This is a genomic window from Flavobacterium sp. ASV13 (assembly GCF_000745775.1).
In the GTDB taxonomy this organism is placed as follows: domain Bacteria; phylum Bacteroidota; class Bacteroidia; order Flavobacteriales; family Flavobacteriaceae; genus Flavobacterium.
In genome coordinates this window covers 288,357-403,699 of sequence record NZ_JQJY01000002.1, presented here as the reverse complement: position 1 = coordinate 403,699, position 115,343 = coordinate 288,357, and the positions used below count along the sequence as shown (strand labels likewise).

The following is a 115,343-nucleotide window of genomic DNA, read 5'->3' as shown; positions in this document are numbered from 1 at the left end:
CTTTATTAGTTCCGGATCGCGCAAGCACTTTATTTCCATGTTTTGATCAGCCGGATTTAAAAGCAACTTATAAACTGAGTCTTTCTGTTCCAAAAGATTGGACGGTTTTGGCTGGCGCCGATGTAAAAGAGAAAGTCGAAAAAGGCGATTTTACTTCGTACACTTTTGGAGAATCGGATAAAATGAGTACCTATTTATTTTCATTTGTGGCAGGAAAATTCAAAAGCGTTACGGAAAAGCCAGGTTTAGAAATGACAATGCTGTATCGAGAAAATAATGAAGAGAAAATAAAAATAAGCACTGATACAATTTTCAATTTGCATCAGCAATCTTTAGACTTTTTAGAAAAATATACCAATTATAAATTCCCTTTTCAGAAGTTGGATTTCGCTTCAATTCCCGTTTTTCAATATGGCGGAATGGAGCATGTTGGAGCAATTCAGTACAGAGAATCGACTTTATTCTTGGATAACAGCGCAACCGACAGTGAAAAATTAAACCGTGCAAAATTAATCGCGCATGAAACTTCACATATGTGGTTTGGCGATTTGGTAACGATGAAATGGTTTGATGATGTCTGGATGAAAGAGGTTTTTGCCAACTTTATGGCCGATAAAATCATGAACCCGATTTTTCCGAAAATCAATCATAATCTGCAGTTTTTTAGTACGCATTATGCCAGCGCTTACGCGGAAGATCGATCTTTGGGAACACATCCGATAAGACAACATTTAGCGAATTTGAAGGATGCTGGATCACTTTATGGCGCGATGATTTACAACAAAGCGCCGATTATGATGCGTCAATTAGAAGCTTCAATGGGAAAAGAACCTTTCCAAAAAGGAATTCAAAAATACATTCAGAAATACGCCAACGACAATGCGGATTGGAATAATCTTGTAGAAATTCTGGATGCTGAAACGCCTTTGGATATGAAGAAATGGAGCGAGGTTTGGGTAAACAAATCGGGAAGAGCTATTTTCTCAGATAAAATTGAATATGATGCTAAAAACAGAATCAAGAAGTTTGAAATTACGCAGCAAGCAGAAGACAAATCAGATAATATTTGGCCTCAGATTTTTCAGATTGGTTTAGTTTATTCTAATAATGTAAAAGTTCTAACAGCAAATATTAAAGATAAAAACTTGATTCTAAAAGAAGCTATCGGACTCGAAAAACCGCTTACTATTATTTACAATTATAATGGTTTTGGATACGGTGTTTTTCCGCTTGACGGGAATAATTTAAATTATATTTCTTCTTTAAAAGATGAGGTTGCTAGAGCTTCTGCTTATAGTAATCTTTATGAAAATACGCTTATCGGAAATGTTTCTCCAGAAAAAGCTTTTGATTGTTTTGTAAAAGGAATTCAGAGTGAAGAAAACGAATTGGTTTTACGAATAGTTTCTAATAATTTGAATACGATTTATTGGAGATTCTTCACAGAAAAACAGCAAAACAAAGTTCAGAAACAGCTTGAAGATATTCTGTACAGTCGTTTGCAGGCTAATTTATCAGCTAATATCAAAAAGACATTATTTGGATTGTTTAGTTCGATTGCGTATTCAGATTCGGCGAAAGCCAAATTATATCAGATTTGGAATAAAGAAGTTGTGATTCAGAATTTGAAATTGAACGAAGACGATTTTACCAATATGGCAATGAATCTGGCGATTTTCAAACATGAAAAAGCCGATGAAATTTTAGAGAAAACAAGAACAACAATCACAAATCCGGATAAAAAGAAGCGATTTGAATTTTTGCTTCCATCATTATCAAAAGACGAATCCGTTCGAAATGCCTTTATAGAATCGTTAAAAGATGATGCCAATCGTGAAAAAGAAGCATGGGTTTCTGTGGGATTAGCGAATGTTAATCATCCGCTTCGTCAGGAAAGTGCGCAAAAATATATTAGATTTTCACTAGATTTGGTAGAAGAAATCCAACGCACGGGAGATATTTTCTTTCCGAAAGACTGGTTGGATAATACAGTTGGAAGATATTCGTCGAAATATGCTTTTGATGAAGTGCAGCGATTCTTGAAAGAAAACCCTAATTTTAGTCCGATCTTGAAACGTAAATTATTTATGGCGACAGATTTGCTTTATAAAGCGCAAAATATTAAAAAAGAAACCGAATGAAAATTGAATCGGAAATAGAGAAAGTCTCCAGTTTTCAGCATCTTGAAATGCTGGCAAATCAGGTTGTGGAAGGTTTTATATCCGGAATGCACAAGAGTCCGTTTCATGGATTTTCGGCCGAATTTGCCGAGCATAAAGTCTATAACGCAGGCGAAAGCACCAAACATATCGATTGGAAATTATTCGCCAAAACGGATCGTTTGTACACAAAACGTTTTGAGGAAGAAACCAATTTACGTTGTCATTTGATTGTCGATAATTCGTCATCGATGCATTATCCTGAACTCAAATCAAATCAGCCTTTTTATGAAAAGAAGATTGGTTTTGCGGTTTTGGCTTCGGCGGTTTTAATGAATATCTTAAAGAAACAGCGCGATGCCGTTGGTTTGAGCGTTTTCTCCGATAAATACGAATATTACGCGCCAGAAAAAGGAAGCGATCGTCACCATAGAATGCTTTTGAACAAACTGGAAGAATTATTAGTTCAGCCAAAAGTCAAAAAAACGACCGACACGATTACTTATCTGCACCAAATAGCAGAGAAAATGCACCGTCGTTCGATGATTATTTTGTTTACCGATATGTTTCAAACGGAAGATGAAGAGAAATTATTCAACGCTTTACAACATTTAAAGCACAATAAACATAAAGTGGTTTTGTTTCATGTGGTTGATAGTCAAACCGAAATGAAGTTTGATTTTGATAATGCACCAAGAAAATTTATCGATTTAGAATCGGGAGAAGAGGTTTCAATTTTTGCAGATAATGTAAAAGCAGAATATGAAAAAAGGGTAGAAGCTTATTTTAAAAACCTGGCTTTAACCTGTGCGAAGAACCAAATTAAGTACGTTTCGGTAAATGTGGGCGATAATTTTGAAAAAATATTGACTACTTATTTGGTTGAAAAACAAAACTTTGGATAATATTTTAAAGAAATATTTAATTTTTTTTACAAAAACACTTGCAGAAACGAAATTCTGTTATATCTTTGCAACCGCAATAACGCAGAGGTTTGGTAGTTCAGTTGGTTAGAATACATGCCTGTCACGCATGGGGTCGCGGGTTCGAGTCCCGTCCAGACCGCAATATTGGGAAAAGCCTTTCTATTAAGAAAGGCTTTTTTGCCCAAAAACGGTATCTAAGATTAGTTGTGTTGTTTTGCTACGACTTTGTAACTCGTAGCTGGTTTAGTAGTTAGACCAATGAAAAGCTTTCCACTTTTGTGGATGGCTTTTTTGATTTAAGACACTTTTGTATTTAACCGCAAAGGACACTAAGATTTACGCAAAGTCCGCAAAGTTTTTTTAAGCTTTGCGGACTTTGTGTTTTTAACCTTGCTCCCGATAGCTATCGGGATTGCGGTTAAAAAGAAAGAAAATACTTCTTTTTTAAATTTAGTATCAATTTTTAAAATATTGGAATTTAACCAATTAAAAATTTCTCAATTTTTATTCGCAAAAACGCTTGCAGAAACGAAATTCTATTGTATTTTTGCACTCGCAATAACGCAGGGTTTGGTAGTTCAGTTGGTTAGAATACATGCCTGTCACGCATGGGGTCGCGGGTTCGAGTCCCGTCCAGACCGCCTAAGTTGTTAAAAATGCCTATCATTATGATAGGCATTTTTTTTTTACATTAAATTTTGATTTATGTTTTACGTTTATATAATTTATTCTAAAACTTTTGATGTTTATTACAAAGGTTTTAGCGAAGATGTTTCTCAGAGATTATTATATCATAATGAAAATAGAAGTAGGTATACTTCAAATAAAGGACCATGGGAGTTGGTTTACTTGAAAGCATTTGAAACTAAAAAAGAAGCTTTGGTTGAAGAATTGAGATTGAAAAAGTTAAATAGAAAATCACTCGAAGCTTTAATTAAGGAGTATAAATAAAAAAGGTAAAGTAGGTTAGAAGACATGTCTGTCATCTCGTCTAGGGACGAGACGGGTTCGAGTCCTCTCGTTTTCAAAAACGAGACCAAGTTGTTTAAAATGCCTCTCATTACGAGAGGCATTTTTTTTATATAAACTTTGCGAGGTTTAACCGCAAAGAGCGCAATCCCGATAGCTATCGGGATACGCAAAGTTCGCAAAGGTTTATTCATATAGCTTTGCGAACTTTGCGTTTATGAGCGTGATGTTAGAAAAAAGACCTTGCGTGCTTTGCGGTTAAATTTCTCCTATCTTTATATTATGGAACAATCAACATTCAAAGTAGACAAATATTACATCAAAAAAGTAGATGCCGATAAAAAAAGCATTTACTGTCATCATGATATAATGGGCGAATTGTTTGTTCCATGGCATAAACACGATAAAGCTCAAATGCTATACGCAGAAGGCGATGTGGTTTTTGTGACAACTGAAACAAAATCGTACTTTTTGCCTGCAAGACATTTTATCTGGATTCCGGCTGGACTGGAACACAGCATTGAGCCAAAGTCAGAACATGTGATGATGCGAAATTTATATTTTCCGGTTGAAAAAGATGAAGATCAATTCTACAAAAGAGAAGGGATTTATCCGGTTAATAATTTGCTGCTCCAAATGATGATGTTTACCAATCAATGGAACGGAGATTTGAAAAAAGGCTCTCCGAGTTTTACAATTGCAAAAGCCATAAAAGCGATTCTTCCTCAAATTTGCACTAATAATTTACCTTTAGAATTACCACAGCCAAAAGACAAGCGACTCGGAAAAATTCTGCGTTATGTGGAGAATAATCTTGGCGAAACAATTCTGTTTGCCGATGTTGCACATGAATTTGGTTTCAGCGAACGCTCTTTGTATCGCTTGTTTCAAAAAGATCTCAAAATGTCATTTATTCAATATTATACTATTCGAAGAATCCTCAAAGCAATCGAACTTCTGTTAGAGAGAAAGCTTTCGGTAAAAGAGGTAGCTCAAGAAGTTGGTTATAATAGTGTTCCGACTTTCAGTAATACTTTTTTCAAGATTTTAGGACAAAGACCTTCCGATTACTTAAATGGGGAAGAGATTTTAGAACGAAAATAATTTTTGTATTTCATAATTTATTTAATTTTTCAACAAACTGTTTTTCAGTGTTTTGATATAACGTTTTCGGAAAATTCAATTTTAACATTTGTCCGAAATGAATATGTTATTGACTTTTTAGAATCATCCGCCAAGAAAAAAATGAAGGAACTTTGCACCATAAAATATTTATGTATTCATGTTCCTTACAAATTTAAAAGAAGATTGTTTCCCCAGAAGCTTTTGGTTGCTGATAATTGTTTTGACATTCAGTAGTTTACAAGCGCAAGAGATTCGTACGGTTTCTTTACAAGAAGCGATGAAACTGGCGAAGGAAAACAACAAGAAAGTACTTAAATCTCAACTAGAGATTACGCTCGCTGAGCAAAACATCAAAGAAAGAAAAGAACTTAGATTGCCAGATGTAGAATTAAAAGGCATGTATTCGAGAATTACCAACATTACCGAATTTAAAGGAAATGGTTTCTTGAATGGAAAAGAAGTTACGAAAGCAATTCCTGAAATCTACGAGGTGAATTCGACTTTTAAAATGCCAATTTACGCTGGAAACAAGATCAACAACGCGATTAAAATTGCCAATCAGGAAAACGAAATTGCAAAAATTAAATCGGAAAAAACAGAAAATGATATTGAATTGGAAGTAGTGGCAAACTATCTGGCGATTTATAAAATGATGGAACTTCAAAAAATATTTGAAGAAAACATCAAAGAAGAAAAAAACCGATTAAAAGAAGTGCAATCGTTACAGAAACACGGAACAGTAACCAAAAACGAAGTTATTCGTGCCGAATTACAGCTTTCTGATCGAGAGTTGAATGCGCTTACAAATTCCAAAAACATAAAAATAGCGCTTCACGATTTGAAGACTTTGATTCAGATTCCGGAAAATGAAGAAATCGCGATTGATACAACGTCAAGTTTAGACGAAATGAATGGTTTGGATCCGTATGATTTTTATATGAATAAAGCCTTGCAAAACGAAGAAATGAGAATTGCTAGCCAGGAATTAAACATCAGCAAAACGGAACTGAAATTGGTAAAAGGAAACTATCTGCCAAGTGTTCACTTCTTCGGGAACTATGGTTTTTATTATCCAAACTATAAATTCTTTCCGCCAAATCCGTATTTGTACACTTTAGGCCAGGTTGGAATTGAAGCTTCTTTTGATCTTTCTTCTTTGTATAAAAACAAAACCAAGACAGATCAGGCAAATACTAAAATTAAATGGCAGGAAATGCAGTCTGAAATCATAAAAGATGAAATTCAGGATCAGCTGTATAAAGAACATACACAATATCAGGAAATCCTTGAAAAGTTTGTGGTCGTTGACAAAGCTTTGGATTTAGCCGAAGAAAACTACCGAATAGTAAAGTTGAAATACTTAAACCAATTGGTTTTAATTACAGAAATGGTAGATGCTGATAATGCTTTGCTTCAGGCGAAATACAACAAAATCTCTACTCATTTGGATGCGGTTTTGAAACATTATGAGTTGCTCCATACGGCTGGGATAATGCCTCAGAGTTAGAAGTCAGAAGAAAGAGGCAAGAAGCAAGAGACAAGATTTAAAGAATTAAGATAAAAGAGAATAGGAAAGATGGTTAAGATAAAAAATGAAACTAGAAGAAATAGAACGTTTCATATACTAATAACAATTATTGCATGTACGCTGGTAATAAGCGGTATTATTTTGGGAATTTGGTTTTATGTGTTTAACCGAAATCACGAAGAAACCAATGATGCTCAGGTTGAACAATACGTTACGCCAATTATGTCGAGAATTACGGGTTATGTTCAGGAAGTTCGTTTTGACGAAAACCAGTTTGTGCATAAAGGCGATACTTTGGTCGTGATCGATAATAGAGAATATAAATCCAAATTGAATGTGGCTTTGGCCGATGTTCAGAACGCAAAACAAAATAGTGTTGTGGCAGAGAAAAATGCAATTAATACAGCAAGCGCAACGGCAATTAACGAATCGCAATTGGACGCTGCAAAGTCGAATCTTTGGAAAACAAAATTAGAATACGACAGGTATAAAGCTTTGGTTAAAGAAGAAGCTGCAACTTTTCAACAATTAGAAAAAGTCCGCGCCGATTATGAATCGGCACAAGCGCATTTTTCGGAAATGAAAAACAGAATTCATTCGGCTACTTTGAGTACTTCTGTTGCCGAAGCGAATGTTCCGACAACACAGACCAATATTGCTTCGAAACAAGCTGTTGCTGATAATGCTGCATTGTTTCTTTCGTATACGGTAATTACGGCGCCTTATGATGGCTGGGTTGGAAAACGAACTTTACAGCCAGGACAAATGGTGAAAGAAGGTCAGTCTCTGCTTTCTATCGTGAGTAGAGAAAAATGGATCACAGCTAATTTCAAAGAAACGCAATTACAATATTTAACGGTTGGTCAAGAAGTTGAAATCAAAGCCGATGCGGTAAACGACAAAGTTTTTGTGGGAACAATTGCTTCTTTATCGCCTGCAAGTGGCGCGAGATTTTCGTTGCTTCCTCCAGATAATGCGACAGGAAACTTCGTGAAAATTGAACAAAGAATTCCGGTTCGAATTCAGTTAAAAGAACAAGACAAACAAATCGATTTTTTAAGAGCAGGAATGAATATTACAATAGTTGCTGCACACAAATAAAATGGAAGATAAAAGTATATTTAAATCCTGGGTTCCAAAGTGGGCGATCATTATTATTTTGTTCGTTTGTCTTTTGCATTCCATGATTTTATTGGGAGTTTATACGTCGAACGTAACGTATGCGGCAAGTTTTCTGGATATTGAACCTGAAGATTTGCAGTTTGCGATGTGCGTAACGTACGGAACTTTACTGGCTACAATTTTGATAGAAAGTCGATTTTCGAGTTTTTTCCCTGCAAAAAATTACCTGATGGCGGTTTATTCCTTAATCGGAATTACGATTGTTTCGTCGGCGTATATTACCAGTTTTCCTGTTTTTTTATTGATGAGAGTTGCCGAAGGAATTCTGATGGCACTTCCGGTAATCACAATCAGACAATTGCTTATTGAGCAATTCAATACTAAAAATGCCATTATTATTGGATTTTCATTTTACTACGGCGCGCTGTTGTTGTCTACGCCGTTTATTATGAATATTGCCGTTTGGTTTCTCGATCATTACGACTGGAAATACATGTTGTATGTTTCGGGCGGACTTCAGGTTTTAAACGTCTTTTTAATCTTAGTTACTTTCAGAGGGCACCGAATCACAAAGAAAATTCCGTTGTATCAAATTGATTGGATGAGTTATTTTTTGGTTTTAATTTCAATTCTTTGCGGTGCCTACTTTTTTGTTTATGCGGAGAAAAAATATTGGTTACAGTCTTCAGAAATGGTTTTAATACTGATGATTTCGCTCATTACAGGCGGATTGTTCATCTTTAAAGAACGTTTGGTAAAAAGACCGAGTTTCAATTTTGAAGTTCTGAAATATGCCAATCTTAGAATTGGGTTTTTATTGTTTTTTCTTTTTTATATCAGCAGGGCAACGCTGAGTCTTTGTCATTCGGCGATGTTTTCGATTTGGAATTGGGATCCGTCGCGTGTTGCGGGCGTGCAGTACATAAACGGATTAGGAAATGTAATCGGACTTGTTTTGGCTGCTTTTTTTCTGATGAAATCCGTTTCGACTAAAATTATTTTCATGATTGGTTTTACGCTTATTGCTATTTTCCACTTCTGGTTTACGTTTCTTTTTGTGCCAGATGTTGCGCTAAGCGATATTATCATTCCCTATATTTTGCAAGGAATCGGTGTTGGGTTTTTATTTGTTCCGCTCATCTTATTTACCACATCATCGGTTCCGGCAAATATGGCGGTTTCTTCTGGAATTGTTGGGGTTTCGGGACGTTTTTGGGGAAGTACGATTGGTTTCTGTGTAATGCAGAATGCGATGGTTTTCTTGAATAAAAAACACTTCTTGAAACTAAGTCAATTCGTAACAGGAGAAAATACAGAAGCGCAGCAAACTATTGCTTCCACAACACAAAGTTTTGTTGCCAAAGGATATTCCGCAGATAATGCGAATGTTTTAGCCATGAAAAAGATTTTCGGAACCGTTGCGAAACAATCAACTTTATTGGCTGATATGGAAATTTATACGATTGTGGGTTATGGTTTGTTGGTTTTGATTATTCTGATTGCCTGTAACCAACATTTAAGGCAAACTATGACTTTGGTGAAAAGTAAGATTTGGATTGGCTAATGATTTAACGAATCTTGTTTTATTTCTCGTTTAGTAAATTGTCAATTTTCAGGGATAGTTTTTTAGCTCCGATTTTGTTTAAATGATCGGCGTCATAAAAATCAGTGTCTTCAAATGATTTATCACTTAAAAAGTTATAGTAAGATGCATTTGGACTGCTTTTAACTAATCGATTTATGAAATTAATGGTTGCATAAAGTTGTGCAGCATTTAAATTTTCAACATATGTTTTATTAGCCGGGCAGGTGATGAAAATTACTTTTGCATTCTTTGAATTGGCTAATTGCACAATGTTTTTAAGGATTTTGGTATTTTCTTTAAAATATAAATTGTCATGTATATTTTGGGTGTGCCTTTTAGCTGCCGACTTTCCTGTTTCAACTAAATCTTTTTTCTTGGTTGAGCTGTAAATTACGCCCGATCCATATTTATTGCATGTAATATTTTTAACCTTGTGATGGATGTAGTATTCTTTGATGCGTTCAATGTTGTCGCTAATCTTTCCATTAAATAATTCGAAATGATTTGAACGGTTATAATTGTTGCCTGTATTTATATGATAGTAAATAATATAGTTTTTGATTCTCCAACTTTCAATTCCGGTTTCCAGTTTAGAGAAAAGAGAAAAATAATCGATAGGAATTATAATGTATTTTAGTTTTTTAAGCCTTAATTCATATTTTTTTAAAATCTCATAATCGTAATCCAAAGATTGTGAAATAGCAGCACTATTAAAGGCTTTGTGGTTCATAAATTGCGGATCAACGCCATAATAAGTATGTGAACTTCCTAGAATCAAAGTTTCAATTTCGCCTGAATTTTCGTCCAGATATTTATTTTTGAATAAATAGTCATTTGGAATATTGGTAAGCATTAATTCCATAAACGCCAGGCCCAGAAATACAGGGAATAAGAAAAAGATGCTGTTTACAATGAATTTTCGCATAACTAAAATTGGAAGTAAATAAATTGTTGTTCTGAACCCGAAAAATACAATATTGTAATTACTAAAATGTAATAAAATCCCCAGCGGACTGCTTTGCTCTTGATTGGTAATTTAGATAGTGCAAACTCATTTTCTCTGCCTAACCATTCGATAATCATGAATAGAAGTATGATCAGCATCAATTTTTTTGGCAGTATTTCCGGTTTGGTAAAAAGTGTTTGCGAGAATATTTTAGCGATAAAATGATACGCATGTCGTATACTTTCTGATCTAAAGAAAATCCATGCGAAAACTGTCAATCCAAAAGTGATGAGAATGGAGAAGAATTCTTTAAAACTCGGCAGTATTTTACCTTGTGCGGCTATATCGAGATTGTTTCTGTTTGTTTTAAAAATAATCGAAGGCATTATAAATAAAGCATTTAAAAATCCCCAGGCGATAAACGTCCAGTTTGCGCCATGCCAAAAACCGCTTACAATAAAAATAATAAAGGTATTTCGAATTGTTTTCCAAATTCCGCCTTTACTTCCTCCCAAGGGAATATACAAATAGTCTTTAAACCAACTTGAAAGCGATATGTGCCAGCGTCTCCAAAATTCTGCAATATCTCTTGAGAAATAAGGAAACGCAAAGTTTTTTAGTAAATCAATCCCTAAAAGGCGAGCAACTCCTAATGCTATATCAGAATAGCCTGAGAAATCTCCATAGATTTGAAAAGCAAAGAATACGGCTCCTAATAAAAGTGTACTTCCCGAATAGCCATCAGAATTATTAAAAATAGAATTTGCATAAACTGCACAAGAATCTGCAATGACAACTTTCTTAAATAATCCCCATAAAATTTGTCTTAATCCGTCAATTGCTTGTAGATAATCAAATTTTCTTTTTTGTTTAATTTGAGGCAGAAGATGCGTTGCTCTTTCAATTGGTCCAGCAACCAATAATGGAAAAAAAGAAACGAAAACCGAATAATTGATAAAGCTTTCTTCGGCTTTGATTCGGTTTTTATAAATATCAATTACATAAGATAAGCCGTGAAAAGTATAAAACGAAATCCCAACAGGAAGAATAACTTTTAAAGTCCATGGATTGACCTGAAGCCCAAAATGTGAAATTGCTTTGGCGAAGGAATCAGCAAAAAAGTTATAATATTTAAAGACGCCCAAAAAGCCTAAATTGATCGTAACACTGATCCAAAACCAATTTCTTTTTGCGACGGGATTCAATGTATTTTGCATTTTTAATCCTGTAAAATAATCCAGCAGCGTCGAAAATACTAAAAGAAATAAAAAACGCCAATCCCAGAAAGCATAAAAGAAATAACTGGAAACCAATAGTAAAATGTTTTGATACTGAAGTGATTTTTTGCCAATAAGCCAATAAAGGATAAATATTATAGGCAAGAATATCGCGAAATCAATCGAGTTAAAAAGCATTGTACTGTTTTATTTGGGGTTACTCTTCTGAGTTGTTTTACGATTTAAAATATGGGTGCAAATAACGACTTTTTCTGTTATCTGTCATAACTTTTATGTTTATTGAATGAGTCAAAAAAATCAGCCATAGATTATAAGATTTAAGAAATAAAAAATCTGAGCAAATCTGCTTAAATCTTTTTATCCCGATAGCAATCGGGATTGCGAGATTCAAAAAAAACTCCAGGAGAAACCTGCCGTGACCCCGCAGAAAATAAGTATCTTGCAGCCGTTAAAAAAATAAAATAAATATATGAGCCAGCAATGTGTAATTTTTGATATGGACGGCGTTATTTGCCATACCAATCCCGATCATGCAAAAGCTTTTCAAGCATTCTTTGACAAATACCAGATTCCTCATTCAGAGAAAGAATTTGAAGAACATATGTACGGAAAACATAACGGATATATCATGACACATTTCTTCAAACGTCCCATTACAGGAGAAGAATTGACCAAACTTGAAGATGAAAAAGAAGCGATGTTTCGTGAGATTTATAAAGACAAAGTCGAAACGATTCCACATTATTTAGCGTTTTTAAACGAGCTAAAATCCCGCGGATTTAAAACAGCCGTTGGAACATCTGCTCCACGTGCCAATTTGGATTTGATTGCGAATGCTTTGAAACTAGGCGAAAAAATGGATTCGATGATGTCAAGTGAAGACGTTACGTTTCATAAACCAAATCCGGAAGTTTATCTAAAATCGGCTGAGCGTGTTGGAGTTTCACCGTCGGATTGTGTGGTTTTTGAAGATTCTTTTTCGGGCGTTACGGCAGGATTAAATGCAGGAATGAAAGTGGTTGGAGTTTTGAGTTCGCATACAAAAGAACAGCTTCCGCCATGCGATTTTTATATTAATGATTATAGTGAAATTAACGTTGACAAAATTCTAGAGCTTTTGGGTAAAAAGTAATTAATATTTTAAACTTTGCGACTCTGCGACTTTGCGAGAGATTTATAAGTACAAAAATACATGCTTTAAAAATTAATCTCGCAAAGTTGTAAAGTCGCAGAGTCGCAAAGTTTTTCAATAATTTTCCTCCAAAAAAGCAATCCAGCCTTTTTCAAATTCTTCGGGTTTTATATTCAATGTTTTTTCGATATTCCCAAATGAAGCAATCAATTTTGGCAGTATATCTTTTCCCCATTTTTTGGTAAGATATTCAATTATGGTATAGCCAATATTGTAAATCTGATTGCTGTGATTTAGTTCTTCTAAAGTCAGATTTTTGCTTTTGGTATATTTTACGCTTAGTGAATTCACTTCTCCTGCTTCAAAAATACTGATCGATTCCCAAAGCCAACGCGGATATTCGGCTCCAAACTTTTTATCAAATTCCTTGTCAAAAGTAAGTCGGTCTTGTGTGATAATCGTTTCTTTTGCCTTGTCGATTAATATATTTAATTGAACACAATGCGTAAATTCATGAACGGCGGTTTTAAGCGGATCATCTGGAAAAACAGAATTAAACCAGTTTGTCCAAACAAAATGAAATTCATTTGGTCCGCGGCTTGTACCGTTTACGTTTCCGTTTAAACCAGTCGCAAGACTGAATTTTTGATGAGAACCGTAAACAAAAACCTTTATCAGTTCGTGTTTTATATCTTTTAAATCAGTTCTGATTTTCGAATAATTGTTCTCAAGATTTTTGCTGATTTTTTCAGCATCATTTTTATAAATTCCACTATAAGAAACAATAAAATGTTCCGATTTAAGAGTTTGAATTTCTTGCTCAACGGTAAAGTTTCGTATCATTTTTGAAATGAAAAAAACAGCAATAATTCCTAAAATTAAAACTAATAATTTCTTTTTTCTCATGTGTTTTAATTGGATTTGTTTGAAATGTAAAACAACTAAAATATTGATAATTAAGTTTTTATAATTTCAAAAATAAGAATATTTTAAACAATAAAACACAAAAAAAAATTAAGCGAGTTTTTGAATTATTTGCAGTTTTTAGTAGAGATTTTTTATGTGGATTTATTTCTTCAATTTCAAATACTTTCTCGGAACGCTTAGAAATTCTTGATAACAAGTATTACTTGGGCAATTATCATTTAATACAGAATGTTCAGCAATTCTGATTGTTACATTTCCATCTCCTTCATCGATTCCACTGAAAGTTTCGCCAGCTTTAAAGGTTCTATCCTGAATTCCAACTACGCCACCAACCGTTATTTGAGTTGTATATGGAATAATGAATTCAAAATTTCCTTCTACACGCGTATTTTCTTCTGAAGAACAGCCAAGAATACCTAAAGTCAAAATCAAGAAACAAATTATTTTTTTCATAGCAATCTTTTTAGTTAGAGAATTGAATATCAAAATGGTTGAATTGAAGTTTTTTTAATTTTTCTTCTAATATGGTGTTGAGTAACGCTCTACTAAAAAAAAGCTAGTACTTCCGTCTTTGTTGGTTGTTGTTTTAATATCAAAAAAATATCTCCTTTTAATTGGAGTATTAATATCCATTGTGCCGCACCAGTTCCAAGCTGCTGCCACTGAAGGAAGTTCCTTTAATTTTTTGTTGTTTGAGATGCCACTTATTTCCCGAAATGTTTGATCACCGCCAAAGTTCATTTTTTTGAAATTAAGGAAAGTTGTCGAGTTTTCGTTTTTTAAATGACCAATAAAATTTTTGGCTATAATCAAGGAATCAATATCCGAGCCGGTTTTGTTGTAAAATTTTATGCGAAAACTGTCGTCTGCAGAGGTACTTTCTTCTGAAGAACAAGCCAGAATTCCTAAAGTCAAAATCAAGAAGCAAATCATTTTTTTCATAACAATCTTTTTTTAATAGATGTTTGAATATCAAAATGGTTGCGTAGAATTGGGAAGAATTTTTTTGTTTAAATTTATTTAGAGATATTTTTTATCTGGATATTTCTAAAATCAATCGGGGAACGCTCATAATTCAAAGAAATTTTGCCTTCAGTTGCAGAAGCTTCCGTGCATTCATTTACTAGTTTTCCGTTCAAATATTGCTTGATTTTTCCGTTGAAAGATTTAATGACAACCAAATTCCATTCACCATATGGTTTTTCGTTCTCTAAAAACTTAGGAGAAACCACACTTGCTCCGGCTTCAACTAATTTTCCATTTACTTTTGCTGTTACGTTATCCAAAAAGATAAAATCTCCGGTAGTTTTTTCTTTTATTTGAAACTGAATTCCTTTTGGCCAAATTCTGTCCGAAGCATCTAACGGAATATTATACATCACGCCGCTGTTTTTCACGCCTTTCATTTTGTATTTCTCGTCGAGATTCCATCTATATTCAAGGGCAAGCTCAAAGTTTTTATAGCTTTTTTTGGTTATCAAACAACTTGGATCTTCGCCATGCATGCGAATCATTCCGTCTGTGAACTCATAAACATTTGAAGGCTCTTGTTGTGCGGTATTAGATTTTGTAAAAGCATACCAATCGTTTATTTCTAAACTTTTTTGCTGAACAAGACATGAATTTAAAATAAAAAGTAGAGCAAAAGCAAAAGTTGATTTTTTGAACATGATTATAAGTTTGAAACGAAATATTCGTTTGATTGACGATTTTTAAAAAGTAAAAATAATTATATCGAATAATATAAAAATGCGGAGTTCTGTTTTTTTTGTTTTGAAAATTATAATAACGATTTGAGAGTTAAAGATTTTGGTTATTTAACAGGAAAGATGTTTTCTTTTATGTTTCGTCTACATTGAAAACAGTTTTGTTGGAATTCGAAGGTAAATGGGGAAAATCATTATGTGCTTTATTTAGCAAAATAATTGTTTTTTAAATACTTTATTAAAGTATATAGTATAATTATTGAAAAACATGACACGCTTAAAATCAATAAGCCATCAGTCAGTTTGTTGTCTATTTCAAATATTTTTGAAATAAAAAAAATCGTTATGGATAGTGCACCGATTATTCTCAAAAAGAATCTTTTATGATTTTTATTCATAATAAAAAAATTAAGTTTAACGCATGTCAAAAGTAAGTTTTTTTTTAATAAAAAACGCAATTATTGATGTGGTTATAAGCGGTTTGATTAATCTTGATTAGAGAATTTGTATTTTAACAAACAGCTTCTGAGTTTTATTTCAAAGGAAAATCAAGCAATTCTTTAAGATCAATATCTAAAGCATTTGCTATACGTATAAGAGTTTTTATACCTGTATTTATTTCAGCTCTTTCAATTCTGCCAATTTGATTTCTTGGAATATCACAATCATCAGCTAAATCTTGCTGTGATAACTCTTTTTTTTCACGGAGTTGTCTAATGTGAATCCCAAGATTTGTAATAAAAATGTCTTCTGAAATATTCATATTTCAAAAGTCATAACAATTATTTTTTAATACGACACAAATTTGTGTCAAAAATTTTTATATTTGAACAAAAAATAAGACAATGGCTACAGAAAACTTTTCAAAAGAAGTCGAAACACGACTAAAAGATTTTTTTACTCATGTGATAAATTCAGATGATATGGCAAAAACAATTCGCCAAGTAAATTATACGCTTTCGTTATGTGCAATGAGAGGATGCGAAACTGTGGAATCTGAAATAGAAAATATTGAAGATAGTTTTTACTGGCTCAATAAACTGGCAGAAGTTTTAGATCCTTATTTAGAGGTTGATTAAAAAATGCATTTAAAGCACAGTTCATTTCGACGAAAGGAGAAACCAAAACAGCAAAACCGACAAAAATTTCGAGTGATTTCCGCAATTTTATTCATGTGTACAAACCGTTGGTGATGCTGAAAATCTCCTTTCGTCAAGGTGACAATCTTTGTGGCTACTTTGTCTTCAAGGGATTGAAATCCCTAGCTACAAAATAAATCATTCCTTCGGAATTTTATATAGCGTTCCGTAGGAACAAATTATATTGTAGGGATGGATTTCAATCCATCTTCGCAATCATAATCGTCATTTTTGTTGTGCCTGGGAATGACAAGATTTATGTTGTTTTGTGGTTTCTTTGAAAACTTTAGTTATTATTTTTTAATTTACAAAAAATGATTTTAAGGGTATAATTGCTTGTTTATTGTGTTGGTCATTTCTTGTATTCTTTCTGTAAACTTTATTTGGGCTTCCTTGTTTACGTCTAATATTAAATTTAGGTTTAAGGGGGCTATAGGTTCTCCTGTTAATTGTTGTTCTTTAATCTTTTCGATTTGAGATTTTACATGATAAGGGAAATTCCATAATTCTTCAACAAGATCTGAAGCCATTCCTGCCAAATAGATTTTTAAATCTGAATACTCTTCAGTGATGAAGGTACTTTTTACTTCAATCATCCAATTTAATAATTGTTCAAATATCTGTGAGTATTTTATCGATGTGTAATATAGTCCTTTAATGTCAGAAGGTTTTCCAGGTTCATTAACAAATTTGTTTATAGCTGGAAATAAATTATTGATATAGCTAATTATTGATTCTAATGAATTAAGACGGTTTAATCCCCAGCTAGCCAATTCTTCGACTTCACGGATAAAATGTTTAGGCTCTACTAAAATTGAATACTCAATATCATTTTTTAAAAATTCTTTTTTTTCAATTTCATCTATAAACGTTTGATAAAGAAATTGAAACTCATACAGATTATTTTTTTCAATTAAAATTTTCAAACATTTGTCGCTTACTTTTAATTTGAAAAATTCATCAATATTTTTATCTAATATACTTTTGACTTTTAAACTATCTTTAAATAAGTATGATAATTGAATTTTCAATGTTTCGATTATTTCTTTTGATTGTTCGAAAGGAAAGACCCATAGATTTTTCTTAGTTCGAATATCATCTATAAATTCAAATATTTTAGTATTGTCGACAAATTTTGAAAAATTACCGTCTTTATTTTCTTTCCAAAAGCTCAATGTGTTTAAAACATTTTTATCGATAAAACAAAAAACAGGAATTCCTTTTTGTTTAGCAGTTAAAAATTCTGTATTTGTAATAGATCGACCAGTATCTATTACATTTCCATATCTGTTCCCTACCACTAAGACTAAAATATCTGCGTTTTCTGTTACATTTTTCATGCAATTTTCGACAGCATTTAGCTCTGGGGAAACTGGAAAACTATTATATTCAGATAATATTGGATTGTGTCCACTTTCTGCTATAAAATCATAAATATTTGTTCTTAATTGCGAAAGGTCATAGCAAGTTGAACTAACAAAAATGTTAAGCTTGTTCATAAAGTTAAATAGTTTGTAATTAATTTTTAAAGCTATTTCAAAAATAAAAATAGTAAAAGGTAAAACAGATTTATAGTAAATCTTTTATCAACAACTTTAACAACAAAAAAAATGTAGTAAAAACAAAAAAGCTTCTGAAAAAATCTTCAGAAGCTTTGTTTAAGTGCGGATAATAGAAGTACCATCTGTTTTTGTATTGAAATCTAAATTATTTTATAATTACCTTAAAATAGTGGCTTTATAAAGATTTTTGCATGATTTAATTAATTTTAATTCAACTAAATTAACATGCATAACAAAGATATGGGGGTAAAATTGGGGGTAAAATTAATATATTTTTTCTATCTTTGAAGAAAACAATATATGGCTTCAATAAATTACAGAATAAGACGAGGAAAATCTGATTGGTGCTCTATCTATATAAGATTTAAACTTGACAGTCAAAATGATTTTGAAGCAAAAACAGGTTTGGAATGCCCTAAAGACAGATGGAGCATATCAAAACAAGAAGTACTGCCAACAACTGAGTTAAACCACAAAGAAGTCAATAAGAAATTAGCGGAACTTCAAAGTTATATTAGGAATGAGTATGAAAGTACAAAAATTTCTGAAGCTACAATTAAAATAAATAACCAGTGGCTAAAATTAAAAGTTGGGTTATTTTTTAATAGTCAAGACATTGCTATTGAAGAAAAGCAAAAATTATTCTTTACAAACTTCGCAGATACTTTTATAATAGAATCAGTTACAAGAAGAGGAAAAGACGGAAACTTAATAAAGCCTAGAACAATTCAGGACTATAAAACAACATTGTCTAAAATTATTGAATTTGAAAACTTCTATAACATCAAATTAAAAATAAGTGAAATTGACCTTGAATTTCATAGAAAATTTACAGCTTATATTGAACAAAAAAATGTCGTTAAGAGCAATACAATTGGGGGATACATTTCAATAATAAAATTGATTTGTAACGATGCAAAAAGACAAGGATTAGATGTCTCAAATGAATTATATACTAGAGAATTTTACAAACCAAAAAACAAAACCAACGATATATATTTAAAAGAACATGAAATTAATACAATTTTTGAATTTAATTTTAAGACTGACTTTTTAGATAATGCTAGAGATTGGTTTATAATTGGACTTAGAACAGGATTGAGAATTTCAGATTTTCTAAAATTAACAAAAGAAAATCTAGAAGACGGATTTATATTTAAGACGACTTTAAAAACAGATTTTCCAGTAATTATTCCTATTCATGAACAAGTTGAAAAAATACTGAACAAAAGAAATGGAGAATTTCCTAGAATGATAAGTGACCAAAATTTTAATAAATACATTAAAATTATAGCTGAAAAAGTAGGCTTAACCGAAGTGGTTGAAGGTGCTCGAAAGAAAAAAATTGAAATTGAAGAAAATGGAAAGAAGAAAAAACTTTATAGAAAGATAGATGGGAAATATCCTAAATTCGAACTTGTCAGCTCTCATATTTGCAGGAGAAGTTTTGCAACGAACTTATATGGAAAATTAGATACTATGACAATAATGAAAATTACTGGACACGCTACCGAAAAACAGTTTCTTTCCTATATTAAAATAACTCCAAAAGAATATGCGGAAAAGCTGAAAGCATTGTGGGAAAAACAGAAAATATTAATATAGTTAAAAGCCTCTTTAATCGGAGGCTTTCTTCTTTTATAAACACATTGGGTAATCTTCTAAATTAGAAATGTAAAAGTATGTTTAAAGGGAGTAATTTATTTTGGGAATTTCGTCAATTAAGAATGTTTAGTGTTTTTTTTGATTGTGTTTGACGTTTTCTTTTTTCTTAAATTTTTGCAAAATAGACAGTTTTTTTAAATAATTTGCCGTACCTCTGTAGCAGAAAATAAAAATGTATCCGATTCTTCAAAAAAAGAATCACGAATTCTCAAAAAGAGAATACCAACCTGTTTTATTGAAAAATTTTAAAAGGTGGTTTATAGCGATACGGGTAATTTAATACCAAATAAAAAAATCTAAAGATGAAAAAAAACTACTGCAACTTGGCATTAGAAAACGTTCTGTTTCGAATGTCTGACCCAATTGTAACAATTGCACCTAAGCAATTTGTTGTTTGCTTCCCTTTTCATTTTACATTCTGTAATTCCTTAACCCTTAAGGAGCAGTTTATGTTTTGTATCTATTTTGATTTTTTTTATTCAAGCAAAAAAACAAATAATTATTAACTAAATAGATAACTAAATATGAATATGCAAAATGTACAAATGCTTAATTTGTCAATTTCCGATTTAACAAACCTAATTGCTGAATGTTTAAAAGCAGAATTAGAAAAAAATAATCCAATTAAAAATAAAGCTACAGTCGAGACTACAAATCATTTATTGTCTCGAAAAGAGGTAAGTGAAATGCTAAAAGTTTCTTACACAACTCTCTTTCACTGGAACAATGATGGTACTCTGCCTGCTCAAAAATTAGGGAATAGGGTATATTATCAAGAAAGTCAAATTCTTGACCGACTAAAGAAGCCATCGAATAACTTATAAAATCTATTTTTTAATACATAAAATGGAAACTACTTTATAAGGCTAATATACTTAGAATAGAATATTTTAATTAACCAGAATAGCAATGTTTTTGCATTTGCGATGCTATTGCTATGCCCAATTTTAAAAAATGAAAGAATACTACATTTACAAACTAAAAAATGTCGACTTACAAGAAAGAGTAAAACATTTTCAGCCAGATTTTGATTTTAATATTGATTTTGGATATTTAATAATCCACTTTATAATTCAGAGTATGGCATATAAAATAGATAAAACATATTCGGATGTGTACAAACCATATATTCCCTTGTCGTCTATTTTATTGCAGTCGTACAATCATGATTACAGAAACCATATTCGTTATTTAGGAGAAAATTTCCCTTCAATTGGAAACATACTAGAGAGGCAAAATTATAGAGAGGGACGCTCTTACTCTTATAGATTAAGACCTTTTTATCAGAATGTGCAATTAGAGCCATATTTAATAACGGATAGATTCTTAAGCAGAAAGCTGAAATCTAATTCACTAAAAGATGTTCCAATTGAAATAAGAAAAAATTGCAATTTTTTAGTTAATTGCTTTGATTCAGAACTGCTTACAATTGATTTTCAGAAAGCCCTAGATTTAAATTCTGATGAGTTGGAAGAGAAGGGCAATTTGAAAAAATATTTTGTAAATGCTTTTAAAATATTGAAAATCAAAAATGGGGAGTACCATATGAGTCTAAACCCTTTAACTGATGGGCGATTTCATTCAAATATAACAGGTTTCCCAAAACAATTTCGTAAGTTTTTGAAATATAATGGTGAAAAATTGGCAGAAATTGATATTTCGACATCAGTCCCAACATTTTTGTATTATTTCCTACAGAACTATAAATCTAATTCTTCTTCTCATATAAAAAATATTATAAAAGATAAAGAATATTATAATCATTATATGTTAGTAAAAGACTCTGTAAGCCTTGATAATATTGAAATTCACAGTTTTGGGAATAAGATTTTAAATGGGCTATTATATCGTGATTTTCAATTAAAACTTCAGGAGTTTCATGCATTAGAGGATACTTATCACGACTGGCAATTTAATGAATACTTTTTTCCGCAATTAAGCGATGCTAATTGTAGTAAAACACTTAGAATAAGGGATTTGACTTTAAGGGAAGCTAAAAGTGCTTTATTGTCAATGCTGAATGCTAAAAATGGCACTTTTAATTTAGAAGAGATAAGTTTTAAAGACTCATTTCCTACCATTTTAAAGTTTGTAAAATCTTTTAAAAAAGGGAATCATTTAAACTTCTCTCGATTAATGTTACAAATGGAGAGTTATTTTATGTTGAACATTATAGCAAGAAGGCTAAGTAATAAGTTTAAAAAAAAACTGCCATTTTTTACCTTACATGATTGTATTGTAGTCGTGGAATCAAAAATTGATGTAGTTTATGATTTTATGGAAGGAACTTTTGAAACGGAATTAGGATTTATTCCAGTGATGAAAATAAAGACTTGGGATTAATCTTTATGATTATAGTTATAAAATCTTTTTTGCAAGACAATTTAAAGTTAAATGACACAGAAAAGTGAACCTTTAAGCGATTAATTAAATTTTAATTAATGATACGCATTTTAGTTAATCATGGGCAGTTAAAAATACATAATCAGATATTTCACATAATATGAGAAAAATTATTACAACAAAAAGCAAGGAGTCTATTTTATCTATTGAAGATACATTGGCATTTATAGAATGTTTAGATTTAGCATTAAGGAACACAAGTACTGAGATGTTGAAAGAAATTTTTGAAAAATTTGATTTAATTGACCATTTTGAATCAGGTGATTTTTTATCAATGAGTAGATTTGTTTTTAAGAGGTACAATAATCATGAGGAAAAAATTCAAGTAGTTAAAGTTGAACACAGAAATACATATTGCGTTGCTTGCTCATTTGGCAAAAAAGTAAAGGCTTATGATATTGAATACAAAAAAGAAGATTCTAATATCTCCATTGTGTATAATTCAAGTTTTGCAATTAATTTGGAAATTTTTGAAGGAGAACTAATTAATTACAGTTGGTGTAATGCTTTTTTGAGTAAAGAAGAAATGAAAAACATTTTAGAAATTAAATAAATCTGCAATTTCTATGTTTAAAGCTGTAGCTATATTTTTAACATGAATAATTGAAGTATTTAGTACTCCTCTTTCCAAACGTGAAACTTGACTAATTTCTACTTCAAGAATATCAGCTAAGTTTTGTTGAGTAAGCCCCTTCAAAGTTCTTATTCGTTTTAGATTTTCTCCAAAACCTTTTAAGTAATATTTATCTTTTTCACTTCGCACAATCAAAAGTGATAATTATGCATAAAAAAATTATGGGCAGATTTGCTTATATTTGGCTTTTTTATAATTGAATGTTGTATGGGGCAACATTTAATTATGGATTTCCATAAATAAAAAAATATACGCTTAAATAGATTTGTATAAAATTTATAATTGCAACGATGAGAAAAATAATATTAGTAATACTAATTTTTGTTCCTACAGTAATAATTGGACAAATAGATAAGCAGAAAATCATCTCAAAATTTGTTATAACCAATGGGACTAAAAATGGTAATGACATTACAGGGCTTCTACTAGAACAACAAGCGTACTTAGTATTTTATGCAGAGGATGACAATGGTCTTTGTCTAGCAAATGTTTGGGTGAAAAATAATTCAAAAAGTTATGGTAAAGTGTTAGACAAAATGTATCATAAATCAGAAGTCATGTCTATGGAGTTTGAGTCTAATATCCTTAGTTTCAAATGGAATTACGAAAACACGTATAATAATAAACAGGGGACTGCTAATGTAGAATTAGTTATGATAAATAAACCTATAGGTAAAGTATTTATGATGACTATAATCTCTGAGAATTCAGACGTTTTGAGATATAATGGATATGTTGAAGGAAGTCTTATTTTAAATTAATATTCAAAAATAATTATAAAAACCGTTTATGAAAAAAACAATATTCTTACTGAGTCTTATCTTGATTTTTCAATCTTGCTCTTCTGATGAAAACCCCAAAACTGATGATAACAATTCAACTTTCCACTTTCCATCATGGTTATTAGGTAATTGGAAAGACGAAACTAAAGTTATTGGTTTTAAACTCACAACAGATGATATAGTTGTTCTACAAGCAGGAACTATTGAATTAAGTCTTAAATCACAGATAGAAGCTATTAAAAAATCTAATGGGACAGCAGATATTATAGAGAATAATACAGATTCTTCATATGAAGCAAAGATTTTATTAAATGGAGGGCAACAAACCGTTAATTATAAATTTGTCAAAATTTCAAGTAATAAAATTGTATGGAAAAGTGAAGTGATAGATACTGAATTAACTAAACAATAAGTAAAATGAAGAAAAAGGTTCTTTTAATATGCATGTTTTTATTTGTAATAAAGATTTGCGGTCAAAATTCTTCTGAAGAGCAAAACACACCTGATGCAATACTTTTAAATGCCACTCCGAAACATTCTCTAGATGAATTAAAATTAAAAGAGGAGTTAAATGCCGTAATTAGTAAAGTTGAACAGCAAAAAGCTGTCGATAAAATTAAGAATGATACGAAGTTGCACCAAAAGGATGCATGGGGTGATGCATTGAAAGAACAAGAAAGCAAACTTAAGACAGATGAATATTCAACTATTTTGCAAGAAGATTTATATGAAGACCAGCCTGACGGAACAAGACGAGCCAAATATCCATTTGTGCCAGCTGGAGCAAAAACAATTGAAGATGTCGAAATTTATTTTAAAGAACATCCTTCAGAAATGACTTCGACGGAATTTAATAAGAAAACACAAAGTGATAGTTCTCAAACGTACACAAGTAATCTGTCTGAAGGCACATCTGGGATTTATGGAATAATAGCAGTCTCAATTGCTGTATGTTTTATAATAGCAGAAGTTTTTGGAAGGGGGAGACACATAGGGAGATGGTGGTCATTTTTTCTTCTTTTATGTGGTTTTATCCCTGGGATTATAGCAATAAGTAATAGTCCGTCTGCTAAGAACAATCCTTCTAGTGGTGGAAAAGCCCATTATATTTGGGCATATGTCTTTTTAGTTTTTGGTGTTCTAAATGCAATAATTTTAGTTGGTAGCGAAGGGGAAAGAGGTTATATGTCTTTTGTCTTTTTTGTATTGTCGTTTTATCTCTTTGAGTTAAAAAAAGGTTTAATTATTAATAAAAATCCTAAATATTATATCTAATCGAAAACGTGTATATTTGAAATATAAATTATAATAAATGCGTGATAATTGCCAAATATTGAATGTAAAATGCACACGTTTATTACATATTATATTTAATATAATCTTTTTAAATTAACCAAATGGACAAACAAAAATCATTAGAATTAGAAAAACAGATAAAAGGTCAATTAATTGGAGGTTTTAAAGTTTTAGAATTAATTAATAACGGTAAATCTGCTGCAGTTTTTAAGGCTGAAAAAGATGGTAGCTTTTTTGCGTTAAAAATCTTTGACAATGATTTGGTAGAGAGATTTGGGCATGAAATTCAAACCAAGAGAATTGAGCAAGAAATAGCATTAAAAAATCATTCAATTGCAAATCTTGTCAAAATCTTTGAGGGTGGAAATACTGAATTAGATGGTCAAAAATATTACTTTCTTGTAATGGAACTTATAAGTGGTTCAAATCTTATGGAGTACATTAAATTGACAGAATACGACCAAAATTTTGCAATTAAAGTTCTAGAGAAGCTAAATGAAACGACAGAACAATTGTTGACTGAAAAAGGTATAGCACATAGAGATATTAAACCTGAAAACATAATGGTGAATGATGAAAATGACATCATTTTGATGGATTTAGGAGTTCTTAAATTAGTTGGCGCAAAATCATTTAGTGATGAAGAAGAAAAATCATTTGTTGGAACTTTGAGATATGCTCCACCTGAATTTTTACTAAGAACTGAAGTAGACTCTTTGGATGGATGGAGGGCAATTAACCTTTATCAGATTGGTGCAACTCTTCATGACATCATAATGAAGAAAGAGTTGTTTTCTGATAAAATACCATATTCAAATCTTGTTATTGCAATAAAGGACGATGTTCCACAGGTCTCGAGTAGTTTATTCTCATTTGAATTTTTACAACTGACAAGAGATATGTTGACAAAGGATTGGCAGAAAAGGTTACAGCTTTCATCTGCCTCAAGAATCGTTAGTGTTCTAAATTCAAAATCCCCTAATGGAAACATCTTCGAAGAAAGTATAGAAGAAATTTTAAAAATGCGTATTGGACATCAGGCAAATTTTGATGAAATTGAAAAATTACAAAGAACTAAGACAGAATTATTGCAAAAGAGAAGTCAATTTGCTAATTCTCTATCTAAAATATTAGAAGAAAGTATTGAGGAAATTAAGGAAAAGGAAGTTTTTTTAGCTTTTAAGAAATCTGATAATTTTAATTTCTCAAATGACAAAAGTAATGATAAGCTAATACAAAACTACATTTATGAACTGAAGGGAGATTTAAAAATGGGATTTCCATCTAATTTGTATTTGTTTTTTAGAATTTCAAATTTAGAAGATTGCTTTACTGAAATTGAAATGGTAGCAATTTTTCCTTCGGTATTTGCAGGAACAGATATAAATAATCCAAGTAATCTTTTAAAAGAATTAGATACAACTCCACGACGATTACAAAATTCAGTAAACAGAATTGGTAAAGTTGATATGATTTTCAATTTTAAAACAATAAATATTTTTACAGGAATTGCAGAGTTAGATTCATCATTTAAAAATCATTTAAAAGTTAATATTGTGAAATTAATACTGACAGCTTTAAAAGCAGTTGAAAAAAATGTTGAAAATCAAATCGAAGAACGTAAAAGAATGCTGGAATCTCAAAATAGAGTTTCATTTGGTCGTGTTACAACAGGTTTAAAAGCTGTGATTATTGATAGGTTATAACTTTGAACAGCTTGTTTTCTATAGGGGGAAATAAATCCTAATCATTTTTTAAGTTATAAGACTCTCAAAACACAAAATTAATATCAATGGAAAATAATATTCAATTAGATAATTTAAACGACAAAAAAAAACTATTGAAAACGACAAAAAAATTGATAAAAAAAATCAGTTTGGAAATCCCTATGTTGAGAAAATCAATAACAGGAGTTCATAATGTTGAAATGGCGACCGAGATTTCATATCATTTTTCGAGTGTGCCTCTGCTTCTAAGGCTTTCAATTCTAGATGTTTGTGTTTTGTTTAAGCTTTATCTTGAAAGTAATTCAGAAACAGAACAAAATCTACTCCTTAGGCTTCTTTGTGGGCAACTTTATGAATTTGTAGAAGATGTTCCAGAACTTTTTGGAAAAAAATATAGACTTTTACTATCTCAATTTCCGAATGCTGAAGAAATAACTAAAGCACTTAATTATGATATAATTAAGGAGTTAAATATGATTAAATCTCGCCATTCGGAATTTCTAAAACTTATACGCCACAATGTTGCACATCATAAAGATACTGATGCTCTATGGCAATACTATCTTATTAACGAAATTGATTTTAATTGGGCAGTAAAAGCATATATTGATATTGTTAAATGGTATATGGTGAGTTTTAGTGAATTTGAGTTAAAATTAATTGAAATAGCGATGAGTAATCAGAAAGATTAAACCATTTATATTTTAATACTGATGAAATGAAAATTAAAAGATAAAAAAATATAAAATGTCTAAATTTATTGACGAAATATTTGTTGGAATAGCAACATTTGTACTTACAGTTTTTCTTCCGAAGAGACTTATTGTATTCTTAAGAGAATTGATAAAATTTATTTTTCTTGCAATTATAAAATACTGGTATGTTTCAATTCTTTTAATTGGACTTGTATTTTTAATAAACGATAAGACTGATTGTAAATATCTAGATCAATTTTTTTCAAAAACATTCTTACTCATAACATTAATCTCAGTTCTCTTAATTGTTCCAATAATTGCTTTATTAATACAATTCTTTAAAAACTATAAATCATTTAATGTAGCGTATTATGGAGCTTTTACCGTCAAGGAAAATGAATACTTGACAATTGATTTAGATTCAGAAAACTTAAATGAAAGATTTGAAAAGATTACTGCACTAATTAGTAGAAATCATTATTCTTATAAAAATAATTTAATAACAGTTAATGTCGTTAACGTTCCTAAGTTTATAGTGATTTTATTAGGGGCTAATAGGTTTAACAAATTTGTTCAAAAAAGAATTGCTTCTAAAAAGCATTTATCTACTATTCATTTTATTAGAGACATTAACAAGCAAAACTTAACAGTCGTTATTAATTTTGATGATAAAGGATTAAGTAATACTGTTGTTGTAGAAAATGCTGAAAATTTAATAGGCAGTCTTTGCTCAGATTCAAGTGTTAACAATTTGAAAATTATTGATATAAGTGCTAAAATTTATTTCCTTCTTTTCGGTCAAATATTGACTGATAAAATGATTGATTCTAAAAAATTTGCTGAAGTTCATTATTTATTGGATGATACAGAAAAACTACTGTTAGAAATATCTCATATTTCTACAGATTTAGGAGATAAAAATAAAAACTTAATTGTAGATTTTATTAATTTTTGGAAAAGTTATATCGAAAGATATAGAGCGATCTTACTAATCGAACAGGATCAATTTTTCGGAGCTATACAGCACATTATGAAATCTATTGAATTAAATCCTTATTTCCCTTATCATGATTATCAAACTTTAAAACAAGATTATACGAAAAAATATGGAATTAGCTTGATTCCTTCAATTAGAGAGACAGTAAGCGAGCTTGGTTTAGAGGACGATGAAAATGACAATGAAAATATAAAGAACAGTTTAGAACAGCAAGTTCAGTTCGCTGAAACTACATTTAATTATGAAATTGTAAAAGAAATTTTAAGGCGTGAAAACACTGAAAAAATTAGAAATTCTTTAATTAATGAATTTTCAAAACTTGATAAAAATAACCCTTTTATTCTGTTGACAATTGCCGAGGTTATTAAGCATATTGAAAAAGGTACGGAGAAATTTAATGAAATTTATATTGACCGAATTGATGAGACGATTAATTTACTAAATGACATTTTAAAGCTAGATAATGATTTTCCTCTTATACATACAAAAATAGGTCTTTTAAGTGTGTTCAAAGGAGTTCATTTCGATAACGAAGCAATAATAGAAAAAGGACTTGAAGAATATGAAAAGGGAGTTTATTACATGTCTAAGCTGGGATTTAAATATTAGTTTCCATAAGCTTGTTTATTGTAATGTTCTGTTTTTATTATATTTCTAAGTAATCATTTAATTTGTAAACTAAAGCATGAGAATCAAACACGAAGAAATCGAAATTGTAGCAGGAAGTCCTTTTGATAACTGCAAACTTGATAGAAAAAAATATGCAAGTGTTTTAACTAGTTTGATTGAAAACTATGAAGAAGGATTTGTACTTGCGATAAATAATAAATGGGGTACAGGCAAAACAACTTTTTTGAAAATGTGGAATCAAGATTTGAAAGACAAAGAATTTCAAACCATATATTTCAATGCGTGGGAAAATGACTTTGAAAATAGTCCATTAACCGCTGTGATGGGAGAATTAAAATCTCTTAAAACTGAGAAAACAAAAGAGCAATTTGCCTCAGCTGTAGAAAAGGCTGCAAAAATATCAAAACATTTAGCTCCTACGATCGTAAAGGCATTAGCAGAAAAATATATAAATATTGAAACTTTAAATCAGGGATTAGCTGATATTACTGAAGGTTTGGTAGATGTTTTTGAGAACGATGTTAAGCAATATTCTGAACGAAAAAAGGGGATTCAAGAGTTTAAAAAAAGTCTATCTACTTTTGTTGCAAATACCAGTAATGGAAAGTCACTTGTGTTTATGATTGATGAGCTAGACCGATGTAGACCAGACTATTCTGTTTCTTTACTTGAACAAATTAAGCACTTTTTTACAGTTCCAAATATTGTATTTGTTTTGTCAATAGATAAAAAGCAGTTAGGAAATGCTATTCGAGGAGTTTATGGTAGTGAAAATTTGGATTATGAAGAATATTTGAGAAGATTTATAGATATAGAATACTCTCTTCCTGAGCCTGAGTCAAACTCTTTTTATAATTACCTTTATGGCTTTTTTGAATTTGATGAGTTCTTTGAATCAGCAGATCGTAAACAGTACAGACAATTAGCATCTGATAAAAATAATTTTTTAAGTATATGTTCGGTTCTGTTTGCTAACAATCAAATTACATTGCGCCAACAAGAAAAAATATTTTCACATTCGAGAATTGCATTAAGAGCTTTTGCTAACAATAGCTTTGTTATCCCATCTTTATATTTATTTTTAGTTTTTTTGAAAAATATAGAACAAGATTTGTATAATAGAATAAATCAAAAGGAGATTAGTATTGAGTTATTGCAAGATGAGTTTTTAAGAATTGTTTCTGGTAGCATTTCTGAAGATACGGAGCGAGAAATTTTATGGCTTGAAGCATATTTAGTAAACTCATATAATATTTATTTGAATTATCCCTATTTTAGGAATAAATTGTATAAATATGAATCAGGAAACAATGTGTTAGTAATTAAATCTGTAGTTGATAAATCAGAAGATGGGGCTAATTTTCTTCATGCTTTAGAGAGCATATCTCGTTATGATCAAATAGGAGAAGTTAGCATCGGACACTTATTGAAAAAGATTAATCTAATGGAGTCTTTTAAATTTTCTTAAAGTAAAATTTATTTTTTATGTAATTAAGTTTAATGATTAATCTTATATTTTTTAAAAATGAATGACTTTGAGTTTTATAAATATATTTATGATCGTGAATTAAATAGAAGATCAAAATTAGATGATTCTATTAATGTTCTTGTTGGTATAATTTCTTTACTAATTGGATTTATTTCATATTTTTTTTCAAATGATTATCTTTTTAAACATCTCGAATGTAATGTCTTGCTAGGGATATTATTTTCGCTTGCAATTTGTTTCATTGCTATGAGTATATTATTTCTGATAAAATCATATAATAATTATTTAAGGGGGTTTAATTACCCTAATATTTCCTATTTAAAATCGATCAGAAAATATCAAAAAATTACTATTCCAGATTATAACAGTTTAGTTGAAGAGGAGCAAAAAATAAATTTTGAAGATGATTTAATAGATAGGTTAATACGTATAACGGATGAAAATACAAAAATTAACGATACTCGATCATTTGATTTATATGTTTCAAAAACTTTTATAATTTTAACATTAGTTACTTTGTTCTTTATATCTACAATTTTAATCATTAAAAATACTCAATTATGTTAGACGACGACGAACCCCAAACACAACCACTTGAAAGACCATCATTTCCAGAAGATCGAAGAGAAAAATCAGAGGATAATACCCCTCTACCAAAAAATTAAGTTTTTTTTTAGGCTTGAACTTATGATTTGATAAACTAAACCCGTCCTTAAGATGGGTTTAAATATTGTATTACAGCACCACAAATTACTGTCATCTAAAGATACGATTTTTGCCATAATCTTACTGTAATTATATAGCCGATTACATGTGCAGTATATTATATATACCAAAATTTATAATATTACCCTTTGGCTCTTCATGGAGAAGTACCATGCTTAAAGCTACCCCCTCTGCTAATTTTTTTATATCTACCCGCCCTTTAAATTGAGCAACCTAATCTTTGAATTTTAAACAAATATTATAATTTCTGTCTTTTTAAGTTTTATTTATAGTGTCAAATAATAGGTTAATACATGTCACGAACACTTAGGAGTTTATGCAGATTACAGTAGGTTAATTTGCATTAACAAACTAAAAAAGGGGTAAAATTGGGGGTAAAATAAAAACAAAAAAGACTTAAGTTGACTGATTAACAGTGTCTTAAGTCTTGTTGTTGGTGCGGATAATAGGACTCGAACCTACACGCCTTGCGGCACCAGATCCTAAGTCTGGCATGTCTACCAATTTCACCATATCCGCGTAATTGTGGGTGCAAAGATAAGCATACTTTCGAATATTCAAAGAAAAATTTCAAAAAAAATATTAATTTTCTTTTTGGTACTTTTGGGTTTCTATAAAAATAATTTAAATGGAAAATATTAAGTCCTACGTTCAACAACATAAAGATCGGTTTATCAATGAATTGATCGAATTATTAAAGATTCCGTCGGTAAGTGCTGACACTGCATATTCTCAAGATGTTATTGACACAGCAGAGGCTGTAAAAGAAAGTTTATCAAAAGCAGGATGCGATTATGTCGAAACTTGCGACACTCCTGGTTACCCAATTATCTACGGAGAGAAAATAATAGATCCAAATCTTCCAACGGTTTTAGTTTACGGACACTACGATGTTCAACCGCCAGATCCATTAGAATTATGGACTTCACCACCATTTGAACCGGTTATCAAAACTACAGACATTCATCCAGAAGGTGCCATCTTCGCACGTGGAGCATGTGACGACAAAGGTCAGATGTACATGCACGTAAAAGCGCTTGAATTAATGGTACAAAGCAACACTTTGCCATGTAACGTAAAATTCATGATCGAAGGCGAGGAAGAAGTAGGTTCTGCAAGTTTGGCTTGGTTCGTAGAACGCAATCAGGAAAAACTGAAAAACGACGTTATCCTGATTTCTGATACAGGAATGATTTCTAACCAACAACCATCAATTACGACAGGTTTAAGAGGTTTAAGTTATGTTGAGGTAGAAGTTACAGGTCCAAACCGCGATTTGCATTCAGGTTTATACGGTGGAGCAGTGGCGAACCCAATTAATATTTTGGCAAAAATGATCGCTTCGCTTCACGACGAAGACAATCATATTACAATTCCGGGATTCTATGATAAAGTTCAGGAATTATCCGCAGAAGAAAGAGCCGAAATGGCAAAAGCGCCTTTCAGCTTAGAAAAATATAAAAAAGCTTTAGACTTAAATGATGTTTACGGCGAAAAAGGTTATGTAACAAACGAACGCAATTCTATCCGTCCAACTTTAGACGTAAACGGAATTTGGGGCGGTTACACTGGCGAAGGAGCAAAAACGGTTATTGCGAGTAAAGCTTTTGCTAAAATCTCAATGCGTTTGGTTCCAAATCAGGATTGGGAAGAGATTACAGAATTGTTTACAAAACATTTTACAAGTATTGCTCCGGCCGGAGTTACGGTAAAAGTAACGCCTCACCACGGTGGACAAGGTTATGTAACGCCAATTGACAGCATAGGATATCAAGCGGCGAATAAAGCCTATACAGAAACGTTTGGAGTTCCTGCAATTCCGGTTCGTTCTGGAGGAAGTATTCCAATTGTGGCTTTGTTTGAAAAAGAATTAAAAAGCAAAACGATCCTTATGGGATTTGGTTTGGATAGCGATGCCATTCACTCGCCAAACGAACATTTCGGAATCTTTAATTACTTGAAAGGAATTGAAACTATTCCGTTGTTTTACAAGTATTTTGTGGAGCTTTCTAAGTAAGGTTTAACCGCAAAGAGCGCTAAGATTTACGCAAAGTTCGCTAAGATTTTTGAAGTAAGATTTATAAAAGTTCGCAAAGCTTTCCAAGTATAGCTTTGCGAACTTTGCGTTTATAGTCGTAATCTTAGAAAAAACTTTGCGCTCTTTGCGGTTAAATTTTTTGATCATATTGTCCACTCAGTTTTTTGATACTTAGTATCTTAAGATTATAATTAACACATTTGAATTAAATTACTATTTTTATAAGGAAATAACTAAAAAAATACCGCTATGATCTCAAAATTAAATTCGGTTTCCAAGATAAAAATAGTTTTGTGTTTTGCTTTTATTTTGTTTTATAATCTCAGAACTATTGCGCAAGAAGCAAAACCCCAAGCAGGTTATTATCAAACAGCAGATTTGACCGAAAAGCCAACATATCCTGGTGGCATGCCGGAGTTTTATAAATTTGCAGGCCATTTTTACAAAGTGCCATCAATGCCAACCGGAATTGTGTTAAAAGGAACCATAAAGGTTACTTTTATAGTCCAAAAAGATGGCTCACTAACCGATATGCATGTTGTCAAAGATCTTGGCTACGGCACTGGTGAAGAAGCTTTAAGAGTATTAAGGTTGTCTCAAAAATGGATACCTGGCAAACTAAACGGCAAAGTGGTAGCGGCTGAATTTCATCTTCCAATTTCTATTCAAGAACCTGATAAACAATAGTAAAATTTTAATGGAATAAAAATTTTGCTACAAAAGTTGCACGTTTGATTTTTATTTCTACATTTGTAGAGCAATGTCTATAAATGTAGAAATTATCATTTTTATGAAAAATCATTTTTTATTATTTTTTTGTGGATTACTGCTATTAAGTTGTAAAAGCCAACCGGTCAATCAGAAAATTGATCATAAGAAAGAAGGTGTTTGGATTGATAATTATGTCCAAGACAGCACGACTTATAAATCGTATGAATATTACAAACATGATGTTCCGGTAAAAAAGTGGAAATCCTATATCAACGGAAAAATTTATAAAACAGAAAAATATAAAAACGGAATTTGTATTGTAAAAAGTTATTACGAAAACGGAAAACTAGAATCAAAAGGGAAAACAAAATTAGAAACGAATTCGGTTGAAACGCATTGGTTTTATTTTGGAGAATGGAAATTCTATTCGGATAAAGGAAAATTGAAAAGCATTAAAAATTACAATAAAGGCGAATTAATCTCGGAACAAAATATTAAATAAACTGCTCACAATCAACCATGAAAAGAATAATCGCTTTTAGTTTTATTGTCATGATTTGTTTTTCCGCGAAAGCGCAAACTTATAAAGAATGGGTTCGCAAAGCAGATTCCTGCTACGGGAAGGAAAACTATAAAATGTCTGTTGCTTATTATGAAAAAGCTTTTAAAATAGAACAAAAATCTGCGAAAAATTTTTACAGTGCAGGATGTTCCGCGTCTATGGCAAAAGAGAATAAAAAGGCATTTAAATGGTTGAATTTAGCTATTGACAATGGATTTCAAAACATGGATGAACTTCAAATTGAAATGGATTTAAAATCGTTGCATTCAGAAAAAGAATGGGAAAAAACAATTGAGAAACTGCAAAAGAAGTTAGAGATTATTGGAACAAATTACGATAAGGAGCTGGAAAAAGAACTTTCGGAAATTTATATTGAAGATCAGGAAATTCGCGGAGAATTTATGAATGTTTATAAGTCTCCAAAATCCGACAAGAAAAAAATTGATAGTATTGGTAAAATCATGCTAAGAAAGGACAGTATTAATCTTATCAAGGTCATGAAAATATTGGACGAAAGGGGATGGCTAGGAAAAAATGTTATTGGTGTTCAGGGAAATAAGACTTTGTTTTTGGTTATTCAGCATTCTAATTTAAAATACCAGCAAAAATATTTGCCAATGTTGAGACACGCGGTTAAAAATGGTAATGCAAGTCCAATAAATCTTGCTTATTTGGAAGATAGAATAGCTTTAAGAGAGGGAAGGCATCAAATTTATGGAAGCCAAAGCGCAAAGAATAAAAAAACGAATAAATGGTACATATCGCCGCTGATTGATCCAGATAATGTCGATAAAAGGCGCGCAGAAGTTGGACTCGGACCTATAGCAGATTATGCAATAAAAATGAATATAGAATGGAATTTAGAAGCGTATAAAAAAGAATTGCCTGAATTGGAAAAACTTGAAAATATTAAAGAATAAAGAATAAAGAATAAAGAATAAAGAATAAAGAATAAAGAATAAAGAATAAAGAATAAAGAATAGATTTTATTCTTCAGAAAAAAAACAAACAAGAGAGAAAACCTTAGAAGCTTAGTATCTCAGAACCTTAGAACCTTAAAAAATGCAATTATCAAACTCAGAAGAACAATTAATGGAACATTTATGGAAACTTGAAAAAGCTTTCATGAAAGATTTGCTTGAAGCATATCCGGAACCAAAACCTGCTACAACAACAGTTGCAACGCTTTTGAAACGAATGATCGATAAAAAATTTGTTGCTTACAATGAATTCGGGAATTCGAGAGAATATTATCCTTTGGTGAAAAAAACAGATTATTTTTCGAAACACGTAAAAGGATTGATCAGCAATTTCTTCAATAACTCGGCATCACAATTTGCTTCGTTTTTTACAACTGAAACAAATTTGAGCGCTTCAGAATTAGAAGATCTTAAGAAAATAATCGACTCGGAAATTCAAAAAAAGAAAAAATGACAGACTTTCTTATAAAATCAACGATTAGTTTAACTATTCTTTTGGTTGTGTACCATTTATTCTTGCAAAAAGAAAAAATGTTTCACTTCAACAGGTACTTTTTATTAGTTGGTTTACTTTTTTCGATAGGAGTGTCTTTTATGTCTTTTGAAATTCAACAAGATATTCCTATTGCGTACAATAATGTAATTAAGTTTCAGGCCATAACGGCAAAAGCTCTTCCAATTCAGGAAGAAGTGACAATTAGAAACATAGAAGAACAAACTAATTATTGGCTTTATCTATTATGGATAATTTACATCGTAATTACTTTAATACTGAGCTATCGATTTATCCGAAATATTTATAGAATCACATCAAAGACTAAAGTGTCTAAAATCACTATTTATAAAGGCATAAGAATGGTTTTACTTTCAGAGGAAACTTTGCCATATTCTTTTTGGAATTCCATTTACATAAATCAAAAAGATTTTGAAAATGGATTAGTTGAACAAGAATTGTTTACGCATGAAATTGCACATGTAAAGCAAAAACATACTCTTGATGTGATTTTTATAGAAATTTTGAAAACGTTGTTTTGGTTCAATCCTATTTTTATTTTCTACAAAAAAGCCATTCAGCTTAATCATGAGTTTTTGGCAGATGAAAATGTAATAAATGCCCACAATGATGTTTGTTTATATCAAAAGCTTTTGCTCAATAAATTAAGTACTTCGCAGCCCATTTATCTAACTAGTAATTTAAATTTTTTATCAACAAAAAAACGACTTATCATGATGACAAAAATCACTTCAAAAACAAGAGTTTTAATAATGAAATCTTTAGCTGTTTCAGGTATTCTGATGTTATTTTTATTATTTGCTTTCAAACCATTACCATTGGGCAGCAAAAAGACTATAGTAATTGACGCTGGACATGGCGGAGAAGATGCTGGAGCACAAATAGGTGCGGAGCAAGAAAAGAAAATTGTGGAAAATATTGCCAAAAAAATAAACGAGCTGAATGGCAAAGATGAAATTGAAATTATTTTGCTTAGAAACGACGATAGTTTTGTGCAGTTAAGTGAAAGAGTATCGAAAATAAACAAGATAAACCCAAGCTTGGTAATTTCTTTACATGTAAATAGTTCAAAAAATCTGAATGAGAATGGAGTAAATGCATATGTTTCAAAACAAAATGAGTTTTACGAAAAATCAAAGGAGAACGCTAAAAATTTAGTTGATAAAATCTCAAGCGAAAAACTTGCTAAAGGAGAGGTTAAAGATGCAAACTATTATGTGCTTAAAAACTCAAAATGCCCTGCATTATTAGTAGAAATTGGCTATTTAACAAATGATAATGACAGAAATTATCTGATTAGCGAAAATGGACAAAATGAAATTGCAAATAAAATAGTTGAATTCATAAAACTATAAATGTCTACGAGGACATGCTATCGCTATTGAATTAGACAATTAAATATTTCTATCGCATCATTAGCATACAATATTTTGGGATTCAGTTAATGAATGGATTTTAAACTTCAAAAAAAGAAAAAATGACAGACTTTCTTATAAAATCAACAGTGGCTTTAAGCGTCTTTCTTGTCTTTTATCATTTGGTATTAGAAAGAGAGAAAATGCATCAGTTTAATAGATTTTATTTGCTTTTTTCAATCGTAATTTCATTAATTATTCCGTTTGTTTCATTTGAAGTAATCAAAGAAATTCCGGCAAATTCTTCGAATTTGCAAGTTGTAAATCAGCCAATAATTCAGATGCAAAATGTTGTTGAGGAAACCAATTATAAATTGATTTTCTTATGGAGTTTATATGGATTAGTGACTTTAATATTGGCACTAAGATTTGGAAGAAACATTAAAAATTTCACGTCTAAAATTAGCAGTAATCCTGTAGTCGATTTTAAAAATTCAAAATTGATTTTAGTAGAAGAAAAAATTCTGCCGTATACTTTTTTGAATTACATTTTTATTAATGTTGATGATTATAATAAACAAAATATTGAAGCCGAATTATACACGCATGAACTAGTTCATGTTACTCAAAAACACACATTAGATATTTTGTTTATAGAGTTTTTAAAGACCATTTTTTGGTTTAATCCAACCTTTTTATTTTATAAAAAAGCAATACAACTCAATCACGAATTTCTTGCCGATCAGGAAATTGTGAAAACTTATAACGATGTTCCATTTTATCAAAATCTGCTCTTAAATAAAGCAAATGGAAGTCAAACGATTTACTTGGCCAGTAATTTGAATTATTTAGTAACAAAAAAACGATTAATTATGATGAAAAAAAGAACATCAAAAAACACAGCGTTTCTAAAGAAAATTGCTGCCTTGCCCGTTGTTATTGGTTTAGCGTTTCTCTTGTGTGTAGAAACTATTGCGCAGGAAACTAAATCGGGTGTTGAAAACAAAAAGACACAGAACGTTCCGTCTTCAGACAAATATTACGCAAATACTTCTTTTGTTTTCAAAAATAAAAGCAATAAAGTTTTTGTTGAAAAGAAGTACTCTGAATTAACAGAACAGGAAAAAAAGCTTATTCCGCCTGTGCCATCTCTTGCAAAAAAATCTCCTGATTCAAAGGAATATGAAGGTTTTAAAAACAGCGAAAATTATGCTGTTTGGATTGATGGAAAACATGTTTCTAATTCAGAATTAAATGAATATCAGGCAAGTAATTTTGTTTCTTACTTTAATAGTATTGTGCATAAAAATGCAAGAAGCAAGAAGTTTCCGCAAAAATATCAAGTAACATTGTTTACTGCTGAAGGTTATGATAAAGCGTATGGCAAAAATCAAGTACGAGATGCCGGAACCATAACAATTATGGCTAGTGAAGACACGCGAAAAAATAAAATTCAAAAAACGCCAGAAAAAGAGATCACAACAACTATAAACGATGTTGAAAGACAACCTGAATATCCGGGTGGCATATTGGAATTCTACAAATTTGTAGGCAAAAATTTTAAAACACCAGCAGATAAAATTGAAGGAAAGGTTATAGTAGAATTTATGATTGAAACAGACGGTTCACTTTCAGAATTTCAAGTAGTAAAAGATTTAGGTTTTGGATTAGGTGATGAGGCAATTCGTGTGTTGAAACTTTCTCCAAAATGGAATCCAGGAATTCAAAAAGGACAGCCAGTTCGTGTGCTTTATACTTTGCCAATAACAATTCAAAATGAAGATTCAGCCAAAAAATAGGAGGCAAAAAAAGCAGCAGCTTATCTTAAGATAAATTTTGAACCAAGCATTTTTGGAAATTAAAAATATTTAGGCTTGACAAAGATTGAAAACCTCTGTCCCTTTGGACCTTTGTTACTTTGTCCCTTCAAAAAAAAATCCGCTTCTTTTGCATCGAAGAAGCGGATAAAATAAACTAAAAAAAAATTCTAAAAAATAAAATCAAAAAACTTGGACTAAAACAAGTCCGGGTTATATCCAAAATAAGGCACGATTTGTTCATTAAAAATTACGCCGTATTCTTCTAATTCCTTTAAAATGGGTTCGTAAACTTCTTTTTTAATTGGAAGTTGAACGCCTGGAGTTGTGATTTTTCCATTCAAAATTAACAATGTTGCCATCGCAACCGGAAGCCCAACTGTTTTTGCCATTGCGGTGTAAGTTTGGTCGTCGCCAATGCAAACCATTTTTGAGTCAATTTGTTTCTTCTCGCCGTTTAGTTCGTAACCAAATTTATGATACATGACAATCATGTCTTTGTCTTCAGTTTCCAAAGTCCAACTGTCAGTCAATATTTTTTCTAAAATCTGAGCCGGAGTTGCATTTGGAAGATTCACTTTTTTATTGGGATTGAATAAATCCAGTTCCAAAAGTTTATCCCACATAATATCGTCCTGGTCAATTTTCAGAATGAATCTTGTTTTTATTTCAACAGAATCCGTTGGATGATAAGGCAAAAACGAATTCATAAATTGACGGTAACTCATGTTTTCAGAATCTTCGATAACATAACTGTCATCCGTCATTCCGAGTTGAACAAACATATTCCAGGCTTTTGAAAAACCAACTCTTCGAATTGTTCCTCTATATAAAGTCAGGACATCATCAAGTCCGTAAACCGATCTGTATTTAAGCGAATCTCTGTTTGAATACGCTTCAAATTTCCCATAGCCTTCAACCTCGAGAAATTCAGTTCTGCGGAACAAGGCGCTGTACGGGATGTATTTATAAGTGCCCTCCTGAATAAATTTAGCCGCACCGCCTTGTCCAGCTAAAACTACATTTCTTGGTGCCCAGGTAAATTTATAATTCCATAAATTATTGTCAGATTCAGGTGCTACAAGTCCGCCGCAGAAAGATTCAAACAAAAGCATTTTACCGCCTTTTGATCGAATTTCATCAATTACTTTCATGGCGCTCATATGATCAATTCCGGGGTCAAGACCAATTTCGTTCATGAAAATCAAATTGTTTTTTTTTGCTTCTTCATCAAGCGCCTGCATCGCGTCACTTATATAAGAAGCTGTAACAAGGTGTTTTTTAAAATGAAGGCAATCTTTGGCAATTTCAATATGTAAATGTGCCGGAAGCATCGAAATGACAATGGAAGCTTTTTCAATTGCCGATTTTCTTTCTTCAGCATTAAAAATATCTAAAGCAATTGGAGTCGCATTTGGGTGCTTTTGTGTCTTTTTTTCGGCCAATGCCAAAGATAGATCCGCAACAACCAAATGAAGGTTCTCGCTCTCCGATTTTGAAAGTAAATAACGAATCAGTGACGACGCTGAGCGCCCCGCTCCAAAAATTAATATGCTTCTCATATTTTATATTTATAACACAAATATATTAAAATGTTATAAATATAACAATGTGAAATAAGAAAAAATGTAATTTATTTTTGAAATAAGTTAAAATGTAAATATTTAAGTTTCTGAGCTATTTTTTGGCAAAAAGCAAACGCTTTTTTCTAATTGTATTGAGTATTTTTGCATAGTAATTAGAAAACAAAAACATGAAAAGAAGAATAGTTTTGACGGGAGCTTTTATCGGAATGTTAGCTATTATTTTAGGAGCTTTTGGAGCTCATTTATTAAAAAAATATTTATCTGTAGAAGAACTAAATACTTTTGAAGTTGGAGTTCGTTATCAAATGTATCATGCTTTCTTCTTATTTTTTGTTTCGACCAGAAAAGATATTGCTGAAAAAACCTTAAAAACAATTTATAATTTGGTTCTTGGAGGTGTTATTCTTTTTAGCGGTTCGATTTATTTATTGGCTACAAAAAACTTCACTTTATTCGATTTTAAATTTATAGGATTCGCAACACCTTTAGGCGGAATGCTATTAATTTTCGCTTGGTTGACCTTATTTGTTACTATTTTGAAGCAAAAATCATAAAATCCCGAATAAAAAATTCTATCTGAAAATTAATATTTAATTTTGTCTCATAAATAACATATAATCGTATTTGTGTGAATTTATTTTGTTTTTGACTTTAAAAAGAGAAAAATATAACAAATTGACACAAAAGGTTATAAGATAACAAATTAGAAGCTCTTATTTTTTTATTTTATTGAATTTAAAGTTCAAATTTTGCTTTTTTGACATAAATTAAAGTGAAATTGAAATATTTTTAAAGGATTTACAATAAATCTGTAATTTTGCATTCTATCAAACATCACACACAACTTAAAATTTATGGACACTAACACACTTTTCTCGCAATCGATTTCGTTAAAAGAATTAGGAATTGAAAATGCTAAAGTTCGCTATCAATTATCCCCAGATGAATTGCATGCCATTACTTTACAGTCAGGCCAGGGTGTCGAAAGCTCAACAGGAGCATTGGCTATTAATACAGGTGAATTTACAGGACGTTCTCCACAAGATCGTTTTATTGTAAAAGATGCGATTACAGAAGATAAAGTTTGGTGGGGAAATGTAAATATTCCTTTTGCACCAGAAGCTTTTGAAAAACTATATAATAAGGTAACAAAGTTTTTATCAGACAAAGAAGTTTTTGTTCGTGATTCATACGTTTGTTCTGATGACAAGTACAGATTAAATGTTCGAGTTGTAACTGAAACGGCTTGGTCAAACTTGTTTTGCTACAATATGTTTTTAAGACCAGAAGAGTCTGAATTAGCAAATTTTACTCCAGAATGGACAGTAGTTTGCGCTCCAAGTTTTATGGCAGATCCTGCTGTAGACGGAACGCGCCAATCTAATTTTGCAATTTTAGATTTTACTAAAAAAATCGCTCTTATTGGTGGAACTGGTTATACAGGAGAAATGAAAAAAGGAATTTTCTCTGCGTTGAATTTCATTTTGCCAGTTTTCAAAAATACACTTCCGATGCACTGTAGTGCTAATGTTGGTAAAGACGGTGATACTGCAATTTTCTTCGGATTGTCAGGAACAGGAAAAACAACTTTATCTGCAGATCCAGAACGTAAATTAATTGGAGACGATGAACACGGATGGACAAGCGAAAATTCAGTTTTCAACTTTGAAGGAGGTTGTTATGCGAAAGTAATCAACTTATCTGAAGAGAATGAACCAGATATTTACAGAGCAATCAAAAAAGGTGCGCTTTTAGAAAATGTGGTTTTCAAAGCTGGAACTAATGAAGTGGATTATGATGATGTTTCGATCACTCAAAATACACGTGTTAGTTATCCAATAACACACATTGACAATATTCAGCCAGGTTCAATTGGCCACAATCCTAAAAATATTTTTTTCTTAACGGCAGATTCTTTCGGAATTTTGCCTCCAATCTCAAGATTGACTCCAGGTCAGGCGGCTTATCACTTTATTTCTGGATATACTGCAAAAGTAGCTGGAACTGAAGCTGGTATAACTGAACCACAGCCAAATTTCTCAGCTTGTTTTGGAGCGCCTTTCATGCCTTTGCATCCAACAAAATATGCTGAAATGTTAAGCAAAAAAATGAAAGATGCAGGAGTAAAAGTTTGGTTGATTAACACTGGATGGACTGGAGGCCCTTACGGAACAGGAAGCCGTATGAAACTAAAATATACTCGTGCTATGATTACTGCCGCATTAAACGGAGAACTGGATAATGTAGAATATAAAGATCACGCAGTATTTGGAATTGCAAAACCACAATCTTGTCCAAATGTTCCTGAGGAAATTTTGAATCCAAGAAATACTTGGGCAGACAAAGATTTATACGATAAAAAAGCGTTAGAATTAGCTCAGAAATTCAAAGCTAATTTTGCCAAATTTGAAGAATTTGCGAATGCTGAAATTTTAGCAGGAGCACCGATTACAGAATAAAGGGGCAATTACTAATTCAAAATTAAAAAAGCTGTTCAATTTGAACAGCTTTTTTTTGTTTTCAATCGCAGAAAAAATAAATAAATAAACACTGAAAACTGCGACCGAAAACTTGAGACTTATATCTTTATTTTTTTGATTCGTCAATACGTTTTTGAATCAAATCCCAAGCGTAATAATGAAATGTCATTCCGTTGCTCATTGCTACGAAAAGTCCGTTTTTATATGCTCCGCCTAAATTTACACTTGTAACATCGGCACCGTCGCATTCAATTGTTGAAGTTGGAACTTCAGCCAATAAAGGATGATTGTTTGGATTTCCTTTTGCGCCTTCTCTCGGGTAAACCATAAAAGAATTTGCTTGTTGATTTGAAACTAGAATATATCCTGTAGAATCGGTTCTCTTGTAAATCGCAATTCCTTCATGATCAGCTTTGAAATCTTTTTGGCCGAAGAAAGCCAATTCTTTATTATCGTTTAAAGCTGGATTTGCTTTGTATTTTCTAATTCCAACTTGTTCGTCACAATAGTAAACGAAACCTAATTCGTTATCAACAGCAATGGCTTCAATTTCTTTTTTGCCGCTGTAAGTTCCGAATTTACGAACCACTTTTGCAGAAACATTTTTTCCATTTCCTGAAAGTTCATATTGCCATAAATAACTTCCTGAAGGTCCGGTTTTTCTTCCTACAATAGCAAAAATCTTTTTATCGCTTGGACGTGTATAAAGTGCAATTCCCATTGGATCTTTTTCTGAATCTCCTTCAAAAACTGGAATTCCACCGTTGTCAATTGGTTCTAAATCAGGTAAACTGAAAATTCTGATTTTGTTGCTTTCGCGTTCTGTGGTAACGGCAATGTCCACTTTTTTTCCGTCAATTAGTAATCCGTAAGCGATATCAACATTGTTTGGTCGCTTTAATGGAATTGATTTTTTAAGGATTTTCCCTTTCAAATCAAAAGCATATAATCCGCCGTCTGTATCTTTATCAGTTCCAACGATTATACTTTTTGAAGCATCAGTTGGGTGAATCCAAATCGATGGATCATCTGTATCGTGAGGCAAAGCTTGAGTAACAGTTGTCGGTTTTACGGCATTTGGTTGTACGGGAGCTAATTTATCGTCCTTACAAGCAGTAAAGGAAACTGCTAAAAGCAAAAGAGCAACTAAAGATTTATTTTTCATTATGTTATATATTTTAATGCAATTAGACAGAGCGGTAAACTCTGTCTAATTTAAGAATTTTAAAAAACAGATTTTACAAGTCTAGTTTCAATCCGAAATTGTAACGTGCCTGGTAATATTCAGCTTGTTTTGTGTGCGCTTCAACACCTTGATAGTAGCGTAATGGCTGATTTGTCAAGTTGTTAGCTTCGGCAAAAAGACGAAGTTTTGGCGTGATTTTATAAGAAGCATTTGCATCTAAAAAGAATTGCTTGTCATAATAACTGTCTTTATACGATTCTGAACCCAATTCATCTAAATAATCAGAAGTAAAGTTTGTCGAGATTCTTGCAGAAAAGCGTTTATTTTCCCAAGATAAAGATCCGTTGAACATGTGTGGCGTTGTTCCTGGAAGACTGATGTCGTTTCTTTCGTTTCCATCTTCATCAGAAATTCCTTTAGCTTTAGATTTTGTGTAAGTGTAATTCACATAAATACCAAAACCTTTCAAAAATGCACCTGGCAAGAAATCCAATTTACGCTGAAAAGCAACTTCAAACCCGTAAACGTCTACAATATCACCATTTCTAGATTGAACAAAAGACCAGTTTTCTCCAGCTGGAATAGGATTTGTCTGATTTGGGAAATCAGCAGCAAATTTTGCATCTGTATATTGATTATCACTATAATTATAAATGAAATCATGTAATTTTTTGTAGAAAACACCTCCAGAAATCAAACCAACAGATTTGAAATAATTCTCGGCCATGAAATCATAATTGTATGAATACGTTGCGTTAAGATCTGGGTTTCCAGCTGTAATTTCTTTATCAGCAGCAATATTATTTACATATGGCGCTAATGCATAATAGTTTGGACGTGCTAATGCTGTAGTTGCAGCAGCTCTTAAAACTAAGTCTTTTGTGGCATTGTACTGAAATGAAATACTTGGCAATAAGTTAGTATAAGAGTTTGTTGTGTTGATTTGGCTTTCTAATTCTTCTTCATCTAAAACTCGGTTTCCTGTATAATCAATGTGTGTATTCTCAACACGGAAACCTAAAACCATTGAAAGTTTATCATTAAAATCTTGATCCCATCTTACATAGGCAGCAGTAATTCTTTCTTTAGCATTGTAGTTTACAGCCAAATATTCTGCTGGATCTGCTTCTTTGTCGAATAAAGTCGGATTGTTTAAATCCAAACCTCCTAAAAAGGCAGCCGAAGCAAAAGTTCCCGGTACATATTTGCTTCCCGGATTGAAGTTTTTTCCGTCGTAATAACTGGTTGGAACTTCAGATAATAATTCCATTCCGTCGTTGATTGGCTCGTAAGAATAGAACGAATTGTTTCTTTCTTTTTCTTTCAAACGAAGTCTAAGACCTGTTCTCAATCTTCCTTTTTCTCCTGGAATTACAGAGAATGGAAAACGGATATTTACTTTAGCACCAAATTCGCTTTCGCTAGTTTCATCTGTATTTTCGGTAACTGAATCAAATTTGAATTCGTCTACAGATTCGCCAACAGTTGTCATTAAAGGAAATCTTGGATCAGATAAGTCTTCCATCATTTCCAAACCTTTCTGGCGGTATTCGATATAACGCTCTTGCGGACGATATTCTCTCGCTTTTGCATAATTGGCAGACCAATCCAAATCTAAAGTTGAATTGATTAAATGTTCTCCACGAAGCGAATAATTCTGAACGCGCTGATCTTCTAATCTTCTGTTTTTGTTTCTGTTGTTGTCAACTCCACCTTTTGTCTGACGTTTTACACGGCCTTCAAAACCAGTGATTTCTTCGCCGTTGTAAATTGGCTCGATATCATCATAAGTGGTTCTGAAACGATTTTCGCGATCATCTCTCCAGTTATAAATTGCATTGGCAAAAATGGTATTGTTTTCGTCAAATTTATAATCTAAAGCTACAGAAGCGCTTCGGCGAATACGTTGAACATCATATTTTCTGATTTCTGAAGCTTGTAAATATTCGTTTCCAAAATCATCTTTTACCCATTCGTTTTCGATGTTATCAGATCCGTAATCTACATTATTATATGATCCGCTGAAAACAACTCCTAATTTGTCATTTGCAAATCGGTTACCATAAACTAAACCTGCAGTGTATGAAGCGTGTTCACGAATTGGCAAGTAACCTCCGGCAAGTGTTGCAGAAATTCTTTCACCGTTTGGAGTTGCTCTTGTAATTAAGTTTACAGAACCTCCAATTGCATCGGCATCCATGTCTGAAGTCAAAGTTTTGTTTACTTCGATTGTCGAAATCATATCAGACGGAATCAAGTCCATTTGTACGTTTCTGTTATCTCCTTCAGCCGATGGAATTCGGTCTCCATTTAAAGTAACCGAGTTCAAAGACGGAGCAAGACCTCTAATAATAATATTACGCGCCTCACCTTGGTCATTTTGCATCGTGATACCTGGAACACGTTTTAAAGCATCTCCAACATTGGCATCAGGAAAACGACCCATTTGATCTGAAGAGATTACGTTTCCGATGTTTTTATTGTTTTTTTGCTGATTCAGCGCTTTGGCCTGACCTTTCAAAATGTCTCCAACCACAACTTCATTCAACTCAGTTCCTGAAGTTTTTAGGGCAAAATCAATTACGTTGTTTTTTCCTTGTTCTACCGTAATTTCTTTTGTTATAGAAGTGTATCCAATATATTTTACTTCAAGTTTATATGTTCCAGCATTTATGTTTAATAATTCGAAACGGCCGTTGTAATCTGAAACCGTGTATTTGTTTTCGCCTACGATTTGAATCATCGCTCCAGGCAAAGGAAGTTTGTCGTCAATATCTAATACTTTTCCGGAAATTATTGCTTTTTGAGCATAACCTGAAAAGGCCAATAGCATAAATGTTACTAATAAATAAATTTTTCTCATTGTGTTTTAGTTTGATTTCCTGCGAAACTAGAACCTTTATGTTATTTAAAAAGTTGAAAGAAATTAACATAATGTTATGATTCCTCTGACAAAAAATGAACTTATTAATGTTAAACTAACACTTATTTGTTTAAAATAATTTAATGTGCAAATGAAAACAAATCAACTATTTACCTCAGAATTAAATTTTTGGCGCTAAATTTGCCTTATCAATCACAATCAAAAATCATCAATCATGTTAAAACAATTTTTTATCCTTTGTTCCGGTGCCGACCGAGATTTGTTAGAAGGATGCTCAGAAGGCGAACAAACCAAATATGTTGGTATTGGTGCCACCGTGTTTTTTACCGCAGTTATGGCTTTTCTGGCCAGTGCTTATGCACTTTTTACTGTTTTCGACTCTATTTACCCGGCTTTAATTTTTGGATTTGTCTGGAGTTTGCTGATTTTTAATTTAGATCGTTTTATTGTTTCTACTATTAAGAAAAGGGATCGTTTTATGGATGAATTCCTGCAGGCGACTCCACGTATTGCTTTGGCGATTATTATTGCGATTGTAATTTCGAAGCCTTTAGAAATTAAAATTTTCGAAAAAGAAATCAATACCGTTTTATTGAAAGAAAAAAACGAAATGGAATTGGCCAATAAAAAACAAATTGGAACCTATTTCAAAACCGATTTAGATAAGAATAAAGCAGAAATCGCCGCTTTAAAAGCTGATATTGTAAAGAAAGAAAAAGAAGTAAATGCTTTATACTCGACTTATATTACAGAAGCAGAAGGCACTGCTGGAACTAAAAAATTGGGAAAAGGCCCGGTTTATAAAGAAAAACGAGAAAAACACGATGCCTCTCTTAAAGAATACGAAACTTTAAAAGCGACAAACGAAGCTAAAATTGCCGAAAAAGAAAAAATCGGAAAACAATTGCAAGCCGATTTAGATAAGAAAGTTTCGCAAACACAACCAATTATTGAAGGTTTCGACGGCTTAATGGCACGTATCAATGCATTAAACAAGTTGCCTTGGTTGCCATCATTTTTTATAATGCTGTTGTTTTTGGCAATCGAAACTTCTCCAATTATTGCCAAATTATTAGCGCCAAAAGGGGAATTCGATTTCAAACAAGAAGAAGCTGAAACCGCAATGAAAGCGACTTTGACGCAAAATAAATACCAACGTGATTTATTAGTAAAAACCAGCGCCGAAATGCACGATAAAGTTTACGCTGATATCGCCGAAGATAAAACGCTCTATGATCTTCAGCGAAAAAACGCAAAAGAATTACTGGAACTTCAATCGAATAGTTTTGTAGAAAAACAGAAAGCAACTTTGTAAATTATTTAACTGCAAAGAACGCAAGGTTTTTTCGCAAAGGTTCGCAAAGTTTTTTATAAAAAATAAAACCCATCAGTTATGCTGATGGGTTTTTCTTTGCGAACCTTGCGTAAGTCTTAGCGACCTTTGCGGTTAAGCTATTACATATAACTTAAAATCTCTTTTTTATAAGCATCATATTCTCCTTGCATGATTAAACCGTTGTCAAGGAGTTTTTTGTAATTCTGTAATTTATCAAAAAGTTCTTCTTTAGATAAATCGCTTAATTTGCGCTCTCCAGTTGGCTGAGTCGGAAGCGGTTCATACGTTTCTGTAACAGCTGGAGCAGCAGGTAAAATTTCAGCAAAGCTTGTTACTTCTTCTGTTTCTACTTCTTCGATTTCTTCCTCTTCTTCTTCAAAAACAGGTTCAGTTGTTTCTTGAACAGGAGTTGCGGTTTGAACTGGATTTTTTAATAAATCTAATTGTTCTTTCGCGTAAGTATAAATTTTTCTAGCCTGAATTTTCGGAATATAATCAATAGAAACTGCTAAATCAGTTTTTGTTCCAAATGAAAACTCAGAACCCAAAATGTTTTCTTTTACAAAAGTACTTGCAATATCATCCCAAGTATAATCTGTAAAATCCATAGAAAGACCTAAATTTTTAGGCTTACAGATGATGATACGCTTGTTTGTTAATACAATGCTATCAGGAAAAACAGTAAGAGCAGGCTTTTTTTGCACTGCGATGTATCCAACTTCTTCGCCTTTCATTAATAAGTCTGTAAGTTTCGAAGTGATTTTTTCAATCGCTTTTGGATCTTGTTCTTCGTTCAGAAATTTTTTAAATTGTTCTTTCATTGCTTTTAAGTTGCTAAGTTTCAAAGCTGCCAAACAGCTAAGTTTTTTTTCTAACGATGCAAATGTAATGCCTAATTTTCTAATTGCTCCGCCTGTTCGGTAAAAAATTTACCTCGGGTCGATAATTTCACTCTGAATTTTCTTTGTCAAACTTTTGAAAACCAATTCATACGAATGATCAATAAGTTCTTTCACAAATTTGTCCGGCAAATTTCCGTTTAAAGCCACGGTATTCCAATGCACTTTGCTCATATGAAATCCAGGTTTTATTTCGTCATATTCAGCTCTAAGTTCTTCTGCGCGGTCCGGATCACATTTTAAATTGACTGACGGCTCATTTTTTTCCCATTGTGAAAGAGAAGATAATGCAAACATTTTTCCGCCAACTTTAAATACCAAAGTATCTTCATCAAAAGGAAAATGTTCGCTGACACCTTTTTTCGAAAGACAATATTCGTAATACGTTTCTAAATTCATAATTCGTTATTTACCGATTTCTCCTAAATGTGTGTATTTAAAACCTTTCTCGTATTTCAGGCCGTAACCAAAAATTCGATCCATTGCCGAATGTGAAAATAAAATAATTCCGGCTAACTGCAATAATTCATTTTTCAAATAAAAACCTAAAACATATAAAAGAATGGCAATTCCTTTATGATGAAACAAATTATATAAAACTGCCCCGACTTTGTTTCCAAACGCATAACCAATCATCGATAAATCAGGCGCTAAAATTAAAGCCAAAAACCACCACCATTCAAAATTTAAACGATTGAAAAGGAATATTCCAAGAATAAATAAAGCCGTTTCTTCTAGTTTTAAGACTGTTTTCATTTGACAATTTTTTCCATCATCTTTTCAGGATGATTCAGTTTAGTAAATCCGAATTTTTCGTATAAAAAGTGAGCATCGCTTGTCGCCAATCGCCAGATTTTTACTTCCTGAAGCTGTGGCTCGTTCATCATTGATTCAATTAAAATCGAAGAATATCCTTTTCCGCGATGTTCTTCAGTGATAAAAACATCCATCAAATAAGCGAAAACCACATAATCGGTAATTACGCGTGCGAAGCCAATTTGTTTATCATCCAAATAAATTCCAAAACAAACTGAAGAATCGATTGTCGTCTGAACTTCTTCAATTGTTCGTCCGGCAGCCCAATAAATATCTTTTAAAAAGTTCTGTATAAAAGGGACATCAAGTTTTGTTTTATCTGTAGAAACGCTAATCATTTTAATCTAAAATTTTGTATAAAATTGGTTTGCTCGGACTTGCATCATTTTCAAACGAAGCGATTTGAAGGTTTAGTATATAATTTCCATCTTCAATTTCATCTGGGACATAAATCATTTCGGTGATTGTGGCATTTAATCTTGCATCCTGATTTAGATTGTGTGTGTCTTTTACATTCCAAAACGCTTTGTGCGCTAATAATTTTCCTTCGTCATGTTCTTTGTCAACACTTGGCAAATCGATCAATAAATGTTGAATTTCGCTTTCGCGGATGAAAATCGCAGCTTCTTCAGATAAATAAGGTGGATTTGTATTCGAATATTTTCTTGACTTTTTGTCTTTTTGATTTGGAAGTGTTCGAATTATTAAAGCTTCTGTTTTGTCATTTACCAAAGCTGAAATTTGCTCTTTCGTAATCACAAAATCATCTCCAATTTTCTCTGGTTCAACCGTAATCAATTTAGCCATAAAGAAAAACTGTTTAAGCGATTGATTGATGCTATAAAAATCATTCGTAATATGTCCCAAACATTCCGTATGCGTTCCATGCCCATGCGGATTGAAGAAGATATTATTAAAGTTCGTTGATGATTTTCCTTCGGAAACTTTTCCAATCCAGTCGCCAAAAACTACTGGTTCAATAACAGGTTTTTCGATGTACCAGGCAATTGGGTTTTCGTCTGTATTAGTTAATGGAATCGAGATATCAATGGGTTTTGATAAGTCGATTTCGAAGTTGTTGATTTTTCCTATCATAATTTAACCGCAAGGTTCGCTAAGGTTTACGCAAAGGTCGCTAGGATTTTATTAAAGATTGTTTGCTATTCTTTTAACTCCATGTTTTAATAATGCAACATTAAAATTCATTAATAATCCTAGTTTGCAATTTGTTAGTTTTAAGTAAGTCAATAGTTGAGCAAAATGAACTTCATTTAAACAATCGACTGCTTTTATTTCCAAAATTAGTTTATTTTCTACTAAAATATCTAATCGATAACCAACATCTAATTTCACTTCTTCATAAATCAGAGGTAAAGCTTTTTGTTTTTCAACAGATAAACCAAGTTTTCTTAACTCATAAAATAGACATTCTTCATAAGCACTTTCTAAAAGTCCAGGACCTAAAGTTTGATGAACTTTTAAGGCTAAATTAAATACAATTCGGGATAAATCATTCTCTGACATAAAATCAATATTAAAACTCAAATATAATATTTGAAAATTTTAAAATATAATTTTATTCCTACAAAATAAAAATAGCGTTCTTTGCGTAATTCTTAGCGAACTTTGCGGTTAAACTTCAGAATCTAAATAAAATAAATCTGAAGCAATTCCATCCGTTAAAAATTTTCCTTTTGGAGTTGGTTTTAAAATATTATTTTCGATGGAAAGCAAATCATCGCTTAAGAATTTATGAGCTTGTTTTTTCAGATAATCCAAATATTCCAAACCAAATTCATTTTCAATTCTGTCCAAAGAAACGCCCCAAATCGTTCGTAAACCCGTCATAATATATTCATTATAACGATCTGAAATCGTCAAAATCTCAGTTTCAATCGGAAGTTCATCATTCTGAATCGCTTTCAAATACAAAGAATTATTCGCAATATTCCAGCCTCTTTTTTCGCCATCATAACTATGTGCCGAAGGTCCGATTCCGATGTATTTTTTGCCAAGCCAATATGCCGAATTGTTTTTGGAGAAATAATTCTCTTTTCCAAAATTGGATAATTCATAATGAATAAAACCGTTTTTTTGAAGCATTTCAACCAAAATCATAAAATGGTTAGAAGCGACTTCATCTTGAGGTTCAGCAATTTTTCCGGTTTGAATTAATTTGCTTAAAGCTGTTTTCGGTTCAACCGTCAAAGCATAACTTGAAATATGCGGAATGCCGAAATCTAAAGCCGTTTGAATATTTTGTCGCCACATTTCGTCGCTCATTCCCGGAATTCCGTAAATCAAATCGAGTGAAATATTATCAAAATATTTAGTTGCTTCTTCTAAACATTTCTTGGCTTCCGCCGAATTATGAGCGCGGTTCATCATTTTCAAATCCTCTTCATAAAATGACTGAATTCCGATGCTTAAACGATTTATCGGACTTTTAGATAATTCCAAAATTCGCTCGGAAGATAAATCATCCGGATTGGATTCAAGCGTAATTTCCGGATTTTCAGCAACTTTATAATTTTTATAAACTTCAGCAATTAAAAAGTTTATTTCCTCATTTGATAAAACAGAAGGAGTTCCTCCACCAAAATAAATGGTTTCTACAATCTCATTTTCAAACTCATTTTTGCGTACAGTGATTTCTTTGGCTAATGCCAAAACCATTTCGTCTTTCTTTTTCATTGAAGTCGAAAAATGAAAGTCGCAATAATGACAAGCCTGTTTGCAAAAAGGAATATGAATGTAGATGCCGGACATTTTTGATATTAAGATAATAATAAAAGTTTTCTTTTGTCTTCTTTTTCTTTTTTATACCAATAAATGAATTGTTCTAAATTTTCTTCTGGAGTGTTTTCATCAATTTCAGAAAAATGATATTCGACAGGATCTATACTTTTAATTAATTTGGGGTTAAATTCTTTTTCTTTTTGATAAATAAAATCCACATTAATCAGTTGCTTCATATAGTCATAATTATTTTTTTCTAGAGGTCCGAAATAAGAATTATTCCAAAAACTAGGAAAATTTCTAACTAAAAGTTTAATGTTTTCTTCATTAATTATTGTTGATTCTATATGGTTATTATATTCTTCATTGTTAACTAATTTCCAATAATGCATAATCATTTTATTAGGTGCATTACTGGGGTTTTTATATACAGGATTGCTAGCACTAAAAGTTTTTTGGGCTTTGGATGAAATGCTATTTTGTAAAGATCTTTTAAATGACTTATTATCATTAAATTTTCTAGTAAAATGGGATAATTGATACACATCTAAATTTTCAGATAAGGATAATGAAATATCAGTATTATCATTAACAGTATCTTTATTTAATGTTGAGGCTATTAATTCGATTAATCTTAATCGATAATCAAGACCGTATGCGTCTGTTTTTGAATTAGGGATAAGGTCAAAATTATTAAATAAAAATAAGTAGAAAAAATTGCGTTCATCTTTGTTGTTTAACTCTTTAATTATTAATTCAATTCTGTAAAGGACTTTGTAATTTTGAGTTTCATCTAAAAATAAATCCTTAAATAAGGAAATTAGATTTGTTGAATCATTTTCACTTATTAAATTTTCAATCGTATTAAGCTTTAATACTGACGTTTTTCTAATATTATGGAAAGAAAAATATTTTTCATAATGCCCTAATGAATTAATTCTTGATTCTCTATCTAATAAATCTAAATTTGGTTTTCCACCACCCAAAACAACAAGACCATTGTTGTATACAGGGAATAAATTATTAATTATAATATTGACATTTTTGAATTTTTCAAGAAGATCTTTTCTAGTGCCATTTGGTTTTTCATTTGAATTATAATCATCGTTAAAATCGACAGTTCTGTCAAATTCCATAATTCCAGATTTAGGATGATAGCTTTTTATAAAATTATAACACTCTCCATTTTTAATTTTAAGATACTCAATCCAAAATAAATCCCTTAAATTAACTTCATCTCCTATCGCAAATGCTCCAAGGAAGAAACTATTTAAAACTCGAATGATTTCTCTAGGCGAGCTAAACAAATCTGATGAAAATTCCATGTCTATTTCCTTAAACATTTCCTGAGCTTTTTCCGAATTGCTCAAACTTAAATTAACTTTGACTTGTTCAAGTTTTTTTCTAAAGAATTCTCTTAAATCGGCATCTTCTATTTTAGGTAAATGAATAGGAATGTTAATTATTTTTTCTAAAAAAAAATGGCCGTCTTCGATATCATCACCATAGCGATTTTTAATTGCTTTGGCCACATGGTCGCTATCAATGTTGACAATAAAGATGAAATTGCTAAAATTAGCATTTAGTTTAATTAATTTTAAAATTGTGTATATTTCTTCTTTATCTAGCCTATCTAAATCATCAATAAATACAACAACTTTGAATTTTGCAGTTTTTATAGTTTCATTGACTTTATTCTTTAATAAATCAAGTGTCAATTCGTCTCCTTTTAAATCTTCTCCTAAAGCTTGAAAAATCTCACTAATATCAAATGAAACTTTACTATTAAAAATTTTAGGTAAACCAACAGTTGCAGATATTTTTACAGCTTTTAAATATTTACTATATTTTGAAATCCATTTACCAACTTCTTGAAGATTTGTGCTTTCTTGTACGTAGAATTTTTTTGATAAAGCGTCAAAAAAATCAAATAACATCTCATCTTCATTAGAATATCTCCAAGGATTAAAATGGAATTTTAGATATTCTTTATCTTCTTCTTTTTTTTCAAAGTGATCGATTTTATCTTCAATTAAATTTAAAAAAGAAGTTTTCCCTTCTCCCCATTTTCCATAAATCCCTATAGTAATTGGTTCTGGATTACTGGAGTTCAATTGAATTAATTTCTGAATTTTTCCCGCATAAAATTTAAAATTAAATAAATCTTGTTGAGGATTACTTATTGCACTATCATCTAAAAAATGAATATTGTTTGACATAATTACTTAACTAATTAAAAATCTGAACACTATTTTCTTATCTTATCCTCATTTTGTTTCACAAATGCATCCCAGCCCGAATAACTTTTTCCAGCCACGACTTTTCCCGAATTAAAATGATGACAAACAGCAGCCGCCAAACCGTCTGTTGAATCGAGATTTTTAGGTAATTCTTTTAAGCCTAAAAGTTGTTGCAGCATTTTGGCAACTTGTTCTTTGCTGGCATTTCCGTTTCCGGTAATTGCCATTTTTATTTTTTTAGGTTCGTATTCTGTAATCGGAATGCCTCTTGACAAACCTGCTGCCATTGCAACGCCTTGCGCACGCCCTAATTTTAGCATCGATTGAACGTTTTTGCCAAAGAAAGGCGCTTCAATTGCAATTTCGTCCGGACAATGCGTTTCGATTAGTTCGATTGTTCTTTCAAAAATGATTTTTAGTTTTTGGTAATGATTGTCGTATTTGGACAATTGCAATTCGTTTAACTGCAAAAACTCCATTTTTTTATTGGTGACTTTAATCAATCCAAAACCCATAATTGTAGTTCCAGGGTCAATACCTAATATGATGCGTTCTTTTGTCAAGAGATTTTTGTTTCAAGTTTAAGGTTTAGAAAATTGCCACATTTTCTAATTTTCTAATTGCCACATTTGATTACTTTTGCGGCATGATTTCAATTCCTCACAAAGCTAAGCAATTCCTTGTTCTTCTGGCCAAACTTTTGATTGTTGGCGGCGCATTTTATTTTATTTACAATCAACTGGCAAACAATGATAAATTGGACTGGCAGAAGTTTATTGTTTTGTTCCGAAAAAATCAGTCGGTTTTAGGGATTTCATTTATATTGCTTTTGAGTGTTCTGAATCGTTATTTCGAAATTTTGAAATGGCAGAATCTTGCCAAAGTAATTCATGAAATCTCGGTTTACGAATCTACAAAACAGGTTTTAGCTGCCTTGACTGCCGGAATATTTACGCCAAATGGAGTAGGAGAGTACGCCGGAAAAGCCTTGTATTATCCAAAATCAGATGCTAAAAAAGTGGTTTTTCTGAACTTAATCTGCAACGGAATTCAGATGATCCTAACCATAATTTTCGGAATCTTCGGATTGCTGTATTTTAATGCGCAATTCAATGTTATTACAAGCAAAACTGTTTTGATTCTTTTTGGCGGATTTGTGCTAATTCTGATTGTTTTGTTTTCAATAAAAAAGATAAAAGTCAAAGGATATTCAATTGAAAAACTGATTCACAAAATCAATGAAATTCCAAAATCAGTTCATCAGAAAAACATCTTTTTAGGAATCTGCCGTTATTTGGTTTTTTCGCATCAGTATTACTTTTTGTTTTTAGGCTTTGATGTCGATTTACCTTATTTGACTTTAATGGCGGCTATTACTTCGGTTTATTTTTTGGCGTCATCATTGCCAACTTTTCAGTTTTTGGATTTTGCCGTAAAAGGAAGTGTAGCGATTTATTTCTTCGGAATTTTGGGCGTAAACGAATGGATTGTAATTTTTATCAGCACATTAATGTGGTTTTTAAATGTCGTTTTGCCAGTAGTTTTAGGAAGCTATTTTGTACTGAATTTTAAAACCAAAACCACAGAATGATTTTTGAATTGTTCGGCATATTATTCCTTTACATCATTAGCATTGTTTTGCTAATTTTTGGATTTTTCCGAATTAAAAAAGTCAAAAAAACAGATTTAAAGCCCAAAACAAGTTTTACGATTATAGTTCCGTTTCGGAATGAAAAAGAAAATCTTCCAATACTTTTAGAAAGTTTTTCAAAGCTAAATTATCCAAAAGATTTATTTGAAGTGATTCTGGTTGATGATTCTTCAAATGAAAAGTTTCAGGTTTCAGGTTTTAGGTTTCAAGTTTCAGTAATTGACAATATTAGAATTTCAAATTCTCCAAAAAAAGATGCGATTTCAACCGCAATGCCGCACGTAAAAACCGATTGGGTAATCACAACAGATGCTGATTGTATAGTTCCGGAAAACTGGCTTTTAACTTTTGATAATTATATTCAGGAAAATAAAGTTTCGATGCTTGCGGGCGCTGTAACATATAAAACCGAAAACTCTTTTTTAGATCATTTTCAGCAATTGGATTTCACAAGTCTGCAAGGTGCAACAATAGGAAGTTTTGGTTTAAATAAAGGTTTTATGTGCAATGGAGCCAATTTTGCTTACAAAAAAGAATTGTTTGAAAGCATAAACGGCTTTGAAGGAAATGATGAAATTGCCAGCGGAGATGATGTTTTTTTACTTCAAAAAGCAATCGAAAAGTTTCCTAAAGAAGTTCATTATTTAAAAGCGGAAGAAGCAATTATTGTCACAAAACCAACAGAAAATTGGAAATCATTATTTCATCAAAGAGTACGCTGGGCGGCAAAGACAAGTTCGTATAAAAGTACTTTCGGAAAAATTTTAGGTTTGATCGTTTTCTTCGGAAATTTGAGTTTTGTAATTGGATTTTTCTTTCTCCTTTTCGGAATATGGTCTTATCCTATTTTTGTATTTTTTGCCTTTTCTAAATTTATAATTGATTTTGTTTTGCTTTTTATAACCAATCAATTTTTGACAAAAAACAGAATTAAAAGTCTTTTGCTGAGTAGTTTATTGTATCCGTTTTTCAGTTCAGCTGTGGCTTTGTACAGTTTGTTTGGATCTTATACATGGAAAGATCGTCAATTTAAAAAGTAATAAGAATTCGTGAAAGGCAATTAAATGAATATTTATTGCTTATTAGGTTTAATTTCTTCTTTTGCTTTTATGATAACAGGCAGTATAAACTGTGTTTTTACCGGAATTCCTCGTTTGATTGCCGGATTTACTTTTGGAAAATCAACCAGACGTGCATGAAGAATACTGTCCACTTTGATGGTATCATAAGCTACAGAATCTTTAGGGAATTGCGGTTCGAATTTCATTTTCGAGTTCGGAAAAATAGTCACTTTTACTGAAATCGTATCCAATTCAGGGTACAAAATAGAAAGACTGTCGATTTTTAGTTTTTCCTGAACAAGCTGCGACATTACATCAAAAAAACATTTTTGACGTTGTTTTTCATCGGCAATTGTTTCGCATTCTGCAACGCTTGGATATTCATCAACTTCTTTCCAATTGATGGCTTTTAGTTCCTTTCGAAGTAATTCTTTTTCAGACGGAACCTTCTTCTCAAAATATTGACAAGAACCGAAAAATAAAAAAATTAAAAAAATAGAAAACTGCTTCAAGATTTTGAGGTTGAGTTGAATAAAGAGAAATTATGGTATAAAAATACGATTATTTTTTTTGAGAACCTTTGTATTCTAAATAATCTTGATAGTTTTCAGAGAGCCATTCCTGTTTATTTTCTGCAGCAACTTCCTTTTGGTCAGGATATAAGGAAGCAAGCCGGTCGGAGAATGTTGCAATCTGAACTGTGTAAGTATAAAATTCGGCTTTCGTTAAAACAATATTTGGATCTTCTTTGCGATTAAAGAATTCAAGAAAAAGCGCGTCAAATTCTTTTAATGAAAAATTTAATACTTTTTTCTTATTACTTTTATAAATGCTGTCCTGAAGCAAAAGATCATCTAAGGAAAGTTTTTGAGTCTGAGCATATAAATTCGGATTGATAAAATGTATCAACAAGAAAAATGCAAATATTTTCAAAAATCGTGTCATGGCTTATTTTATCAAGGATTTGCAAATACAATTTACAAAAAAAATATGGATTTAGTATTGTTGTTGCTCGGTTTTATCTGTATGATTATCGGTATTTTTGGCAGTTTCCTGCCCGTTTTGCCCGGCTTGTCAAGTTGTTGGGTCGGCCTATTGCTTTTATATCTCACAAAAGCGGTCGAAAATAATTATTGGGTGTTGGGTATTACATTATTGATTACGATTATTATTACTATTCTGGATTATGTAATTCCATCAAAAGGGACAAAAAAGTTTGGTGGAAGTTCGTATGGAGTTTGGGGCACCAATATTGGTTTAATAGTTGGAATTTTGGCGCCAATACCTTTTGGAGTCATAATTGGACCTTTTGTTGGCGCATTTTTGGGAGAACTCATTTACGATTCAAAAAACCATCAGCGGGCATTAAAGGCAGCAACTGGATCATTGCTTGGATTTCTGACTTCGAGCTTCATTAATTTTATGTTTTGTATTATTTTTCTTGGTATTTTTTTACATCTAACATGGGAATATCGAAACATATTATTTTAATTGTGTAAAAGTACTTAGGATTTTTCTTATGTTTTACATGTTTTTAAAAAATATTAAAAATTTCATAAATATATTTTTATTTTCTTTTGATAACGAAAGCGTTATGTTTATTGATGTTTAACGGAATTAGTGTTAATAAGCTGTTAATCGGGTATGTATATTCTTAACTTATTTTTTGGAAATGTTAAAATATTTTATATTTTTATCCTGATAAACGATAAAAAGCCTCACTTTATCGATTATTTTTAACAAGTATAAATAATTATTTATTTTAAGTTATGAGTATGACCCCAAACCTACAAATTGAACTTAGACGTTTTATTTCTTCTAATGTTGTTTCTAAGCTAAACAAATTTTATTTTGAGAATGATGCTCTTTTAATCAAGGGAATTGATGTTTCGATTGGCACAGTTTTAATGGGCCTTTATAACAAAGCCGAAGAATTAGGCTTTTATAAAGAAATCATCTCATTGATCGAAGACGATTCAACCTTTTATCAGGAAGTCGATTTTGCTTCTGGACGAATTTTATCAGTTGACGACTGTTATCGCATCGAAGGAAACGCTATCTTAAAAGAAATCTTTACCAACAAAAAAGGCAGAATTTCTGAAATGATTTCAAACGAAGTCGGAATCAAAAGTGAAACAGCCCGCGAAATCCTAAATTTCTCTGCACTACTTGTTGTTTCTTATCTTAAAAACAATATCCAGCTTTTAGACAGTTTAAAATTGCTTTTGGAAGAACAAAAAAGAGAAATCCTAAACAGCATCCAACCTGGAATCAAAATCATTTTAGGATTTGCATGTTACGAAACAGTTGAAGACAAAAATCAAAACATCGGAAGATCAATCTTCACACTTTTTGGACATAACTTTTTCAGTTTCTAAATAAAAAAATCCCATTTTACACAAAAGGCAAAACAGGATTTGATATCTAATCAAATTTGAAACGTATTATGCGTTTTTCAAATTGATAATCTCTTGGTCTGTCAGGAAACGCCAGTTCCCTCTCGGCAGATTCTTTTTAGTTAAACCAGCAAATGAAACGCGGTCAATACGCAAAACATCGTAGTCAAAGCTTTCAAAAATAGCACGAACTACCTTCACGTTAGATGATTTTAATTTAAGACCAACTTCGCTTTTTGCTTCTTTTTCAATATAACTAACTTCTTCAACAAACACACGGTGTCCGTCAAGAACCAAACCTTTGCTGATTTTTTCCAAATCTTCAAATTTCAAGTTTTTGTCTAAAGAAACCTGGTAAATTTTAGATGATTTCTGATTCGGTAAAGTAAATTTACGAATCATATCAGTATCATTTGTAAACAATAATAAACCTGTTGTATTCTTGTCCATTCTTCCAACAGCTGCAATTTTTGCATTTGTAGATCCGCGAACAAGTTCCAATACATTACGATATTCCTGTCCTTCATCAAAGGCAGTCGTAAAGTTTTTAGGTTTGTTTAATAAAATGTATTCTTTCTTTTCAGGAGTCAAAACAACGCCGTCAAAATTTACAACGTCATTTAATTTTACTAAATAACCCATTTCAGTAACCGGAACGCCATTTACTTTCACGTTTCCAGACTGAATATATATATCAGCATCACGACGTGAACACACGCCAGAATTTGCGATGTATTTGTTCAGACGAATTTCATCTGAAGCCTTTTGTCTTTTTGGTGCCTGATTTTGTTTCTTAAATTTTTGTTCAGCAGCTTCCTTCGCCGCTTTAACCTCCGGCTTTTCTTTTTTCGGCCCTTGCGCGCGTTTTGCCATTGGTGGTTTTGGCTTACTAGAGTTTGATCTTGAGCTATTTGGTCTTGATCCGCCTCTTTTATTATTGCCTTCCTTGTTGTTCATAAAATCATTAATTTGTGCAAAGATAGTTTTTTCTGCCCAAATAAACCTAAGTTCAATGTTCTTAGATTAATAGCAAAAATTATAAAAGGATTTTGAAGCATCGCAATTGGCTTTTTTTCAGGCAATAATTCCCGCTTTCCGTTTCAATCTTTTATTTTTTTAAAGAAAAAAATAAAAGGATTTCCACTTCAAACAAAGTTCACTGAACTCCGATTAAAATAAAAGTTAAGTGAAGTAATCGGGGCTAGAATTCAAACAATTGGCTTCTTTTAAATAATAGGATGATTTTTTTTAACTGAAAATTTTTAAGGCTTTGTCTTTAATGGAGTATATTTTAAATTTAGAGTCCTTATATTCATTTTTAAAGTCTTCAATAGTTTTACAAAACATATTGGCTCCGGCTAATCCTTTTGGAGACATTCTTTCTTCTTCCAGAATATAACCATTAGTCAGAAGAATACAGCTCATTTGTGAATCATCAAATTCTTCTTCCTCTGGATTAACAAAATAGTATACATCTTCAATGATACTGTTATAAATGATTTTTTGATATTTTTCTAAAATTGAAATCGCTTTCTTATCGACAAAAGTATTTTCAAAATATTCATCTCCGGAAGATGGAAAGCAGATGACGCCATTTTTTTCCAATCGTAAAAAAGTAGTGCTTGTATCCAGCCAATCGTTTGTTCCAGTGTGGTCTTGATGAATTTTGACTTCTAGAATTTTATCACCAATTAATAAATTGATATCTTTTGGGTTTTCATGAAATAACAGAATATTTGGATTTTCAACGTCAAAAGGTTTTGATGTTTGTTTTGAATTTAAAAATGAAACTATTCTTCTTATCATTGCATCTTAGTATTTAGAAATCAATTCTTTCCCGTGCCACAAAACACTCGGATTAATTAGAACAATACAAAATACGCCTGCCACAATCAGAAATTTCAATACATTGTGAAGCATTAAAAATTGCTCTTTAGAATTCGATTTCCATAAATAAAGCAGAAAAAAAAGCAACACGACAAAGCATACATAAAAGTAAATATCCATATAACCAACATCATAAACATTGACTAAAATATAAACCGGAATAATAGTCAAAAATGTCAAAAGGGTAATAATCTGTTTAGAAGTCTTTTCGCTGTAAAGTATCGGAATTGTTCTGTAATCATTCGCCAGATCGCCTTTTAGGTTCTCTAAATCCTTTATCATTTCCCGAATCAGTAACAGCAAAAATAAGAAAACCGCATGCGCTGAAATAACCATAAAATGGCTCATATGATTTTCAATTTCTTCAAACGAAATCGAATTGTAGAAAAATAATAAAATGGCAAAAAATGGAATTACAGCCATAAGCGCAGCCGTTAAATTGCCTATAAAAGGGTATTTCTTTATTTTATGAGAATAAAACCAAATCAGAAAAATGTAAGCAGAAAAAAATAAAAACGCACGCCACGAAACAATGGAAGCCATTAAAACAGCCAAAAAATTCAAGCTGAAATAAACGGTTAATTTTGTTTTCTGACTAACCAAACGATCCAGCATCGACTTGTTTGGTCTGTTGATCAAATCCTTCTGACTATCATAAAAATTATTGATAATATAACCCGAGGCAATGGTAATCGCCGAAGCAAAAACAATCAGAAACAAATAAAAATCCAAGATGATGTCAAGCGCTCTTTTTTCTGGAGCCAAAATAAAAATTGCCGATAAATATTGTGCTAAAACAATAATAGGAATATTATAGCCACGTACTACAGAAAACAAACTGACGATTTTCATTACTACAAGTTTGTGCTGTCTGCTTAACATAAATTATAAAGTATGATGGATTAGATTAAGGGAAGTTAGAATATATTTTTTTATTCTATATTTTAGAGCTTGTTTTTTAACAATTCTTTAGAGCCATAGCCTAGTTTTCGAATACAGGCCAAAGCTTGTTTTTGTGTAATATCAATATCCTGAATGTCTTTTTTGTCTACAAAAACCACTGATCCGCTCCACGGATTTGGTGCATCCGGAATAAAAACAGTAAATTTTTCTTCACTTATTTGTTCTATTAAAAAAGCAAATTGTAAACCGGCATCTGTTGGAACCAAAATCACTTTTAAGTCGTCTTTAGATTCAATTCCCAAAATGTTTTCATTCATGCTTTTCATAAACGAATAACCGGGAACAAAACTCAAAATGCTATCTTCTAATTTTTGAACCAGCTTTTTTGCATTGGAAGTTTTTGCTAATAATCCTGCCAGTAAACAAATGATAATTATAAGCAGTATTCCAATTAATTCCTGAAGTGCAATTCCTAAAACATTTATTCTTGGCAAGTTGTTTACCAGTGGGAGTGTCGTTTTTTGAATAATGCCATATCCTTTTTCCAAAAAAATCAGTAACACAACCAACGGTACTAAAAAAATAATTCCGCCTAAGAAAGTTGCTTTGATAATCTTTAAAATACTTTTCACAGGCAATAATTTTTTAGGATTAAGATTTAGAAAAATATATTCAAATAAAGACTGTTTAGGAGTTTTTGAACTTAAAACTGATAGACTACTTCTAGCTTATAATCTTTCAAAGACATTTTTGCGCGTTCTAGATCTTCGGTGAAACCTAGAATATAACCGCCTCCGCCAGAACCGCAAAGTTTTAGGTAATAATCGTTGGTGTCAATTCCGTGTTGCCAAATTCCGTGAAATTGTTCTGGAATCATTGGCTTGAAATTATTTAAAACAACTTTAGAAAGTTTTTTTGTATTGGTAAACAACGATTTCATGTCGCCATGTAAAAAGTTTTCTACACAAGCATCGGTATATTTAACAAATTGGTTTTTAAGCATTGCACGGAAACCTTTGTCTTTTAAGTTTTCCATAAAAATGTTGACCATTGGAGCCGTTTCACCAACAATTCCTGAGTCTAGCAAAAATACAGCGCCTTTTCCGTCAAAACTTTGAGTTGGAATTCCTGTTGCTTCAATATTATCTTTAGAATTAATTAAGATCGGAATGCTTAAATAACTGTTCAATGGATCTAATCCAGAGCTTTTCCCATGGAAAAAACTTTCCATTTGAGAAAATATATTTTTTAACTGTAATAGTTTTTCACGAGTCAAATTCTCTAAAACAGTGATTTTGTTGTTAGCATATTTATCATAAATAGCCGCAACAAGGGCACCGCTGCTTCCAACACCGTATCCTTGCGGAATACTAGAATCAAAATACATTCCCGTTTCGACATCATTTTTTAAAGTTTCTAAATCAAACGTAACCAAATCTGGTTGCTGAACTTGCAAAACTTCAAGATAAGAGACAAAGCTTTGTAGACTTTTGTTTGATGCAATTGCTTCAGCCGAAGGTTCTTCGGATTTCTTTAAAGCACCGTTGTAAAAATTATAAGGTATAGAAAGTCCTTTAGAGTCGCGGATAATTCCGTATTCTCCAAAGAGTAATATTTTTGAGTAAAATAGTGGTCCTTTCATGTTTGTTTTATGTCTTTCTTAAAAATTTAATTAAAGATACGCAAAATTATAATGCAATTGATCCTGCTCCAATTTTGTCGCAAATGTACTGACCATTCTGACAAAATACAACTAATTCGGCCTGAATAAATTGTAATACTTTTTCGCTAACGTTTTCGGGATAAAGCACATGCACATTTGCTCCTGCATCTAACGTAAAACAAACCGGAATATTAGTTTCAGCTCTAAATTTCCAAATTGCATTTATGATTTGCAACGTGTTTGGTTTCATCAAAATAAAATACGGCATCGAAGTCATCATCATAGCGTGTAGTGTCAAAGCTTCACTTTCTACAACTTTGATGAATTCGTCTAAATTTCCACTTTCAAAAATAGAAATCAGCTGATCTAAGTTTTCATGTGCCTGAGCAAAACGTCTTTCAGCATACGAATGATTGTGCATTAAATCGTGTCCAACTGTGCTCGAAACTTGTTTTTCGCCTTTATCAACCAGTAAAATCGTGTCTTGATAATTTTTGAAATTGTCATGAATAGTGTACGGAAATTCAATTCCAAATAAATCAGTACTTCCTTCAATATTGGCCTGATTTCCCCAAACTACAACATTTCCTTTTACGCTTCTGCAAGCACTTCCAGAACCTAAACGAGCTAGAAATGAAGCTTTTTGAAAGAAATATTCATCGGTCATTTGAGGGTTTAGTTTTCTTTCTAAACTCATAAAATTCATTGCCAGCGCCGCCATTCCAGAAGCCGAAGATGCAATTCCGGAACTATGCGGAAAAGTATTCTGTGTATCAATTATAAAATGATAATCTTTTAAAAACGGCAAATAAACTTCAACTCTTTCTAAAAACTTTTGAATCTTTGGTTTGAAATCTTCTTTTGGTTTTCCTTCAAAAAGTAAATCAAATGAAAAAGCATTTTGGTTTGCTCTTTTTTCAAAACCTAATTTCGTGATCGTTTTGCAATTGTTTAAAGTAAAACTTACTGATGGATTTGCCGGAATCTGGTTGTCTTTTTTTCCCCAGTATTTCACTAATGCAATGTTGCTTGGAGCACTCCATTCGAAGTTTCCGTTTTCGATTGTCGAAGTATATGGAGTTGGAATAAAATCAGTTGCTGTAAACATGAATTGTAAAATTTTGGCAAAGATAGTTTTTAAATTTTTTCACCATATAAGTAATATAAGAAATTATAAGCAGGCTTTACTAAAATGAACTTATATAACTTATATGGTTTAAATTTTCTTTTACTTATTTTTGAATTCAAAATTTGATGTAATGAATAAGTTTGTAAAAATTGCTATAGCTATAATGGTTTGTCTAGCAGTAGGATATTCTGCCAGTACCGTAACAAGACCCAGTATTGAGACATGGTATGTAACGTTAGAAAAACCAGTTTTTAATCCGCCGAATTGGATTTTCATGCCGGTTTGGACAATTCTTTACATTTTTATGGGGATTGCTGCAGGATTAGTTTGGGATAAAATCAAAGAGCAAAATGAGGAAGTTAAAAAAGCGCTAGGATTCTTTTTAATTCAATTAACATTAAATGCGATTTGGTCTTATTTATTCTTCGGATTAAAAAATCCGATGTTGGCTTTGATAGAAATTGCGCTTTTATGGTTGTTCATTTATGAAACATATATAAAGTTTATCAAAATCAATAAAACGGCAGGTTATTTATTGATTCCATATTTAGCTTGGGTTGCTTTTGCTGCTATTTTGAACGCTAGTATTTGGTGGTTGAATAAATAAGTTTTGTTTCAATTTTTAATCTATTTCAACATCTTAAATTCTTCATTTTTAGCATAAAGAAAATCCATTATTGCTAAAACATTTGGGTTTTCGAGAAGTGTTTTAGATTTTGGATCTGAGTCGCAAAAATCAATAAAAAGTTCTTTTTCTTCGGGTTTTAGTTTTAGATTTTTGATGAAAAAATCGGGAGGACAATAAGCCATTATCAGTTTCTTAAAACGATCGTCGGCAACTTCAATTTTTTTGTTCGGCTTGCCTTTTAAAGGAAATGAAACTCGAAGAGCTTCTCTAATTGTATTATCACTAACTCCTGTATTCCAGAATAAATTTTTGACATTTTTATCAATCAATATATCTGCAACATCATCTGCATTAACTTTTACTTTATCAAATTCGACCTTAGTTATTACAACTTCTTTCAATTCTTCAGGTTTCAGAACTGTATTCACGATTAGATTATTCTGATTGATGTTTTCCTGAGAAATTTTCAACCTTGAGAAAAAAGAATCTTTATAGAAAAAAATAAGACTGTCATGCGCTTTTGCCAAAATTGAAAATTCTCCCAACTCATTGGTTTTAGTACTAATTTTAGCGGTTTTATTAATTACTTCCACTTTGTTAAGTGGTATATTCTCTGAAAGAACTTTTCCGTTTATTAATTTTTCCGTTTGAGAAATACTGAGCTGATAAGTAAAGAAGGAAATTGTGGTAAGTAGTCGTGCTTTCATTAAACGTTAGTTTTTAATTTCGGATTTCAGCTTCTTAAACTCATCATTTTTGGAATATAAAAATTCCATTGTTGCCAGAATATTTGGGTTTCCTAAAAGGATATTAGATTTTGGATCGGCATCACAAAATTGAAGAAAGAGCTCTTTTTCCTCAGAATTCAATTTTAGTTCTTTGAGAAAAAAATCTTCAGGACAAGTTGTTGCAATTAATTTTCTAAAATCAATTTTTGGAATTTCTTTTTTAGACTCTTCGTCTTTTTTAAATAAGTTGTAAACTTGTTTGCCCAAATAAATGAAATCGATGTCTAACGGGCTTCCTTTTACCTCATTAAAACCTTCAATTTTTAACCCTGGTCTTGATTTATGATCGTTTAGTTTTATTTGTTTTATATCTTCTTTGGTCAAGAAAATATCTTTTGCTGTTACATTTGAAATAATTACTTCGTTTAATTCTTCCGCTTTCGGAATCATATTTACGATAAGATTATTGCTTTCGATTTCTTTTGCTGTAATTTTTAATCTTGTGAATAAATAATCTTTGGAGAAAAACAACAAGCTATCCTGTAACTTCACAGAAATCGAAAATTCGCCCAAAGCATTTGTTGTTGTACTAGTTTGAGCAGTTTTGTTAATGACTTCAATACCTTTGAGAATTAGGCTGTTTGAAATTACTTTTCCATGAAGCGTTTTTTCGGTTTGTGAAATGGCGAGCTGATAAGTGAAAAAGGAAATTGTGGTGAGTAATTTTACTTTCATTTAAAGATATTTAGTTTTTACTTTCAGAATTTAGTTTCTTAAACTCTTCATTTTTAGTATATAAAAAATCCATAGTTGAAAGGATATTTGGATGCTCTAAAAGTGTTTTGGATCTTGGATCAGACTCGCATAATTGAAGAAATAGTTCTTTTTCATCAAGGCTTAATTTTAAATCTTTTGAGAAAAAATCCAGCGGAATTGATGTTGCAATGAGTTTTTTAAAATCCATTTCAGGTACTTTCTTTTTAGGCTCTTCTTTTTCTCTTTTGAATAAACCAAACAGACCGCCACCCATAGCGCCAATATTCATTCCGTTTGCAATAGTCCCATTGTTAAAACCTGGTATATATCGAGTTAAATCATTATTTGCTCTTTCTATATTGATCTTATTTATGGCTTCCGCATCGTATTCAATTTTTTTTGGGAAGTTAATTTTTGTAATTACGACCTCATCCAATTCTTCCGGTCTCGGAATCATGTTCACTATTAAATTAGTGGTTTCAAGATTTTCTTTTGTGATTTTTAATCTTGTAAAGAAAAAGTCTTTGGAGAAAAAAATCAAACTATCTTTTACGCTAACTGAAATTGCAAATTCTCCCAAAGCGTTTGTGGTAGTGCTCGTTTTTGCGGTTTTGTTTATTACTTCTACTTTATTAAGGGGAATATTGTTTGAAGTAACTTTCCCCTGAAGTAGCTTTTCTGTTTGAGAAATAGAAATTTGGTAAGTGAAAAAGGAAATTGTGGTGAGTAATTTTACTTTCATTTAATGGTATTTAGTTGAAAGTAAAATTATTAGAATAGTCTTAACGAAAACTTGTGAAATCTGTAAATTCTTGTTAATTATGATGCTGGATCTTTTTAGCAAATACTTCAAACTCACCGTTATTAAATAAAACAGGACCATGACCAAAACAAAGTATTTTTGGTTTTAGCGAAGCCAATTTTAGAATAGATTTTCTGTTTGTTTCTTGATTTGTCGTGAACAGACTTGGTGGTTCGTGAAGTCCAACTTTTGTAGTCAATAAATTCATATTGGTCATAACATCTCCCACAATTAATACGCCGTCTTTTTCTCTGAAAAAAGATAGATGTCCACTTGAATGTCCGGGAGTTTCGATAACCATAAATCCGCCAATTTTGTCTCCTTTTTTTAAGATTTCAGAAACTTGGTGACCTTTTCCTGCCCAAAAATGTTTTTGAAATTTAGAAATAACATGATTTGGGTTTGGATATTCTTTAATTACATTTCCGTTTTCAGCCAATTCTTTTTCAGGTTCACTGCATAAAAGAGGAATATTTAGTGTTTCGCAGATTATTTTACTGCTTCCTTGATGATCTGCATGTGCGTGAGTCAACGCGTGCTTGGTTATTGTTTTATCTTTTAAATCTTTTAGAATTATGGAACTAGAACTTCGAATTCCGGCATCGATTAAAACATCTTCAATTAGATAACAATTAATGGCGTTTCTTGGAAATAAAGGAATTTGATAGACGTCTTTGGCAATAGTTTTCATTTTCTTGAATTTTATATTGGCAAAGATTTGAATTCGGTTTCTTAATCTACTTGATAAATGTTAAGAAATGCTTTGGCGAATTCGGCTCAAAGATTCGGGCGTAATTCCGAGAAAAGAAGCGATATAAATTAATGGAGTGCGTTGGATTATTTTGGCTGGCGCCGATTCCAGAAAAGTAAGGTATTTTTCTTTTGCCGGAATCATCTGCAATTTTAAAACACGATCAGCCATACAAAGGTAATTCTGCTCGGCGAGGATTCTTCCAATGCGTTCCCAATTCGGAATTTCGGAGTATAAATATTGCATTTTTTCGAAAGTAATCGAAAAGACTTCACAATCTTCAATACATTGAATATTTTCAAAAGATTTTGTCTGATTAATGAAACTTGAATATGAAGCAATAAAACCCTCGTCACAACTTAAATAAGTGGTGATTTCTTTTCCATCTTTTAAGTAATAAACTCGTGCTAAACCTTCAACAATAAAGAAAATCTTATTGCTGATTTTTCCCATTGAAGAAAGAAAATCTTTAGCCGTAAAACTTTCATATTCAAAACAAGAATCGATTTTTTCGATTTCATTTTCAGAAAACGAAGCAATCGATAGTATTTGTTTTTGTAATGAAGAATTCATGATTTATAATATTTCGATTAATTCCGAAGCATTATTAATAACCATTTTTGCCCCGCTAGATTTCAATTCCTCTTCTGTTCTGTAACCCCAGGAAACTCCAACCGGAAACATATTGGCATTTATTGCCGTTTGCATATCAATATCAGAATCTCCTACAAAAAGAATCTCTTCAGGTTTTAAATTCCAGTTTTTACTTATTGCCACAGCTTCAAACGGATTTGGTTTTTTAAGTTCTTCACTGCTTAAACCAACTGCGGTATCAAAATAATCAGGAAATAGTTCTGATGCTATTTTCTTGGTCAATTCATCTGCTTTGTTGGAGAAAACCGCTAATTTGATATTTTGTGAATTCAAATTGTCTAATAATTCGACAATTCCGTCGTACGGTTTTGTTTTAATCGTGCAAATTTTGCGATATTCACGAACCATATTTTCGAAAGAAACTTCAATATCATTCTCAGAATTATTTGTAGCTGGTAAAGCTTTACTGACCAAATTTCGTAAACCGCTCCCAATAAAATATTGATACGTTTCGTAAGTGTGAGTTGGGTAATTTAGACCTTTAAGAACGATGTTCATCGCATCTGAAATATCATGTAATGAGTCTACTAACGTTCCGTCTAAATCAAAAATAATTCCTTTATATTTCATTTTGTATTAAATATTTTGAGCCAAAATAAACCCGCTTGTCCAGGCATTTTGAAAATTAAATCCTCCCGTTATAGCGTCGATATTTATAATTTCGCCAGCAAAATAAAGGTTTTCGTGAATTTTGCTTTCCATAGTTTTGAAGTTGATTTCTTTTAAATCGATTCCGCCGGCAGTTACAAATTCTTCTTTGAAAGTGCTTTTTCCATTTACCTGAAATTTTGCCTTTGTAAGCTGAGAAGCTAAATTCTGCAATTGAATTTTAGATAAATCCGCCCATTTGGTTTCAGTTTCAATCTCAGCTGCTAGAACTAAACTTTCCCACAAACGATTTGGAAAATCAAAAGGCGATTTTTTAGAAACCGCTTTTTTAGCGTGTTCTTGTTTTAAATCTTTTAGGATTTTCTCGGCATTTTCGGTATCAACATCATTTAACCAATTCACGAAAATAGTAAACTGATAATTTTTATCGTGTAAAATACGCGCTCCCCAAGCCGAAAGTTTTAGAATCGCAGGTCCACTCATTCCCCAATGCGTGATTAATAAAGGACCAGTCGATTCGAGTTTTGTATCTTTTACGTTAACCGTAACTTGGGCAGCAACGCCAGGCAATTCTTTAATTCTGGAATCCTTGATGTTAAAAGTAAATAGGGAAGGGACAGGACTTATAATTGCGTGCCCGTGTTCCTGAAGCATTTCCCAAATTTTAGGATTGCTTCCCGTTGCCATAACTAATTTTCCGGTAGCATAATTATCAGTTTGTGTATCAATTTTCCAGTGATTTTCTTTTTTGAAAATGGATTGCACACTTTGTCCAGTCAATACTTTTATGCCTAGTTTTTCAGTTGTTTTTAAGAAGCAATCAATTATGGTTTGTGATGAATTTGAAACCGGAAACATTCTGCCGTCTTCTTCAATTTTTAATTCTACGCCATGTTTTTCGAACCATTCGATTGTATCGCCAGAACAAAACTGATGAAAAGGACCTCGAAGTTCTTTTTCTCCTCTCGGATAAAATTTAACCAATTCGTTGGGTTCAAAACAAGCGTGTGTCACATTGCATCGCCCGCCTCCGGAAACGCGAACTTTAGAAAGGACTTCTTTCCCTCTTTCTAAAATGGCAATTTTTAGTTTCGGATTTTTCTCTGCAATATTAATCGCTGTAAAAAAACCTGCAGCGCCTCCGCCAACGATGATGATGTCGAAATTTTTGATCATATTTTTGTTTTTAGCCACGAATTCACGAATTATTTTTTGATAATCTTTGCGAGTAAAAATTCGTGAATTCGTGGCTGTCTTATATTTTGTCTGGGAGATCAGTGATGATTCCGTTTACTTTATAACTTTTTATTTTTTGAATGTCTTCTTCTATATTTACTGTCCATGGCAAAACTAGAAATCCTTTTTCTTGCAATTGCAGAGTATTTTCCTCCGTCAATAAATGATAATATGGATGAATCGCTTTTGCTTTTATAGTTTCGGCGAAAGCCAAAGCTAAATTTAGATCGGTTTCTGTTAAAACGCCAATTGGGATTTTTGAATCTAAATTATGAACTTCCAAAAGCGCATTCCAATCAAAACTAGAAACAATGAAATGTTCGTAATTCCAGCCTTTTTCAGAAACATATTCATCTATTAAAGAAACTACTTTTGTTAAAGCAGCGGCACTTTTTAATTCGATATTGATGAAACATTTTTTATTGACTAAATCAAAAACTTCTTTTAAAGTAGGAATTTGATGTTTTTCAGCAATTGAAAAAGATTTTAGTTCCTGCAAAGAAAATGAATTTACAGCGCCTTTACCATTGGTTATTTTATCAATAGTTTCGTCGTGAATTACTATTACATGGCCATCAACGCTTAAGTGAACGTCGAGTTCAATTCCGTCTGAATTTAAATCTAAAGCTTTCTGAAATGCTTGTAAAGTATTTTCAGGTTCGTAGGCTTTCGCACCGCGATGGGCAATCTTTAACATTGTATGAAGTTTAACCGCAAAGGTCGCAAAGTTTTGCGCAAGGTTCGCAAATAAATTAGTGAAAATTAAATAGCCACGAATTCACGAATTTTATTCTCAAAGATTTTAAAAATAATTCGTGAATTTGTGGCTAAAAAACTTTGCGACCTTTGCGGTTAAATCAGTTCGAGTAAAACGATGTCAAATTCACTGTCGATAATCACTTTCCCATCAATAACTTCTGTATTTTGATTGGAGTAGGTATCTTTTAATTTGGTTCCGTTTGGAAAGATATCGCCAACAGGAAGTTCTTTTCTCCCTTTTGGTAAATCTACTCCCATGATTACTTTATCTGTAAAAACGCCTTTTGTAAATATTCTCGAAAAAGTGTAAGGATTGGCATTAATCAGATTGTGAATTCCTGCTCCAACGGCTGGATGATTTCTTCTAAATTGACCTAATTTCTGCCAATGCAAAAGTGTTTTTTGGGTTTCAGGATTATTTTGAATAGCATCCCAATTCATGTTAGAACGTAAGGTTGCATCGCCTTGAGTGCCTTCAACTACTAAAGAACGATTTGACTCGTCGCCATAATAAACTTGAGACATTCCAGGGGAAAGCAACAATTTGGTTCCAGCTTCTATACCTTTTACACGATTTGCATCAAAAGGCTGACCGTCATCGTGCGAAGACATATAGTTAAGGACAGAATATCCTTTTAAGTCATTATTTAAATGATTCGAATATTTAGAAAATAAACCTTCGTAATCGTTTTGAGCAGCGTTCCATTTAAATTCAAAATTGATCATGCTGTTGAAACCATTCTGAAAATAATTTACTTTTCGGTCTCCAAAATCATAATCCTGCCCACCGCTGATTCCGTAACCGTAAACTTCAGCAATAGTATAAAACGGATTTTGATCTAAAACTTCCAACGGATGATGTTTTTTCCAGGTTTCAAAAGCATAATCGCATTCTTTTTTAAAATCGGCCCAAACGTTTTCGTCGGTATGTTTTACGGTGTCTCCGCGGTAGCCATCAACGCCAAATTCTACAATATAATCTGTTAGCCATTTTATGATATAATATTTTGGCGTTCTTGGATACTTTGTTCTTTTGAAGAATTCGTCAAGCGAAGCAGTTTCTTTTTCATAACGGCCTTCTTTTTTCCATTTTTCGATTAAAAAAGGAGGGAGCGCAACTTCCTGCGTACTTTCTGTTCTAACATCCGGAAGATTGTCAACCAAAGTACACATTGTAGTGTTTTCGAATGATTTGTAATCGCAGACAACGCCGGTTCTTACCCAGTCTGAAGGCCAAACGGGATCTTCCGGAGTAACTGGTCCAGTATGATTTATTACGCCATCAAGAATTATTCGGATGCCTTTTTCGTGTGCTTTTTTAACCAATTTTGCTAAATCTTCTTTTGTTCCAAAGTTCGGATCTAAAGCCGTCCAGTCTTTTGCCCAATAGCCGTGAAAACCATAACTGAGTCCGGTTCCTTCGTCGACGCCATCGTGAATTTGTTCGACAATCGGCGTAAGCCAAATGGCATTTATTCCTAATTTTTCAAAATATCCTGATTCGATTTTTTTGGTAATTCCAATGATGTCACCACCTTCAAATCCGCGTAATTTTCCGGGAGTTTTGGTTCGGTTAAAATTGACATCGTTTGAAGTGTCTCCGTTATAAAAACGATCTGTAAGTAAAAAATAAACATTTGCTCCTTCCCAAACGAAAGGTGTTTTCGAAGTGTTATTCATTGTAACTGATTTTGAGCCAGAACAACTCATTGTTAAGTATACTAAAGATAAAAAAAGGAAAGTGTATTTTTTCATTATTTTAGAATAATTTAGGATGGATTGTGTTGAAAAGAATAGCCACGAATTCACGAATTTTTATTTTCAAAGATTGTCAAAAAATAATTCGTGAATTCGTGGCGGAAAAAATTAAACGGATTTCGTTTTTATTCCAATTCTAAAACCAATGCTGATTTTGGTTCTAAAGTAATTTCAGTGGCTAAATCAAATGTTTTGCCTGTTATAACATCTTTTCCTGATTTAAAGTTTTTGATGTTTTCTTTAAAACGATTTGTTTTTACAACCTGCTCTTTTGCATTGTTGTTGAAAACCACCATTACCGTTTTAGCATCTGTATATCTGAAATAAACATAAGTATTGTTTTCTGGAATATAATGTGTCATTTTCCCGAAATGAACCGCTTCGTTTGTTTTTCTCCAGTTGAATAATTTTGCAGTAAAATCAAAAAATTGCGCTTGTTGCGTTGTTCTTCCTGATGCTGTAAAAGCATTATTTTTGTCGCCAGCCCATCCGCCTGGAAAATCTTGACGAATATCGGCATCGCCTTTGCCTTTGTCACCGCCCATTCCAATTTCTGAACCGTAATACACTTGCGGAATTCCGCGAATTGTTGCCAATAAAGTCATCGCCAGTTTGTATTTTGGTAAATCATATTTGAACTTATCGTTCATACGATCTGTGTCATGATTTTCGGCAAAAACCAAAATATTGTTGGTGTCTGGATATAAAAAATCCATTGCAAAATTGTTGTAGAATTTAATTAACCCACTGTCCCAATTTGGTTGATCTTCGTTGAAAGCAGAAGTAACTTGGCTTTGAAGCGTAAAATCCATTACACTTGGAAGATTTGAATTGTAGTTTTCAATCGCACCAATTTTACTGTCTTTCTGCCAAAAAGCTAAATTCGCCTGATTGTGCATCCATATTTCACCCACAATATTAAAATTTGGATATTCATCTGTAATTGACTTTGCCCAATTTGCCATAGCCATTTTATCCGAATAATTATAAGTATCAACTCTAAATCCGTCAAGATTAGCAAATTCAATCCACCAAATGGCATTTTGCGTTAAGTATTTTGCCACTAAAGGATTTCTCAAATTCAAGTCTGGCATAGAAGGAACGAACCAACCGTCAACACAAACTTCCTGATCTGTTTTAGAAGCGTGGATATCTGTAATTACTTCGCGTCGGTGATGCGTTTGGGTATAATTTTCGAATTGATTGATCCATGATTTAGTTGGCAAATCTTTGATCATCCAATGGGTAATTCCCCAGTGATTGGTCACATAATCCATAACCAGTTTCATGTTTTTTTTATGCATTTCTGAGGACAAGCGAACGTAATCTTCGTTCGTTCCATAACGCGGATCTATTTTGTAAACGTCTGACTGTGCGTAGCCATGATACGAATGTTGTTTGTCGTTGTCTTCGCATAAAGGCGTACTCCAGATTGTCGTTGCACCAAGAGACGAAATATAATCTAGGTTTTTGATGATTCCTTCGATATCACCGCCGTGGCGTCCTCCCGGTTCTGCGCGGTTTCCTTTTTCAGTTAAAACGGCATCGCTGTCGTTTTTCGGATTTCCATTAGCAAAACGATCCGGCATGATTAAGTAAATCAAATCCGATGCATCGTAACTTTTTCGGTCTGCCGAATTTGCTCTTCTTTCTTTTAGCGAATATTTCTGCGTAAAAGCGACTTTGTTATTGTTTTTGAAAGAGAAAACCAATTCAGAAGCTTTGATATTTTGTGTATCAATTGTTACGAAAAGGTAATTTGGATTTTCAGTTTTTTCTACATTTTTGATCACTACATTATTTGAAACCGAAGCTTCATATTGTGCGATATTTTTTCCGTAGAACATAATCTGTAGTTCCGGATTTTTCATTCCGGCGTACCAAAATGGCGGTTCTACTTTTTGGATTTGCGCTTTCGCGGAAGCGGAAAACAGCAAAACCATTAGGATTAATTTGTAGAATGTGTGGTTAATTTTTAGATTATTCATAGTTTTTTCTTTTTAGTTCGATTTCCTGCAAGGTTTTTCAAACCTTGTAGGTATGAATTGAGTAAAGTTTTAGAAGACCTACAAGGTTTGAAAAACCTTGCAGGACAACTAAATAAGATTAAAAAAAAGACAAGTAATATTGGGGAAAATTACTTGTCTTTAAAAAAATTATTTCGTTTCAATTATGCTGATTGCATAACCTCCGCCAGGAGCAGATAATTGAGATAATTTTGATTTGTTTGTAACAGCAATTTTCTTAATTGTATAAGCTTGCGGATTTGTCTTGTAATGCGCATCTTTTGCATCAGCATAAATTGTTGCAGTGTATTTTTTACCTTTTTCAAGGAAACTGAAATCGATGTTTGATGTACGAGGCGTTTCTCCGTTTACGTTTCCAATAAACCAGTTGTTTGTTCCTTTTGCTTTACGGGCAACCGTGATAAAATCTCCTGGTTCAGCTTCAATATATTTACTTTCTGACCAGTCTACAGCCACATCTTTAATAAATTGGAATGCATCTGGAAAACGGTTGTAGTTTTCAGGAGTATCTGCAGCCATTTGTAACGGGCTATACATCGTAACGTATAAAGCTAATTGGTTACAAATTGTACTGTTTACATGCGATTTGTTATCCGGATTCATTTTGCTGATATCCATTTCGAAGATTCCCGGAGTATAATCCATTGGTCCACCTATTAAACGTGTAAATGGTAAAACCGTTACGTGATTTGGTTTAGAACCTCCAAAAGCTTGGTATTCTGTTCCTCTTGCGGCTTCGTTTCCAATTAAGTTCGGATATGTTCTGCAGATTCCCGTTGGACGAACTGCTTCGTGAGCATTCACCATAATTTTATAATCAGCTGCTTTTTCAATTGCATATTGATAATGGTTTACAATCCATTGATCGTAGTGGTTTTCACCGCGAGGCAAAATATCTCCAACGTAACCGCTTTTTACAGCATCATACCCATTGTCTTTCATGAATTTGTAAGCAGCATCCATGTGACGCTCGTAGTTGCGAACAGAACCTGAAGTTTCATGGTGCATGATGATTTTTACACCTTTTGATTTTGCATATTCATGCAAACCTTTTACATCAAAATCTGGGTAAGGAGTTAAGAAATCAAAAACATAATCTTTTGAATGTCCAAACCAGTCTTCCCAGCCTTCGTTCCATCCTTCAACCAAAACAGCGTCGAAACCATTCGCAGCAGCAAAATCAATGTATTTTTTTACGTTAGCATTGTTTGCACCGTGCGTTCCACTTGGTTTTGCTTTTGAGAAATCAGAAACTCCCAATTGAACCGTTGGAAAATCATTTGTGTACGACCAAGAGCTTTTTCCTGTAATCATTTCCCACCAAACACCAACGTATTTTACTGGTTTAATCCAAGAAGTATCATCAATTTTTGAAGGGTCATTTAAGTTTAAAGTCATTTTTGAAGCTAAAATATCTCTCGCGTCATCGCTTACCATAATCGTTCTCCAAGGCGAGTGACTTGGCGCTTGCATATAACCTTTATCTCCTTTTGCATCTGGCGTTAACCAAGATTCGAAAACTAAGTTTTTGTCATCAAGATTCAGGTGCATACAAGAATAGTTGATCAAAGCTGCTTCGTGCAAGTTGATGTAGATTCCGTCAGCAGTTTTTAACATCAAAGAAGTCTGAACTCCTGTTGGAGAAAAAGATTTTTGCGAAACGTTTGCTGTATACGCTTTTTGAGACAAACCTCTGATTTCAGATAATTTCGATTTTGTATAATCGTATTCCTGAGTATCATAATCGCCCGGAATCCAGAAAGCAGTATGATCTCCAGTCATAGCAAATTGAGATCTTTCTTCTTTAATTACGAAATAAGTAAGATTCTTTTGCGCTGGGAATTCATATCTAAATCCAAGTCCGTCCTCAAATAAACGGAAACGAATTATAATCTGTCTGTCAGTTCCTTTTTGATTTAAAGTAACTGCCATTTCATTATAATGATTTCTGATGTGATCTACTTCTCCCCAAACCGGTTTCCAAGTTTCATCAAAAGTCGAAGTTTTTGTATCAACAACTGTAAAATCGTTCAATAAAGATTTTTTGTCATCTTTAAGTTCTAGACCTAATTTACTGGTTTTTACAACTTCTTTGTTTTTGTATTTTAAATTGTACGTTGGAGTTCCATCGTTTTGAAGAGAAAATTCCATTACGAACTTGCCTTCGGGTGATTTTAATTGCTGCGCTTTTGCAACCGTGCTGAACGCAAACAAAATTAAACTTGCGAAAAATAAGTTTTTCATGTTTTTTAGATTTTTAGAGTATTGTAATTTAATTTATTTGTACAAATTTACTTGCAATTACAGGATTTCCGTTAACGATAATTGTTAAATCGTGATCGCCATCTACAGTAAAAGTTGTTTCATTATGATTTACAGCTACTTTTAAAATTTGGTTTCTGAAATTAATTTTAAAAGAGTAACCTTTCCATTCTTTTGGGATTTTTGGAGAGAAATGAAGCTGGTCATTTTTAACACGCATTCCTCCAAAGCCTTCCACGATACTCATCCATGTACCGGCCATTGACGTGATATGACAACCTTCTTCCACTTCTTTGTTATAATCGTCTAAATCCAAACGAGAAGTTCTTAAATAAAATGTATATGCCATATCCATTTTATCTAATGCAGCAGCCTGAATCGAGTGAACGCAAGGCGAAAGCGAACTTTCGTGAACCGTAAATGATTCATAGAATTCAAAATTGCGTTTTAATTCTTCTTTCGAAAAATGATCTTCGAAGAAATAAAAACCTTGTAAAACATCAGCTTGTTTAATATATGGTGAACGTAATACACGATCCCAAGACCATTTTTGGTTGATTGGGCGTTGCGAACGATCTAAATCTTTTACCGGAACTAAATCTTTGTCTAAGAAACCATCTTGCTGTAAATAAATTCCAAGTTCTTTAGAAACCGGAAAGTACATGTTGTTAGCCACTTTTTTCCATTCCTGAATTTCATTCACCGAAAGGCTTACTTTTTCTAAAATGCGTTTGTGATCTGCAGGATATTCTGAAGCTACTTTTTCAATTTGTTCTGCAGCAAAATCAATACACCATTTTGCAATATAGTTGGTGTAGAAATTATTGTTGATGTTGTTTTCGTATTCGTTTGGACCTGTAACTCCAAGAATTACATATTGATTTTTATCTTTAGAAAAAGATGCTCTCTGGTGCCAGAAACGCGCAATTCCGATTAAAACTTCTAAACCTTTTTCTGGAATATAAGAGTAATCGCCTGTGTAACGGTAATAGTTGTAGATCGCAAAAGCAATCGCTCCATTTCTGTGGATTTCTTCATGTGTGATTTCCCATTCGTTGTGACATTCTTCACCATTCATGGTTACCATTGGATACAATGCTGCGCCGTTTTTGAAACCTAAATTGTCTTTAGCATTTTCAATTGCTTTGTCTAATTGGTTGTAACGGTAAGTTAACAAGTTTCTCGCAACCTGCTGATCTTTTGTCGCCATGTAAAACGGAATACAATAAGCTTCAGTATCCCAATATGTAGATCCGCCGTATTTTTCTCCAGTAAATCCTTTTGGACCGATATTTAAACGAGAATCTTTTCCTGAATACGTTTGGTTTAATTGGAAGATGTTGAAACGAATTCCTTGTTGTGCTTTTACATCGCCTTCAATAGTAATATCTGACATTTCCCAGATTTTTGCCCAAGCTTCAATTTGATTTTGAAGCAAAGCATCGTATCCTAAAGCAACAGCAGATTTGATTACTTTTTCGGCTCCAGCCAAAGTGTTTTCGTGGTTTAAAGAAACGCTATATCCACCAATTTTTTGAATTGATGAGGTTTGTCCTTTTGCAATAATAGTTCCGTAAGTATATTGAACTTTATCTGTTGTGGAGTCGATTGTCGATGGCGAAACGTTGATGTTTTCTCCATTTGCCAAAATCGTATTGTGCATGAAAGTCGTAACTTTAAAATGCGTTTTGAACGTTTGAGCGGTTACGAAAGCTTCGTTTGTACCTTTTTTTACTTCAAGCGGTTCCCAGAATTTTTCATCCCAGTTAGCGTCTTCATTAGTAACACCGGCGTCAACGTAAGGTTTGTAAACGATTTTTGCATCTTTGTTTAAAGGTGTAATATCGTATTTGATAATTCCGGCTTCGTCTAAATCTAACGAAAGAAAACGACGAACGTTAACTGCGATTTCAGTTCCGTTTTTGAGAACAGCTTCAAAAGAACGATTGTACCATCCTTCTTTCATATTCAGCTCTCTGCGGAAATTTCTAACTTCGGTACATGTATTTAAATCAAGATTTTCTTCGTTGATTTCAATGTCAATTCCAATCCAGTTTGGAGCGTTTAATACTTTGGCAAAATATTTCGGATAACCGTTTTTCCACCAGCCCACTTTTGTTTTGTCCGGATAGTAAATTCCAGCGATGTAACTTCCTTGGAAAGTTTCTGCTGAATAGGTTTCTTCAAAATTGGCGCGTTGTCCCATAGCGCCGTTCCCGATACTAAAAAGACTTTCAGAAGATTTTACTCGCTCCGCATCAAATCCTTCTTCAATAATAGACCAATTGTCTGGTTTTATATAATCTTGGTTCATCTTTTCTTTAAATTAGAAAATACGGCAATTTGATAATTAGATAATTGCCTTGGTTCTTATTAACTTTTTACATTCATTTGAGTAATTGCAGCATTAGAATATTTGTCGGTGAGACTATTTATCTCATTGACACATTTTCTAATTATCTGATTAATTTCTCAATAAAGCCTGGTGTGATTTGGGTAAAATCTTTAAAAATATGATCAGCTTCATGTAAAATTGTTTCCTCACCAATTCCAACACTTACCATTTCTGCAATATTTGCTGCCTGAATTCCGGCAACAGAATCCTCAAATACAATTGAATTTTTTGGATCAATATGTAATAATTGAGCCGCTTTTAAGAAAACTTCAGGATCTGGTTTTGCATTGGTAACGTCATTTCCGTCAACAATAACATCGAAGTAAGACAGAATTCCTGTTTTCTCTAAAATAGGTCTTGCATTTTTACTGGCAGAGCCCAATGCAATTCCTTGATTTAAATCTTTTAATAGTTGTAGAATTTTAAAAACTCCTGGAAGAATCTCACTTTCATCCATGTCAACTAAATAAGATAAATAATCTTCGTTTTTTTGAATCAGCCATTTGTCTTTGTCTTCTTGCGAAGCCTGAACATTTCCTAATCCAAGTATAATATCTAAAGAACGAACTCGGCTTACGCCTTTTAAAAGTTCGTTGTCTTCATGTGTAAAATTTATATTTAATGACTGGGCAATTTTTTGCCAAGCTAAAAAGTGGTATTTAGCGGTATCAACGATCACTCCATCAAGATCGAAGATGAATGCTTTTTTATTATTCATGGATTTCAATTTTAGTTTTACTATTTACTCTAAGAGTCAATAATCCTGCGAAAATCATGGATATACCTCCAATTATTAGAGCATAAATAGGTTCATTATGAAAGAATTGTTTAATTACAAATCCTAATATCGTCGCGGCTACAATTTGTGGAATTACTACAAAAAAGTTGAAAACTCCCATGTAATAGCCCATTTTTGCTGCTGGCAAAGCACCAGATAACATGGCATAAGGCATTGATAAAATACTTGCCCAGGCAATACCAACTCCCAACATTGGAAGGATAAGCATTTGCTTATCACCAATAAAATAAATCGAAATTAAACCAACACCTCCAGCACATAATGCTAATAAATGTGTTGCTCTAACGCCTACTTTTTTTGCAATAACTGGTAATAAGAAAGCTACAGCTGCAGCGACACCGTTATAAACTGTGAATAAAACAGAAACCCAGTCGGCAGCATCATTGTATACTTTTGAAGTAGTATCTGTAGTGCCAAAAATGTGTTGTGTAACGGCTTGTGTGGTGTAAATCCACATAGAGAAAAGCGCAAACCATGAAAAAAACTGAACCCAAGCCAATTTTTGCATCGTTCTTGGCATATTCAATAAATCGGTCATGATTATGGTAAAACCATTTTGAACTTTTTTAGTTCGTAATTGAGATGCAATTACAAATAAAACGCCCATGAAAATTAGACCTACAAAAAGAATATATAATTCTTTTGCAAGGCTGTTTTCGAAAATTAGAAATGAAATTAATCCGCCAATACCTGCAAACAATACTCCTAAAAGCAATTGTTTTTTTGTAGAAACTCCAGATTCTATTTCTGAATCAGCATCTTTTTCTACATCTTTTTTGCTATTTGCTTCGAATGCGTGAAGTTCTTCAGGCGTATATTCGGTTGTTTTGAAAACAGTCCATAATACGGAAAGCAGAAAAACGATTCCGCCAATGTAGAACGACCATTTTACGGCATCCGGAATAATTCCTTTTGGAGCAACATTGCTAACATCGAAAACATTTGTGAAGAGATAAGGCAAAACAGAACCTACAACGGCGCCGGTACCAATGAAAAAACTCTGCATTACAAAACCTAAAGCACGCTGATGGTCGGGCAAATTATCGCCAACAAAAGCGCGAAATGGTTCCATTGAAACGTTTATTGACGCATCCATTATCCATAAAGTTCCCGCAGCAATCCATAAAGTTGGAGAGTTGGGCATAATGAATAATGCAATTGAAGACAAAATAGCTCCAATTAAAAAATAGGGGCGACGTCTGCCTAAACGAGTCCAGGTTCTGTCACTGAAATAACCAATAACGGGCTGAATAATTAAACCTGAAACAGGCGCAGCAATCCACAAAATTGGGATTTCATCTATTTTAGCACCAAGGGTTTCAAAAATTCTTGAAGTATTTGCGTTTTGCAGTGCAAAACCAAATTGTATTCCTAAGAAACCGAAACTCATGTTCCAAATTTCCCAGAAACTTAATTTACGCTTTTCCATTATCGTAATTTGAAAAAATTATACGATAAGCGCTTTGCTTATCAAAACTTTGTTTCTTTCGAAGTAAAACTAAAAGCCTTGACGGGCGTAAAAGTATAAATTATTTTTTTATTTAAGCTAATAAAAAAGCCATAAATATTTTTTATGGCTTTAGAATGTGTTGATTTTAAGAAAATTAGTCAGTAGATTCTCTTTTTATAAGATGAGTTTCTATGACTTCTGTAGTATAATTTTCGTTTTCTTCTTCGTCATCGTCATGTTCGGCTTCAAGTCTTTCAATAAGCATTTTGGCTGCTTTATTTCCCATTTTTTCACCACTCTGACTTACGGTTGTAATACTTGGAGTGGAATATTTTGAAATAATTCCGTCAGTAAATGCAATTACAGCTAAATCTTCAGGAACTTTCAATCCCATTTTTGATGCAGTTTTGATAATTGTTACCGCAAAAAGCTCATTTACTGCGAAAACAGCATCGAAAGCTCTGGCGTGCAAAAGTTCAGAAATAGTTATTTCGCAGGTGTCTACGTCTTCAATTTTAATTATTAGATCTTCATTGAATGGAATTCCGTTGTCTAAAAGTGCTTTTTCGTAACCGTCTGTTCTTAGTTTTCCAACGCTTACATAATCAACCGTTGTTACTAGAGCAATCTTTTTTCGTCCGTTGTCAATCAGGCTCTGAACGGCTTCATATGCAGCAGCTTTGTCGTCAATTATAACTTTATCGCACAAAATATCATTGGTTACACGATCAAACATAACCACTGGCATTCCTTGATTTATGACTTCAGTAATATGGTGAAAGTCGCCTTTAAATTGTGTTTCTTTAGAAAGTGACATGATAAAACCATCGATACTTCCGTTGGCTAACATCTCCATATTTAATACTTCTTTATCAAAAGAATCATCTGATAAACAGATTACTACACTATACCCATGTTCATTGGCAACTTGCTCTACACCATTGATTACAGTAGAGAAAAAATGGTGTACAATTTCTGGGATGATAATGCCAATACTTTTGGTTTTTCGGTTTTTTAAACTAAGGGCAATATTGTTGGGTTTATAGTTGTAAAACTTAGCAAAAGCCTGAACTTTTAGACGTGTTTCTTCACCTATTTCAAGACTGTTTCTAAGTGATTTTGAGACAGTTGAAATAGATACGTCAAGTTCCTTTGCTATCTGTTTTAGGGTTATTTTGCGTTTCATAGTGTTTTTTGGAAAAAATCTAATTGATAATAAAGTTGGTTAATATTTTTGGTATTGGCAATTTTTGACTTAAAAGATTACAAAAAATAGAAAGTTTTCAACACTACCACGTTTTCGTAAACCAATAAAAATTGCCACCGGTTGTTCGTGTTAATAAATTCATAATTTTGAAATTCGAAGTAAAATTAAAAACTTAACTAACAATCACAAACTCAAACTAATTTAAACAAAAAGTATGAAAACAATTTACAAAAAGTTGTTATTTTTATTCCTACTGCTGCCGTTTACTGTGTTAGCTCAAAGCACATTAAATGGAACTGTTGTCGATAAGGCAACAGGACAGCCGATTCCGGGAGTAAATGTAAATGTACAAGGCTCTAAAGCAGGTACTTCTACAGATTTTGACGGAAAATTTCAATTGCCAAATTTAAAGAATGGTGATAAAATTGTTGTGTCATTTATTGGATATGTAAGCAATACTGTTACTTTTTCTGGACAAAAAACTGTAAGCATTTCTCTTGAAGAAGATACAAACCAGCTTAAAGAGGTTGTTGTACAAGTAGGTTACGGTACCGTTAAGAAAAAAGATGCAACAGGAGCTGTAACCGTTTTAGGTGCAAAAGATTTTAATAAAGGGCCGGTAACCTCTGCAGATCAAATGATTCAAGGTAGAGTGGCTGGTTTGCAGATTATTAATGGAGGTGGTTCTCCAGGAGCTGATCCGATTGTAAGAATCCGTAGCGGATCTTCTCTTAGTGCAAACAATGATCCATTATATGTAATTGATGGTATTCCTGTTGCAAATGGAGGAGTAGAAGGAGGAAGAAATCCTTTATCTACAATCAACCAAAATGATATCGAATCGATGACTGTTTTAAAAGATGCTTCTGCAACAGCTATTTATGGGTCTAGAGCTTCTAATGGGGTGATTATTATTACTACTAAAAAAGGAAAATCTGGAGATATTAAAGTAAGTTACAACGGTAACTTTCAAGTTTCAGAAGTAACACAGCAAGTAGATGCTTTATCAAGCGGACAATTTAGAGATTTTGTAAATGCTAATGGAAGTGCGTCTCAAATTGCTGCAATGGGGCAAGCTAACACAAACTGGCAAGATGAAATTTATAGAACAGCTATGGGTACTGATCAAAACATCTCTGCAAGTGGAGGATCTGATAATATTGCTTATAGAGCTTCTGTAGGATATACGAACTTAAATGGTGTTTTATTAAGAGATAATTTTGAAAGAACAACTTTAGGAGTTTCGTTAACTGGTGACTTTTTTGACAAACATTTGAAAGTTCAAGTAAACAACAATACATCTGTAATTAACAGTAATTATAGTAATACAGGAGCAGTTGGAGCAGCTGTAGGTTTTGACCCAACTCAGTCTGTAAAAAATGCTGATGGAACTTATTTCCAATGGATGACATCTCCAACAGAGTTTAACCAATTGGCAGGAAAAAATCCACTGGCGCTTATTAACCAACAAAATAATTTAGGAACTTTTAATAGAAGTATTGGAAACATCCAGTTAGACTATAAAATGCACTTTTTGCCAGAATTAAAAGCTACAGTAAATTTAGGTTACGATCAAATGAGCGGTAGAGGTTTTGGTGGAACTAATGCAGACTATTTATTTGGATTGAAAGGTTCTGGATACAATAATTCTTATGTAAATATAGAGAAGAGAAATAACAAGTTAATGGACTTGTATTTGAATTACAATAAATTGTTCGAAGATATTAAAACTCAGATCGATGTAACTGGTGGTTATACTTATCAGGATTTTAGAGAAGAAAAAAACAAATCAAACTATAATTTTGAAAATGATGTAAATACAGTAGAGTTGTTTACTCCAACACATATTAACTTACAGTCATTCTTTGGTAGAGCTAATTTCACAGTAGCAGATAAGTATTTAGCAACTGTTTCTTTAAGACGTGATGGGACTTCTAGATTTACAGAACAATATCGTTGGTCAAATTTCCCAGCTGTTTCTGTTGCATGGAAATTAAATGAGGAAAATTTCTTAAAAGACGTTTCAAGCATCAACTCTTTAAAATTAAGAGGAGGATGGGGTATCACAGGTCAGCAAAATATCGGAAGTGCTTATCCATCTATTCCATTGTATTTAGCATCAAATAATGCAGCTCAATATCAAATTGGAAATACGTTCTATACAACTTACAGACCACAACCTTATAATAGCAACCTGAAATGGGAAGAGACAACTACAATTAACGTTGGATTGGATTTTGCTCTTTTCAATAACAGATTTACAGGTACTGCAGATGTTTATGAAAGAACTACAGATGACTTGTTATTGTATACTCAAAATCCTGCTTTCTTCGGATTTTCTAATTATGATAATTACAATGTTGGTAGTCTTAAAAACAAAGGTATTGAGTTATCTGGTGAAGTAGTTGCGGTTAAAAAAGATAATTTAGAATGGAGAATTGGTGGAAATATTACATTCCAAAATTCAAAAATCACAAAATTAACTACAACTCAGGATAATACTCCTGGATTAGAAGCAGGAGATAATATATCAGGAGGAACAGGAAATAAAATTCAAAACAATCAGGTAGGTTATGCACCAAATTCATTCTATGTATTTGAGCAAGCTTATGATTCTGCAGGAAAACCAATTGATGGTGTTTTTATTGACCGCAATAAAGATGGAGTTGTAAATGAAGATGATATGTATCGTTTTCATAAACCAGCAGCCGATGTGTTTTACGGATTTTATACAACCTTGAATTACAAAAACTGGGATTTCTCTATGAACTGGAGAGGTTCTTGGGGCAACTATATGTACAATAACGTAGATTCAGGGAATGGTACATATAATAACATCTTAATCAGACAAAATGATTTATCAAATGGTGTTGAGAATCTTTTAGAAACAGGTTTCAAACAAGGAAGTAATTTCCAATTAAAATCTGATTACTATGTACAAGATGCATCTTTTGTGAAATTGGATAACGTTACAGTTGGATATACTTTCAATCAAAAAATTAAAGGTATTTCAATGTTAAAATTAACTGCATCAGCACAAAATGTTTTGACAATTACGAAATATGAAGGTTTAAATCCTGAGATTTCTAATGGTATTGATAATAATATCTATCCAAGACCAATTACTTTCATGTTAGGACTAAACGCTAACTTCTAATTCAAATAACAAGAATAATGAAAAAGATACAAATAAAATTATTAGGTATTTCTTTGTTTATGATGACGATGCTAGTTTCATCATGTACAGACGATTTAAACCAATCACCGGACAATGGGGATTCTGTTAGTGCTGATGAGCTATTTAAAGATCCAGCATCATACAAGCAAAATTTATCAAAATTATACGCAGGATTTGCTACAACTGGTCAGCAAGGACCTGCAGGAAGCCCTGATATTTCTGGAATTGATGAGGGTACAAGTCAATATATCAGAGGATTTTGGATGATGCAAGAATTAACAACTGACGAAGCTGTTATTGCTTGGAATGACGGAACAATCAAAGATTTCCATTCACAAACGTGGTCATCTGCAGATTCATTTATTGCAGCAACTTTTGCACGTTTTTCTTTCCAGATTGTAAACTGTAATGAGTTTTTAAGACAAACAACAGATGCAAAATTAGCTTCAAGAGGAATAACAGATGCAGCATTATTGAATGATATTAAAGCATTTCGTGCAGAAGCTCGTTTTTTAAGAGCAATGACATACTGGCATTTAGTAGATACTTTTGGAGCAGGATCAATCGTAACAGAAGATTCTCCAACAACATTCTACTACCCAGAATATGCTTCAAGAGCTGAGATATATAAATTTATTGATGAAGAGCTTACTGCAATTGAGCCGTTGTTGAAAACGCCAAAAACAAATGAGGCGTATCGTATTGATCAGGCTGCAGCTTGGATGTTGCATGCTAAATTATATATGAACGCAAAAGTTTATATTGGTACAGATCATTATGCTGAAGCACTTCCTTTAATTGATAAAGTAATCAATTCAGGTTATACGCTTCATAATAACTACAATCAGTTATTCTTAGCTGATAATGATAAAAATGGTGCGCAGAAAGAATTTATTTTTGCAATTGGTTTTGATGGAATTCACACTCAAACTTATGGAGGTACAACATTCTTAGTTCACGCTCCAGTTGGTGGAAGTATGGTGGCATCTGAATATGGTATCAACGGAGGTTGGGGAGGTATTAGAACAACTTCGGCTTTTGTTGACAAGTTTCCAGCTGTTACTACAGATACTCGTTCTCAGTTCTATACAAACGGACAAACTAAAGAAATTGCAAACATTGGAAACTTTACTGATGGATATGCGATTATGAAATTTAAAAATGTTGATGTTAATGGTGTTCAAGGATCAGATAAAGCAGGGAACTTTGCAGATACTGATTTTCCAATCTTCAGACTTGCAGATGCTTACTTAATGTATGCTGAGTGTGTTGTTAGAGGTGCAGGCGGAAGCTTGGCTACTGCAACGACTTATGTAAATGCTTTAAGAACAAGAGCAAAAGCAAATATTATTACTCAAACTGATCTTAATTTGAACTTTATCTTAGATGAAAGAGGAAGAGAGCTTTACTGGGAAGGACACAGAAGAACAGATTTGATCCGTTTTGGAAAATTCAGTGGCGGTTCATACCTATGGCCTTGGAAAGGAAATGTGGCTGGAGGTACTTCAACACAATCTTACAGAGATTTATTCCCAATTCCTGCGGGAGCTTTAGGGGCAAATCAAAATTTAAAACAAAATCCTGGATACTAAACTAACTGACTAACGAATTAAAAAATACCACAAATGAAAAATATAACTAAATCATTAATCGCTTTATTAGCACTAGTTGCAATATCATGCAGCGTTGAAGATGTACAAGATAGACCTGTGATCGAAGGAGTTGATTCTCCAGTTTTAACTGCTCCTCAAAGTGGTGCAGCATATGTATTGAAACCTGAAGCAGCCGATGCTCAAGCGGAGCGTTTCACATGGAATTCAGCAAATTACGGTGGAGATGTTGAAATTACTTATACAGTTGAAATGGATAAAAAAGGAAACAGTTTCAAAACTCCTAAAGAATTAGGAACTGTAAAATCTCAAAATCAAGTTTCAGTTTCAGTTGGCAAATTAAACAGCGGAGCTTTAGCATTAAGCGCAACACCGTTTGTTGCTGGTGATTTTGAAGTGAGAGTAAAATCGACTGTGAGTACAAATGTTATGTATTCAAATGTTGTTGGAATCGTAGTAACTCCTTACACTACTGAGACTCCAAAATTATGGGTTCCTGGTGGATACCAAAGCACAAGTGGTTATGGTTCAGATTGGACACATTCTTCTGCTCCAACATTAATTGCTGAAGGTTATGGAAAAACTGCTTTTGAAGGTTATGTATATTTTGCAACTGCGCAAGATCCAACACAAGATGGAAAAGGATACAAATTGTCTACTGAAGCAGGTTGGGGAGGTACAAACTATGGAGCTGGCGCTACAGCTGGTACATTAAGTTCAGCAGGAGATGCTAAAAATCTTGGAATCACTACTCCAGGATATTATAGAATTAAGGCAGATACTGATCCTGCAAAATTATCAATCGCTACATTAAAAACAACTTGGGGAATTATTGGTAATGCAACTCCAGGAGGATGGGATGCTGATACTCCAATGGCGTATGATCCTGCTACAAAAAAATGGACAGTTACTGTAACTTTAACTGCTCAGTCTGCTCCAGATAATGGTTTGAAATTTAGAGCAAACGGTAACTGGGATCTTAACTTTGGAGATACAGGAGCTAATAGTACTCTAGAAGAAGGAGGGACAAATATTGGTACTACTGCTGGAAAATTCTTAATTACTTTAGACTTAAGTAATCCAAGAAATTACACTTATACTATGGTAAAACAATAATAAGTTGAAACCTAAAAAGAGGCTATCTACGGATAGCCTTTTTTAATAACCATATTAATTATGAAAAAAACTTTACTATTATTTTTCTTTTTGTTGTCGGCAATTTCATTTGGACAACAGCAAACTGCAACTTATTCGGTAAGTCCATCTACTTTTGAGGAAACTACTTCTATCACAATTACAATAAACGGAAGTAGTATAAACGAGAGTACATGGGGTGTTACTGGAAATGCATTATATATGTGGGCTTGGGCATTTGATACGAATGACACAACTCAAAAAGGAACACCAAACAATGGTACATGGGAATCTTCAAGCGAGGAAAGTAAATTTACTTACAATGCAGGAACAGATACTTATACTAAAACAATAACGCCAACTACTTATTACAATACAACAGGAATTGGAAAAATTGGTTTTTTGATTAAAGCGAAAAACGGAACTGGAGACAAAAAATCGCAAGATATTTTAGTCGAAGTTGGTTCTTTTCAGGTAACCTTAATTTCTCCGGTAGAAAACAGTACTACAATATTAGCATCAGGTTCTAATTTTAATATTGCTGCAACAAATACAAACGGAGTGGCTAGTTATACACTAAAAGCAAACGGAACTACTGTTAATACGAATGCAAGTACGGCAAGTTATTCTTACACAGCAAATAATGTTACAGACAATCAAAGTTATGAGTTAGTAGTGGTTCAGGGAACTGTTACAATCTCAAAAAAGTTTTCGGTTGTTGTAAATCCAAATACAGTTTTAGCTGCTATTCCTGCAGGTTTGGTTGACGGAATAAATTATAATAGTGCAGATGCAACAAAAGCAACTTTGGTTTTAGATGCGCCTTTAAAAGATTTTGTTTACGTTGCTGGAAGTTTTAATAATTGGCAGCCTACAACGGCTTATGCCATGAAAAAAGATCCTACTTCAGGGAAATTTTGGCTGGAATTAACTGGATTGGTTTCGGGAGCAAATAATACTTATCAATATTGGGTGGGAGAGAGTACGCCATTAGCAAATTCTCCGGCATTAGTAAAAACGGCTGACCCTTATTCAACTTTGGTTTTATCTCCTTATGATGATAGTGGAATTCCTGCAGCTTCTTATCCAAATTTGCCAGCTTATCCTGCTGGACAGAATTTTGAAGTTACAGTTTTAAAAACAGGACAAACGCCATACAATTGGCAAGTGACGAATTTTAATAAACCAGAAAAAGACAAATTAGTTGTTTATGAGGTTTTGGTTAGAGATTTCGACGCGAAGAAAAATTATCAGACTTTAATAGATAAGATAGATTATTTTAAAACGCTTAAAATAAATGCTATCGAATTAATGCCTGTAATGGAATTTGAAGGCAATGAAAGCTGGGGTTATAATACGTCATTTCACATGGCTTTAGATAAATTTTATGGTACATCAGATAAATTAAAAGAGTTTATTGATTTGTGTCATCAAAACGGAATCGCAGTGATTTTGGATGTGGCTTTAAATCACGCTTTTGGAAGAAATCCAATGGTAAGAATGTGGATGAATGATCCTGATGGAGACGGTTTTGGATCTCCAACTTCAGAGAATCCGTATTTCAATACAGTAGCAAAACATACTTATAGTGTGGGTGAAGATTTTAATCATCAGTCTGCAAAAACACAATATTATGTAGAACGAGTTGTGAAACAATGGATTCAAGAATATAAAATTGATGGTTTCCGTTGGGATTTGACAAAAGGATTTACACAGGCTTGTACAGCATCAGATGAATCTTGTACAAATGCTTATCAGCAGGACAGAGTTGATATTTTGAAAAAATATGCTGATTATTCATGGAGCCTTGATCCAACACATTACACAATTTTTGAGCATTTAGGTTCTGATTCTGAAGAACAACAATGGGCAAATTATCGTGTTGCTGAAACACCTAGTAAAGGTGTAATGATGTGGGGAAAAATGACAGATCAATATAACCAATTGTCAATGGGATATTCGTCAAGTAGCAATATTTCAAGAATGATGAGCTCTAGCCGAGGTTTCACAGGAAATCGTTTGATGGGTTATGCCGAAAGTCATGACGAAGAACGTTTGATGTATAAAAATGTACAATACGGAAATACATCTGGAACTTATAATGTAAAATCTTTGAATACGGCTTTATCTAGAATGTCTGCTGTTGGTGCTGTTTCGCTTTTGATTCCTGGTCCAAAAATGATTTGGCATTTTGGAGAATTAGGTTGGGATGATTCAATTTATACTTGTAATGACGGAACTGTAAATGATAATTCGGCAACGATTTCCGGAGATTGTAAATTAGATACTAAACCACAGCCTCAATGGGCAGAAAACTGGTTAGGCGATACAAACCGTAATAAAATTTACTACGATTGGGCAAAAATGATCAACATGAAAGTGACTGAGCCCGTATTTTTAGGAACAGCGACAATGGCAAATGCAAATACACTGACAGTAAATATTAAAATTACAAACAGCAATTTGGCTGCAACGCAATTAAAAGATGTTTTGATTTTAGCCAATTTTGATGTGTCTGCGCAAAATGTTGCCACTGGTTTTCAATATACAGGAACATGGTATAATTTGATGGATAACTCTTCAATAAATGTAACCGATGTTAATGCAACGATAAATTTAGCTCCGGGAGAATATAGAATTTATGGAAATAAAACAGCCAATTTAGCGATTCCGGATTTCGGAAAAACAAGTGCTGTAAATTTATATCCAAATCCGGTTTCAAATTATTTTACATTAAACGTAGCAGTATCTAAAGTTCAGGTTTATTCAATCTCAGGACAATTGGTAAAAAGTTTTACTTCAAATGGAAATGTAGATTTTCAGTATAATGTAAGCGATTTGAAAACAGGATTATATGTAGTAAAAGCACATGATGAGAACGATAAAATTCAAGTAATGAAATTCATAAAGAAATAAATACGTCAGTTTAAAATTTAGACGAAAAGTAAATGTTTGCTTTTAGGTTTAAAATTTTAATAGGTATTTAAATTTTGGTTTTTTAGTAGTTAAAAGGGCTGTCTATTTTTAGACAGCCCTTTTCTTGTTTAAGTTTGTTTTGGTTATTTTTTCTCGTTGTATTCTCCAATCAAAGAAAAATAGCCAAAAGTTCCCAAGCCTAAAACGATTAGCGGGGTTAGAATGAATAGGGTTATAATTCCAAATACCGTATCATCCTGCTGGTCTGATAAAATTTTTGGCAAACCAAATTCAAACACGCAGAAATAAGCGGCACCAATGGAAAGTATAATCCACAAAACACCTAAAATTTTCTTAACTGTATTCATATTATATGTAGGTATTAAAGGTGATTCGTTTTGTTTTTATTGTCAATGTAAACCATTCCAATTACAAAGCAGATCGAAGCAATAATAATTGGGTACCAAAGTCCTTCCAAATAGAATTTCGGTTCTCCTTGTGCTTTGGCATGCGTTACAAGGTAGGTCGAAATTGCAGGAAGCAATCCTCCAAAAATCCCGTTTCCAACATGATAAGGAAGCGACATTGAAGTATATCGTATTTTAGTTGGAAACATTTCCACTAAAAACGCTGCAATTGGCCCATAAACCATTGTAACAAATAAAACCTGAATGAAAACCCAAAAAATCAATGCCCATTCATCGGCAGAATTTAAATGGATTGTAATATTCGTTTGTGATTTCTTTTTGTTGTTAAAATCTGTATTCTTTTCGATATACGTAGTTCCGTCAGTATAGGTTTTCGAAATTGTGGTTATTTTGTCATTATTGGCTGTTTTTTCAATTGTATTTGTAGTTTTTTCTATGATTTCTGTTTTCTGAGTGAAATTTACTGTATTATACATTTTGTCATAAATCGACCAATAAGAACAAACAGCAAGCAACATTCCGAGCATCATAATGTATTTTCGACCAATTTTATCGCTCAGCCATCCAAAAACAATAAAGAAAGGAGTTCCTAGTAACAAGGCAATGCCTAAAAGTTCATCAACTTGAGAAGAATCAATATTCATGACCGTTTTCATGAAACTCATTGCATAAAATTGTCCGGTGTACCAAACTACGCCTTGTCCCATTGTAGCGCCAAAAAGTGCCAGTAAAACAAATTTCAAATTGTATCTGTTTCCAAAACTTTCTTTTAATGGATTTGCGCTAGTAGTTCCTTCTTTTTTTGCTTTTGCAAAAACCGGAGATTCATCCATATTTTTTCGGATTAAATACGAAACGCCAACCATTACAATAGAAACCCAAAACGGAACACGCCATCCCCAAGTATCAAAATCTTCTGTAGAAAGAATGTTTTTCGTAGCCAAAATAACCATTAATGATATAAACAAACCAACAGTTGCTGTGGTTTGAATCCAGGATGTCCAATACCCTTTTTGTCCCGCCGGCGAATGCTCGGCTACATAAGTTGCAGCGCCGCCATATTCTCCACCTAGTGCCAGTCCTTGAAGTAAACGAAGTATTAGAACTAATAAAGGTGCTAAAAAACCAATAGTTTCATAACTCGGAATACAGCCTATTAAAAAAGTAGAGCCACCCATTAATAATAAAGTGGCCATGAAAGTATATTTCCGGCCAATAATATCACCTAGTCTTCCAAAAAATAAAGCACCAAAAGGTCTTACAACAAATCCGGCGGCAAACGTAGCTAAAGTTGATAAAAATGCTGCTGTAGGATTGTCACTCGGGAAAAATTTTGTCGAAATAACAACAGCTAAACTTCCAAAAATATAAAAATCGTACCATTCAATCATTGTTCCCATCGAGGACGCCGAAATAACTTTCCAAATACCTTTAGTAGAAGTTTTGCTCATAAAACTGTTTTGTGTACTTAATAATGATTAAATAATAAAATTATAGTTTTACGAATATATAAGATATTTTGTTATTCAGTTAATACTTTTTTAACAAAAATAAACTATTTATTGACTTTTGTTTTTTTAGTAGTATATGCTTTATAAAGTCTGAGAAAAAGTAAAATTAACCGCAAAGCACACAAAGAAAAAAACGCAAGGTTCGCAAAGGTTTATTTTAAGCTTTGCGAACCTTGCGTAAATCTTAACGTTCTTTGCGGTTACATATTGAAAAAGTAATAAAAACAAAAAACCCGAATATTGCTATTCGGGTTTTGGTGGTACCTCCAGGGATCGAACCAGGGACACATGGATTTTCAGTCCATTGCTCTACCATCTGAGCTAAGGTACCGTCTTGTGCTCAATGCGGGTGCAAAGATAGAATCATTTTTCGTTTATCCAAAACATTTTTTTAAAAAAATCAATTCGTATCTTCGCAATGGTAAAAAAATAGATATGATTTTAACTGTTGATGTTGGTAATACACGAATTAAAGCAGCTGTCTTTGAGGAGAATAATGTATTGGAGAATTTTGTTTTTGAGAAAAATGAGCTCGAAAAAAAAATTGAAAAAATATTAGAAAAATTTCAAAATTGCTCTGATTTAGTTGTGGCTTCAGTCGGAAATATTGAAAAAGAATCTTTTTTAACTTTCGAAAATCGATTGAATGTTCATTTTTTTACCCACGAAGATGTTTTTCCATTCCATAATCAATATGCGACCCCAAAAACTTTGGGAATTGACAGAATGATTTTGGCTGCGGGTGCAACGTTGCAATTTCCTAAAAAAAACAGATTAGTTATTGATGCCGGAACTTGCATTACCTACGATTTTATCGACGAAAACGATAATTATTTGGGCGGCGCAATCTCACCAGGACTTAGATTGCGATATGAATCTCTGCATCAATTCACAGCCAAACTGCCTTTGTTGACTTTTGAAGAGCCCGAAAATTATGTAGGAAACTCTACTAAACAAGCTATTCATTCAGGCGTTGTCAATGGGTTCGTCTATGAGATTGACGGTTTTATCGATGAATATCGAGCAGAATTTTCAAATTTTATAATAATTTTAACGGGAGGCGATGCAGAATTTTTGGCTAAACGATTAAAAAATACCATATTTGCCAATTCAAATTTCCTACTAGAAAGTTTGAACCAAACATTTCAATATAAAATCGACAATGATTAAAAAAATTATAATAAGTGCTTGTTTACTTATCTCGTTCGTTTCATTTGCTCAGCAAGGTACAGCTTCACCATATTCTTTCTACGGAATTGGAGATGCAAGATTCAAAGGTACTCTGGAAAACAGATCTATGGCTGGTGTTTCAATAGAACAAGATAGTATTCACTTGAATGTTGATAATCCTTCAAGTTATGCGAGTTTAAGACAAACTACGTTTACAGTTGGAGGAAGTTTTGGTACTTCTAATTTAAAAAATGATACACAATCTGAAAAAGCGCAGAGAGCGACTTTCGATTACTTAGCTGTAGGAATTCCGATGGGGAAATTGGGTGCGGCTTTTGGTTTGGTTCCTTTAACTTCTGTTGGATATAAAATCTTAAATGATAATACAGATACTCCTGGAGCTACAAACAATCAGTTTGAAGGAAAAGGAGGAGTTAATAAAGTATTTTTTGGTTTAGGTTATAAAATTAAACCAAACTGGAATATTGGTGCTGATGTTCAATACAACTTTGGTTCAATTACTACAACAAGTATTGAAGCAATTACCGGAGTTCAAAATTCAACAAAAGAGACAAACAAATCGGAATTGTCAGGTGTTAATTTTAACATTGGAACAATGTATCAGACAAAAATCGATAAAAAAATGATGTTGTTCACGAGTTTGAATTACACATTTGCAACTACCTTAAATGCACATAATGTAAGAACTATTGCGGTAGATGGCGACCCAGATCCAATAACAGCTGATCCATTTGATGCAAAATTAAAAATGGGTAATAAAGTGACATTAGGAGCCGGAGTTGGTTTGCCGAGAAAATGGCTTGTTGGAACAACACTAGCTTTTCAGGGAGCGGGTCAATTTGAAAATTATTACAATTCAAGCGATGACGTTCGCTACGAAAAATATTCAAAATATGCACTTGGAGGATATTATATTCCTAACTATACATCATTTACAAATTATTTTAGTAGAGTTACCTACAGAGCTGGTCTGAAATATGAAAAAACAGGATTAGTTATTAATAATCAGTCTATTAATGATGTTGGTGTGACTATTGGTGCTGGATTCCCAATCACAGGGTCTTTTTCAAATGTAAATATCGGAATCGAATTTGGTAAAAGAGGTACTACTTCTGCAGGTTTGATTCAGGAAAATTATTTGAACTTCAGCGCAAGTTTCTCTTTCAATGACAGATGGTTTAAACAGCGTAAAATCGAGTAATACCTCAGTTATATTTTTATAAGCTCATTACAATTTACTACTTTTGGCAAATGAATTTACCAAAAAGATATATTATAACCGTTGTCACAGTTCTTGCTGTGACACTGTTTTTTGGGTGTGAAAGTAATTTTAAGGAAGTGCAAAGAAGTAATTTTGCAGAATTTGTCCCAGGAAGTGATGTTGATACTGTAAATATCAAATATACTGATTCAGGTCGTATAACAGGTATTTTGATAAGTCCTAAAATGCTGGATTATTCTAATCTTGAATTTCCATTTACAGATTTTCCAAAAGGAATAGATGTTACTTTATATGATAAAAAACAAAAGCGTACTTTTATTAGATCAAATTATGCAGTTTCTTATAAAGATACCGGAATAATTGATTTGCAGGGAAATGTAAAAATCACTTCAGAAGCTGGCCAGGTTTTAGAAACCGAACAGCTTTATTTCGATCAGAAAAATGAATGGTTTTACACAGAAAGAAAATTTAAACTTACCGATGCTAAAGGAGTGTCAACCGGACAAGGAATAGATTTTAGTAAAGATTTTAAAATGATTAATTCACAGCGCATAAGCGGTGAAATTGAATCAAACGAATAGAAATTATGGGTTATTTAAAATACACACAATACGTATATATTGCATTTGCAGTTTACTTTATTTATGACGGAATTACAAAAATGAATGAAGGTGCCGAATCTTATCCGTTAAGTTTTGTAATTGCAGGAATGGCAATATTTATGTTTTTCTTCAGGAGAAGATTTGTCAAAAAATTTGACGACCGAAACAAAAAACAATAAAAATGGAAATTAGTATTATAATATTGTGTTTAATACTATCAGCTTTTTTTTCGGGAATGGAAATAGCTTTTATTTCCTCCAATAAAATTTATCTTGAAATCGAAAAAAAACAGGATAACTTTTTATCAAGAATCTTAACCAGACTAACCCAGAATCCTTCAAAATTTATTGCTGCAATGCTTATTGGCAATAATGTAGCATTGGTTGTTTATGGTTTTTACATGGGAGATTTAATTCTTCAATGTTTTGTTGGGTTAGGATTTCAGTTTTCTGCTTTAACAAGTCTGCTTGTTCAAACTGCACTTTCGACTTTTATTGTTTTAATAACAGCCGAATTTTTTCCGAAAGTGTTTTTTCAAATTTATGCAAATTCATTAATTAAGTTTTTTGCTGTTCCAGCTTATCTTTTTTATAAGCTATTCTATTATATTTCTACATTTTTTATTTGGATTTCCGATTTTGTTTTAAGAAAATTTTTTAAAACAGAAGGCGATCAGGTACAATTGTATTTTAGTAAGGTAGAATTAGGAAACTATATTACCGAACAGATGAACGCTGTAGAAGATGATGAAGAAGTTGATTCTGAAATTCAGATTTTTCAGAATGCATTGGAATTTTCGGGAGTAAAAGCGCGTGATATTATGACGCCTCGCACAGAAATTGTCGATATCGACTTATTTGAAAGCGTTTCAGACTTAAAAGCGCTTTTTATTGAAACCGGTTATTCTAAAATAGTTGTAAGCCAAAATTCACTTGATGATATTGTAGGCTATGTCCATTCTTTTGATTTGTTTAAAAAACCCAAGACGATCAAATCTGTTTTAATGACGGTTGAATTTGTCCCAGAAACAATTTTGATCAAGGATGCATTGAATCTGCTCATCAAAAAAAGAAAAAATGTTGCGGTTGTTCTCGATGAATATGGAGGAACTTCAGGGATTATTACAATTGAAGATATTGTTGAAGAGCTTTTTGGTGAAATTGAAGACGAGCATGATCTGGATGAAGAACTTGTGGAAGAGGAATTAGGAGAAGGTAAATATTTGTTTTCAGCCCGATTAGATGTTGAATATTTAAACGAAACCTATAAATTAGAAATTCCAGAAGAAGACTCATACGGAACCTTAGGCGGATTTATAGTCAATTCTACTAAGAAAATTCCACAAAAAGGAGACGAAATTGTAATCGATAACTATCATTTTGTGATAGAAGAGGCAACAAATAAGAAAATTGAATTAGTAAAAATGTCCATAAAAGACTGATTTTTTTTAATAATTAAAAAAATTGTTGAAAATAAAACGCTAGTTGTATTGTTATTAACTAGATAATTGTATTTTCGCAAACTGAATATAAAATTAACGATAATAAAAATGGCAGTTTTAGCAAAAATTAGACAACGTTCCGCGTTATTGATAGGAGTTATTGCACTTGCATTATTTGCATTTATAATACAAGATCTATTTAATAAAGGAACACTTAGTCAAAGTTCAAAAGATGTGGGAAGCATCGACGGAAAAGATATTTCATTTGAAGACTTTAGAGTTAAAGTTAGTAATGTTGAAAAAAGTGGTCAAGGAATTACTTCCACTGAAGCTGCAAACAGAGTTTGGGATCAAGAGGTTTCAATCGCGTTGTTATCTGCTCAATTTGATAAATTAGGATTGAGAGTAGGTGAAAAACATTTAATTGAAGTTTTAAAAGCAGATCCAAATATTGGTAAAAATCCAATGTTTTTAAATGCAGCAGGAATGTTTGATGTAGTAAAATTCAAAGATTACTTCAAAACTAATCCTGAAGCAGCGCAATATATTTCTCAAAAAGAAAAAGATGCTGAATTAAACGCAAAATTCCAAATCTACAATACATTAATCAAATCTGGACTTTACACAACTGCTAGTGAAGGAAAGTTGAAATATGAAATGGAAGCTAATAAAGTAAACTTTAGTTATGCTGCTGCTTTATATTCTTCTATCAAAGATAGTGAAGTAAAAATCTCTGATGATGAGATCGTAGATTATATGAAGAAAAACGAGAAAAAATTCAAAGCGGATGAAACTCGTGAAATTCAATACGTTTTAGTTGAAGACAAAGCTTCAAAAGAAGACGAGGCTGAAATCAAAGCTAAAATTACAGGATTGTTAAACGGAAGCGTTGTTTACAATGCAAAAACTGGTAAAAACGATACTTTAGCTGGTTTTAAAAATGCTACAAACATTGCTGAATTTGTAAACTCAAATTCTGATGTTCCTTATGATTCTACTTATGTTCCTAAAAACGCTTTACCTGCTGTAGATGCTGATAAATTATTCAGTTTGCCTGCTGGAGCAATTTACGGACCATATGTTTACGGAAGATACTATGCTATTTCTAAATCTTTAGGATTCAAAGCTGGTGTTAACGCAAAAGCAAGTCACATTTTAATTGCTTATGACGGATCACAAACTCCAAACGCAAAAGAAAAAAGAACTAAAGAAGAAGCTAAAGCTAAAGCTGAAGAGATTTTAGCTCAAGTTCAGGCTAATCCAGATAGTTTCATGATGCTTGCTTTTACAAGCTCTGATGATTCATCTGCACAACAAGGTGGTGATTTAGGATATTTTGGTCAAGGCCAAATGGTAAAACCATTCAATGATTTTGTATTCAATAACGGAATTGGTAAAGTTGGATTGGTTGAAACTCCTTTCGGTTTCCATATTATCAAAGTAACTGACAAACAAGACGGAATTCGTTTAGCTACAATTGCTCAAAAAATTGAGCCTTCTGAAGCTACTTCTGATAAAGTATTTACATTGGCAACGAAATTCGAAATGGATGCTGCTGATAAAGATTTTGCTGCTACAGCAAAGGAATTAGGATTAAAAGTTGCTGCTCCGGTAACTGCAAAAGCAATGGATGAAGCATTTGGTCCTTTAGGAAACCAACGTAACATCATTAGATGGGCATTTGATAAAGAAACTAGTATTGGTGATGTAAAACGTTTTGAATTAGCTAATATTGGTCACGTAATTGCTCAATACAAAAGCGAAAACAAATCAGGTTTAGTATCTGTAACTTTGGCTAGACCTTATGTTGAGTCAATCTTGAAAAACAAGAAAAAAGCTGAAATCTTAAAAGCTAAATTAACTGGTTCTACAATCGAAGCTATGGCTAAGAGTGCTGGTGTAGCGGTTCAACAAGCAACTAATGTTACTATGGATAATCCAGTTTTACCAGGTGGAGTTGGACAAGAGCCTAAAGTTGTTGGAAATGCATTTGCTTTAGCAGCAAATAAAGTTTCTGCTCCAATTGAAGGAAACACTGGAGTTTATGTAGTTAAAAATATTAGTACAGTAAAAGCTCCTGCAATTGCTAACCACGCAGAATATGTTGCAAAATTAAAATCTCAAGGTGCATCTGATTCAAGCAGAGTTTTACCAGCTTTGAAAAGCAATGCTAAAATTGAAGACAATAGATTACAATTTAACTACTAATTTTAGAAGTTAAATCAAAAATAGAAAACCCGAAACATTTAATGTTTCGGGTTTTTTTATTGAAAAAAATTCCATAAAAATTATGTTTTGTAATCCATATTGCCTGTTTTTTTGTAAGTTATATAGGAATAATAGAAATATAATTTAAAAAATTTGGGTTATTAGAATTATTGCACTTAATTTGTTAAAATTTTTATTTAAACAGAATAAATTTTATTTGTACGATATTTAAAAATAGTGAGAGAAAAATGAATAAGTACTTTAATAATCAGATCGTTAATGTTTTTTGTGTTTAAGCTTTTTAGAAGAAAACCGAGAATATATTCCAAAATTGAGAATCATATTTACGGAATCATTATTGAGCTTTTAAAAGTGAGCAGTACTGATATCAATGTTGATGAATTAGGTGGCAAATACTATTTGAGTAACGAGGAACAGCACTTTAAAGTTACCATCTTGAGTAATGATTATGTGATTCGATTAACGAATACACGTGATTCTGTTGCTGAAAAATACGACAAAGGATTTGTGGAGGATGTTTTAAAAGCTGTAAAAGAAGAAAAACATCGAAGAATGGAACTTGTCTATGATTCAATCAACAATAGCATTGAAAAAATGGCAGAACGACTTCATAATACACTTATCGAATCGAATGAACTTGAAAATCAAAAAGTTCGCCATTTGCAATCGGAACCAGAATTTGCTGAAGATAAAAAAGTCAATACTTAAATTATAAAATCATTTCTTCGTAAGTAAGAATGGTTTCATATCCTTTTTTTTGAAAATAGGCTGTCGGATTTTCATCTGCAACTACCATTACAAAATCGCCACCCCAAGCTCCAAGACTTTTAATTGCGCCATTGAAATCAGGAAATGCCTTTTCTTTTATGGTTTGGATTTCAAGAATATCACTCAAATGATTTTCATGTCTTTCAATTGCGCGGGTAAATTCCTTTAATGTTTTAGAGTGCAGGATTGCATTAGTAATTTTGTTGTTTTCGGCTACACTTTTAGCTAGATTTTGATCTTTGTGTTTATTGTAAGCATGAATCGCCGCTTTGCTATTTTGTTTTTTGTTTAGATAAACAAAGAAAATGTTTTTTGTAAAATCAGGATTGAAAATTACTGGTTCAACACTGTTGTTTTCTATTTTATAAAGAATAGGAGTGTCGTTTTGAGCGCACGCAATATCGTAGCCACTTCCTCCAAAACTGTTTCGTAACAAGGTAAAAGCATTAATTTTTGTCCATTGCGCAATATTATTGATCAAAGTCGAAGAAGTGCCCAATCCCCAATTTCTCGGAAAAGTAAGGTTTGTTGTGATTTTATATCCTTCAGATTGATTAATAAAATCTGGATTTAATAAATAAGCTTCATGAAGAATATTTATAAGAGTTGTTTTTACAGTTTCAATTTCTGATTCAACATTATTGATAACCTCTTCAAAAGAAATGGTATTTTCAAACCAAAGTGTATTGTCGTAATCGTAGCTTTTCCAATCAATGATTTTGTCTTTGGCATTTTCAATAATTAAATTCTGTCCAAATTTAGTTGGCAATGCAAAGGCATCTGCACCGTCTAAAACTAGATATTCTCCAGATATGAATAATTTTCCGTTACTGTAAAATGTTGTTGGCATACGTGATTTTTTAGCCCCGATAGCAGTGAAAATCCTTTTGTGCCGGGGTTCGGCATAAAAGATTGTAACGGATAGCGGGATTAGCTCCTAATTATTTTCTTAAATTTTCGATGAACTCAACGACAGCACTATGTGAAACTGCTGTTTTCTTGAAATGCGCTTTAATTAATTGACGCTCTTCATGAGTTGCTTCAAACTGATTGATGATATTATTAAGGTGCATTTTCATATGCCCTTCCTGGATTCCAGTTGTGGTTAAAGAGCGTAATGCAGCAAAATTTTGCGCAAGACCTGCAACAGCTGTAATCTCCATTAATTCTGTTGCCGAAGGCTTTTGAAGAATTTCTAAACACAATTTTACCAATGGGTGTAAGGAAGTCAAACCGCCAACTGTTCCTAAAGCCAAAGGTATCTCTGTCCAGAAAGTAAAAATTCCGTTTTCAATTTTTGCATGTGATAAACTTGAATATTGTCCGTTTCTTGATGCATAAGCGTGAACTCCGGCTTCGATTGCTCTAAAGTCGTTTCCAGTTGCTAAAACCACTGCGTCTATCCCATTCATAATTCCTTTGTTGTGCGTTACGGCTCTAAAAGGCTCGACTTCGGCAATTTGAACGGCTTGAACAAAACGTTCAGCAAATTCCTGCGGATTTGTAATATGTTTTTCTGCTAAATCTTCAATTGGGCAAGAGACTTCAGCTCTTACAAGGCAATGCGGGACATAATTCGATAAAATACTCATAATTACCTGAAGCGAATCTTCTTCAGAAAACAAATCAGAATTTTGAAACTCCTCTTTTAAAGTCGAAGCAAACTGTTCCAGACATGAATTGATGAAATTGGCTCCCATGCTGTCTTTTGTTTCAAAAGTCGCATGAAGCTGAAAGTAATTTTCAAGTAGATTTCTTTTGTCTTTTAGCTGGATATCCAAAATACCGCCGCCGCGTTGCTGCATATTTTTAGTAATGCTTTGCGTTTCTGAGAAAAATTTTGGTTTTATTGCCGTAAAAAAAGATTGAAGTTTTTCGGCATTTCCATTAAAAGTAAAATGTACCTGACCAATTTTTTCGGTATTGATTATAGTCGTTTTGAAACCACCACGTGTTGACCAGAATTTTGCTGCTTTTGATGCTGCTGCAACAACAGAGCTTTCTTCAATTGCCATTGGAATGGTTTTGTACTTTCCATTAATTAAGAAATTAGGGGCAACTCCAAGTGGGATATATAAATTGGTGATTGTGTTTTCAATAAATTCGTCATGAAGTTGCTGAAGCTTTTCGTCTGAATTCCAGTAATTTCTTATAATATTTAGAGCCTCTTCAGGTGTAGAAAAATATTCGTTGGCAATCCAGTTTATTTTTTCTTTTTTGGATAATTTAGAAAATCCGGCAACAGCGTTGTTCATTCTCAATGTATTAAATAATATTGTGGGTACAAAGATACTATTTTAAGAGTTTTTATTGCAATCTATTTCAGACATGAAAGTACGCAATCGTTATTTTTTTTAACATTTAACACTTAAAATGTGTATTATGTTTATTTTTTTTACTAAAATTGGGCTCTTTTTATATTTAAAATAATTATAATGAATACAAGTAAATTTACTGCAGTACTTTTATTTTTAACTGCGGTTGTTTTTGGACAGCAGAAAATAACTGTCGAAAACATTTTTGGAGGTACATTTCGCGCTAAAGGAATGGACCAAATGCAATCCTTAAAAAATACCAATCAATATACTGTTTTAAATGTCGATCAGGCAAGCAGAAGTATGCAAGTGGATTTGTATGATTTTGCAACTTTAAAAAAGGTTTCAAATTTAATTGATACAAAAAACTTCAAAGAGCTTGCAGAGGGAATTGATGCTTACACTTTTGATGCTTCAGAAAAGAAGATTTTGATTGCTTGTAATTCAAACAAGATTTTCCGTCACTCTTTCACTGCCGATTATTTCATTTATGATATTGCGGGAAAAACGTTAACAAAATTGGTTGATTCTCAAATTCAGGAGCCAACTTTCTCTCCTGACGGAACAAAAATCGCTTACGCAAAACAAAATAACCTTTATATCTACGATGTAGCTTCAAAAAAAGCGACTGCCGTTACAACAGACGGAAAGAAAAATGCTGTTATAAACGGTATTACGGACTGGGTTTATGAAGAAGAATTCGCATTCGTGCGGGCATTTGACTGGAGTAAAGACAGCAAGAAATTAGCTTATATTCGTTTTGACGAAAGCCAGGTTCCGGAGTTTTCAATGTCAATCTTTCACAAAGATTTATATCCAACAATTGAAACATTTAAATATCCAAAAGCAGGAGAAAAAAATTCAGTAGTTTCATTACATATATATGATGCTGCAGGAAATACTTCGAAAAAAGTTGATTTAGGAAATTACAATGATTTCTATATTGCTAGAATGCAATGGACAAATGATAATAATGTATTGTCGGCACAGGTTTTAAACCGTCACCAAGATAATTTGGATTTATTGTTTATTGACGGAACTACAGCTGCAGCAAAAGTAGTTTTAAACGAAAAAGACAAAGCTTACGTTGATATTACAGATAATTTGACTTTCTTAAAAGATAACAGTTTTATCTGGACAAGTGAAAAAGACGGTTTTAATCATATTTATGTTTATGATAAAACCGGAAAACTTAAAAATCAGGTTACAAAAGGAAACTGGGAAGTAACTTCATACTACGGTTTCGACGAAAAAACAAAAACTATTTTCTATCAGTCTACAGAAAATGGTTCTATAAACAGAGCAGTTTACCGCATTTCATTAGACGGAAAAAACAAAGTTGCTTTGACAAATAAAATTGGTACAAATAAAGCGACTTTCAGTCCAAATTTCCAATACTTCATTAATACGTATTCTAGCGCTTCTCAGCCAACGGTTTATACTTTAAACGATGCAAAAGCTGGAAAAGAAATTCAGGTTATTGAAAATAATCAAGCTCTTGCAGATAAATTAAAAGGATTTAATCTTCCTTCAAAAGAATTTTTTGTTTTAAAAACAGCCAAAGGAAATGAATTGAACGCTTGGATTATGAAGCCAAAAGATTTTGATGCTTCAAAAAAATATCCAGTATTTATGATTCAGTATTCTGGTCCAGGATCGCAACAGGTTGTAAACGGATGGGGAAGCTCTAACGAATATTGGTTTATGATGCTTACGCAGCAAGGTTATATCGTTGCTTGTGTTGACGGAAGAGGAACTGGATACAAAGGTGCCGATTTCAAAAAAGTAACACAATTACAATTAGGTAAATATGAAGTTGAAGATCAAATCGATGCGGCAAAAGTAATAGGTTCTTACCCATATGTTGATGCTTCAAGAATTGGTATTTGGGGATGGAGTTATGGAGGATTCATGGCTTCGAACTGTATTTTCCAAGGAAATGATGTTTTCAAAATGGCAATAGCTGTTGCGCCGGTTACAAATTGGAGATTTTATGACAGCGTTTACACAGAAAGATACATGCAGACTCCACAAGAAAATCCAAATGGTTATGATCAAAACTCTCCTATAAACCATGTTGATAAATTAAAAGGTAAGTTTTTATTGATTCACGGTTCAGGAGATGATAACGTACACGTGCAAAATTCAATGCAAATGATGGAAGCTTTGATTCAAGCAAACAAACAATTTGATTCTCAAATTTATCCAGATAAAGACCATGGAATTTCTGGCGGAAATACCAGAATTCAGCTTTATAATAAAATGAGTAACTTTATCAAAGAAAATTTATAATCTAAAAAATATTAACCTAAATAATAACGAAAATATGGGAGAAACTAAAGTAAAAACTGCGCATCCAAAAGGACTTTGGGTATTGTTTGGAACGGAGATGTGGGAGCGATTCAATTTTTATGGAATGCGAGCTTTATTGACTTTATTTCTTGTGAACTCATTATTGATGAAGGAAGAAGAAGCTTCATTGATTTATGGTGGTTTTCTTGGACTTTGTTATTTGACTCCAATGCTTGGAGGTTTTATTGCTGACCGTTTTTTAGGAAACAGAAATTGTATTCTTTTAGGCGGGTTGTTAATGGCAACAGGTCAAATGTTGTTGTTTACCAGTGGAAGTGTTTTTGAGTCCAATTTAGGGCTTGCAAAAACAATTATGTATTGTGGATTAGGAGTTATAGTTTTCGGAAACGGATTCTTTAAACCGAATATTTCCAGTATGGTAGGAAGTTTGTATCCAAAACAGGAAAAAACTAAATTAGATACTGCTTTCACTATTTTTTACATGGGGATTAACATTGGGGCTTTCTTAGGACAGTCAATTTGTCCGCTATTAGGAGATGTTAAAGATGCAGGAGGTATCAGAGATATTCATGCTTTCAGATGGGGATTCATGGCGGCTTCTGCTGCGATGCTTATCGGAACAGTTCTTTTTTACATCTTAAAAAATAAATATGTAGTTTCTCCAGAAGGAAGACCATTAGGAGGTTTGCCTTCTAAAAATGAAGCTGCTGATTTTGAAGAAGGTGAAGCTCAAAAAGCAAATTTCTCTACAAAATCTTTAGTTATTGCTGGAATTGCATTCCTGATTTTGGGATTATTTTTTCACTATGTAGTTGGACAAAATTTAATTTACACATTAATTTATTCAAGCGGATTAGCTTTAGCAGGATTAATCATTTCTGATACTTCGCTGACAAAAGTTGAAAGAGATAGAATCTTTGTAATTTACATTGTTTCCTTCTTTATTATTTTCTTCTGGGCTGCTTTTGAACAGGCTGGTTCTTCATTAACTTTTATTGCAGATAATCAAACAGATCGTCACTTTTTTGGTTGGGAAATGCCACCATCAATGGTTCAGATTTTTAACGGACTTTTTGTTGTGGTAATGGCGGTTCCATTTAGTATTCTTTGGGATTTCTTAAGAGCTAGAGATAAAGAGCCAATTTCTCCAGTAAAATTAGCGGCAGGATTAGTTATTATTTCGATAAGTTTCTTCATGATTGCAACTCAGGTTTCATATATTGGAACTACAGGATTGTTATTAGTTAAGTGGTTGATTTTATTATATTTCTTAAATACATGTGCTGAGTTATGTTTATCTCCAATTGGATTATCATTGGTAGGTAAATTATCTCCAAAACGTTTTGCATCTCTTTTGTACGGAGTATTTTTCTTGTCTAATGCTTCAGGATATGCATTAGGAGGAACTCTTGGATCAATTTTGCCGGCAACTGGAGATAAATTCGCAAAAGCAAAAGAATTAGGAATTGATCTTCATGCAGTGTTAAACAAAACAATTACACCAACTGCTGAACAATTAGCATTGTTGGATAAACATCAAATTAGTGCTGAAAACCCGATTTTCGCAGGATTTGAAATTCATAATTTGAACGAATTCTTTATGGTATTTGTTGTTCTTACTGGTGCTGCAGCAATTTTATTATTTGCTTTGACTCCATTATTGAAAAAAATGATGCACGGTGTTAGATAAAATGGAGAATACAATTACATTAGAAGAAATTCAAAATTTTAAAGGCAAGTATCCAAAACAATTGTGGTACTTGTTTTTAGTTGAAATGTGGGAACGTTTTTGTTTCTACGGAATGAGAGGGGTTTTAGCAGTTTTCATGGTAGACCAATTAGGTTTGGTTGAAGGGAAAGCGAATCTTCAATATGGTGCTGTACAGGCTTTTGTTTATGCTTTTACATTTATTGGAGGAATCTTTGCTGATAAAATTTTAGGATTTAAAAAGTCACTTCTTTTTGGAGGAATCGTTATGATTTTGGGTAATTTACTGATTGCTGCAAATCCACATGATTTCTTTTATTACGGTATAACACTTTCTATTATCGGAACTGGTTTTTTTAAGCCGAATGTTTCTTCAATGGTAGGGGAATTATATCACGAAGAAGATGGGCGCCGTGACGCAGGTTACGGATTGTTTTATGCCGGAATTAATATTGGAGGTATGTTGGGTGGTGCAATTCCTATTTATTTAGGAAAAAACTATTCTTGGAGTTTATGCTTTCTTTCTGCAGCAATTGTTATGGTTATTGGTGTTATAACTTTCCTTTTGACTAAAAAACATCTTGCTCCAATTGGAAATTCTCCATTGCAAAATCAAACTCCTAAAAGACGTAATCTTTCCGAAATCGCAGTTTATGCTGGTTCTATATTGGTAATTCCACTTGTTTACATAATGGTTATAAATTCTGATTATACAGAGTATTTTATGTATACGATAGGAATTTTGGCATTAGTATATTTTATATATGAATTAATAATGATTAAAGAAGGAAAGCAGCAACTTAAGCTGTTGGCGGCATTTATCTTTATTTTTGCGTATTTCATGTTCATGGCTATTTCAGAGCAATCAGGAGGCTCATTGTCTTTGTTTGCAAAAGATAATTTATCTACCAAATTGTTGTTTTTCAATATTGATCCTAATGTGGTGAATAATAGTATAAATTCATTATATGTGATTATTTTTAGTCCATTAGTTGGTTTGTTGTGGATATATATGGCGAAGCGAAAAATTGAGCCAAATACGATTATTAAATTTAGTTTGTCATTCCTTTTACTGGCGGCGGGATTCTTTATTTTTTATGCTGCAAGATTTTTTGTTAATAAAGATGGATTAAGCTCTCTGGATGTTTTTGCTTTAGGATATCTTCTATATACACTTGGAGAATTGTGTATTGGTCCAATTGGAATGTCTGTGATTACCAAGTTATCTCCTAAAAGATTATTTGGAATGATGATGGGATTATGGTTTTTATCTAGTGCATTCGGGCAGTTTGCTGCCGGAAAATTAGGTGCTGAAATGTCAAATGCAAATACAGGAACTACGTTAATGTCTAAGTTGATTGCGTATACTGATGGTTATTATCAATTAGCAATTTATGCAGTTGTTGCTGGTGTTGTTTTCATAATCGCTATGCCATTGATCAAAAAATTAATGCAAGAAGTAAAATAGATCTTATTGAGCGATTCTTTTTTTGTTTAAATTTGTGCAAAATAAAACTAAGATGAAAAAATTATACATAATCACATTGTTTGTAATTGGAGGTTTTGTGTCTCAAGCGCAGGAGCTAAAATGGTACACTGATGTCAGAGAAGCAATTACAGTAAGTAATAATGTCCATAAACCAATGCTGATGTTTTTCACAGGTAGTGATTGGTGCGGTTGGTGCATACGTTTACAAAATGAAGTTTTGAAAACGCCTGAATTTAAAAAATGGGCTACTGATAATGTGGTTTTGGTTGAATTGGATTATCCAAGAAGAACACCTCAAACTCCTGAAATAAAAAATCAGAATAACGAATTGCAACAAGCTTTTGGAATCCAGGGGTTTCCAACTATTTTTTTTACAAGTGCTGAAACAAAAGATGGAAAAGTAAATTTTAAAGGCCTTGGTCAAACAGGTTACGTTGCTGGTGGTCCAACTGCCTGGCTTACTGTAGCAGATGGTATCGTTAATCCGAAGAAGTCGTAAGATTAAAATATAAATAAAATTGGAGAGCTCCTTGTGTTAATTTACACAAGGAGCTTTTTTCTTTAGTAGGAAAGTTTTTATTTAAATTTGTGTGCAATTGATTATTTGATATTTATTTATATATAAAAAAACATATTATGTATTTTTTGTATTAATAAAAATTGGAAAATTAAAATAATATGTTAATTTCGTCACTCTATCTAACCAAAACCAATATAGTATGACTAAAAAATTACTTACCCTACTGTTTTTTTTAGGTTCATTTTTTATGCAGGCTCAGAATCTTGTTTGGAAAACAAATATGACAGACGCAATTGCACTTAGTAATGAACAAAGAAAACCAATGTTAATTCTTTTCACTGCCTCAGGTGTACCAGAGAATCTTCAGAATGAAATATTTAAAACACCGGATTTTGCTGTATGGTCCCGTGATAACGTAATCCTCGTTAAGCTTGATTTGTCTGATAACGCTGCGTCTGACGGTGATAAAGAACAAAATCTTAAATTGAAAAATGCTTTTGGCGTAGACGAACTACCTCAGGTTTGTTTTGCAAGTGCATCTATCAGAAAGACAAAAACGACTTTTAGCGCGCTAGGAAAAATATCCTATAAACCAGGCGGAGCAAAAGCATGGATTGCCGAATCTAATGGGATTTTGCATCCAAGTGAATAGACATAAACAGCGTTTAATCGTTTAAAAATTCCCTTTTTACAATGTAGAAAGGGAATTTTTTTATGACACAGATAGATAGTTTAATAATTTAGCATATGTTTTTTTTTCATTTTTGTATTTTTTTAACTTTTAATTAGCAAATTCGATTTTCTTTATTTTTTTTTCAATTTTTTGTTTAAACTTGAGAATTTTAGCGGGATATTATATTACTTTAGTCGAAATTAACCTACTCCTTAAACCCCAAAGATTATGAACAAAAAATTACTTACTCTAGTATTTTTCCTAGGTTCGTTTTTTCTGCATTCGCAGGGATTAGTCTGGAAAACTACAATGACTGATGCTGTTGCTGCAAGTATGGAACAAAAAAGACCGCTATTTATATTTTTTACAATTGCGGGCGCACCAACAAAACTTCAAAACGAAATTTTTAATACGCCAGATTTTGTCGTATGGGCTCGTGACAATGTTGTTTTGGTAAAATTGGATTTATCAGATACTACAATATCTGATGCTGAAAAGGAGCAAAATGTAAGTTTGAAATCGGCACTTGGTGTTGTTGAATTGCCGCAGGCTTGTTTGACTTTAGCTACTGTTCGAAAAACAAAAACAACTTTTAATTTGCTTGGTAGGCTTCCTTACAAACCAATAAGTGCAAAAGCATGGATTACTGAAGCTAATATTATGATGAATCCAGAGTAATAAAACTTATTTTAACTGATAATATCCCTTTTCGGCAGTAGCATGAAAAGGGATATTTTTTTTGCTACAGGTTTCTTTCCAAATTTTTTGAATTGAATTGGAATTTGAGGCATCGGCAATAATAATTTTTGGATGCATTTCTGAAAGCACACGTTCTAAGTTTATTTTTGGAGATTGAATGAGCAATAAAATATCGGGCTGTATATTGTTTTTGTAAATTCCTGAACTGTCTATGATGAATATTTTTTTTCCATTGTAGAACATTACATTTTTAATTGTAGTAATCGATTTTATTTTGCTGAAATTTCCAACCAAATAAGATTTCAAAATGTTGTTTTTTGGGTCAGCTAAAAGAAGTTTATTAGTTGTAAATAAATCAACATTTTTTCCTGAAACCATCGTAATCAACGTTTTTTTCTTTGCGTTGTAAACAATCATTTCCGTCTTAGTTACTGTTTCCTTTTTTGTGTAAATGAAGGAAATTTGAGTTGTAATTATTGCAAGAACAAATAATAGAAATTTTGGATAATCAGGTTTTTTGAGCCAAATAATTGATGTAAATATTAGCAGATAAAAGGTGACTAAGAAATAAAAATTAAAACTTATATCAAGTATTACAAAAGATTTTACTGAAGCAACGGCGTGAATAATCTGATTTAAAAGATAAATGCTTTTCTCAAGAATTTGAGCTAAAAGTTCTGGCGGAACATCAAAAGCGGCGTATACCATTACGATAATTCCGGCTACCATTACAAATGCTAAAACAGGAATGATTGCGATATTGGTAATGAAAAACAAACCTGGAAATTGATGAAAATAATATAAACACAAAGGGAAAGCTCCTATTTGAGCGGCAAATGATACGGTCAAAGCGTCCCATATATAAACTGCTATTTTATTTTTCGGACTCCAGATCTTCTTTAATAATGGTTGTAACCAAAGAATAAAAAATAAAGCAATATAGCTTAATTGAAAGCCTGCATCAAATAGAAAATAAGGCTCAAAAAGTAAAATCAAAAGTATTGAAACCAAAAGGTTGTGGTAAATATTTCCTGTTCTACGAAGATGATTTCCAACGGCTAGAAAAGAAAACATTACAACTGACCGTAAAACTGATGGTGATAATCCTGAAATTATTGCAAAAGAACTTAAAGCTGTTAAAACGGATATTAATTTTATAAACGAACCTTTTCGGGTGTTTGGAATTGGCTTCAATAAAAAATTGATAAGAAGCATAATAAAACCAACATGCAGTCCAGAAACAGATAGTATATGCGTAGCGCCAGAATATTGATAATCCTGAATAATATCGGATGAGATTTCTTGTTGCTGTCCTAAAATTAAAGCAAGCGCTACATTCATTTCGGCGGGATTGAAATCTGCTTTTTCCAAATTCTGAATAATGCGCTGATGCAGGAAATCTGAATAATACCAAATGTCTTTTGTGATTTCTTTATTGATTTTGATTTCAGATTTATTGATATAAACTTGTGCATAAATTTGGCGATCGGCTAAATATTTGTCATAGTCAAACTGATTTGGATTTTTATTTGAATTGTTGCGCTTTAAAGTTGTTTTTACTTTAATCTGATTGCCAATTAAAATGCGATTAATTGTGCTGTCTTTAGCAATGTTGACAATGATTTTGCCAGAATAAGCTTTTCTGTCTATAGAATATATTATTGCTGTATAGCGATCGCTATATGAATTGCTTTTTAGTTTTTCGCGGATTGTACATGTAATTTGACACGGATTTTCAAAAGCTTTTTTGCAATGGATATAATTTGACTTTTGAAGCGAATCAGTGTGTGCGAGTAAGCTCATCCCGCCGATGAAAAATGAAATAAAATAGGTGTTCGCGCCAAATAGGGAAATCGATATTTTATATTTTTTGCTTAAAAAGTATAAAATCATAAAAATAACGAAACCAACAATCACAGCTATAATTGAGACGAGCATTGTTATCTGTTGATAATAAAAAAATAAAATACCGAGAAGAAACCAAATGGTAATTCTGACTAAGGGAAAATCTAATACTTTCATGTTCTAAAAGTATTAAAATTTTGTAAGAAAAAGAATATAATTTTTTATTCTATAATTCGATTGATTTGAGCAAAAGAATTTTGATAGTAAGGTTCCTTTGTAGAAGAAATAATCACGCCTTTTGAAGTAGAGGAATGTATGAATTTAATTTCGTTTGAATTTATTTCTGTGATTAATCCAACATGATTTATCTGTTTGCTCTTGTTGGTTTTAAAGAAAATTAAATCGCCTTTTTGAGCGTCTTTTGCCGGAATTACAATTCCGATTTTTGATTGTTCGAATGAACTTCTAGGCAATTTAATATTTTCAGATTCAAAAGTAGTGTAAACAAGTCCGGAACAGTCAAAACCATTTTTAGTAGTTCCGCCTGCTTTATATTTTACGCCAATATTTTCTGATGCAGTTTCGATCAAATGATTGACAATATATTTGTTTTCTCGTTTTGTCTCCTTTTTGCTGACTGCAGCCGAAGAAGATTTACAAGAGACAAAAGTGATTGCTAAAAGCAGTAAAACAATTATTTTTTTCAAAATCAAAAAGTTTAAGCTTGCTTTAAGTCGGTGACAATAAGTTTTGCTGTTTTTTTGCTTGCACCAACTCCGCCAAGTTTTT

General features: G+C 32.5%; 104 protein-coding genes and 4 tRNA genes (2 of these 108 cut by a window edge). 55 read left to right on the top strand and 53 right to left on the bottom strand.

Features of this window, described 5'->3' with window-relative positions; translation table 11 throughout:
* The 9 genes from GQ47_RS05540 to GQ47_RS05500 all read left to right on the top strand — a co-directional run.
* Positions 1 to 2,141: the 3' portion of a M1 family aminopeptidase gene (locus GQ47_RS05540; RefSeq protein WP_035646005.1), read on the top strand. The gene continues 433 nt to the left of window position 1, outside the view; the window shows 2,141 of its 2,574 coding nt (coding positions 434-2,574); its start codon lies off the left edge, out of view; it ends in the stop codon at positions 2,139 to 2,141.
* On the top strand, positions 2,138 to 3,064 hold the full coding sequence (locus tag GQ47_RS05535) for a DUF58 domain-containing protein (protein ID WP_035646003.1): 927 nt from the start codon (positions 2,138 to 2,140) through the stop codon (positions 3,062 to 3,064). Before GQ47_RS05540 ends, GQ47_RS05535 begins: the two co-directional genes overlap by 4 nt.
* Positions 3,065 to 3,150: 86 nt before the next feature.
* Positions 3,151 to 3,224: transfer RNA gene (locus tag GQ47_RS05530), tRNA-Asp, on the top strand.
* Positions 3,225 to 3,652: 428 nt separating this feature from the next.
* Positions 3,653 to 3,726: transfer RNA gene (locus GQ47_RS05525), tRNA-Asp, on the top strand.
* Positions 3,727 to 3,790: 64 nt separating this feature from the next.
* Entirely contained in the window at positions 3,791 to 4,036 is a 246-nt protein-coding gene (locus tag GQ47_RS05520) for a GIY-YIG nuclease family protein (RefSeq protein WP_035646000.1), read from the top strand.
* 300 nt (positions 4,037 to 4,336) lie between these two features.
* Positions 4,337 to 5,158, top strand: coding sequence for a helix-turn-helix transcriptional regulator (locus tag GQ47_RS05515; protein WP_035645996.1), 822 nt, complete (start codon positions 4,337 to 4,339; stop codon positions 5,156 to 5,158).
* A gap of 178 nt (positions 5,159 to 5,336) precedes the next feature.
* On the top strand, positions 5,337 to 6,686 hold the full coding sequence (locus GQ47_RS05510) for a TolC family protein (protein ID WP_035645994.1): 1,350 nt from the start codon (positions 5,337 to 5,339) through the stop codon (positions 6,684 to 6,686).
* A 69-nt stretch (positions 6,687 to 6,755) separates the two neighbouring features.
* Positions 6,756 to 7,808: an HlyD family secretion protein gene (locus tag GQ47_RS05505; RefSeq protein WP_035645992.1), complete on the top strand. Its 1,053-nt coding sequence runs from the start codon at positions 6,756 to 6,758 to the stop codon at positions 7,806 to 7,808.
* A 1-nt stretch (position 7,809) separates the two neighbouring features.
* Positions 7,810 to 9,393 carry an MFS transporter gene (locus tag GQ47_RS05500; RefSeq protein ID WP_035645988.1) on the top strand — a complete coding sequence of 528 codons (1,584 nt, stop codon included), beginning with the start codon at positions 7,810 to 7,812 and terminating at the stop codon, positions 9,391 to 9,393.
* Positions 9,394 to 9,412: 19 nt separating this feature from the next.
* On the opposite strand, the gene GQ47_RS05495 is transcribed toward GQ47_RS05500, so the two are convergent.
* Positions 9,413 to 10,339: a hypothetical protein gene (locus GQ47_RS05495; RefSeq protein WP_152560994.1), complete on the bottom strand. Its 927-nt coding sequence runs from the start codon at positions 10,337 to 10,339 to the stop codon at positions 9,413 to 9,415.
* Between the two features lie 2 nt (positions 10,340 to 10,341).
* Positions 10,342 to 11,775 (bottom strand): MBOAT family O-acyltransferase, encoded by a 1,434-nt coding sequence (locus GQ47_RS05490; RefSeq protein ID WP_035645983.1) that lies wholly within the window; start codon positions 11,773 to 11,775, stop codon positions 10,342 to 10,344.
* A gap of 292 nt (positions 11,776 to 12,067) precedes the next feature.
* On the opposite strand from GQ47_RS05490, the gene GQ47_RS05485 reads away from it, so the two are divergent.
* Entirely contained in the window at positions 12,068 to 12,730 is a 663-nt protein-coding gene (locus GQ47_RS05485; protein WP_035645982.1) for an HAD family hydrolase, read from the top strand.
* A 114-nt stretch (positions 12,731 to 12,844) separates the two neighbouring features.
* On the opposite strand, the gene GQ47_RS05480 is transcribed toward GQ47_RS05485, so the two are convergent.
* The 5 genes from GQ47_RS05480 to GQ47_RS05460 form a co-directional block, all read right to left on the bottom strand.
* On the bottom strand, positions 12,845 to 13,636 hold the full coding sequence (locus GQ47_RS05480; RefSeq protein WP_035645981.1) for a DUF6055 domain-containing protein: 792 nt from the start codon (positions 13,634 to 13,636) through the stop codon (positions 12,845 to 12,847).
* Between the two features lie 162 nt (positions 13,637 to 13,798).
* Positions 13,799 to 14,110, bottom strand: coding sequence for a hypothetical protein (locus GQ47_RS05475; protein ID WP_035645979.1), 312 nt, complete (start codon positions 14,108 to 14,110; stop codon positions 13,799 to 13,801).
* Positions 14,111 to 14,176: 66 nt separating this feature from the next.
* On the bottom strand, positions 14,177 to 14,599 hold the full coding sequence (locus GQ47_RS05470; protein ID WP_035645976.1) for a hypothetical protein: 423 nt from the start codon (positions 14,597 to 14,599) through the stop codon (positions 14,177 to 14,179).
* Between the two features lie 74 nt (positions 14,600 to 14,673).
* A complete protein-coding gene (locus GQ47_RS05465; RefSeq protein ID WP_035645972.1) occupies positions 14,674 to 15,327 on the bottom strand; it encodes a 3-keto-disaccharide hydrolase in 654 nt (217 codons plus the stop codon).
* Positions 15,328 to 15,895: 568 nt separating this feature from the next.
* The gene (locus tag GQ47_RS05460) at positions 15,896 to 16,126 is read right to left on the bottom strand and encodes a helix-turn-helix domain-containing protein (RefSeq protein WP_035645969.1); all 231 of its coding nucleotides are present in this window, start codon (positions 16,124 to 16,126) and stop codon (positions 15,896 to 15,898) included.
* Between the two features lie 82 nt (positions 16,127 to 16,208).
* Here GQ47_RS05460 and GQ47_RS05455 point away from each other — a divergent pair, with 82 nt between their 5' ends.
* On the top strand, positions 16,209 to 16,442 hold the full coding sequence (locus GQ47_RS05455; RefSeq protein ID WP_035645967.1) for a hypothetical protein: 234 nt from the start codon (positions 16,209 to 16,211) through the stop codon (positions 16,440 to 16,442).
* A 380-nt stretch (positions 16,443 to 16,822) separates the two neighbouring features.
* Here GQ47_RS05455 and GQ47_RS05450 read toward each other — a convergent pair whose 3' ends face one another.
* On the bottom strand, positions 16,823 to 18,001 hold the full coding sequence (locus GQ47_RS05450) for a DUF4062 domain-containing protein (protein WP_035645965.1): 1,179 nt from the start codon (positions 17,999 to 18,001) through the stop codon (positions 16,823 to 16,825).
* Positions 18,002 to 18,364: 363 nt separating this feature from the next.
* On the opposite strand from GQ47_RS05450, the gene GQ47_RS05445 reads away from it, so the two are divergent.
* The 4 genes from GQ47_RS05445 to GQ47_RS05430 all read left to right on the top strand — a co-directional run bounded on the left by GQ47_RS05445 (position 18,365) and on the right by GQ47_RS05430 (position 22,685).
* On the top strand, positions 18,365 to 19,669 hold the full coding sequence (locus GQ47_RS05445; RefSeq protein ID WP_035645963.1) for a tyrosine-type recombinase/integrase: 1,305 nt from the start codon (positions 18,365 to 18,367) through the stop codon (positions 19,667 to 19,669).
* A 584-nt stretch (positions 19,670 to 20,253) separates the two neighbouring features.
* Complete coding sequence (locus GQ47_RS05440) at positions 20,254 to 20,553, top strand: helix-turn-helix transcriptional regulator (RefSeq protein ID WP_051951379.1); 300 nt, start codon at positions 20,254 to 20,256, stop codon at positions 20,551 to 20,553.
* A 256-nt stretch (positions 20,554 to 20,809) separates the two neighbouring features.
* Positions 20,810 to 22,072, top strand: a complete 1,263-nt coding sequence (locus tag GQ47_RS05435) for a hypothetical protein (RefSeq protein WP_152560993.1) — start codon at positions 20,810 to 20,812, stop codon at positions 22,070 to 22,072.
* A gap of 160 nt (positions 22,073 to 22,232) precedes the next feature.
* Positions 22,233 to 22,685, top strand: coding sequence for a hypothetical protein (locus GQ47_RS05430; RefSeq protein ID WP_035645959.1), 453 nt, complete (start codon positions 22,233 to 22,235; stop codon positions 22,683 to 22,685).
* Here the strand turns inward: GQ47_RS05430 and GQ47_RS05425 are convergent.
* Positions 22,671 to 22,895 carry a helix-turn-helix domain-containing protein gene (locus GQ47_RS05425; RefSeq protein ID WP_035645956.1) on the bottom strand — a complete coding sequence of 75 codons (225 nt, stop codon included), beginning with the start codon at positions 22,893 to 22,895 and terminating at the stop codon, positions 22,671 to 22,673. The two genes, GQ47_RS05430 and GQ47_RS05425, sit on opposite strands and share 15 nt — an antisense overlap.
* A 161-nt stretch (positions 22,896 to 23,056) precedes the next feature.
* Between GQ47_RS05425 and GQ47_RS05420 the strand changes: the two genes are divergently transcribed.
* From GQ47_RS05420 to GQ47_RS05385, 8 genes are all read left to right on the top strand, one after another.
* Positions 23,057 to 23,527, top strand: coding sequence for a hypothetical protein (locus tag GQ47_RS05420; RefSeq protein WP_035645953.1), 471 nt, complete (start codon positions 23,057 to 23,059; stop codon positions 23,525 to 23,527).
* A gap of 28 nt (positions 23,528 to 23,555) precedes the next feature.
* Positions 23,556 to 23,960 (top strand): hypothetical protein, encoded by a 405-nt coding sequence (locus GQ47_RS05415; RefSeq protein WP_035645950.1) that lies wholly within the window; start codon positions 23,556 to 23,558, stop codon positions 23,958 to 23,960.
* 5 nt (positions 23,961 to 23,965) lie between these two features.
* A complete protein-coding gene (locus tag GQ47_RS05410; protein WP_152560992.1) occupies positions 23,966 to 24,823 on the top strand; it encodes a hypothetical protein in 858 nt (285 codons plus the stop codon).
* Between the two features lie 122 nt (positions 24,824 to 24,945).
* Positions 24,946 to 26,550: a protein kinase domain-containing protein gene (locus GQ47_RS05405; RefSeq protein WP_035645945.1), complete on the top strand. Its 1,605-nt coding sequence runs from the start codon at positions 24,946 to 24,948 to the stop codon at positions 26,548 to 26,550.
* 86 nt (positions 26,551 to 26,636) lie between these two features.
* Complete coding sequence (locus tag GQ47_RS05400) at positions 26,637 to 27,263, top strand: hypothetical protein (protein WP_035645941.1); 627 nt, start codon at positions 26,637 to 26,639, stop codon at positions 27,261 to 27,263.
* 55 nt (positions 27,264 to 27,318) lie between these two features.
* The gene (locus tag GQ47_RS05395; protein ID WP_035645940.1) at positions 27,319 to 28,872 is read left to right on the top strand and encodes a hypothetical protein; all 1,554 of its coding nucleotides are present in this window, start codon (positions 27,319 to 27,321) and stop codon (positions 28,870 to 28,872) included.
* 76 nt (positions 28,873 to 28,948) lie between these two features.
* Positions 28,949 to 30,361, top strand: coding sequence for a KAP family P-loop NTPase fold protein (locus GQ47_RS05390; protein WP_035645937.1), 1,413 nt, complete (start codon positions 28,949 to 28,951; stop codon positions 30,359 to 30,361).
* Positions 30,362 to 30,418: 57 nt separating this feature from the next.
* Positions 30,419 to 30,949 carry a hypothetical protein gene (locus GQ47_RS05385; RefSeq protein ID WP_035645935.1) on the top strand — a complete coding sequence of 177 codons (531 nt, stop codon included), beginning with the start codon at positions 30,419 to 30,421 and terminating at the stop codon, positions 30,947 to 30,949.
* 593 nt (positions 30,950 to 31,542) lie between these two features.
* On the opposite strand, the gene GQ47_RS05380 is transcribed toward GQ47_RS05385, so the two are convergent.
* Positions 31,543 to 31,627: transfer RNA gene (locus GQ47_RS05380), tRNA-Leu, on the bottom strand.
* 109 nt (positions 31,628 to 31,736) lie between these two features.
* Between GQ47_RS05380 and GQ47_RS05375 the strand changes: the two genes are divergently transcribed.
* The 7 genes from GQ47_RS05375 to GQ47_RS23725 all read left to right on the top strand — a co-directional run bounded on the left by GQ47_RS05375 (position 31,737) and on the right by GQ47_RS23725 (position 39,067).
* Entirely contained in the window at positions 31,737 to 33,125 is a 1,389-nt protein-coding gene (locus GQ47_RS05375; protein ID WP_035645934.1) for a dipeptidase, read from the top strand.
* A 270-nt stretch (positions 33,126 to 33,395) separates the two neighbouring features.
* The gene (locus GQ47_RS05370) at positions 33,396 to 33,833 is read left to right on the top strand and encodes an energy transducer TonB (protein ID WP_051951377.1); all 438 of its coding nucleotides are present in this window, start codon (positions 33,396 to 33,398) and stop codon (positions 33,831 to 33,833) included.
* Positions 33,834 to 33,936: 103 nt separating this feature from the next.
* Positions 33,937 to 34,359 carry a hypothetical protein gene (locus tag GQ47_RS05365; RefSeq protein WP_035646839.1) on the top strand — a complete coding sequence of 141 codons (423 nt, stop codon included), beginning with the start codon at positions 33,937 to 33,939 and terminating at the stop codon, positions 34,357 to 34,359.
* A gap of 17 nt (positions 34,360 to 34,376) precedes the next feature.
* A complete protein-coding gene (locus GQ47_RS05360) occupies positions 34,377 to 35,339 on the top strand; it encodes a DUF6624 domain-containing protein (RefSeq protein ID WP_035645932.1) in 963 nt (320 codons plus the stop codon).
* Positions 35,340 to 35,481: 142 nt separating this feature from the next.
* The gene (locus tag GQ47_RS05355; RefSeq protein WP_035645929.1) at positions 35,482 to 35,853 is read left to right on the top strand and encodes a BlaI/MecI/CopY family transcriptional regulator; all 372 of its coding nucleotides are present in this window, start codon (positions 35,482 to 35,484) and stop codon (positions 35,851 to 35,853) included.
* Positions 35,850 to 37,268, top strand: coding sequence for a M56/M15 family metallopeptidase (locus GQ47_RS22815; RefSeq protein ID WP_081909318.1), 1,419 nt, complete (start codon positions 35,850 to 35,852; stop codon positions 37,266 to 37,268). The genes GQ47_RS05355 and GQ47_RS22815 overlap by 4 nt, the downstream gene beginning before the upstream one ends.
* Before the next feature lie 122 nt (positions 37,269 to 37,390).
* Complete coding sequence (locus GQ47_RS23725; RefSeq protein WP_051951372.1) at positions 37,391 to 39,067, top strand: M56 family metallopeptidase; 1,677 nt, start codon at positions 37,391 to 37,393, stop codon at positions 39,065 to 39,067.
* A 215-nt stretch (positions 39,068 to 39,282) separates the two neighbouring features.
* On the opposite strand, the gene GQ47_RS05335 is transcribed toward GQ47_RS23725, so the two are convergent.
* The gene (locus GQ47_RS05335) at positions 39,283 to 40,647 is read right to left on the bottom strand and encodes a saccharopine dehydrogenase family protein (protein ID WP_035645927.1); all 1,365 of its coding nucleotides are present in this window, start codon (positions 40,645 to 40,647) and stop codon (positions 39,283 to 39,285) included.
* A gap of 191 nt (positions 40,648 to 40,838) precedes the next feature.
* Here GQ47_RS05335 and GQ47_RS05330 point away from each other — a divergent pair, with 191 nt between their 5' ends.
* Both GQ47_RS05330 and pckA read left to right on the top strand, forming a co-directional pair.
* Positions 40,839 to 41,225, top strand: a complete 387-nt coding sequence (locus tag GQ47_RS05330) for a DUF423 domain-containing protein (protein WP_035645925.1) — start codon at positions 40,839 to 40,841, stop codon at positions 41,223 to 41,225.
* A 300-nt stretch (positions 41,226 to 41,525) separates the two neighbouring features.
* A complete protein-coding gene (gene pckA / locus GQ47_RS05325; protein WP_035645922.1) occupies positions 41,526 to 43,130 on the top strand; it encodes a phosphoenolpyruvate carboxykinase (ATP) in 1,605 nt (534 codons plus the stop codon).
* Positions 43,131 to 43,257: 127 nt separating this feature from the next.
* Here pckA and GQ47_RS05320 read toward each other — a convergent pair whose 3' ends face one another.
* A complete protein-coding gene (locus tag GQ47_RS05320) occupies positions 43,258 to 44,316 on the bottom strand; it encodes a phytase (protein ID WP_035645919.1) in 1,059 nt (352 codons plus the stop codon).
* 73 nt (positions 44,317 to 44,389) lie between these two features.
* Positions 44,390 to 47,200, bottom strand: coding sequence for a TonB-dependent receptor (locus GQ47_RS05315; protein ID WP_035645916.1), 2,811 nt, complete (start codon positions 47,198 to 47,200; stop codon positions 44,390 to 44,392).
* A gap of 235 nt (positions 47,201 to 47,435) precedes the next feature.
* Between GQ47_RS05315 and GQ47_RS05310 the strand changes: the two genes are divergently transcribed.
* Positions 47,436 to 48,536: a DUF4407 domain-containing protein gene (locus tag GQ47_RS05310; RefSeq protein ID WP_035645912.1), complete on the top strand. Its 1,101-nt coding sequence runs from the start codon at positions 47,436 to 47,438 to the stop codon at positions 48,534 to 48,536.
* Positions 48,537 to 48,676: 140 nt separating this feature from the next.
* Here the strand turns inward: GQ47_RS05310 and GQ47_RS05305 are convergent, their stop codons facing one another.
* The 9 genes from GQ47_RS05305 to ruvC form a co-directional block, all read right to left on the bottom strand.
* Complete coding sequence (locus tag GQ47_RS05305) at positions 48,677 to 49,378, bottom strand: PH domain-containing protein (protein WP_035646832.1); 702 nt, start codon at positions 49,376 to 49,378, stop codon at positions 48,677 to 48,679.
* A 108-nt stretch (positions 49,379 to 49,486) separates the two neighbouring features.
* Entirely contained in the window at positions 49,487 to 49,855 is a 369-nt protein-coding gene (locus GQ47_RS05300; protein WP_035645909.1) for an MmcQ/YjbR family DNA-binding protein, read from the bottom strand.
* A 6-nt stretch (positions 49,856 to 49,861) separates the two neighbouring features.
* Positions 49,862 to 50,212, bottom strand: coding sequence for a DUF4260 domain-containing protein (locus tag GQ47_RS05295; protein WP_035645907.1), 351 nt, complete (start codon positions 50,210 to 50,212; stop codon positions 49,862 to 49,864).
* Positions 50,209 to 50,610, bottom strand: a complete 402-nt coding sequence (locus GQ47_RS05290; protein WP_035645904.1) for a GNAT family N-acetyltransferase — start codon at positions 50,608 to 50,610, stop codon at positions 50,209 to 50,211. The genes GQ47_RS05295 and GQ47_RS05290 overlap by 4 nt, the downstream gene beginning before the upstream one ends.
* Before the next feature lies 1 nt (position 50,611).
* Entirely contained in the window at positions 50,612 to 51,367 is a 756-nt protein-coding gene (locus GQ47_RS05285) for a cyclase family protein (RefSeq protein ID WP_035645901.1), read from the bottom strand.
* A 51-nt stretch (positions 51,368 to 51,418) separates the two neighbouring features.
* Complete coding sequence (locus tag GQ47_RS05280; protein ID WP_035645898.1) at positions 51,419 to 51,796, bottom strand: GxxExxY protein; 378 nt, start codon at positions 51,794 to 51,796, stop codon at positions 51,419 to 51,421.
* A 108-nt stretch (positions 51,797 to 51,904) separates the two neighbouring features.
* On the bottom strand, positions 51,905 to 53,041 hold the full coding sequence (gene hemW / locus GQ47_RS05275) for a radical SAM family heme chaperone HemW (RefSeq protein ID WP_035645895.1): 1,137 nt from the start codon (positions 53,039 to 53,041) through the stop codon (positions 51,905 to 51,907).
* An 8-nt stretch (positions 53,042 to 53,049) separates the two neighbouring features.
* Complete coding sequence (locus tag GQ47_RS05270; protein WP_035645894.1) at positions 53,050 to 55,230, bottom strand: KAP family P-loop NTPase fold protein; 2,181 nt, start codon at positions 55,228 to 55,230, stop codon at positions 53,050 to 53,052.
* Positions 55,231 to 55,259: 29 nt separating this feature from the next.
* Positions 55,260 to 55,814 carry a crossover junction endodeoxyribonuclease RuvC gene (ruvC, locus tag GQ47_RS05265; RefSeq protein ID WP_035645892.1) on the bottom strand — a complete coding sequence of 185 codons (555 nt, stop codon included), beginning with the start codon at positions 55,812 to 55,814 and terminating at the stop codon, positions 55,260 to 55,262.
* An 83-nt stretch (positions 55,815 to 55,897) separates the two neighbouring features.
* On the opposite strand from ruvC, the gene GQ47_RS05260 reads away from it, so the two are divergent.
* Together GQ47_RS05260 and GQ47_RS05255 are read left to right on the top strand one after the other, a co-directional pair.
* On the top strand, positions 55,898 to 56,842 hold the full coding sequence (locus GQ47_RS05260) for a lysylphosphatidylglycerol synthase transmembrane domain-containing protein (protein ID WP_035645891.1): 945 nt from the start codon (positions 55,898 to 55,900) through the stop codon (positions 56,840 to 56,842).
* Positions 56,839 to 57,942, top strand: a complete 1,104-nt coding sequence (locus tag GQ47_RS05255) for a glycosyltransferase family 2 protein (protein ID WP_035645890.1) — start codon at positions 56,839 to 56,841, stop codon at positions 57,940 to 57,942. The genes GQ47_RS05260 and GQ47_RS05255 overlap by 4 nt, the downstream gene beginning before the upstream one ends.
* Before the next feature lie 32 nt (positions 57,943 to 57,974).
* Here GQ47_RS05255 and GQ47_RS05250 read toward each other — a convergent pair whose 3' ends face one another.
* Positions 57,975 to 58,475, bottom strand: coding sequence for a hypothetical protein (locus GQ47_RS05250; RefSeq protein ID WP_035645888.1), 501 nt, complete (start codon positions 58,473 to 58,475; stop codon positions 57,975 to 57,977).
* Positions 58,476 to 58,524: 49 nt separating this feature from the next.
* Positions 58,525 to 58,908, bottom strand: a complete 384-nt coding sequence (locus GQ47_RS05245; RefSeq protein ID WP_035645885.1) for a hypothetical protein — start codon at positions 58,906 to 58,908, stop codon at positions 58,525 to 58,527.
* A 45-nt stretch (positions 58,909 to 58,953) separates the two neighbouring features.
* Here GQ47_RS05245 and GQ47_RS05240 point away from each other — a divergent pair, with 45 nt between their 5' ends.
* Positions 58,954 to 59,454 carry a DUF456 domain-containing protein gene (locus GQ47_RS05240; protein ID WP_035645882.1) on the top strand — a complete coding sequence of 167 codons (501 nt, stop codon included), beginning with the start codon at positions 58,954 to 58,956 and terminating at the stop codon, positions 59,452 to 59,454.
* 284 nt (positions 59,455 to 59,738) lie between these two features.
* Positions 59,739 to 60,341, top strand: a complete 603-nt coding sequence (locus GQ47_RS05235; RefSeq protein WP_035646831.1) for a DUF937 domain-containing protein — start codon at positions 59,739 to 59,741, stop codon at positions 60,339 to 60,341.
* A 66-nt stretch (positions 60,342 to 60,407) separates the two neighbouring features.
* Here the strand turns inward: GQ47_RS05235 and GQ47_RS05230 are convergent, their stop codons facing one another.
* The 6 genes from GQ47_RS05230 to GQ47_RS05205 form a co-directional block, all read right to left on the bottom strand.
* On the bottom strand, positions 60,408 to 61,316 hold the full coding sequence (locus GQ47_RS05230) for a pseudouridine synthase (protein WP_035645879.1): 909 nt from the start codon (positions 61,314 to 61,316) through the stop codon (positions 60,408 to 60,410).
* A 291-nt stretch (positions 61,317 to 61,607) separates the two neighbouring features.
* The gene (locus GQ47_RS05225; protein ID WP_035645877.1) at positions 61,608 to 62,165 is read right to left on the bottom strand and encodes a hypothetical protein; all 558 of its coding nucleotides are present in this window, start codon (positions 62,163 to 62,165) and stop codon (positions 61,608 to 61,610) included.
* A 6-nt stretch (positions 62,166 to 62,171) separates the two neighbouring features.
* Positions 62,172 to 63,128 (bottom strand): geranylgeranylglycerol-phosphate geranylgeranyltransferase, encoded by a 957-nt coding sequence (locus GQ47_RS05220; RefSeq protein WP_035645874.1) that lies wholly within the window; start codon positions 63,126 to 63,128, stop codon positions 62,172 to 62,174.
* A 62-nt stretch (positions 63,129 to 63,190) separates the two neighbouring features.
* Entirely contained in the window at positions 63,191 to 63,781 is a 591-nt protein-coding gene (locus tag GQ47_RS05215; protein ID WP_035646828.1) for a DUF502 domain-containing protein, read from the bottom strand.
* A gap of 71 nt (positions 63,782 to 63,852) precedes the next feature.
* Positions 63,853 to 64,791 carry a mevalonate kinase family protein gene (locus GQ47_RS05210; protein WP_035645871.1) on the bottom strand — a complete coding sequence of 313 codons (939 nt, stop codon included), beginning with the start codon at positions 64,789 to 64,791 and terminating at the stop codon, positions 63,853 to 63,855.
* A gap of 46 nt (positions 64,792 to 64,837) precedes the next feature.
* The gene (locus GQ47_RS05205; RefSeq protein ID WP_035645868.1) at positions 64,838 to 65,920 is read right to left on the bottom strand and encodes a diphosphomevalonate decarboxylase; all 1,083 of its coding nucleotides are present in this window, start codon (positions 65,918 to 65,920) and stop codon (positions 64,838 to 64,840) included.
* Between the two features lie 151 nt (positions 65,921 to 66,071).
* On the opposite strand from GQ47_RS05205, the gene GQ47_RS05200 reads away from it, so the two are divergent.
* Positions 66,072 to 66,548: a TspO/MBR family protein gene (locus GQ47_RS05200; protein WP_035645866.1), complete on the top strand. Its 477-nt coding sequence runs from the start codon at positions 66,072 to 66,074 to the stop codon at positions 66,546 to 66,548.
* Positions 66,549 to 66,568: 20 nt separating this feature from the next.
* On the opposite strand, the gene GQ47_RS05195 is transcribed toward GQ47_RS05200, so the two are convergent.
* The 15 genes from GQ47_RS05195 to GQ47_RS05125 form a co-directional block, all read right to left on the bottom strand.
* Entirely contained in the window at positions 66,569 to 67,276 is a 708-nt protein-coding gene (locus tag GQ47_RS05195; protein WP_035645864.1) for a hypothetical protein, read from the bottom strand.
* A gap of 6 nt (positions 67,277 to 67,282) precedes the next feature.
* Positions 67,283 to 68,032 (bottom strand): hypothetical protein, encoded by a 750-nt coding sequence (locus GQ47_RS05190; protein WP_035645861.1) that lies wholly within the window; start codon positions 68,030 to 68,032, stop codon positions 67,283 to 67,285.
* A gap of 10 nt (positions 68,033 to 68,042) precedes the next feature.
* Positions 68,043 to 68,795, bottom strand: coding sequence for a hypothetical protein (locus GQ47_RS05185; protein WP_035645859.1), 753 nt, complete (start codon positions 68,793 to 68,795; stop codon positions 68,043 to 68,045).
* 73 nt (positions 68,796 to 68,868) lie between these two features.
* Positions 68,869 to 69,546 carry an MBL fold metallo-hydrolase gene (locus tag GQ47_RS05180; protein ID WP_035645857.1) on the bottom strand — a complete coding sequence of 226 codons (678 nt, stop codon included), beginning with the start codon at positions 69,544 to 69,546 and terminating at the stop codon, positions 68,869 to 68,871.
* 60 nt (positions 69,547 to 69,606) lie between these two features.
* The gene (locus GQ47_RS05175) at positions 69,607 to 70,179 is read right to left on the bottom strand and encodes a Crp/Fnr family transcriptional regulator (protein WP_035645855.1); all 573 of its coding nucleotides are present in this window, start codon (positions 70,177 to 70,179) and stop codon (positions 69,607 to 69,609) included.
* Positions 70,180 to 70,182: 3 nt separating this feature from the next.
* Positions 70,183 to 70,830, bottom strand: coding sequence for an HAD family hydrolase (locus GQ47_RS05170; RefSeq protein WP_035645853.1), 648 nt, complete (start codon positions 70,828 to 70,830; stop codon positions 70,183 to 70,185).
* Between the two features lie 6 nt (positions 70,831 to 70,836).
* Complete coding sequence (locus GQ47_RS05165; RefSeq protein WP_035646826.1) at positions 70,837 to 72,045, bottom strand: BaiN/RdsA family NAD(P)/FAD-dependent oxidoreductase; 1,209 nt, start codon at positions 72,043 to 72,045, stop codon at positions 70,837 to 70,839.
* A gap of 79 nt (positions 72,046 to 72,124) precedes the next feature.
* Positions 72,125 to 72,802 (bottom strand): glycerophosphodiester phosphodiesterase, encoded by a 678-nt coding sequence (locus GQ47_RS05160; RefSeq protein ID WP_035645848.1) that lies wholly within the window; start codon positions 72,800 to 72,802, stop codon positions 72,125 to 72,127.
* Positions 72,803 to 72,957: 155 nt separating this feature from the next.
* On the bottom strand, positions 72,958 to 74,619 hold the full coding sequence (locus GQ47_RS05155) for an alpha-amylase family glycosyl hydrolase (RefSeq protein ID WP_035645846.1): 1,662 nt from the start codon (positions 74,617 to 74,619) through the stop codon (positions 72,958 to 72,960).
* 128 nt (positions 74,620 to 74,747) lie between these two features.
* Entirely contained in the window at positions 74,748 to 76,610 is a 1,863-nt protein-coding gene (locus GQ47_RS05150; RefSeq protein WP_035645842.1) for a glycoside hydrolase family 13 protein, read from the bottom strand.
* A gap of 168 nt (positions 76,611 to 76,778) precedes the next feature.
* Positions 76,779 to 78,893, bottom strand: a complete 2,115-nt coding sequence (locus GQ47_RS05145; protein WP_035645839.1) for a glycoside hydrolase family 97 protein — start codon at positions 78,891 to 78,893, stop codon at positions 76,779 to 76,781.
* 28 nt (positions 78,894 to 78,921) lie between these two features.
* Positions 78,922 to 81,225 (bottom strand): glycoside hydrolase family 65 protein, encoded by a 2,304-nt coding sequence (locus tag GQ47_RS05140; RefSeq protein WP_035645836.1) that lies wholly within the window; start codon positions 81,223 to 81,225, stop codon positions 78,922 to 78,924.
* Positions 81,226 to 81,367: 142 nt separating this feature from the next.
* A complete protein-coding gene (gene pgmB, locus GQ47_RS05135) occupies positions 81,368 to 82,024 on the bottom strand; it encodes a beta-phosphoglucomutase (protein ID WP_035645833.1) in 657 nt (218 codons plus the stop codon).
* Entirely contained in the window at positions 82,017 to 83,534 is a 1,518-nt protein-coding gene (locus GQ47_RS05130) for an MFS transporter (protein ID WP_035645830.1), read from the bottom strand. The genes pgmB and GQ47_RS05130 overlap by 8 nt, the downstream gene beginning before the upstream one ends.
* Positions 83,535 to 83,709: 175 nt before the next feature.
* Entirely contained in the window at positions 83,710 to 84,741 is a 1,032-nt protein-coding gene (locus GQ47_RS05125; RefSeq protein ID WP_035645827.1) for a LacI family DNA-binding transcriptional regulator, read from the bottom strand.
* A 235-nt stretch (positions 84,742 to 84,976) separates the two neighbouring features.
* Here GQ47_RS05125 and GQ47_RS05120 point away from each other — a divergent pair, with 235 nt between their 5' ends.
* Genes GQ47_RS05120 through GQ47_RS05105 form a run of 4 tightly spaced genes read left to right on the top strand, consistent with a single transcriptional unit; the run spans position 84,977 to position 93,600 of the window.
* Positions 84,977 to 87,919 (top strand): SusC/RagA family TonB-linked outer membrane protein, encoded by a 2,943-nt coding sequence (locus GQ47_RS05120; RefSeq protein WP_035645824.1) that lies wholly within the window; start codon positions 84,977 to 84,979, stop codon positions 87,917 to 87,919.
* Between the two features lie 17 nt (positions 87,920 to 87,936).
* Positions 87,937 to 89,532 carry a RagB/SusD family nutrient uptake outer membrane protein gene (locus GQ47_RS05115; RefSeq protein WP_035645822.1) on the top strand — a complete coding sequence of 532 codons (1,596 nt, stop codon included), beginning with the start codon at positions 87,937 to 87,939 and terminating at the stop codon, positions 89,530 to 89,532.
* A 33-nt stretch (positions 89,533 to 89,565) separates the two neighbouring features.
* A complete protein-coding gene (locus GQ47_RS22805; RefSeq protein WP_051951369.1) occupies positions 89,566 to 90,666 on the top strand; it encodes a SusE domain-containing protein in 1,101 nt (366 codons plus the stop codon).
* A gap of 60 nt (positions 90,667 to 90,726) precedes the next feature.
* The gene (locus tag GQ47_RS05105; RefSeq protein ID WP_035645820.1) at positions 90,727 to 93,600 is read left to right on the top strand and encodes an alpha-amylase family glycosyl hydrolase; all 2,874 of its coding nucleotides are present in this window, start codon (positions 90,727 to 90,729) and stop codon (positions 93,598 to 93,600) included.
* 143 nt (positions 93,601 to 93,743) lie between these two features.
* On the opposite strand, the gene GQ47_RS05100 is transcribed toward GQ47_RS05105, so the two are convergent.
* The 3 genes from GQ47_RS05100 to GQ47_RS05090 form a co-directional block, all read right to left on the bottom strand.
* Entirely contained in the window at positions 93,744 to 93,968 is a 225-nt protein-coding gene (locus GQ47_RS05100) for a DUF6814 family protein (protein WP_035645817.1), read from the bottom strand.
* Between the two features lie 14 nt (positions 93,969 to 93,982).
* Positions 93,983 to 95,479: an MFS transporter gene (locus GQ47_RS05095; protein WP_035645815.1), complete on the bottom strand. Its 1,497-nt coding sequence runs from the start codon at positions 95,477 to 95,479 to the stop codon at positions 93,983 to 93,985.
* A gap of 315 nt (positions 95,480 to 95,794) precedes the next feature.
* Positions 95,795 to 95,870 (bottom strand) — tRNA-Phe (locus GQ47_RS05090).
* Positions 95,871 to 95,974: 104 nt separating this feature from the next.
* Here GQ47_RS05090 and GQ47_RS05085 point away from each other — a divergent pair.
* The 7 genes from GQ47_RS05085 to GQ47_RS05055 all read left to right on the top strand — a co-directional run bounded on the left by GQ47_RS05085 (position 95,975) and on the right by GQ47_RS05055 (position 102,932).
* On the top strand, positions 95,975 to 96,709 hold the full coding sequence (locus GQ47_RS05085) for a type III pantothenate kinase (protein ID WP_035646819.1): 735 nt from the start codon (positions 95,975 to 95,977) through the stop codon (positions 96,707 to 96,709).
* Positions 96,702 to 97,931 carry a hypothetical protein gene (locus GQ47_RS05080; RefSeq protein WP_035645813.1) on the top strand — a complete coding sequence of 410 codons (1,230 nt, stop codon included), beginning with the start codon at positions 96,702 to 96,704 and terminating at the stop codon, positions 97,929 to 97,931. The genes GQ47_RS05085 and GQ47_RS05080 overlap by 8 nt, the downstream gene beginning before the upstream one ends.
* A gap of 50 nt (positions 97,932 to 97,981) precedes the next feature.
* The gene (gene lptC / locus GQ47_RS05075) at positions 97,982 to 98,533 is read left to right on the top strand and encodes an LPS export ABC transporter periplasmic protein LptC (protein ID WP_035645811.1); all 552 of its coding nucleotides are present in this window, start codon (positions 97,982 to 97,984) and stop codon (positions 98,531 to 98,533) included.
* 5 nt (positions 98,534 to 98,538) lie between these two features.
* Positions 98,539 to 98,733 (top strand): hypothetical protein, encoded by a 195-nt coding sequence (locus GQ47_RS05070; RefSeq protein WP_035645809.1) that lies wholly within the window; start codon positions 98,539 to 98,541, stop codon positions 98,731 to 98,733.
* Between the two features lie 2 nt (positions 98,734 to 98,735).
* The gene (locus GQ47_RS05065) at positions 98,736 to 99,995 is read left to right on the top strand and encodes a hemolysin family protein (protein ID WP_035645807.1); all 1,260 of its coding nucleotides are present in this window, start codon (positions 98,736 to 98,738) and stop codon (positions 99,993 to 99,995) included.
* A 108-nt stretch (positions 99,996 to 100,103) separates the two neighbouring features.
* Positions 100,104 to 102,203 (top strand): peptidylprolyl isomerase, encoded by a 2,100-nt coding sequence (locus tag GQ47_RS05060; RefSeq protein WP_035645804.1) that lies wholly within the window; start codon positions 100,104 to 100,106, stop codon positions 102,201 to 102,203.
* A gap of 279 nt (positions 102,204 to 102,482) precedes the next feature.
* A complete protein-coding gene (locus tag GQ47_RS05055; RefSeq protein ID WP_035645801.1) occupies positions 102,483 to 102,932 on the top strand; it encodes a hypothetical protein in 450 nt (149 codons plus the stop codon).
* Position 102,933: 1 nt separating this feature from the next.
* Here GQ47_RS05055 and GQ47_RS05050 read toward each other — a convergent pair whose 3' ends face one another.
* Both GQ47_RS05050 and GQ47_RS05045 read right to left on the bottom strand, forming a co-directional pair.
* On the bottom strand, positions 102,934 to 103,842 hold the full coding sequence (locus tag GQ47_RS05050; RefSeq protein ID WP_035645799.1) for a GYDIA family GHMP kinase: 909 nt from the start codon (positions 103,840 to 103,842) through the stop codon (positions 102,934 to 102,936).
* 91 nt (positions 103,843 to 103,933) lie between these two features.
* Complete coding sequence (locus GQ47_RS05045) at positions 103,934 to 105,247, bottom strand: hydroxymethylglutaryl-CoA reductase, degradative (protein WP_035645796.1); 1,314 nt, start codon at positions 105,245 to 105,247, stop codon at positions 103,934 to 103,936.
* Positions 105,248 to 105,427: 180 nt separating this feature from the next.
* Here GQ47_RS05045 and GQ47_RS05040 point away from each other — a divergent pair, with 180 nt between their 5' ends.
* The 6 genes from GQ47_RS05040 to GQ47_RS05015 all read left to right on the top strand — a co-directional run bounded on the left by GQ47_RS05040 (position 105,428) and on the right by GQ47_RS05015 (position 112,688).
* Complete coding sequence (locus GQ47_RS05040) at positions 105,428 to 107,599, top strand: S9 family peptidase (RefSeq protein WP_035645793.1); 2,172 nt, start codon at positions 105,428 to 105,430, stop codon at positions 107,597 to 107,599.
* A gap of 34 nt (positions 107,600 to 107,633) precedes the next feature.
* Positions 107,634 to 109,310 carry a peptide MFS transporter gene (locus GQ47_RS05035; protein WP_035645791.1) on the top strand — a complete coding sequence of 559 codons (1,677 nt, stop codon included), beginning with the start codon at positions 107,634 to 107,636 and terminating at the stop codon, positions 109,308 to 109,310.
* A 1-nt stretch (position 109,311) separates the two neighbouring features.
* Positions 109,312 to 110,796 (top strand): peptide MFS transporter, encoded by a 1,485-nt coding sequence (locus GQ47_RS05030; RefSeq protein WP_035646816.1) that lies wholly within the window; start codon positions 109,312 to 109,314, stop codon positions 110,794 to 110,796.
* A gap of 52 nt (positions 110,797 to 110,848) precedes the next feature.
* Entirely contained in the window at positions 110,849 to 111,316 is a 468-nt protein-coding gene (locus tag GQ47_RS05025; RefSeq protein WP_035645789.1) for a thioredoxin family protein, read from the top strand.
* A 220-nt stretch (positions 111,317 to 111,536) separates the two neighbouring features.
* On the top strand, positions 111,537 to 111,989 hold the full coding sequence (locus GQ47_RS05020) for a thioredoxin domain-containing protein (RefSeq protein WP_035645787.1): 453 nt from the start codon (positions 111,537 to 111,539) through the stop codon (positions 111,987 to 111,989).
* A 249-nt stretch (positions 111,990 to 112,238) separates the two neighbouring features.
* A complete protein-coding gene (locus GQ47_RS05015; RefSeq protein WP_035645786.1) occupies positions 112,239 to 112,688 on the top strand; it encodes a thioredoxin domain-containing protein in 450 nt (149 codons plus the stop codon).
* 6 nt (positions 112,689 to 112,694) lie between these two features.
* Here GQ47_RS05015 and GQ47_RS05010 read toward each other — a convergent pair whose 3' ends face one another.
* The 3 genes in view from GQ47_RS05010 to lpxB are tightly spaced (at most 44 nt apart) and all read right to left on the bottom strand, a layout consistent with a single transcriptional unit that may run on beyond the window.
* Positions 112,695 to 114,731: a ComEC/Rec2 family competence protein gene (locus GQ47_RS05010; RefSeq protein WP_035645783.1), complete on the bottom strand. Its 2,037-nt coding sequence runs from the start codon at positions 114,729 to 114,731 to the stop codon at positions 112,695 to 112,697.
* A 44-nt stretch (positions 114,732 to 114,775) separates the two neighbouring features.
* On the bottom strand, positions 114,776 to 115,261 hold the full coding sequence (locus tag GQ47_RS05005; RefSeq protein ID WP_035645780.1) for a C40 family peptidase: 486 nt from the start codon (positions 115,259 to 115,261) through the stop codon (positions 114,776 to 114,778).
* 11 nt (positions 115,262 to 115,272) lie between these two features.
* A protein-coding gene (gene lpxB / locus GQ47_RS05000) for a lipid-A-disaccharide synthase (RefSeq protein ID WP_035645778.1) crosses the window boundary here: on the bottom strand, positions 115,273 to 115,343 show its final stretch. The gene runs 1,048 nt beyond the window's last position; 71 of the gene's 1,119 nt are visible here — the last part of the coding sequence; the start codon falls outside the window, past its right edge — the gene reads right to left on this strand; it ends in the stop codon at positions 115,273 to 115,275.

Excerpts from the sequence above, each read along its gene's own strand:
- GQ47_RS05535 (WP_035646003.1), top strand. The coding sequence starts at position 2,138 with ATGAAAATTGAATCGGAAATAGAGAAAGTCTCCAGTTTTCAGCATCTT.
- GQ47_RS05520 (WP_035646000.1), top strand. The coding sequence starts at position 3,791 with ATGTTTTACGTTTATATAATTTATTCTAAAACTTTTGATGTTTATTAC.
- GQ47_RS05515 (WP_035645996.1), top strand. The coding sequence starts at position 4,337 with ATGGAACAATCAACATTCAAAGTAGACAAATATTACATCAAAAAAGTA.
- GQ47_RS05510 (WP_035645994.1), top strand. The coding sequence starts at position 5,337 with ATGTTCCTTACAAATTTAAAAGAAGATTGTTTCCCCAGAAGCTTTTGG.
- GQ47_RS05505 (WP_035645992.1), top strand. The coding sequence starts at position 6,756 with ATGGTTAAGATAAAAAATGAAACTAGAAGAAATAGAACGTTTCATATA.
- GQ47_RS05500 (WP_035645988.1), top strand. The coding sequence starts at position 7,810 with ATGGAAGATAAAAGTATATTTAAATCCTGGGTTCCAAAGTGGGCGATC.
- GQ47_RS05495 (WP_152560994.1), bottom strand. The coding sequence starts at position 10,339 with ATGCGAAAATTCATTGTAAACAGCATCTTTTTCTTATTCCCTGTATTT.
- GQ47_RS05490 (WP_035645983.1), bottom strand. The coding sequence starts at position 11,775 with ATGCTTTTTAACTCGATTGATTTCGCGATATTCTTGCCTATAATATTT.
- GQ47_RS05485 (WP_035645982.1), top strand. The coding sequence starts at position 12,068 with ATGAGCCAGCAATGTGTAATTTTTGATATGGACGGCGTTATTTGCCAT.
- GQ47_RS05480 (WP_035645981.1), bottom strand. The coding sequence starts at position 13,636 with ATGAGAAAAAAGAAATTATTAGTTTTAATTTTAGGAATTATTGCTGTT.
- GQ47_RS05475 (WP_035645979.1), bottom strand. The coding sequence starts at position 14,110 with ATGAAAAAAATAATTTGTTTCTTGATTTTGACTTTAGGTATTCTTGGC.
- GQ47_RS05470 (WP_035645976.1), bottom strand. The coding sequence starts at position 14,599 with ATGAAAAAAATGATTTGCTTCTTGATTTTGACTTTAGGAATTCTGGCT.
- GQ47_RS05465 (WP_035645972.1), bottom strand. The coding sequence starts at position 15,327 with ATGTTCAAAAAATCAACTTTTGCTTTTGCTCTACTTTTTATTTTAAAT.
- GQ47_RS05460 (WP_035645969.1), bottom strand. The coding sequence starts at position 16,126 with ATGAATATTTCAGAAGACATTTTTATTACAAATCTTGGGATTCACATT.
- GQ47_RS05455 (WP_035645967.1), top strand. The coding sequence starts at position 16,209 with ATGGCTACAGAAAACTTTTCAAAAGAAGTCGAAACACGACTAAAAGAT.
- GQ47_RS05450 (WP_035645965.1), bottom strand. The coding sequence starts at position 18,001 with ATGAACAAGCTTAACATTTTTGTTAGTTCAACTTGCTATGACCTTTCG.
- GQ47_RS05445 (WP_035645963.1), top strand. The coding sequence starts at position 18,365 with ATGGCTTCAATAAATTACAGAATAAGACGAGGAAAATCTGATTGGTGC.
- GQ47_RS05440 (WP_051951379.1), top strand. The coding sequence starts at position 20,254 with ATGAATATGCAAAATGTACAAATGCTTAATTTGTCAATTTCCGATTTA.
- GQ47_RS05435 (WP_152560993.1), top strand. The coding sequence starts at position 20,810 with ATGGCATATAAAATAGATAAAACATATTCGGATGTGTACAAACCATAT.
- GQ47_RS05430 (WP_035645959.1), top strand. The coding sequence starts at position 22,233 with ATGAGAAAAATTATTACAACAAAAAGCAAGGAGTCTATTTTATCTATT.
- GQ47_RS05420 (WP_035645953.1), top strand. The coding sequence starts at position 23,057 with ATGAGAAAAATAATATTAGTAATACTAATTTTTGTTCCTACAGTAATA.
- GQ47_RS05415 (WP_035645950.1), top strand. The coding sequence starts at position 23,556 with ATGAAAAAAACAATATTCTTACTGAGTCTTATCTTGATTTTTCAATCT.
- GQ47_RS05410 (WP_152560992.1), top strand. The coding sequence starts at position 23,966 with ATGAAGAAAAAGGTTCTTTTAATATGCATGTTTTTATTTGTAATAAAG.
- GQ47_RS05405 (WP_035645945.1), top strand. The coding sequence starts at position 24,946 with ATGGACAAACAAAAATCATTAGAATTAGAAAAACAGATAAAAGGTCAA.
- GQ47_RS05400 (WP_035645941.1), top strand. The coding sequence starts at position 26,637 with ATGGAAAATAATATTCAATTAGATAATTTAAACGACAAAAAAAAACTA.
- GQ47_RS05395 (WP_035645940.1), top strand. The coding sequence starts at position 27,319 with ATGTCTAAATTTATTGACGAAATATTTGTTGGAATAGCAACATTTGTA.
- GQ47_RS05390 (WP_035645937.1), top strand. The coding sequence starts at position 28,949 with ATGAGAATCAAACACGAAGAAATCGAAATTGTAGCAGGAAGTCCTTTT.
- GQ47_RS05385 (WP_035645935.1), top strand. The coding sequence starts at position 30,419 with ATGAATGACTTTGAGTTTTATAAATATATTTATGATCGTGAATTAAAT.
- GQ47_RS05375 (WP_035645934.1), top strand. The coding sequence starts at position 31,737 with ATGGAAAATATTAAGTCCTACGTTCAACAACATAAAGATCGGTTTATC.
- GQ47_RS05370 (WP_051951377.1), top strand. The coding sequence starts at position 33,396 with ATGATCTCAAAATTAAATTCGGTTTCCAAGATAAAAATAGTTTTGTGT.
- GQ47_RS05365 (WP_035646839.1), top strand. The coding sequence starts at position 33,937 with ATGAAAAATCATTTTTTATTATTTTTTTGTGGATTACTGCTATTAAGT.
- GQ47_RS05360 (WP_035645932.1), top strand. The coding sequence starts at position 34,377 with ATGAAAAGAATAATCGCTTTTAGTTTTATTGTCATGATTTGTTTTTCC.
- GQ47_RS05355 (WP_035645929.1), top strand. The coding sequence starts at position 35,482 with ATGCAATTATCAAACTCAGAAGAACAATTAATGGAACATTTATGGAAA.
- GQ47_RS22815 (WP_081909318.1), top strand. The coding sequence starts at position 35,850 with ATGACAGACTTTCTTATAAAATCAACGATTAGTTTAACTATTCTTTTG.
- GQ47_RS23725 (WP_051951372.1), top strand. The coding sequence starts at position 37,391 with ATGACAGACTTTCTTATAAAATCAACAGTGGCTTTAAGCGTCTTTCTT.
- GQ47_RS05335 (WP_035645927.1), bottom strand. The coding sequence starts at position 40,647 with ATGAGAAGCATATTAATTTTTGGAGCGGGGCGCTCAGCGTCGTCACTG.
- GQ47_RS05330 (WP_035645925.1), top strand. The coding sequence starts at position 40,839 with ATGAAAAGAAGAATAGTTTTGACGGGAGCTTTTATCGGAATGTTAGCT.
- pckA (WP_035645922.1), top strand. The coding sequence starts at position 41,526 with ATGGACACTAACACACTTTTCTCGCAATCGATTTCGTTAAAAGAATTA.
- GQ47_RS05320 (WP_035645919.1), bottom strand. The coding sequence starts at position 44,316 with ATGAAAAATAAATCTTTAGTTGCTCTTTTGCTTTTAGCAGTTTCCTTT.
- GQ47_RS05315 (WP_035645916.1), bottom strand. The coding sequence starts at position 47,200 with ATGAGAAAAATTTATTTATTAGTAACATTTATGCTATTGGCCTTTTCA.
- GQ47_RS05310 (WP_035645912.1), top strand. The coding sequence starts at position 47,436 with ATGTTAAAACAATTTTTTATCCTTTGTTCCGGTGCCGACCGAGATTTG.
- GQ47_RS05305 (WP_035646832.1), bottom strand. The coding sequence starts at position 49,378 with ATGAAAGAACAATTTAAAAAATTTCTGAACGAAGAACAAGATCCAAAA.
- GQ47_RS05300 (WP_035645909.1), bottom strand. The coding sequence starts at position 49,855 with ATGAATTTAGAAACGTATTACGAATATTGTCTTTCGAAAAAAGGTGTC.
- GQ47_RS05295 (WP_035645907.1), bottom strand. The coding sequence starts at position 50,212 with ATGAAAACAGTCTTAAAACTAGAAGAAACGGCTTTATTTATTCTTGGA.
- GQ47_RS05290 (WP_035645904.1), bottom strand. The coding sequence starts at position 50,610 with ATGATTAGCGTTTCTACAGATAAAACAAAACTTGATGTCCCTTTTATA.
- GQ47_RS05285 (WP_035645901.1), bottom strand. The coding sequence starts at position 51,367 with ATGATAGGAAAAATCAACAACTTCGAAATCGACTTATCAAAACCCATT.
- GQ47_RS05280 (WP_035645898.1), bottom strand. The coding sequence starts at position 51,796 with ATGTCAGAGAATGATTTATCCCGAATTGTATTTAATTTAGCCTTAAAA.
- hemW (WP_035645895.1), bottom strand. The coding sequence starts at position 53,041 with ATGTCCGGCATCTACATTCATATTCCTTTTTGCAAACAGGCTTGTCAT.
- GQ47_RS05270 (WP_035645894.1), bottom strand. The coding sequence starts at position 55,230 with ATGTCAAACAATATTCATTTTTTAGATGATAGTGCAATAAGTAATCCT.
- GQ47_RS05260 (WP_035645891.1), top strand. The coding sequence starts at position 55,898 with ATGATTTCAATTCCTCACAAAGCTAAGCAATTCCTTGTTCTTCTGGCC.
- GQ47_RS05255 (WP_035645890.1), top strand. The coding sequence starts at position 56,839 with ATGATTTTTGAATTGTTCGGCATATTATTCCTTTACATCATTAGCATT.
- GQ47_RS05245 (WP_035645885.1), bottom strand. The coding sequence starts at position 58,908 with ATGACACGATTTTTGAAAATATTTGCATTTTTCTTGTTGATACATTTT.
- GQ47_RS05240 (WP_035645882.1), top strand. The coding sequence starts at position 58,954 with ATGGATTTAGTATTGTTGTTGCTCGGTTTTATCTGTATGATTATCGGT.
- GQ47_RS05235 (WP_035646831.1), top strand. The coding sequence starts at position 59,739 with ATGACCCCAAACCTACAAATTGAACTTAGACGTTTTATTTCTTCTAAT.
- GQ47_RS05230 (WP_035645879.1), bottom strand. The coding sequence starts at position 61,316 with ATGAACAACAAGGAAGGCAATAATAAAAGAGGCGGATCAAGACCAAAT.
- GQ47_RS05225 (WP_035645877.1), bottom strand. The coding sequence starts at position 62,165 with ATGATAAGAAGAATAGTTTCATTTTTAAATTCAAAACAAACATCAAAA.
- GQ47_RS05220 (WP_035645874.1), bottom strand. The coding sequence starts at position 63,128 with ATGTTAAGCAGACAGCACAAACTTGTAGTAATGAAAATCGTCAGTTTG.
- GQ47_RS05210 (WP_035645871.1), bottom strand. The coding sequence starts at position 64,791 with ATGAAAGGACCACTATTTTACTCAAAAATATTACTCTTTGGAGAATAC.
- GQ47_RS05205 (WP_035645868.1), bottom strand. The coding sequence starts at position 65,920 with ATGTTTACAGCAACTGATTTTATTCCAACTCCATATACTTCGACAATC.
- GQ47_RS05200 (WP_035645866.1), top strand. The coding sequence starts at position 66,072 with ATGAATAAGTTTGTAAAAATTGCTATAGCTATAATGGTTTGTCTAGCA.
- GQ47_RS05195 (WP_035645864.1), bottom strand. The coding sequence starts at position 67,276 with ATGAAAGCACGACTACTTACCACAATTTCCTTCTTTACTTATCAGCTC.
- GQ47_RS05190 (WP_035645861.1), bottom strand. The coding sequence starts at position 68,032 with ATGAAAGTAAAATTACTCACCACAATTTCCTTTTTCACTTATCAGCTC.
- GQ47_RS05185 (WP_035645859.1), bottom strand. The coding sequence starts at position 68,795 with ATGAAAGTAAAATTACTCACCACAATTTCCTTTTTCACTTACCAAATT.
- GQ47_RS05180 (WP_035645857.1), bottom strand. The coding sequence starts at position 69,546 with ATGAAAACTATTGCCAAAGACGTCTATCAAATTCCTTTATTTCCAAGA.
- GQ47_RS05175 (WP_035645855.1), bottom strand. The coding sequence starts at position 70,179 with ATGAATTCTTCATTACAAAAACAAATACTATCGATTGCTTCGTTTTCT.
- GQ47_RS05170 (WP_035645853.1), bottom strand. The coding sequence starts at position 70,830 with ATGAAATATAAAGGAATTATTTTTGATTTAGACGGAACGTTAGTAGAC.
- GQ47_RS05165 (WP_035646826.1), bottom strand. The coding sequence starts at position 72,045 with ATGATCAAAAATTTCGACATCATCATCGTTGGCGGAGGCGCTGCAGGT.
- GQ47_RS05160 (WP_035645848.1), bottom strand. The coding sequence starts at position 72,802 with ATGTTAAAGATTGCCCATCGCGGTGCGAAAGCCTACGAACCTGAAAAT.
- GQ47_RS05155 (WP_035645846.1), bottom strand. The coding sequence starts at position 74,619 with ATGAAAAAATACACTTTCCTTTTTTTATCTTTAGTATACTTAACAATG.
- GQ47_RS05150 (WP_035645842.1), bottom strand. The coding sequence starts at position 76,610 with ATGAATAATCTAAAAATTAACCACACATTCTACAAATTAATCCTAATG.
- GQ47_RS05145 (WP_035645839.1), bottom strand. The coding sequence starts at position 78,893 with ATGAAAAACTTATTTTTCGCAAGTTTAATTTTGTTTGCGTTCAGCACG.
- GQ47_RS05140 (WP_035645836.1), bottom strand. The coding sequence starts at position 81,225 with ATGAACCAAGATTATATAAAACCAGACAATTGGTCTATTATTGAAGAA.
- pgmB (WP_035645833.1), bottom strand. The coding sequence starts at position 82,024 with ATGAATAATAAAAAAGCATTCATCTTCGATCTTGATGGAGTGATCGTT.
- GQ47_RS05130 (WP_035645830.1), bottom strand. The coding sequence starts at position 83,534 with ATGGAAAAGCGTAAATTAAGTTTCTGGGAAATTTGGAACATGAGTTTC.
- GQ47_RS05125 (WP_035645827.1), bottom strand. The coding sequence starts at position 84,741 with ATGAAACGCAAAATAACCCTAAAACAGATAGCAAAGGAACTTGACGTA.
- GQ47_RS05120 (WP_035645824.1), top strand. The coding sequence starts at position 84,977 with ATGAAAACAATTTACAAAAAGTTGTTATTTTTATTCCTACTGCTGCCG.
- GQ47_RS05115 (WP_035645822.1), top strand. The coding sequence starts at position 87,937 with ATGAAAAAGATACAAATAAAATTATTAGGTATTTCTTTGTTTATGATG.
- GQ47_RS22805 (WP_051951369.1), top strand. The coding sequence starts at position 89,566 with ATGAAAAATATAACTAAATCATTAATCGCTTTATTAGCACTAGTTGCA.
- GQ47_RS05105 (WP_035645820.1), top strand. The coding sequence starts at position 90,727 with ATGAAAAAAACTTTACTATTATTTTTCTTTTTGTTGTCGGCAATTTCA.
- GQ47_RS05100 (WP_035645817.1), bottom strand. The coding sequence starts at position 93,968 with ATGAATACAGTTAAGAAAATTTTAGGTGTTTTGTGGATTATACTTTCC.
- GQ47_RS05095 (WP_035645815.1), bottom strand. The coding sequence starts at position 95,479 with ATGAGCAAAACTTCTACTAAAGGTATTTGGAAAGTTATTTCGGCGTCC.
- GQ47_RS05085 (WP_035646819.1), top strand. The coding sequence starts at position 95,975 with ATGATTTTAACTGTTGATGTTGGTAATACACGAATTAAAGCAGCTGTC.
- GQ47_RS05080 (WP_035645813.1), top strand. The coding sequence starts at position 96,702 with ATGATTAAAAAAATTATAATAAGTGCTTGTTTACTTATCTCGTTCGTT.
- lptC (WP_035645811.1), top strand. The coding sequence starts at position 97,982 with ATGAATTTACCAAAAAGATATATTATAACCGTTGTCACAGTTCTTGCT.
- GQ47_RS05070 (WP_035645809.1), top strand. The coding sequence starts at position 98,539 with ATGGGTTATTTAAAATACACACAATACGTATATATTGCATTTGCAGTT.
- GQ47_RS05065 (WP_035645807.1), top strand. The coding sequence starts at position 98,736 with ATGGAAATTAGTATTATAATATTGTGTTTAATACTATCAGCTTTTTTT.
- GQ47_RS05060 (WP_035645804.1), top strand. The coding sequence starts at position 100,104 with ATGGCAGTTTTAGCAAAAATTAGACAACGTTCCGCGTTATTGATAGGA.
- GQ47_RS05055 (WP_035645801.1), top strand. The coding sequence starts at position 102,483 with ATGTTTTTTGTGTTTAAGCTTTTTAGAAGAAAACCGAGAATATATTCC.
- GQ47_RS05050 (WP_035645799.1), bottom strand. The coding sequence starts at position 103,842 with ATGCCAACAACATTTTACAGTAACGGAAAATTATTCATATCTGGAGAA.
- GQ47_RS05045 (WP_035645796.1), bottom strand. The coding sequence starts at position 105,247 with ATGAACAACGCTGTTGCCGGATTTTCTAAATTATCCAAAAAAGAAAAA.
- GQ47_RS05040 (WP_035645793.1), top strand. The coding sequence starts at position 105,428 with ATGAATACAAGTAAATTTACTGCAGTACTTTTATTTTTAACTGCGGTT.
- GQ47_RS05035 (WP_035645791.1), top strand. The coding sequence starts at position 107,634 with ATGGGAGAAACTAAAGTAAAAACTGCGCATCCAAAAGGACTTTGGGTA.
- GQ47_RS05030 (WP_035646816.1), top strand. The coding sequence starts at position 109,312 with ATGGAGAATACAATTACATTAGAAGAAATTCAAAATTTTAAAGGCAAG.
- GQ47_RS05025 (WP_035645789.1), top strand. The coding sequence starts at position 110,849 with ATGAAAAAATTATACATAATCACATTGTTTGTAATTGGAGGTTTTGTG.
- GQ47_RS05020 (WP_035645787.1), top strand. The coding sequence starts at position 111,537 with ATGACTAAAAAATTACTTACCCTACTGTTTTTTTTAGGTTCATTTTTT.
- GQ47_RS05015 (WP_035645786.1), top strand. The coding sequence starts at position 112,239 with ATGAACAAAAAATTACTTACTCTAGTATTTTTCCTAGGTTCGTTTTTT.
- GQ47_RS05010 (WP_035645783.1), bottom strand. The coding sequence starts at position 114,731 with ATGAAAGTATTAGATTTTCCCTTAGTCAGAATTACCATTTGGTTTCTT.